Source organism: Marinobacter sp. (assembly GCF_033722735.1).
Taxonomy (GTDB): domain Bacteria; phylum Pseudomonadota; class Gammaproteobacteria; order Pseudomonadales; family Oleiphilaceae; genus Marinobacter.
Genome location: NZ_JAWVYN010000003.1, coordinates 1 through 115,343 on the forward strand (window position 1 = coordinate 1; position 115,343 = coordinate 115,343).

At 63.6% G+C, this 115,343-nt stretch carries 102 protein-coding genes and 1 tRNA gene; 56 read left to right on the forward strand and 47 right to left on the reverse strand.

From position 1 onward, the window contains the following. Window positions 1-64: 64 nt before the first annotated feature. The 7 genes from R3175_RS03515 (at window position 65) to R3175_RS03545 (ending at window position 11,296) form a co-directional block, all read left to right on the forward strand. Window positions 65-141 (forward strand) — tRNA-Ile (locus tag R3175_RS03515). A 600-nt stretch (window positions 142-741) separates the two neighbouring features. Then, window positions 742-1,338, forward strand: a complete 597-nt coding sequence (locus R3175_RS03520) for a PEP-CTERM sorting domain-containing protein (protein WP_318942484.1) — start codon at window positions 742-744, stop codon at window positions 1,336-1,338. A gap of 541 nt (window positions 1,339-1,879) precedes the next feature. Then, window positions 1,880-3,463 (forward strand): hypothetical protein, encoded by a 1,584-nt coding sequence (locus R3175_RS03525; protein ID WP_318942485.1) that lies wholly within the window; start codon window positions 1,880-1,882, stop codon window positions 3,461-3,463. A gap of 398 nt (window positions 3,464-3,861) precedes the next feature. Continuing rightward, window positions 3,862-5,199 carry an outer membrane protein transport protein gene (locus R3175_RS03530; protein ID WP_318942486.1) on the forward strand — a complete coding sequence of 446 codons (1,338 nt, stop codon included), beginning with the start codon at window positions 3,862-3,864 and terminating at the stop codon, window positions 5,197-5,199. Between the two features lie 16 nt (window positions 5,200-5,215). Beyond that, entirely contained in the window at window positions 5,216-8,368 is a 3,153-nt protein-coding gene (locus tag R3175_RS03535; RefSeq protein ID WP_318942487.1) for an Ig-like domain-containing protein, read from the forward strand. Between the two features lie 156 nt (window positions 8,369-8,524). Further along, entirely contained in the window at window positions 8,525-10,819 is a 2,295-nt protein-coding gene (locus tag R3175_RS03540; RefSeq protein WP_318942488.1) for a molybdopterin-dependent oxidoreductase, read from the forward strand. A 21-nt stretch (window positions 10,820-10,840) separates the two neighbouring features. Then, on the forward strand, window positions 10,841-11,296 hold the full coding sequence (locus R3175_RS03545; protein ID WP_318942489.1) for a DUF2489 domain-containing protein: 456 nt from the start codon (window positions 10,841-10,843) through the stop codon (window positions 11,294-11,296). Between the two features lie 312 nt (window positions 11,297-11,608). On the opposite strand, the gene R3175_RS03550 is transcribed toward R3175_RS03545, so the two are convergent. The 3 genes from R3175_RS03550 to R3175_RS03560 form a co-directional block, all read right to left on the reverse strand. Beyond that, window positions 11,609-12,976, reverse strand: coding sequence for an aminoacyl-tRNA deacylase and HDOD domain-containing protein (locus R3175_RS03550; RefSeq protein ID WP_318942490.1), 1,368 nt, complete (start codon window positions 12,974-12,976; stop codon window positions 11,609-11,611). Window positions 12,977-13,163: 187 nt separating this feature from the next. Further along, window positions 13,164-15,239, reverse strand: coding sequence for an ATP-dependent DNA helicase RecG (recG, locus tag R3175_RS03555; protein WP_318942491.1), 2,076 nt, complete (start codon window positions 15,237-15,239; stop codon window positions 13,164-13,166). A gap of 7 nt (window positions 15,240-15,246) precedes the next feature. Next, window positions 15,247-16,209, reverse strand: coding sequence for a hydrogen peroxide-inducible genes activator (locus R3175_RS03560; RefSeq protein WP_318942492.1), 963 nt, complete (start codon window positions 16,207-16,209; stop codon window positions 15,247-15,249). A gap of 117 nt (window positions 16,210-16,326) precedes the next feature. Between R3175_RS03560 and R3175_RS03565 the strand changes: the two genes are divergently transcribed. Next, window positions 16,327-17,205, forward strand: a complete 879-nt coding sequence (locus tag R3175_RS03565) for an NAD-dependent epimerase/dehydratase family protein (RefSeq protein ID WP_318942493.1) — start codon at window positions 16,327-16,329, stop codon at window positions 17,203-17,205. A gap of 48 nt (window positions 17,206-17,253) precedes the next feature. On the opposite strand, the gene R3175_RS03570 is transcribed toward R3175_RS03565, so the two are convergent. The 5 genes from R3175_RS03570 to R3175_RS03590 form a co-directional block, all read right to left on the reverse strand. After that, complete coding sequence (locus R3175_RS03570; protein WP_318942494.1) at window positions 17,254-17,640, reverse strand: RidA family protein; 387 nt, start codon at window positions 17,638-17,640, stop codon at window positions 17,254-17,256. Between the two features lie 109 nt (window positions 17,641-17,749). After that, complete coding sequence (locus R3175_RS03575; RefSeq protein WP_318942495.1) at window positions 17,750-19,900, reverse strand: RelA/SpoT family protein; 2,151 nt, start codon at window positions 19,898-19,900, stop codon at window positions 17,750-17,752. Window positions 19,901-20,060: 160 nt separating this feature from the next. Next, window positions 20,061-20,273, reverse strand: coding sequence for a DNA-directed RNA polymerase subunit omega (gene rpoZ, locus R3175_RS03580; RefSeq protein ID WP_318942496.1), 213 nt, complete (start codon window positions 20,271-20,273; stop codon window positions 20,061-20,063). Between the two features lie 122 nt (window positions 20,274-20,395). After that, window positions 20,396-21,025, reverse strand: coding sequence for a guanylate kinase (gene gmk / locus R3175_RS03585; RefSeq protein WP_318942497.1), 630 nt, complete (start codon window positions 21,023-21,025; stop codon window positions 20,396-20,398). 85 nt (window positions 21,026-21,110) lie between these two features. Continuing rightward, entirely contained in the window at window positions 21,111-21,977 is an 867-nt protein-coding gene (locus R3175_RS03590) for a YicC/YloC family endoribonuclease (RefSeq protein ID WP_318942498.1), read from the reverse strand. 197 nt (window positions 21,978-22,174) lie between these two features. Here R3175_RS03590 and rph point away from each other — a divergent pair, with 197 nt between their 5' ends. Then, complete coding sequence (gene rph, locus R3175_RS03595) at window positions 22,175-22,891, forward strand: ribonuclease PH (protein WP_318942499.1); 717 nt, start codon at window positions 22,175-22,177, stop codon at window positions 22,889-22,891. 159 nt (window positions 22,892-23,050) lie between these two features. On the opposite strand, the gene R3175_RS03600 is transcribed toward rph, so the two are convergent. After that, on the reverse strand, window positions 23,051-23,857 hold the full coding sequence (locus R3175_RS03600) for an exodeoxyribonuclease III (RefSeq protein ID WP_318942500.1): 807 nt from the start codon (window positions 23,855-23,857) through the stop codon (window positions 23,051-23,053). Window positions 23,858-23,938: 81 nt separating this feature from the next. Here R3175_RS03600 and pyrE point away from each other — a divergent pair, with 81 nt between their 5' ends. Together pyrE and R3175_RS03610 are read left to right on the forward strand one after the other, a co-directional pair. Then, window positions 23,939-24,577 (forward strand): orotate phosphoribosyltransferase, encoded by a 639-nt coding sequence (gene pyrE / locus R3175_RS03605; RefSeq protein WP_318942501.1) that lies wholly within the window; start codon window positions 23,939-23,941, stop codon window positions 24,575-24,577. Between the two features lie 110 nt (window positions 24,578-24,687). After that, window positions 24,688-25,347, forward strand: coding sequence for a DUF4124 domain-containing protein (locus R3175_RS03610; protein WP_318942502.1), 660 nt, complete (start codon window positions 24,688-24,690; stop codon window positions 25,345-25,347). Between the two features lie 67 nt (window positions 25,348-25,414). Here R3175_RS03610 and R3175_RS03615 read toward each other — a convergent pair whose 3' ends face one another. After that, on the reverse strand, window positions 25,415-25,843 hold the full coding sequence (locus R3175_RS03615) for a hypothetical protein (protein ID WP_318942503.1): 429 nt from the start codon (window positions 25,841-25,843) through the stop codon (window positions 25,415-25,417). 340 nt (window positions 25,844-26,183) lie between these two features. Here R3175_RS03615 and R3175_RS03620 point away from each other — a divergent pair, with 340 nt between their 5' ends. Then, complete coding sequence (locus R3175_RS03620; RefSeq protein WP_318942504.1) at window positions 26,184-26,678, forward strand: fibronectin type III domain-containing protein; 495 nt, start codon at window positions 26,184-26,186, stop codon at window positions 26,676-26,678. Window positions 26,679-26,719: 41 nt separating this feature from the next. On the opposite strand, the gene R3175_RS03625 is transcribed toward R3175_RS03620, so the two are convergent. Beyond that, window positions 26,720-27,058 (reverse strand): DUF2782 domain-containing protein, encoded by a 339-nt coding sequence (locus tag R3175_RS03625; protein WP_318942505.1) that lies wholly within the window; start codon window positions 27,056-27,058, stop codon window positions 26,720-26,722. 139 nt (window positions 27,059-27,197) lie between these two features. Here R3175_RS03625 and polA point away from each other — a divergent pair, with 139 nt between their 5' ends. After that, window positions 27,198-29,915 carry a DNA polymerase I gene (gene polA / locus R3175_RS03630; RefSeq protein ID WP_318942506.1) on the forward strand — a complete coding sequence of 906 codons (2,718 nt, stop codon included), beginning with the start codon at window positions 27,198-27,200 and terminating at the stop codon, window positions 29,913-29,915. 253 nt (window positions 29,916-30,168) lie between these two features. Next, a complete protein-coding gene (locus tag R3175_RS03635; RefSeq protein ID WP_318942507.1) occupies window positions 30,169-30,540 on the forward strand; it encodes a hypothetical protein in 372 nt (123 codons plus the stop codon). 24 nt (window positions 30,541-30,564) lie between these two features. Here the strand turns inward: R3175_RS03635 and R3175_RS03640 are convergent, their stop codons facing one another. The 3 genes from R3175_RS03640 to R3175_RS03650 all read right to left on the reverse strand — a co-directional run bounded on the left by R3175_RS03640 (window position 30,565) and on the right by R3175_RS03650 (window position 34,283). Then, complete coding sequence (locus R3175_RS03640) at window positions 30,565-31,962, reverse strand: OmpP1/FadL family transporter (RefSeq protein ID WP_318942508.1); 1,398 nt, start codon at window positions 31,960-31,962, stop codon at window positions 30,565-30,567. 113 nt (window positions 31,963-32,075) lie between these two features. Further along, window positions 32,076-33,197, reverse strand: a complete 1,122-nt coding sequence (locus R3175_RS03645) for a PilT/PilU family type 4a pilus ATPase (protein ID WP_318942509.1) — start codon at window positions 33,195-33,197, stop codon at window positions 32,076-32,078. A gap of 51 nt (window positions 33,198-33,248) precedes the next feature. Further along, window positions 33,249-34,283, reverse strand: a complete 1,035-nt coding sequence (locus R3175_RS03650; RefSeq protein ID WP_318942510.1) for a type IV pilus twitching motility protein PilT — start codon at window positions 34,281-34,283, stop codon at window positions 33,249-33,251. Between the two features lie 196 nt (window positions 34,284-34,479). Between R3175_RS03650 and R3175_RS03655 the strand changes: the two genes are divergently transcribed. The 10 genes from R3175_RS03655 to R3175_RS03700 all read left to right on the forward strand — a co-directional run bounded on the left by R3175_RS03655 (window position 34,480) and on the right by R3175_RS03700 (window position 43,573). Next, window positions 34,480-35,181 carry a YggS family pyridoxal phosphate-dependent enzyme gene (locus R3175_RS03655; protein WP_318942511.1) on the forward strand — a complete coding sequence of 234 codons (702 nt, stop codon included), beginning with the start codon at window positions 34,480-34,482 and terminating at the stop codon, window positions 35,179-35,181. Between the two features lie 68 nt (window positions 35,182-35,249). Next, window positions 35,250-36,083, forward strand: a complete 834-nt coding sequence (proC, locus tag R3175_RS03660; RefSeq protein WP_318942512.1) for a pyrroline-5-carboxylate reductase — start codon at window positions 35,250-35,252, stop codon at window positions 36,081-36,083. Between the two features lie 69 nt (window positions 36,084-36,152). After that, complete coding sequence (locus R3175_RS03665) at window positions 36,153-36,737, forward strand: YggT family protein (protein WP_318942698.1); 585 nt, start codon at window positions 36,153-36,155, stop codon at window positions 36,735-36,737. 227 nt (window positions 36,738-36,964) lie between these two features. Continuing rightward, window positions 36,965-38,929: a dynamin family protein gene (locus R3175_RS03670; RefSeq protein ID WP_318942513.1), complete on the forward strand. Its 1,965-nt coding sequence runs from the start codon at window positions 36,965-36,967 to the stop codon at window positions 38,927-38,929. Between the two features lie 138 nt (window positions 38,930-39,067). Next, a complete protein-coding gene (gene metX, locus R3175_RS03675; RefSeq protein ID WP_318942514.1) occupies window positions 39,068-40,216 on the forward strand; it encodes a homoserine O-succinyltransferase MetX in 1,149 nt (382 codons plus the stop codon). After that, a complete protein-coding gene (metW, locus tag R3175_RS03680) occupies window positions 40,213-40,815 on the forward strand; it encodes a methionine biosynthesis protein MetW (protein WP_318942515.1) in 603 nt (200 codons plus the stop codon). Before metX ends, metW begins: the two co-directional genes overlap by 4 nt. 2 nt (window positions 40,816-40,817) lie before the next feature. Then, window positions 40,818-41,273, forward strand: a complete 456-nt coding sequence (locus R3175_RS03685; RefSeq protein WP_318942516.1) for a DUF4426 domain-containing protein — start codon at window positions 40,818-40,820, stop codon at window positions 41,271-41,273. Next, complete coding sequence (gene rdgB / locus R3175_RS03690; protein WP_318942517.1) at window positions 41,270-41,875, forward strand: RdgB/HAM1 family non-canonical purine NTP pyrophosphatase; 606 nt, start codon at window positions 41,270-41,272, stop codon at window positions 41,873-41,875. The genes R3175_RS03685 and rdgB overlap by 4 nt, the downstream gene beginning before the upstream one ends. 7 nt (window positions 41,876-41,882) lie before the next feature. Beyond that, window positions 41,883-43,037, forward strand: coding sequence for a radical SAM family heme chaperone HemW (hemW, locus tag R3175_RS03695; protein WP_318942518.1), 1,155 nt, complete (start codon window positions 41,883-41,885; stop codon window positions 43,035-43,037). Continuing rightward, window positions 43,037-43,573, forward strand: coding sequence for a hypothetical protein (locus R3175_RS03700; protein WP_318942519.1), 537 nt, complete (start codon window positions 43,037-43,039; stop codon window positions 43,571-43,573). Before hemW ends, R3175_RS03700 begins: the two co-directional genes overlap by 1 nt. Before the next feature lie 29 nt (window positions 43,574-43,602). Here the strand turns inward: R3175_RS03700 and trmB are convergent, their stop codons facing one another. The 3 genes from trmB to R3175_RS03715 all read right to left on the reverse strand — a co-directional run bounded on the left by trmB (window position 43,603) and on the right by R3175_RS03715 (window position 46,306). After that, window positions 43,603-44,319, reverse strand: a complete 717-nt coding sequence (trmB, locus tag R3175_RS03705; RefSeq protein WP_318942520.1) for a tRNA (guanosine(46)-N7)-methyltransferase TrmB — start codon at window positions 44,317-44,319, stop codon at window positions 43,603-43,605. Between the two features lie 116 nt (window positions 44,320-44,435). Then, entirely contained in the window at window positions 44,436-45,959 is a 1,524-nt protein-coding gene (locus tag R3175_RS03710; RefSeq protein ID WP_318942521.1) for a YifB family Mg chelatase-like AAA ATPase, read from the reverse strand. A 92-nt stretch (window positions 45,960-46,051) separates the two neighbouring features. Then, window positions 46,052-46,306: an accessory factor UbiK family protein gene (locus tag R3175_RS03715; protein WP_318942522.1), complete on the reverse strand. Its 255-nt coding sequence runs from the start codon at window positions 46,304-46,306 to the stop codon at window positions 46,052-46,054. 379 nt (window positions 46,307-46,685) lie between these two features. On the opposite strand from R3175_RS03715, the gene glnK reads away from it, so the two are divergent. Continuing rightward, on the forward strand, window positions 46,686-47,024 hold the full coding sequence (gene glnK / locus R3175_RS03720) for a P-II family nitrogen regulator (protein WP_004578958.1): 339 nt from the start codon (window positions 46,686-46,688) through the stop codon (window positions 47,022-47,024). Window positions 47,025-47,098: 74 nt separating this feature from the next. Then, window positions 47,099-48,367, forward strand: a complete 1,269-nt coding sequence (locus R3175_RS03725) for an ammonium transporter (protein ID WP_318942523.1) — start codon at window positions 47,099-47,101, stop codon at window positions 48,365-48,367. Window positions 48,368-48,434: 67 nt separating this feature from the next. On the opposite strand, the gene R3175_RS03730 is transcribed toward R3175_RS03725, so the two are convergent. Beyond that, a complete protein-coding gene (locus R3175_RS03730) occupies window positions 48,435-48,629 on the reverse strand; it encodes a DUF6316 family protein (protein ID WP_318942524.1) in 195 nt (64 codons plus the stop codon). 196 nt (window positions 48,630-48,825) lie between these two features. Next, on the reverse strand, window positions 48,826-49,686 hold the full coding sequence (gene speE, locus R3175_RS03735; RefSeq protein WP_318942525.1) for a polyamine aminopropyltransferase: 861 nt from the start codon (window positions 49,684-49,686) through the stop codon (window positions 48,826-48,828). A 203-nt stretch (window positions 49,687-49,889) separates the two neighbouring features. On the opposite strand from speE, the gene speA reads away from it, so the two are divergent. After that, window positions 49,890-51,797, forward strand: coding sequence for a biosynthetic arginine decarboxylase (gene speA / locus R3175_RS03740; RefSeq protein ID WP_318942526.1), 1,908 nt, complete (start codon window positions 49,890-49,892; stop codon window positions 51,795-51,797). A 6-nt stretch (window positions 51,798-51,803) separates the two neighbouring features. Here speA and R3175_RS03745 read toward each other — a convergent pair whose 3' ends face one another. Further along, complete coding sequence (locus tag R3175_RS03745; protein ID WP_318942527.1) at window positions 51,804-52,841, reverse strand: AraC family transcriptional regulator; 1,038 nt, start codon at window positions 52,839-52,841, stop codon at window positions 51,804-51,806. 215 nt (window positions 52,842-53,056) lie between these two features. On the opposite strand from R3175_RS03745, the gene R3175_RS03750 reads away from it, so the two are divergent. The 4 genes from R3175_RS03750 to R3175_RS03765 all read left to right on the forward strand — a co-directional run bounded on the left by R3175_RS03750 (window position 53,057) and on the right by R3175_RS03765 (window position 57,367). Then, on the forward strand, window positions 53,057-53,704 hold the full coding sequence (locus tag R3175_RS03750; RefSeq protein ID WP_318942528.1) for a sigma-70 family RNA polymerase sigma factor: 648 nt from the start codon (window positions 53,057-53,059) through the stop codon (window positions 53,702-53,704). Further along, window positions 53,701-54,339, forward strand: a complete 639-nt coding sequence (locus R3175_RS03755) for a ChrR family anti-sigma-E factor (protein WP_318942529.1) — start codon at window positions 53,701-53,703, stop codon at window positions 54,337-54,339. Before R3175_RS03750 ends, R3175_RS03755 begins: the two co-directional genes overlap by 4 nt. Window positions 54,340-54,658: 319 nt before the next feature. Then, window positions 54,659-55,459: a tRNA cyclic N6-threonylcarbamoyladenosine(37) synthase TcdA gene (gene tcdA, locus R3175_RS03760; RefSeq protein WP_318942530.1), complete on the forward strand. Its 801-nt coding sequence runs from the start codon at window positions 54,659-54,661 to the stop codon at window positions 55,457-55,459. 63 nt (window positions 55,460-55,522) lie between these two features. Continuing rightward, complete coding sequence (locus R3175_RS03765; protein WP_318942531.1) at window positions 55,523-57,367, forward strand: sodium:proton antiporter; 1,845 nt, start codon at window positions 55,523-55,525, stop codon at window positions 57,365-57,367. Between the two features lie 18 nt (window positions 57,368-57,385). On the opposite strand, the gene R3175_RS03770 is transcribed toward R3175_RS03765, so the two are convergent. The 3 genes from R3175_RS03770 to R3175_RS03780 are packed head-to-tail and all read right to left on the reverse strand — an operon-like array spanning window position 57,386 to window position 60,005. Next, window positions 57,386-58,375, reverse strand: a complete 990-nt coding sequence (locus tag R3175_RS03770; protein WP_318942532.1) for an NADP-dependent oxidoreductase — start codon at window positions 58,373-58,375, stop codon at window positions 57,386-57,388. A gap of 47 nt (window positions 58,376-58,422) precedes the next feature. Next, window positions 58,423-58,920 carry an acyl-CoA thioesterase gene (locus tag R3175_RS03775; RefSeq protein ID WP_318942533.1) on the reverse strand — a complete coding sequence of 166 codons (498 nt, stop codon included), beginning with the start codon at window positions 58,918-58,920 and terminating at the stop codon, window positions 58,423-58,425. After that, window positions 58,917-60,005: an SMP-30/gluconolactonase/LRE family protein gene (locus R3175_RS03780; RefSeq protein ID WP_413231722.1), complete on the reverse strand. Its 1,089-nt coding sequence runs from the start codon at window positions 60,003-60,005 to the stop codon at window positions 58,917-58,919. Before R3175_RS03780 ends, R3175_RS03775 begins: the two co-directional genes overlap by 4 nt. Window positions 60,006-60,163: 158 nt before the next feature. Here R3175_RS03780 and R3175_RS03785 point away from each other — a divergent pair, with 158 nt between their 5' ends. Then, window positions 60,164-60,304: a hypothetical protein gene (locus R3175_RS03785; RefSeq protein WP_318942535.1), complete on the forward strand. Its 141-nt coding sequence runs from the start codon at window positions 60,164-60,166 to the stop codon at window positions 60,302-60,304. A 12-nt stretch (window positions 60,305-60,316) separates the two neighbouring features. Here the strand turns inward: R3175_RS03785 and R3175_RS03790 are convergent, their stop codons facing one another. Next, on the reverse strand, window positions 60,317-61,105 hold the full coding sequence (locus R3175_RS03790; protein ID WP_318942536.1) for an alpha/beta fold hydrolase: 789 nt from the start codon (window positions 61,103-61,105) through the stop codon (window positions 60,317-60,319). A 386-nt stretch (window positions 61,106-61,491) separates the two neighbouring features. Here R3175_RS03790 and R3175_RS03795 point away from each other — a divergent pair, with 386 nt between their 5' ends. From R3175_RS03795 to R3175_RS03815, 5 genes are all read left to right on the forward strand, one after another. After that, window positions 61,492-61,932, forward strand: coding sequence for a hypothetical protein (locus R3175_RS03795; RefSeq protein WP_318942537.1), 441 nt, complete (start codon window positions 61,492-61,494; stop codon window positions 61,930-61,932). Between the two features lie 312 nt (window positions 61,933-62,244). After that, window positions 62,245-63,297: an AraC family transcriptional regulator gene (locus R3175_RS03800; RefSeq protein WP_318942538.1), complete on the forward strand. Its 1,053-nt coding sequence runs from the start codon at window positions 62,245-62,247 to the stop codon at window positions 63,295-63,297. Further along, complete coding sequence (cls, locus tag R3175_RS03805) at window positions 63,294-64,727, forward strand: cardiolipin synthase (RefSeq protein ID WP_318942539.1); 1,434 nt, start codon at window positions 63,294-63,296, stop codon at window positions 64,725-64,727. The genes R3175_RS03800 and cls overlap by 4 nt, the downstream gene beginning before the upstream one ends. A 61-nt stretch (window positions 64,728-64,788) precedes the next feature. Continuing rightward, window positions 64,789-65,475, forward strand: coding sequence for a GntR family transcriptional regulator (locus tag R3175_RS03810; RefSeq protein ID WP_318942540.1), 687 nt, complete (start codon window positions 64,789-64,791; stop codon window positions 65,473-65,475). Next, complete coding sequence (locus tag R3175_RS03815; RefSeq protein ID WP_318942541.1) at window positions 65,462-65,836, forward strand: hypothetical protein; 375 nt, start codon at window positions 65,462-65,464, stop codon at window positions 65,834-65,836. The genes R3175_RS03810 and R3175_RS03815 overlap by 14 nt, the downstream gene beginning before the upstream one ends. 7 nt (window positions 65,837-65,843) lie before the next feature. Here the strand turns inward: R3175_RS03815 and R3175_RS03820 are convergent, their stop codons facing one another. Further along, entirely contained in the window at window positions 65,844-68,024 is a 2,181-nt protein-coding gene (locus R3175_RS03820; protein ID WP_318942542.1) for a patatin-like phospholipase family protein, read from the reverse strand. Window positions 68,025-68,076: 52 nt separating this feature from the next. Then, on the reverse strand, window positions 68,077-68,694 hold the full coding sequence (locus R3175_RS03825; protein ID WP_318942543.1) for a hypothetical protein: 618 nt from the start codon (window positions 68,692-68,694) through the stop codon (window positions 68,077-68,079). 203 nt (window positions 68,695-68,897) lie between these two features. Between R3175_RS03825 and R3175_RS03830 the strand changes: the two genes are divergently transcribed. Then, complete coding sequence (locus tag R3175_RS03830) at window positions 68,898-69,260, forward strand: hypothetical protein (protein WP_318942544.1); 363 nt, start codon at window positions 68,898-68,900, stop codon at window positions 69,258-69,260. An 8-nt stretch (window positions 69,261-69,268) separates the two neighbouring features. Here R3175_RS03830 and R3175_RS03835 read toward each other — a convergent pair whose 3' ends face one another. Continuing rightward, window positions 69,269-72,004 carry a transporter substrate-binding domain-containing protein gene (locus tag R3175_RS03835; protein WP_318942699.1) on the reverse strand — a complete coding sequence of 912 codons (2,736 nt, stop codon included), beginning with the start codon at window positions 72,002-72,004 and terminating at the stop codon, window positions 69,269-69,271. 206 nt (window positions 72,005-72,210) lie between these two features. Between R3175_RS03835 and R3175_RS03840 the strand changes: the two genes are divergently transcribed. After that, complete coding sequence (locus tag R3175_RS03840) at window positions 72,211-72,444, forward strand: DUF2789 domain-containing protein (protein WP_318942545.1); 234 nt, start codon at window positions 72,211-72,213, stop codon at window positions 72,442-72,444. Between the two features lie 21 nt (window positions 72,445-72,465). Here the strand turns inward: R3175_RS03840 and R3175_RS03845 are convergent, their stop codons facing one another. From R3175_RS03845 to R3175_RS03875, 7 genes are all read right to left on the reverse strand, one after another. Then, on the reverse strand, window positions 72,466-74,085 hold the full coding sequence (locus R3175_RS03845) for a diguanylate cyclase domain-containing protein (protein WP_318942546.1): 1,620 nt from the start codon (window positions 74,083-74,085) through the stop codon (window positions 72,466-72,468). 135 nt (window positions 74,086-74,220) lie between these two features. Beyond that, window positions 74,221-75,183, reverse strand: coding sequence for a tyrosine recombinase XerC (gene xerC / locus R3175_RS03850; protein WP_318942547.1), 963 nt, complete (start codon window positions 75,181-75,183; stop codon window positions 74,221-74,223). A gap of 2 nt (window positions 75,184-75,185) precedes the next feature. Then, on the reverse strand, window positions 75,186-75,932 hold the full coding sequence (locus R3175_RS03855; RefSeq protein WP_318942548.1) for a DUF484 family protein: 747 nt from the start codon (window positions 75,930-75,932) through the stop codon (window positions 75,186-75,188). A gap of 44 nt (window positions 75,933-75,976) precedes the next feature. After that, window positions 75,977-76,909, reverse strand: a complete 933-nt coding sequence (dapF, locus tag R3175_RS03860) for a diaminopimelate epimerase (protein ID WP_318942549.1) — start codon at window positions 76,907-76,909, stop codon at window positions 75,977-75,979. Between the two features lie 9 nt (window positions 76,910-76,918). Further along, window positions 76,919-78,169: a diaminopimelate decarboxylase gene (gene lysA / locus R3175_RS03865; RefSeq protein WP_318942550.1), complete on the reverse strand. Its 1,251-nt coding sequence runs from the start codon at window positions 78,167-78,169 to the stop codon at window positions 76,919-76,921. Between the two features lie 32 nt (window positions 78,170-78,201). Continuing rightward, window positions 78,202-78,363 carry an LPS translocon maturation chaperone LptM gene (lptM, locus tag R3175_RS03870; protein WP_318942551.1) on the reverse strand — a complete coding sequence of 54 codons (162 nt, stop codon included), beginning with the start codon at window positions 78,361-78,363 and terminating at the stop codon, window positions 78,202-78,204. Window positions 78,364-78,456: 93 nt separating this feature from the next. Then, the gene (locus R3175_RS03875) at window positions 78,457-81,315 is read right to left on the reverse strand and encodes a class I adenylate cyclase (protein ID WP_318942552.1); all 2,859 of its coding nucleotides are present in this window, start codon (window positions 81,313-81,315) and stop codon (window positions 78,457-78,459) included. A 130-nt stretch (window positions 81,316-81,445) separates the two neighbouring features. On the opposite strand from R3175_RS03875, the gene R3175_RS03880 reads away from it, so the two are divergent. Then, a complete protein-coding gene (locus tag R3175_RS03880; protein WP_318942553.1) occupies window positions 81,446-83,884 on the forward strand; it encodes an EAL domain-containing protein in 2,439 nt (812 codons plus the stop codon). On the opposite strand, the gene argH is transcribed toward R3175_RS03880, so the two are convergent. Next, a complete protein-coding gene (argH, locus tag R3175_RS03885; protein WP_318942554.1) occupies window positions 83,881-85,278 on the reverse strand; it encodes an argininosuccinate lyase in 1,398 nt (465 codons plus the stop codon). The genes R3175_RS03880 and argH overlap by 4 nt on opposite strands. A gap of 164 nt (window positions 85,279-85,442) precedes the next feature. On the opposite strand from argH, the gene R3175_RS03890 reads away from it, so the two are divergent. The 6 genes from R3175_RS03890 to R3175_RS03915 all read left to right on the forward strand — a co-directional run bounded on the left by R3175_RS03890 (window position 85,443) and on the right by R3175_RS03915 (window position 91,511). Next, a complete protein-coding gene (locus R3175_RS03890) occupies window positions 85,443-86,540 on the forward strand; it encodes a sensor histidine kinase (protein WP_318942555.1) in 1,098 nt (365 codons plus the stop codon). Further along, entirely contained in the window at window positions 86,537-87,298 is a 762-nt protein-coding gene (locus R3175_RS03895) for a LytTR family DNA-binding domain-containing protein (protein ID WP_318942556.1), read from the forward strand. The genes R3175_RS03890 and R3175_RS03895 overlap by 4 nt, the downstream gene beginning before the upstream one ends. Before the next feature lie 91 nt (window positions 87,299-87,389). After that, complete coding sequence (hemC, locus tag R3175_RS03900) at window positions 87,390-88,331, forward strand: hydroxymethylbilane synthase (RefSeq protein WP_318942557.1); 942 nt, start codon at window positions 87,390-87,392, stop codon at window positions 88,329-88,331. Continuing rightward, window positions 88,312-89,118 (forward strand): uroporphyrinogen-III synthase, encoded by an 807-nt coding sequence (locus tag R3175_RS03905; RefSeq protein ID WP_318942558.1) that lies wholly within the window; start codon window positions 88,312-88,314, stop codon window positions 89,116-89,118. Before hemC ends, R3175_RS03905 begins: the two co-directional genes overlap by 20 nt. A 45-nt stretch (window positions 89,119-89,163) precedes the next feature. Next, a complete protein-coding gene (locus R3175_RS03910; protein WP_318942559.1) occupies window positions 89,164-90,276 on the forward strand; it encodes a uroporphyrinogen-III C-methyltransferase in 1,113 nt (370 codons plus the stop codon). Then, the gene (locus R3175_RS03915) at window positions 90,273-91,511 is read left to right on the forward strand and encodes a heme biosynthesis protein HemY (protein WP_318942560.1); all 1,239 of its coding nucleotides are present in this window, start codon (window positions 90,273-90,275) and stop codon (window positions 91,509-91,511) included. Before R3175_RS03910 ends, R3175_RS03915 begins: the two co-directional genes overlap by 4 nt. A gap of 36 nt (window positions 91,512-91,547) precedes the next feature. Here R3175_RS03915 and R3175_RS03920 read toward each other — a convergent pair whose 3' ends face one another. The 3 genes from R3175_RS03920 to rho form a co-directional block, all read right to left on the reverse strand. Beyond that, window positions 91,548-92,552 (reverse strand): 2Fe-2S iron-sulfur cluster-binding protein, encoded by a 1,005-nt coding sequence (locus tag R3175_RS03920; protein ID WP_318942561.1) that lies wholly within the window; start codon window positions 92,550-92,552, stop codon window positions 91,548-91,550. A 1-nt stretch (window position 92,553) separates the two neighbouring features. Continuing rightward, entirely contained in the window at window positions 92,554-94,035 is a 1,482-nt protein-coding gene (gene ubiD / locus R3175_RS03925; RefSeq protein WP_318942562.1) for a 4-hydroxy-3-polyprenylbenzoate decarboxylase, read from the reverse strand. Between the two features lie 147 nt (window positions 94,036-94,182). Further along, entirely contained in the window at window positions 94,183-95,445 is a 1,263-nt protein-coding gene (gene rho / locus R3175_RS03930) for a transcription termination factor Rho (RefSeq protein WP_318942563.1), read from the reverse strand. A 440-nt stretch (window positions 95,446-95,885) separates the two neighbouring features. Here rho and moaB point away from each other — a divergent pair, with 440 nt between their 5' ends. Genes moaB through R3175_RS03950 form a run of 4 tightly spaced genes read left to right on the forward strand, consistent with a single transcriptional unit; the run spans window position 95,886 to window position 98,398 of the window. After that, window positions 95,886-96,458, forward strand: coding sequence for a molybdenum cofactor biosynthesis protein B (gene moaB, locus R3175_RS03935; protein ID WP_318942564.1), 573 nt, complete (start codon window positions 95,886-95,888; stop codon window positions 96,456-96,458). Beyond that, the gene (gene glp / locus R3175_RS03940; RefSeq protein ID WP_318942565.1) at window positions 96,458-97,672 is read left to right on the forward strand and encodes a gephyrin-like molybdotransferase Glp; all 1,215 of its coding nucleotides are present in this window, start codon (window positions 96,458-96,460) and stop codon (window positions 97,670-97,672) included. Before moaB ends, glp begins: the two co-directional genes overlap by 1 nt. A gap of 2 nt (window positions 97,673-97,674) precedes the next feature. Next, complete coding sequence (moaD, locus tag R3175_RS03945; RefSeq protein WP_318942566.1) at window positions 97,675-97,941, forward strand: molybdopterin converting factor subunit 1; 267 nt, start codon at window positions 97,675-97,677, stop codon at window positions 97,939-97,941. Between the two features lies 1 nt (window position 97,942). Then, window positions 97,943-98,398 carry a molybdenum cofactor biosynthesis protein MoaE gene (locus R3175_RS03950; protein WP_318942567.1) on the forward strand — a complete coding sequence of 152 codons (456 nt, stop codon included), beginning with the start codon at window positions 97,943-97,945 and terminating at the stop codon, window positions 98,396-98,398. A gap of 24 nt (window positions 98,399-98,422) precedes the next feature. On the opposite strand, the gene mobA is transcribed toward R3175_RS03950, so the two are convergent. Together mobA and trxA are read right to left on the reverse strand one after the other, a co-directional pair. Further along, on the reverse strand, window positions 98,423-98,998 hold the full coding sequence (gene mobA, locus R3175_RS03955; RefSeq protein WP_318942568.1) for a molybdenum cofactor guanylyltransferase MobA: 576 nt from the start codon (window positions 98,996-98,998) through the stop codon (window positions 98,423-98,425). A 77-nt stretch (window positions 98,999-99,075) separates the two neighbouring features. Next, window positions 99,076-99,402, reverse strand: a complete 327-nt coding sequence (gene trxA, locus R3175_RS03960; RefSeq protein ID WP_318942569.1) for a thioredoxin TrxA — start codon at window positions 99,400-99,402, stop codon at window positions 99,076-99,078. Window positions 99,403-99,761: 359 nt separating this feature from the next. Here trxA and ppx point away from each other — a divergent pair, with 359 nt between their 5' ends. Then, window positions 99,762-101,270 carry an exopolyphosphatase gene (gene ppx / locus R3175_RS03965; RefSeq protein WP_318942570.1) on the forward strand — a complete coding sequence of 503 codons (1,509 nt, stop codon included), beginning with the start codon at window positions 99,762-99,764 and terminating at the stop codon, window positions 101,268-101,270. 12 nt (window positions 101,271-101,282) lie between these two features. On the opposite strand, the gene R3175_RS03970 is transcribed toward ppx, so the two are convergent. Continuing rightward, window positions 101,283-103,241: an ATP-binding cassette domain-containing protein gene (locus tag R3175_RS03970; RefSeq protein ID WP_318942571.1), complete on the reverse strand. Its 1,959-nt coding sequence runs from the start codon at window positions 103,239-103,241 to the stop codon at window positions 101,283-101,285. 109 nt (window positions 103,242-103,350) lie between these two features. On the opposite strand from R3175_RS03970, the gene R3175_RS03975 reads away from it, so the two are divergent. From R3175_RS03975 to R3175_RS03985, 3 genes are all read left to right on the forward strand, one after another. Continuing rightward, window positions 103,351-103,878, forward strand: a complete 528-nt coding sequence (locus tag R3175_RS03975; protein WP_318942572.1) for a TIGR02444 family protein — start codon at window positions 103,351-103,353, stop codon at window positions 103,876-103,878. Continuing rightward, the gene (locus R3175_RS03980; RefSeq protein ID WP_318942573.1) at window positions 103,866-104,222 is read left to right on the forward strand and encodes a DUF4124 domain-containing protein; all 357 of its coding nucleotides are present in this window, start codon (window positions 103,866-103,868) and stop codon (window positions 104,220-104,222) included. The genes R3175_RS03975 and R3175_RS03980 overlap by 13 nt, the downstream gene beginning before the upstream one ends. Window positions 104,223-104,372: 150 nt before the next feature. Next, window positions 104,373-105,080 carry an FKBP-type peptidyl-prolyl cis-trans isomerase gene (locus R3175_RS03985; RefSeq protein ID WP_318942574.1) on the forward strand — a complete coding sequence of 236 codons (708 nt, stop codon included), beginning with the start codon at window positions 104,373-104,375 and terminating at the stop codon, window positions 105,078-105,080. A gap of 85 nt (window positions 105,081-105,165) precedes the next feature. On the opposite strand, the gene rsd is transcribed toward R3175_RS03985, so the two are convergent. Together rsd and R3175_RS03995 are read right to left on the reverse strand one after the other, a co-directional pair. Further along, the gene (rsd, locus tag R3175_RS03990) at window positions 105,166-105,651 is read right to left on the reverse strand and encodes a sigma D regulator (protein WP_318942575.1); all 486 of its coding nucleotides are present in this window, start codon (window positions 105,649-105,651) and stop codon (window positions 105,166-105,168) included. A gap of 107 nt (window positions 105,652-105,758) precedes the next feature. After that, window positions 105,759-106,250, reverse strand: coding sequence for a disulfide bond formation protein B (locus R3175_RS03995; RefSeq protein ID WP_318942576.1), 492 nt, complete (start codon window positions 106,248-106,250; stop codon window positions 105,759-105,761). 138 nt (window positions 106,251-106,388) lie between these two features. Between R3175_RS03995 and fliL the strand changes: the two genes are divergently transcribed. Beyond that, a complete protein-coding gene (gene fliL / locus R3175_RS04000) occupies window positions 106,389-106,844 on the forward strand; it encodes a flagellar basal body-associated protein FliL (protein ID WP_318942577.1) in 456 nt (151 codons plus the stop codon). 46 nt (window positions 106,845-106,890) lie between these two features. On the opposite strand, the gene rmf is transcribed toward fliL, so the two are convergent. The 4 genes from rmf to R3175_RS04020 form a co-directional block, all read right to left on the reverse strand. Further along, window positions 106,891-107,103 carry a ribosome modulation factor gene (rmf, locus tag R3175_RS04005; protein WP_318942578.1) on the reverse strand — a complete coding sequence of 71 codons (213 nt, stop codon included), beginning with the start codon at window positions 107,101-107,103 and terminating at the stop codon, window positions 106,891-106,893. Window positions 107,104-107,291: 188 nt separating this feature from the next. Further along, complete coding sequence (gshA, locus tag R3175_RS04010; RefSeq protein ID WP_318942579.1) at window positions 107,292-108,848, reverse strand: glutamate--cysteine ligase; 1,557 nt, start codon at window positions 108,846-108,848, stop codon at window positions 107,292-107,294. Window positions 108,849-108,920: 72 nt separating this feature from the next. Next, window positions 108,921-111,251, reverse strand: a complete 2,331-nt coding sequence (locus R3175_RS04015) for a Tex family protein (protein ID WP_318942580.1) — start codon at window positions 111,249-111,251, stop codon at window positions 108,921-108,923. Between the two features lie 49 nt (window positions 111,252-111,300). Next, window positions 111,301-113,034 carry an EAL domain-containing protein gene (locus tag R3175_RS04020; protein ID WP_318942581.1) on the reverse strand — a complete coding sequence of 578 codons (1,734 nt, stop codon included), beginning with the start codon at window positions 113,032-113,034 and terminating at the stop codon, window positions 111,301-111,303. A gap of 211 nt (window positions 113,035-113,245) precedes the next feature. On the opposite strand from R3175_RS04020, the gene rep reads away from it, so the two are divergent. Continuing rightward, complete coding sequence (gene rep, locus R3175_RS04025) at window positions 113,246-115,264, forward strand: DNA helicase Rep (RefSeq protein ID WP_318942582.1); 2,019 nt, start codon at window positions 113,246-113,248, stop codon at window positions 115,262-115,264. The last annotated feature ends 79 nt before the right edge of the window (window positions 115,265-115,343 follow it).

Below are 115,343 nucleotides of genomic sequence, written 5' to 3' on the forward strand. Positions count from 1 at the left end.
GCGGGCGCCTGACCGCACCGGTATAATGGCGCCCGCTTCCCGCTTTCCACAGTGCATCCGAAAAGGGCCTATAGCTCAGTTGGTTAGAGCAGGGGACTCATAATCCCTTGGTCGCTGGTTCGAGTCCAGCTGGGCCCACCACTCCTTCCAGTCGCGCCGAAACTTGTCGGGCTGTGTCACTCAACAGTCACGGACTTGGCGCTTCTCAGGGCGAAAGCCTTGCCCCCTAAGACCCGCTCCGCCACCACGCCACTCAATGGAGCCGAATCTCGAACTCTGTGCCAATCCTTGATTCTGGCACCTGTCGCGCGTTGACGCTTGTCCGAATGTCAATTCACCTTAAAAAACAGCAAGTTACCGAGAATGAAACACCCCACCCGTAGACGCCGTCAGCTTTTTTAGCAAATAGCTCGAGCGACTTTTAACAATGTTTTAAATTCTATTGCGAATGGGAGCCAATCTCACTTATGTGCAACCCGCTGATTTAAAACATTAACCAGCCCCATTATCGCAGCTAATTGAGCCATATTCCGTCTTCACTGAGTACGTGATTGACTTTGCATCCAAGGCCACGCCCCGCCCCCCCCTTTCCGGCGTCAAAGATATTTACACACCGCGAGATGGCGTTCGGCGACGCGTCAATTTAACACTGTTTTACAATGTTTTTTGGAGAGCTGGTTTGTTTTCTGCTGCCCCCTTCCTGCGCACTACAACCTAGTGTCTCGGAATGGGAGTACTGAGATGAGAACTACCAATAAAGTCATCACCTCTACGCTGGCGGGATTGCTGGCGGGAATAATCTACACAGGAAGCGCGTTTGCCGCACCTCTTCTCTGCAATGATGAGGGAGATGCCACAAGAAACCGCATGTCGATCGACGATAGCCAGGTATCAGCTTGCCTGGCATCAGGGACAGGTAACCTGACCGGCAACCCGATGAACGATCTGTTCCTCAACAGTGCCGCAGGCTCTGGCTACACCGCTGTCGGCAAATCCGACGACGCCACTCCGGCGTACAACCTGTCGTTTACGCAAACCAACGGCAGCGGCACCTGGAGCTTCGACAGCAGCTTCTGGGACGACTTTGATGCAGGCGCCATCGCCTTCAAGTTCGGCACCGGCAATAACCCCGATGAGTGGTTCGTCTACGAACTGCAGGACGGGGTGTCATCTGGCGACTGGTCGTTCCTCAACGTGTTCAGCAGGGGCGGGGGGTTATCGCATATCGGTCTTTATGCAACCACCAGAGTGACAGTCGGTGAACCCGGAACCCTTGCGCTGCTTGGTCTAGGTTTACTGGGCTTTGGCCTCACTCGACGCCGGGCCCAGCGAGCCTGACAACCGCGAGACTGGGTGGTATTCCAAATTCAGACAACGCAGTTTCCAGCATCAGGGCGAAGGGCTTGAGAGCCCTTCGCCCTTCTCAGTGCTTCAGCCGAATTTCTGATCTGCTTGTACTCTAGGCCACGAAGCGGCCATATTCGGGCTCGGTCAACATTTGAAGGAAGTGTTGAACCGCAAAGTAACTCTCCGAGCTGTAGAGCACCTCTCCTCCCGCCAATTCCACCTCGTAACGCACGGTGGCAACTCCCTCACAGCTTGACGGACCACCGTGGGCAATGATTCGCAGGCAGTCGCTGGCCCATACCACTTGGGCAACACAATTTTCCGGACGATTTATGGTATAGAACAATGCGAGCTACCCCCACTACAGACATTCTCGAGGAGGTGTAGTTAATCCGAGTTTTATTTCAGATTGATGAAACCACTCAATGCTCCCCTAAGACACCGAATTCACAACATTCCAGTGACCGCCGTCACAATACTTTCATCAACGACCGGTAAAAGGTAGCGGCACATGTTGTTGGGAGCAGTCATCATGTCAGGCCATTCCGCCCTCCTCGTTGAAAAACTGTGGCAACTCAAACGCCGCATCGACAAAGGCGCCTGTCCCGGCGTCGAATTCGTCCACCTGAACGCATTGTTGCGCGAACCCGGCTACCGCAGTGACGTCCTGCGCCGGGTCGCCAGCAAGGGCTCCCCGGAAATGCAGACCCTGGTGCGGGAGATTCAGGCTAACGATACCGGCGAGCCGCTGACCGCCAAGAGCCGGGACGCGGTTCTGGCCGCCACGCCCGAGTCCCGTCGTGCCGCCAAGCGGAGCTGGTTGGGACGAAACACCTTGCTGGCATTACCGGTGGTGAGCGTTGCCATTGCCGCCGTCGCCGGCTTTACGGCCTTTGAACACCGGGCCATTCGCATCCAGTCGGACATCGTTTCCGACACCGTCTGGAAAACCGGGAATCGCTACATCCTGGAGGAGACCGTCTTTGTCGACGGGGCCACCCTGACCATTGAGCCCGGCGTCACCATCGAGGGAGAGAATGGCTCTGCCCTGATCGTTACCCGCGACAGCCACCTGTTTGCACGCGGACAGGTGGATCGCCCCATCGTCTTTACCAGCAGCCAGCCGGAAGGCAAACGCCAGCGAGGCGACTGGGGGGGAGTGGTACTGCTGGGCAAGGCACCGGTCAACCAGCCGGACGCTGCCATTGAAGGCTTGCAGGAAGGCGATGCCCGTGGCCGCTTTGGTGGTACCGATGCTACCCACAGCTGCGGTGTGATCGAGTACACCCGGATCGAATTCGCCGGTTTCGAGGTATACCGGGACAACGAACTCAACGGCCTAACCCTGGGCGGATGCGGCAGCAACACCATAGTGCGCAATGTCCAGGTTCACCGGGCCCTGGACGATGGCATAGAGCTGTTTGGCGGCACCGTCGATCTCAAGAACATTGTGGTATCCGGTGCCGCCGATGACAGCATCGACTGGGATTGGGGCTGGACCGGTCGGGTCCAGTTCGCGGTGATCCAGCAACACCCCGATGTCGGTGATAACGCGTTCGAAGGCGATAACAATGGCGATGACCACAACGCCACGCCGCGCTCGGAACCCACGTTCTACAACGTGACCCTGGCCGGTGCGGGACTGGCGGCCAAGCAGCACCGGGGGATGGTCATCCGCGAAGGCTCCGGCGGGCACTTCCACAACCTGCTGATCGACAGTTACGCCATCGAGGCTGTGGACACCCGTGATCAGGTTGCACCGCTGGTCCACAGCAACACCCTGAGTTTCAGCAACAACCTGCTCGCCAATACCGGCAGCCTGGGCCGTGGCCCGGATGAAGCCGGCAGCAGCGACGACGACCATGGCTTCGATGAGAGCCAATGGCTCCGTTTGCCGGGGCACGACAACAACATTCGCCTGGAGAGCGCCCTGCACAGTGCGGCGCGGGACCTGTCATCCCCCAGTTTCGCACCGCGGGTCCAGCTTCGCCAGATGCACGCAACGCCGCCGCCACAAAGTGAATTCTTTGACGAGTCGGCCGTGTTCCAGGGGGCGATCAACCCGCTCGCCCGACGAAGCTGGCTCACCGGCTGGACCGCCTTCCCGGAGGCCTGACATGTTCCCCGGGATGGGCTGAGCCAACACGATCGACAAGATTTGTCACAAAATCACAACAATTTGTCCGTCAAATTGTCCCACCTTGACCCACGCCAGGAGCTATTCCGACTACCATGGTGGGGCTGGCACTCCGGTAGAATGTTAGATCAGTCCGATAGCCGTGGTGGCCGACCCAGCCTCAGCGCATATGTCACTTGGAAGCCCCAAAAAGAAAACAAGGTGTCAATAAGTGGTTCTCTCGACGCCCAAGGCTGTCACTAAAGCCAAAGTCCTAATATGACAAGATGGATAGACTCGTTTCTGAACAAAAGTGCCACTTTGAATAAGTACTAGTAATCGGACCTTGTCACGCGCAAGTGTCACACAAGATAAAAATCATAATTGGAGTGTGATCCATGGTAGTTTCCTCCCGCTGGTCCCTGCGGACTCTGTCGCTGGCCGTTGCTGTTGCATCCTCCGGCCTCTCCGTCAACGCCTCAGCAAACATGGGGCAAACACCAACCAATTACGGCCTGCTGCCTACCGACGTGGGTTCCGCTCAGGCCCTGTCCATGTTCAATACCCAGGTGTCCGCCACCTATTACAACCCCTCGTATCTGGCGAAAGACCCCCGCGGTGAACTGACCGGCGGCATACTGCACGCCGAACAGGAGTTGCGCGCCTCGGCGTCAGATCGCGACGGCGACGTTCTGTCCAACTCGCCCAGTCAACAGGTCTTGATTGGCATGAAAACCAACCTGAGCTCGTTGACCCGTCTGGACCATCCCCTGTACCTGGGCTTTGTCGCAGGCGTGGAAAAGTTCAGCAAGGAGATGATGGCGTTTGAATCCAGCACCGGCGTTGAGGGCCAATTCCTCAACTACGGCCGCCAGCCATTGTTCCTGAACATCGGGGGCGCAACCACCTTTTGGCGGGGTATCGACATCGGGGCATCCGCCCGCATCACCCTGAAGTCTACCGCCTCCATGTCGGTAACCACGGATCTGGCCGGTAACACCCAGTACGAGGCCCTGGAAGTCAGCGCCGAACCCTCCCTGCGCACCATCCTCAGTAGCACCGTGGATCTTGGCGATACCTTTTGTCCTGATTCGGACTGCTGGCTGGACGGATTCGAGACCGCCGTCGCCTACCGAACCAGCTCCTATGCCAAAACGACCGTGGCCGCAGAAACCATCATTCCCGGGCTCATTCCGGCCAGCGATCCGCTGATTCTGGCCGTAGCCACCTATGACTCCTTCGAGCCATCGGTCTATTCAATCGGTGCCCAGTACAGCACCGATCGCTGGCGGGTGGGCATCACCCTCGAGCAGCAAAACTGGTCGGACCTGGAGGAAAAGTTCGACCAGGACAACATCAAAGACCAGGCCATGGCCGAGTTCGATGACATCCTGATTCCACGCATTGGTGGCGAGATGAAGCTGGGCGAGCACTTTGGCGTCACGCTGGGACTGGCCTACAAGGAATCGCCGCTCAAGAGCGACACCACCCCGGACGTCAACTACTTCGACAATGACAAGTACATCATCGGTCTCGGCCTGAGCGCCGAGTACAACCGCACCCGTTACCTGACCTATCCGGTACGCCTGGACATCGGTTACCAGCACCAGATGCTGGAGGAGCGGGACTTCACCCTGAGCAATACACGAGCGGATGGTCAACAGAGCAACAACATTGTGGCCACCACAGATGGCGACGTGGACGTCATTACTGGCTCCATCACGCTGAAGTTCTGAACACGAGGTGTCTGCCATGAAATACAACAAGATTCTGGCACTGACCCCCGCGCTGCTGCTGGCAGCCTGTGGCGGGGGTGATAAACAGACCTTGAAAGAAGTCGTCGCCCCGGGATCGACAATCTATTCGTTTCCCGCCGACGGCCAGTCCGAGGTCAGCCCCAAGGCGGATATCGTGCTGCGGTTCTCCCATGCCATCACGGATGAGGAACTGACCGACAAGATTCGCATCAACGACGGCAGCAGTGACGTCCCCTTCTCCGTCACCCTGATTGACGGGGGCCGCAGCCTCAAGCTGTCACCCGCGGACAATCTGGATCTGGCCACCGACTACACCATCACCTTCGATGGCAACCTGCAGGCCGAAGGCGGCCGCATGGTGCCCACCCCCAACGCCTTTGGCGCCGAAGGCATCCAGTTCTCCACCCGGGCGGGCATGACCGGCATCGTCGGTCTGGACAGTCTCAGCGCCGGTTTCGCCGTCGACGAGATGATCCCGTCCGCCGATGGCTTCTTCCAGCCGATGGACTTCTCCACCTTCCGGCTCCGGCTGACCCAGCCGGTGCATCCGGAGTGGCAGGAGATGGGGGGCTCGATCAGCCTGCAGGACGCCAATGGCGAGACCGTACCCGCCTCCGTCCTGGTCAAGGGGCGGTTCGTTACCATCGATCCCTGTACCACTGAAGCGAAGAGCGAATGCGGCCTGGACGGTGACGCGCTGTCCCCGGACACCCGCTATTCCGTTGTCCTCGCCAACCTGCCCAGCCTGGCGGGCGAGACCCTGAACTACAGCGCCGAATTCACGCCCAAAGACACCAGCCCCACGATTGTCCTGTTTCAGGAAGCCATCGATTCGGGGCTGCTGGCTGGCCAGTCACAGGCCGATGCCGAGCGTTCGGTGCTCAACGGCGAGATCATCAACGGGGTGACCCTCAATTCCGTACTGATGGGTACCGCAGGCCCATCGCAGACCACCGGCGGTCTGTACGCCGAGCTGGCCTACGCGCCCAGCTTCCCGGGCGATGAACCGGTCCCCCTGCGCGTGCCCAAGGGCAGCCTGCTGTTGAGCAGCAGCCTGGAGCTGAACATCAACGGCTCCGTGCCGATCATTAACCCGGAAACCAACAGCATTCAGGAAACCGGCCAGGTCAAGGTCACCATGCTGTCCGACGCCACCGGCTACCTGTACCCGAACCCCTACAGCGACTCCGATGAGGCCCCGCGGCACGTCAAGCTGTTCATGGATGTGGCCATGAACGCCGAAGAGGCGCAACCCAACGCCTCGCTGTCCCAGGACCTGCTGGGCGTGGAATTGAGCGGCATTGCCATCGTCAAAGACGGTGTGTTGACCATTGACGCCCTTGGGATTGTCGAGCCCGACCTGCTGGGCCAGGAGCTCGCCGATTCCACCCTGGCCTTCCGCATCGAGGCCGACACCAACGCGGAGGTGCAACTCGACGCCCTGGACACCCGCACCGCCGATACCAGCGGCCCCCAGCTGTTGAGCTGGATGCCAGGTCCGGATGAGGCCATACCCGGCAACCGGGACCAGATGCACCGCCCCGGCGACCCCATCGTCCTGAACTTCGACGAGGCGCTGGATGGCGACAGCCTGGCCGCCGGCTTCACCCTGCTGGCCGACGGCACCGAAGTGCCTTCTGAAGACCTGCGTCGCAAACTGGACGGCACCGTGGTGGCGCTGAACCCGGTGGGCGGCCTGCAGCATGGCGTGGACTACGCCCTTCAGATCAACAGCGCTTTGACCGACCTGGCGGGCAACGGCGCAACGTCCCAGACCCTGTCCTTCGCCTTGCCGACCATCAAGGACGGTAGCGAAGCGCCCTTCGTGTCTCCCATCGCCCTCACCACCTATCCGGGGTATCCCTGTGTCAGCGAGAACCTGGACCTGGCCAATGGCAGTCACGGCACCTGTGTCGACGACGCGCCCGGAGGCACGGTCAGGGATCAACTCCCGGTGACCACCCTGCCGGAGGATCGCCCGATCATCGTTCAGTTCTCCCAGTCCATGGACCTGGACACCATCAACAGCGACAGCTTCGTGGTAGAGAAGATTGCCAATCCGGCGTCCCCGGGTGCCGTTGGTAATGAAGAGCGAGTCAGCGGCCGACTGGAGCTGACCAATCAGCGGGCCCGCTTCTATCCGGACAGCGCCTGGGAAACCGATACCCTTTACCGCTACACCCTGCGCTCCGCCGTGGATGGCGACTGCAGCGCCGGCACCCTGGTCTGTTCCGAGGACGGGATGCCGCTGCAGACGGACCTGCTGGTGGATCCTTCCGATGTGGGCGGTCCGGATCTGAGCATCTACTTCACCGGCACCGAACCGACCACCAGCGTGTTCACCCAGCTGCGCAATTTCCCGGTTCGGGACGCCAACTCCAACTACGTGATCGATTGCGGCACGCCTGGTGGAACCGACTGCCTTGAGCCCTTCACCCATGAAACCGACGGTGACGGCGGCTTCCTGCCAACGGCTAACGCCGGCAGGCTGATGGTGGTTGACTCAGATGGAGATGGCGTGGGTGACAGTTCCGCAGGCGATGCCCGGGTGGGCTGTTCGCCCGATGGCGCAGACTGCCCCACCAACAAGTTCATCTACCAGACCTATGGCCTGGACACCGAGGTGGTTGGCCCGGCCTTCGATGAGGATGGCAACACCATTGGCGTGAGGGTCTTGCTGTACCCCACGCAGCTGGCAACCACCTCTGCCACCGTTGTCGTCAGTGCCAGCCTGTTGCTGGGGTCCGACATCAATTCGGCCACCGGCACCCAGATCCTGCGGATGACCTACGGTGAGCCCACCGAAGACAACCCGCTGGGGCTGGTCGAAGGCATTATTTCAGAAGGTCCGGACGGCCGGCCCATTTTCTCCGCCACCGCCGACCTGACCCTCGACGCCCCCAACCTGAGCGGCGTGTCCAGTCACGACGTCTACAGCAAGCCGGTGCAGCTCAAGCTGTCTGGGCCGATCACCTTCTTTGACGATGGCCGCATGCAGATCGAGGAACGCAATGTCGAGGCGGAAGACATCACGGTCAACGCGGTGGCCTTTGGCGTTGACGTCGAGATCCCGCTGCGGATTCCGGCCGAAGGCGTCTACCTCAACTTCATCACCAACCCCATCAAGGAGATTCCGGAGCAGTATTGAGGATTCTCCGCCAAGTCGGGCCAGCCGTCGGGCTGGCCTTTTTTATGGCCGGGAATGCCACGGCGACACCTTTTTCCCTGGCCCGCCTTTCCTGCTAGTCTGGAAGTTTCCCCAATCACCATAACCAGAATAACCGTCCGCGTTACGGAGAGAGCCATGGACAACGGAACCCATTACCGCACCTGCCACCTGTGTGAAGCCATGTGCGGTGTTGCCATCGAGGTGCGCAACGGCCAGATCGAATCCATCAAGGGCGACGACGACGATCCGCTGAGCCGGGGCCACATCTGCCCCAAGGCGGTGGCGCTGAAGGACCTGCACGAGGACCCGGATCGCCTGCGCAAACCCATCCGGCGAACCCCCGATGGCTGGCAGGAGATGGAATGGGACGAGGCCCTGGATCTGGTGGCCAGCCGGCTGCACCGCATCCGCCAGGAACAGGGCCGCAACGCCACCGGCGTCTACCTGGGCAACCCGAATGTGCACAACCACGGCGCCCTGGTGGCCAACCTGCCGTTCCTGCGGGCCCTGGGCACCCAGAACCGGTTCTCCGCCACCTCCAACGACCAGCTGCCCCACATGCTCGCCAGCCTGGAGATGTTTGGCCATCAGCTGATGTTCCCGATTCCGGACATTGACCGCACCCAGTTGTTTATCTGCATCGGCGCCAACCCGATGGCCTCCAACGGCAGCCTGATGACGGTGCCGGACTTCCGCGGGCGGTTGAAGGCCCTGCAGCAGCGGGGCGGTAAGATGGTGGTCATCGATCCCCGCCGCACCGAAACCGCCGCGGTGGCCGACGACTTCCATTTCATCCGCCCCGGCACCGATGCCCTGCTGCTGATGGCGATGGTCAACACGCTGTTTGACGAAGGCCTGGTCAACCCGGGACACGCCGATGCCTGGCTCAAGGACATCGACCTGCTGCGCCTGGCGTCCCTGCCCTATCGCCCCGAAGCGGTCAGCGAGCACACCGGGCTCGACGCCGACACCATCCGTGAGCTGACCCGGGCCCTGGCCACCACCCGGAAGGCCGCCATCTACGGCCGCATTGGCACCAGCACCCAGGCCCACGGCGGTGTCGCCACCTGGCTGATCTATGTGCTCAACATCCTCACCGGGAAACTGGACGCCACCGGCGGCGTGATGTTCACCCAGCCCGCCATCGATCTGGTGGCCCTGGGGGCCATGTCGGGACAACAGGGGCATTTCGACCGGCGTCGCAGCCGGGTTCGGCAGCTTCCGGAATTCGGCGGCGAGTACCCCGCCAGCACCATGGCAGATGAGATGCTGAACCCCGGGGAGGGGCAGATCCGGGCCTTCGTCACCATCGCCGGCAACCCGGTGCTCTCCAGCCCCAATGGCGGGCGCCTGGAGGAGGCCTTCGCCGGTCTGGAGTTCATGGTCTCGGTGGATTACTACCTGAACGAAACCACCCGCCACGCGGACGTGATTCTGCCGCCGACCGCTGCGTTGGAACGCAGCCATTACGACCTCATTTTCAACCTGTTCTCCGTGCGCAATACCGCCAAATACAGCGAAGCCCTGTTTGAACCCGAGGCCGACAGCCGGCATGACTGGCAGATTCTGCTGGAACTGGCCCACCGGCTGGAGAAACTGCGCAAGGGCGGCCGCTTGCCCCTGCGCTCGGAGCTGGGCTGGCGGGCGCTCAAGGAACTGGGGCCCGACCCGATTCTGGACCTGCTGCTGCGCAGCGGCCCCTACGGGCAGGATATCGGCCCCGTGCGAACCCTGGCGGAGCCGGCCATTGACCTGATCATGGACATTCTGCCGTCACGACATCCCCTGCGGGGACTGGCCGCCCTCAGCCCGCTGAACCGGCGCTGGCAGGCCATCCCCAAGGGGCTGTCGCTCCACACCCTGAAAGCCAGTCCCAACGGGGTGGACCTGGGGCCGCTGCAACCCTGTCTGCCGCAGCGGCTGTACACCCGGGATGGACTGGTTAACCTGGCTCCCCGCCGTTACCTGCACGACCTGGACCGGCTCTACGAGCGGTTGATCCGTCCCAGGAGCAAGGATCTGCTGCTGATCGGCCGGCGCCATGTCCGCAGCAACAACTCCTGGATGCACAACAGCCGGCGCCTGGTGAAAGGCAAGGACCGCTGCACCCTGATGATCCACCCCAAGGACGCCTCCCGCTGCGGCCTCAAACCGGGGGATTCGGCCGAAATCTCCAGCCCGGCGGGCAGGGTTGTATTGCCGGTGGAAATCACCGAAGATCTCATGCCCGGCGTGGTGTCGATCCCCCACGGCTGGGGCCACAACCGGGAAGGCACCGGCCAGACGGTGGCCGCCGCCCACGCCGGAGCGAGCATCAATGATGTGGTGCGCGATGATCAGATTGACACCCTCAGTGGCACCTCCGCCCTCAACGGTCAGTCGGTCAAGGTCCGGCTCTGGCGGGCAGAGCGGATACGCAAGCGTGCCTGACGTGAACGGAGAAACCTGAGCATGCCCACCTGGTTACAGTGGTCGCTGATTGGAATCGGTCTGGTTGCCATCGTCCTGCTGTCGGCGTTCATCGTCCGACAGCTGCGGCTACTCCGCAAGGACACGGCCCTGCAACGCAAGCAGGCGGCGTTTCAGGCGGACCGGCGCGCCAAGATCGTGGAGAGCATTCAGGTGCTGGCCATGGCCATTGAAGAAGATCAGGTGGAGTATTCCGAGGCCTGCCTGCGGATCAAGGGCCTGCTGGAGCTGGTCGCCCCGGACCTGCTCGCTCAACCACCGTACCAGGTGTTCCAGCAGGTGCACGACCAGATCCAGCACATGCCCACCCACCGGGCGCGCAAGAACACCGACCGCAAGTTTATCCAGAAGCTGGACAAGGAACGCTTTGCCGTCGAGGATCGTCACGCCGACGCCATTCGCCGGGCGGCAACGGCCATCCGGCAACACCATTTCTGAGGCGACCTAAATTGTAACGTTTTGTAACTCCCCGGACGGGACCGGTGGAGCTTTTGACCGCCAAATCAATTCGTTCCGGAACTCGAGAAAAACAAAACCTGGCTCACACTTTTTGTCCCCGCCAACCACGCCTGTTTTTTCTCCGAACTTTGACTAGCTTTAAGACAGCACCCGGTGACTGGCGTGTGCCGGATCAGCGTTAGCTTTGTTTTCTCCGAAGTCGATTGCGCACATCTCTTGAGTTGAATGATCTGCAACAAGCGGGTGAGCTTGCCGGCCGGGTGGCCGGCTTTTTTGTGCCACAAACCTGGCTTAGCCCTGCATCATGCCGGCAATGGCCAACACGCTGTCCTTGTTACCAACCAGCTCGTCAAAATGCTGCGCCACCTTGTCCCTATCCAGCCCCAGGTCCTGATAGAAGGCGTCCGGTACCGGCTCGCCGGCTCCCAGGGCAATGCCCCTCTCGGTCAACAGTTGCCGCCCCAGCCAGAGCAGCTTGGGGTACACGTCGTACTCGCCGCCGTAGCCCGGGTTTTTCTGGTGGCGGATGGCCAGAGTCACCTCATCCGGCATGCCCCAGTTGCTCATCAGCTGGGTGGCGATCTGCTCCCGGGTAACACCCAGCAGGAAATGCTCGATCAGCGAGGAGTCCACCTGCGGATTCACCTCCAGTGACCGGCACACCAGCCGGAAATGGGGCGGAAAGACGTGGGCCAGTACCAGATAGCCAAAGTTGTGGAGCAACCCGGCCAGGTAGGCCAGGCCAAACACCGGACGCTGGTTGCGAGGCATCAGACTGGCCAGCACCCCGGCGGCCTGGGCCTGCCAGATGGCCTGCTGCCAGTAATCCACATAGCCTTCGGGACGATCCTTCGGCTGCGCCATGGCCCGCCCCAGGGACAGCCCCACGGCCAGGTTCATCACCAGGTCGAAGCCCAGCACCCGGGATACCGCATCGTGCACCGAGCGAACCTGGCCGGCGGCGGCATAGAAGGAAGACGACGCCCAACTGACCACCTGGGCCGCCAGGCTAGGATCGCTCTCCACAATGTCCACCAGGTCGCCCATCATGGCATTGGGGTTTACCCGCAGCTGGATGATGCGCTGCGCGGTTTCCGGCAGCGGGGGCAGCTCCAGGGTGTCATCGATACGCTGCTGGATGCGCAGGCCGGTAAACCGTTTGATGGCGGTGTTCAGCTGTTCCAGGTCCTGCTCCGGACGATCCAGGTTGACCCGGATGGATTCCGGATCCACCGCGAACGACAGATGCTGGGCCCCGCCACTCAGGCCCTGGAACTCGGCCCCCGCCACGATGAGGGTGGCGTCCTGTTCCTCCAGATGCAGCGCCACCACCGCCAACTCATCGACGGCGGTGTCCACCACCGTCGGCAGACCGGTCAGCGACGGCAGTGCCGGCAGCGCCCGCAAGCCGGTTTTTTCGCGGACCCGCAGTTGCTCCCGACTGGGCATCATGCGAAGGTCCCGGCCGAGTTGCTTGTTGAGGGAATCGAGATCGATTAGGTCCTGGTTACGACAGATCACCTGAACCCGTCCCTGATCGTCGTTGAGCAACATCATACGCAACGCCTGGCTGCCGATCTCGTCGGCGGCAACGTCTCGCAACTCGACACGGTCGGCAGAGTCCCCCAAGGCCTGGCGGACGGCGACGGGTAGTTCCATGGTTTTCCCCTGTTTGTAGGCCGGCCAGTGTTCCGCGAGCCACTGGCTTCTATTTGTCTGTCCCCAAACAGTGTGGCTGGCAAGCCGCGAAACCGCCGACACCCCACACCGCCTGGCTATTATGCACTATAGATGACCCGGGGAATCCCGACTCCCCTGGGCACCCTTTACGAATCAAAAAGGCTGTCTAGACATCCCCATAGCGGGTGCGTTCCCCCAGCCACCGGCGCACCAGCGCGTTCACCCGGTCCGGCTCCCCCATCAGCGCCGGTGCCATTTCCCGTATCGGCTCGATCCAGCCCTTGTCCCGCTCGAAGTCGGCCAGACGGAACTGCATCAGGCCGGTCTGACGGGTCCCCAACACCTCCCCCGGGCCACGGATGTCCAGATCCTTCTCTGCGATGACAAAGCCATCCTGGCTGTCCCGCAACACCTGCAGACGCGCCTTGCCGTTCTGGGACAGGGGGGGATGGTACATCAGCACGCAGTAGCTCGCTTCGCTGCCACGCCCCACCCGGCCCCGCAGCTGGTGCAGCTGGGCCAGCCCCAGCCGTTCCGGATTCTCGATGATGATCAGCGAGGCATTGGGCACATCCACCCCCACTTCAATCACCGTCGTGGCCACCAACAGGTCCAGCTCACCGGTCTTGAAGGCGTCCATCACCCCGGCCTTCTCGGCCGCCTTGAGACGTCCGTGGACCAGGCCGACGCGCAGCCCGGGCAACTGCTCCCCCAGCGCCTCCGCGGTCGCCTCCGCCGCCTGGCATTGCAACGCCTCGGACTCCTCAATCAGGGTACACACCCAGTAGGCCTGACGCCCGGCCTCGCAGGCCTGGCGAACCCGCTCGATCACCGTGTCCCGACGGTTGTCCGGCACCGCCACGGTCTCGATGGGTTTGCGTCCGGGGGGCAGTTCGTCGATCACCGAGGTGTCCAGGTCGGCGTAAGCGCTCATCGCCAGGGTTCGGGGAATGGGCGTGGCGGTCATGATCAGCTGATGCGGCGCCAGTTCGCCCGCTACCCCCTTTTCCCGCAGCGCCAGCCGTTGATGGACCCCAAAGCGGTGTTGCTCGTCGACGATCACCAGGGCCAGACGGTTGAAGGTCACCTCGTCCTGGAACAGGGCGTGGGTGCCGATGGCAACGCCGGCCTCGCCGCTGGCCACCCGCGCCAACGCCTCGGTGCGAGCCTTGCCCTTGACCTTGCCGGACAGCCAGGCCAGCCCGATACCCAGCGGCTCCAGCCACTGGCGGAAACTGTTGTAGTGCTGCTCGGCCAGGATCTCGGTGGGCGCCATCAGGGCCACCTGGGCGCCGGCGGCAACCGCCTGCAGGGCCGCCAGGGCCGCCACCACGGTCTTGCCAGAGCCCACATCCCCCTGCACCAGCCGCAGCATGGGCAGCGGCTGGCTCATGTCCTGGCGAACCTCTGCCACCACCTGTTGCTGGGCGCCGGTGAGCCGGAACGGCAGTTCCTCCAGAAAACGCCTCACCAGATCCCCCTGAGGCAGCAACGCCAGCGACTGGCGTTGCTGGATCTGGGCCCGCACCTGCAACAGGCTGAGCTGGTGGGCCAACAGCTCTTCCATCACCAACCGCTGTTGTGCCGGGTGCTTGCCGGCGACCAGTTGCGGCACATCGGCGCTTGCCGGCGGCGCGTGTACCAGCGCCACCGCCTCGGTAATGCCCGGCAACTGGTAATCCGCCAGCAGCGCCGCGGGCAACAGCTCGCGGATCGGGTACCGTTGCAGGTAGCTCAGGGCCTGACGACACAGGCTCCGCACCCGCGGCTGCTGGATGCCCTCGGTCAGCGGGTACACCGGCGTCAGGGTGGCGCTGCCCGGGGCCGCCAGCGGCGGCGGGTTGACCTCGTACTCCGGGTGGTACAGTTCGTAGCCGGCCCGCCCCGCCCTTACCTCGCCGAAGCAGCGAATCCGGGCGCCGGCGGCCAGCTGTGCCTTCTGGGAGGCGTTGAAGTGAAAAAAACGCAACACCAGGAATCCGGAATCGTCCCGCAGTGTGACCTGGAGACTGCGGCGACGCCCCATCACCAGGTCATTCTTGACCACCTCGCCTTCGACCACCCCGACATCGCCGATCCGCAGGCTGCCCATGGGCACGATGCGGGTGCGATCCTCATAGCGATAGGGTAAATGGAACAGCAAATCCTGCAGGGAATGAATCCCCAGCTTGGCCAGCTTGGCCGCCAGGGCCGAGCCGACTCCCTTCAGGGTGGTGACCGGAAGATCTGCCAGCGAGGTCATGGCAAGCTCAGGCGCTGAGGGAGGTAACGGGGGTTTCCTCGCGGGCCTTTTCCATCACCCGGCACTGTCCGGCCGCCAGCCGCAGCATGTCGATCGCCTTGGGACGGGGGAAGGTGACCCGCCAGGCCAGGGCCACGGTCCGGTAGGGCACCGGCTGGGCAAAGCGGCGGACCACCAGGATATCTTCCCGATACTGCATGGCGGTGGCGGCGGACAGCGGCAAGACGGTGATGCCCAGGCCGGACGCCACCATGTGGCGGATGGTCTCCAGCGAGCTGCCCTCGGTCACCAGGGCCGGCGCGCCGGTGGTCTCGGCCCGGCTGGTGACGGCCTCCACCAGCGGCGGACAGGACTCCAGCACCTGGTCCCGGAAGCAATGGCCCGGTCCCAGCAGCAGCAGCTGTTCCTGCGCCAGCTGTTCCGGCGTCAGTTCGGCCTCGTCGGCCAGGTGGTGGCCGGCAGGCAACAGCACCACAAACGGCTCGTCATACAGCGGCAGGGTTACCACCTCCGGCTCGTCGAAGGGCAACGCCACGATGATCGCATCGAGCTCGGAGTGGCGCAGCTTCTGACGCAGGTTGGCGGTGTAGTTTTCCTCGATATACAGCGGCATGTCCGGCGCCGCCCGCCGCAGTTCCGGCAACAAATGCGGGAACAGGTAGGGCCCGATGGTGTAGATGGCCCCCACCTTCAGCGGCGAGTTGAGCTGGTTCTTGCCATCCTGGGCCATATCCCGGATCACCCCCACCTGATCCAGCACCCGCTGCGCCTGCTCAATAATCCGCACGCCGGTCTCGGTCACCCGGATGCTGCTCTTACTGCGCTCAAACAGCGGCACCCCCAATTCCTCCTCCAGCTTCTTGACCGCCACACTCAATGTGGGCTGACTGACGTGACATCGCTCGGCGGCGCGGCCAAAATGCTTCTCTCGGGCCAGGGTAACGACGTAGCGCAATTCAGTGAGGGTCATGGAATGCTCCGGTCAGAACGTTGCGGTCTCTCGTTTTCAGGGACTTTTCATGGGCTTTGGGGATGTTGGGGGCCACCCATAGGTTCCTTAGATGAAGCATAAGGATAGATATTGATTATGGCAATCACCCATGCACCGGGCCAGCCCCGGATTCTCATCGCCGGGTGCGGCGCCCTGGGCGGCATGATCGCCCATCAGCTCAGCCACCAGGCCACGGTATTCGGCTTGCGCCGCAGCGCCGGCCAGGTTCCCGAGGGCGTGCACCCGATCGCGGCCGACCTGCTGCAGCCCGATCAACTGGCAGAGCGACTGCCCGGCGACCTCGACGCCCTCGTTTACTGCCTCACCCCCGGCCGCTATGACGACGAGGGCTACCGGCAGGCCTATGTGACCGGGCTGGGCAACCTGCTCAAGGCCGCCACCGGCCAGCCGGTGAAACGGGTGGTGTTCATCAGCAGCACCAGCGTCTACCACCAGGATGACGACAGCTGGGTGACCGAGGACAGTCCCACCGAACCCAAGCGCCACAGCGGCCAACGTATCCTGGAGGGCGAGCGGTTGGCGCTGGCCGGGCCCTTTCCGGCCACCGTGGTGCGTTTCAGCGGCATCTATGGGCCCAGCCGCCGACGGTTCCTGACCGCGGTCCAGAACGGCGAGATGAACCCGTCCCTGCCGGCCCCCTACAGCAATCGCATTCATGAGGCCGATGCCGCGGCGGCGGTGGTGCATCTGCTGAACCTTGCCCTGAACGGACAGCCGTTGGCCGACCGTTACATTGCCAGCGATTGCGATCCGGCACGGCTGGATGAAGTGGTGAACTGGGTGCGGGGGCAGGTGCCCTGTGCCGCGCCACAGCCGGACGCCCGCACGGGGGGGCGCGCCGGCAGCAAACGCTGCGACAACCGTCGCCTGCTGGCCACCGGCTTCCGCTTCCGCTATCCGGATTATCGCGCCGGGTATGGGGAGATGATCGAGCAGGAGCGCTCGCAGAACTGACAGCCGGCGGGGTTGTCCCGCCAGCCGATAGCCGTTGGCGGTGAGCCCTCAGCTCAGGACCATGACCGCGTCCATTTCCACCGGCACGCCCTTGGGCAGGGAGGCCACGCCGATGGCGGCCCGGGCGGGATAGGGTTCCTGGAAATAGGTCGCCATCACTTCGTTGACGGTGGCGAAGTTGCTCAGGTCCGTCATGTAGATGTTCAGCTTGACGATGTCCTTCAGGCCGCCTCCGGACGCTTCGCAGACCGCCTTGAGGTTATCGAACACCTGACGGGTCTTGGCGGCAAAGTCGCCGGCCACCACCTCCATGGTTTCCGGCACCAGGGGAATCTGTCCGGACAGGTAAACGGTATCGCCGGCCTTCACCGCCTGGGAATACGTGCCAATCGCCTGGGGAGCGTTATCAGTCTGAATCACGGATTTGTTGGTCATGACCTTGGGTCCTTCTAACTAAAACCGCCATCGTCGCCCCTGCATCGCAGGGCTGTCAACCGGCGGCATTCGCTCAATAGTCGTAGTCTTTGGCCACCCCGCCAGCGGGTCAGTGGCGGATGCGGCTGATGTGGGTCACCGCCCGGATATTGCGTACCCGACGCATCACCCGCGCCAGGTGACGGCGACCGTGGACGTGCACCACCAGACTGACAATGCCCAGGCGGGCGTTCTGCTCTTCCACGTTGATGCGCTCGATGTTGCCGTCCGCCAGGGCCACCGCGCTGGCCACTTCGGCAATCACCCCGCGCTGGCGTTCCAGCTCCACCCGCAGCTCCACGGAGAATTCGTCGGTGATGTCCTTGGCCCACTTGAGGTGGGTCAGCCGGGCCCGGGCTTCGTGGTCCTCCGGCAGCCGCGCGCAGGTATCGGAATGGATGACCATGCCGTTTCCGGAATCCATCACCCCGACCACCGGATCGCCGGGAATGGGTTTGCAGCATTGGGCAAACCGGACCAGCAACCCCTCGGTGCCGCGAATGGTGACCGGTGTCCGGCCAAAGCCACCACTGGGCGGTCTCAGGTCGGCCTCGGCATCGTCGGGGCCAAGCTCGCCGCTGATCAGCTGGCGGGCAATCAGGTAGGCCATCCGATTACCCAGGCCGATCTCGCTGAGCAGGTCGTCAAAGCTGCTCACCTGGTTGTGCCTTACCACCGCGTCCTTCTGGCCATCCGACAGGTCTGCCAGCTTCTTGCCGAAGCCATTGAGGGATTTCTTCAGCAGGGTCTTGCCCAATTCCACCGACTCGGCGCGCTTTTGATGCTTGAGGACGTGACGGATACTGCTGCGGGCCTTGCCGGTCACCACAAAACTGAGCCACGCCGGATTGGGCCGGGCGCCCGGTGCGGTGATGATCTCCACCGTCTGACCGCTCTGCAAGGGTTGGCTCAGCGATCCCAGATTGCGGTTGATACGGCAGGCCACGCAGGCGTTGCCGATGTCGGTATGGATGGCGTAGGCAAAGTCGATGGGAGTGGCCCCGCTGGGCAGTTCCATGATCTTGCCCTTGGGGGTGAACACGTAGATCTCGTCCGGGAACAGGTCCACCTTGACGTGCTCGATGAACTCCAGGGAATCGTCGGCCCGTTCCCGCAGCTCCATCAGCCCCTTCACCCAGCGGTCGACCCGCTTCTGGTTGACGCTGGCGATGCTGCTGGCCTGGTCGTTCTTGTACATCCAGTGGGCGGCAATGCCGTTGTTGGCAATGTGCTCCATTTCCTCGGTACGGATCTGGATCTCGATGTTCACGTGCATGCCGAACAGGGTGGTGTGCAGGGACTGGTAGCCATTGGCCTTGGGCATGGCGATGTAGTCCTTGAACCGTCCTGGCAGCGGCTTGTACAGACTGTGGACCGCTCCCAGGATACGGTAGCAGTCATCCTCGGTGTCGGTAATGATGCGGAAGGCGTAGACGTCCATGATCTCGTGGAACGACTTCTGCTTGAACTTCATCTTGTTGTAGATGCTGTTCAGGTGTTTTTCGCGTCCGATGATCCGCCCCGGCAAGCCACGTTCCGCCAGCTTCTCCTCCAGCTTGCCGCGAATTTCCTCGATGATCTCCTGGTGGCTGCCCCGCAGTTTGGTCACCGCCTTGGAAATGTAGCGGGAACGCATGGGGTACAGGGAGGAGAAGCCCAGGTCCTCCAACTCGGTGCAGATGGAATGCATTCCCAGCCGGTTGGCGATGGGGGCGTAGATATCCAGGGTTTCGGTGGCGATGCGCTGGCGCTTGGCGTAGGGCAGGGGCCCCAGGGTGCGCATGTTGTGGAGGCGGTCGGCGAGCTTGACCAGGATCACCCGGATATCCCGGGCCATGGCCAGGGTCATCTTCTGGAAGTTTTCCGCCTGGGCCTCGGCGCGGGAGCGGAACTCGATCTGGGTCAGTTTACTGACGCCATCCACCAGCTCGGCCACCGATTCGCCAAACTGGTCGGCCAGTGCGTCCTTGGGGATACCGGTGTCTTCGATGACATCGTGCAGCATCGCCGCCATCAGGCTTTGATGGTCCAGCTTCAACTCCGCCAGAATACAGGCCACCGCCAAGGGATGCGTGACGTAGGGCTCGCCGCTACGGCGTCGTTGCCCCTCATGGGCTTGTTCGGCGTAATAGTAGGCCCTTCGCACCTGATTGATGCGACCTGTATCCAAATAGCTGCTGAGCTCCCTGGCCAGACCTTCGACTGTTGGCTCTGCTGTCACCGCACCTCCAAATGACACCGGCTGGTATCGACAAAAAAACCCGGATGCGCACACCCGGGTTTTCCGATGCCCATCAACGGTCAGGGCACCTAGTGACCCTTTATTACACTATAAAACCGTCTGGACAGAATTCAATGCCCCGCCCCGGGGCAGCGAGGGTTTATTCGTCGTCCTCTTCCCTCAGCAGGGCGTTGGTCACCTTGCCCTCGGCGATCTCCCGCAAGGCCAGCACGGTGGGCTTGTCGTTCTCTTCCGGAACCATCGGCTCCTGGCCCTTGGTGGCAATCTGGCGGGCACGCTTGGTGGCCAACATAACCAGCTGGAAGCGGTTATCCACGTGTTCCAGGCAATCTTCAACGGTAACTCGAGCCATATCACTCCCCGACTTAAACTGAATAACTGGTGATTTGCGTCAGTGGGCCAATCCCTGCCCCCAACACACAATTCGGCAGACCGCGTAGTTTACTGGCGCCGGATCAATTTGTATACAGCGATTTAGCGACCGGCAACCAGGCTGGCCAGCAGATTCGCATGGCGCACTTCCTGGGGCTCCACCCGCAGCCGCCGAGCGCGCACGATCGCCAACAGGTCAGCCAGGGCGGTGTCAAAATCGTCGTTGACCACCAGGTAATCGAACTCCAGGGCATGGCTGCACTCTTCCGCCGCCTCACGCAGGCGCCGCTCGATGACTTCGGCCTCGTCCGCTCCCCGTCCGGTCAAGCGTTGACGCAACACTTCCGGAGACGGTGGCACAATAAAGATGCCGACGCACTCGGGCATCAACCGGCGCACCTGGGCCGCCCCCTGCCAGTCGATTTCCAGGATCACATCCTGGCCATGATCCAGACTCTGCTGCACCCAGCGCTGGGAGGTGCCGTAATAATTACCAAAGACCTCGGCGTGCTCCAGGAAGTCGTCCCGCTGGATCATCGCCTCGAACTCATCCCGGCTGACGAAGTGGTAGTTGACGCCGTCCTCCTCGCCCGAACGCATGGGCCGGGTGGTGTGGGAAACCGACACGCCCAGCGCGCCGTCCCGTTGCAGCATGGCCGCCACCAGGCTGGTCTTACCGGCGCCGGAGGGGGCGGAAATTACAAAGAGAGTGCCTTTCTCAACCTGGCTCATTAACCTGCTCGCTCCAGACGTGCAATGCTGAAAAACGCGCAATTATACGGGGATTGGCCGGACATCGCACCCGCAGGGCGAGCCATCACTCCAGGTTCTGCACCTGTTCCCGCATCTGCTCGATCAACACCTTGAGATCTACCGCGGCACGGGTCACCCGGGCGTCGATGGATTTGCTGCTCAGGGTGTTGGCCTCCCGATTGAGCTCCTGCATCAGGAAGTCCAGCCGGCGACCAATGGCGTCGCTGCTCTGCAGGGTTTCCAGCACCTCGCTGACGTGGGCATCCAGCCGGTCCAGCTCCTCGGCCACATCGGACTTCTGCGCCAGCATCACCATCTCCTGACTCAGGCGGTCCTCGTCCAGCTCCACCTGGGCCTTCTCAAAACGCTCGCGTAACTGGCGCTCCTGCTTGTCCAACAGCTCCGGCATGGCCGCACGCACTTCCGCCACCAATTGCTGCATATTGGCCAACCGCTCTTCAAACAGGGGCCGCAGGCGTTCGCCTTCCCGCTCCCGGGCTTCCATCAGCGCCGCGACGGTCCGCTCGAACAGGCTGATGGCCGCTGCCTTGACCGGCTCCAGATCCTGCTCCGGCGACGCCATGACACCGGGCCAACGCATGATATCGAGGGCATTGATGTGGGCCGGATTATCCAGGATCCGGTTGATCTGATTGGCGGCATCGTTCAGGGCATCGGCCAGTTCGTGATTGATCTCGAATGACCGCTCGGCCGAATCCGCCAACTGGATGCGCAAGCCCACATCCACCTTGCCCCGCCTCAGCTTCGTCCGCAGGTACTCACGAAAGCGGTTCTCCAGCTCCCGCATCGATTCGGGCAAGCGGAAAGAAGGCTCCAGGTACCGGTGATTGACGGTGCGGATCTCGCAAGTCAAAGCGCCCCACTCACCCTGGGCATCCTGACGGGAAAAAGCGGTCATACTTCTGATCATGGCGACTCCGACAACTGGATAAAGGCAGATTTTCTGTAGTTTAGCAGTCCCTTGCACCGAGCCGCGAACTTCCCCTCCCGGCACCGGCCTGCCCCCTTATCCAGCGCCGGCACTGGCGTGCTATACTGCCGGGCCTTTCCATTCACCGGACCGGACATGCGCCGGTCTGCGCCAAGCACAAGCAGGACAATCGATTTATGCGCCCTAGCGGAAGAACGCCGGAACAGCCCAGAGACATTCGCATCACCCGCCACTACACCCGTCATGCCGAAGGTTCAGTCCTGGTGGAGTTTGGCGACACCAAAGTGATCTGTACCGCGTCGGTCGAGAACAAGGTCCCGCCCTTCCTGAGGGGCGAAGGCAAGGGCTGGATCACCGCGGAGTACGGCATGCTGCCGCGCTCCACCGGTTCGCGCATGGGCCGCGAGGCGGCCCGGGGCAAGCAGGGCGGCCGCACCGTGGAGATCCAGCGCCTGATCGGTCGCTCGCTGCGGGCGGCGGTGGACCTGAGCGCCCTCGGCGAGCACACCATCACCGTCGACTGCGATGTCATCCAGGCCGACGGCGGCACGCGAACCGCGGCCATTACCGGCGGCTGCGTGGCACTGGTGGATGCCCTCAACTTCCTGGTCAAGGAAGGTCGACTCAAGGCCTCGCCACTGATCCAAATGGTCGCCGCGCTGTCGGTCGGCATCTACCAGGGTACCCCGGTCACCGACCTGGACTACCCGGAGGACTCCGAGGCGGAGACCGACATGAACGTGATCATGACCGACCAGGGTGGTTTCATCGAGATCCAGGGCACCGCCGAGGGCGCTCCGTTTGCCCAGGAAGAGCTGGACAGTATGCTGGCGATGGCCCGCCAGGGAATCGACAAGGTGTTCGCCATTCAGAAGGCGGCGCTGGAAGACTGAAACGGCTTGATGCCGGGCAAGGAGTTAGCGGGTTCGGTGAGGGAGGCCTTTCCGGACCGTCTCCGGCCAGGGAAGGCCGGAGCCGAGCGCACATGGACGTGCTCGCAGCGTGTCCGATAAGGCCCCCTTCACCGGACACGCGGGACTATTACCGCATTGTCAAAATCCGATTTCGATGTCGTAATCCATGATCACCGGGGCATGATCGGAGAAGCGGGTGTCGTAGTCGATCCAGCCATCGAGGATGGTCTTGCGGATGCCGGGGGTCAGCAGGTGATAGTCGATGCGGATACCGGCATTGCGACGCCAGCCTTCCGCCCACTCGGGCCAGCAGGTGTACTGGTTACTCTGCTTGTTGATTTCGCGGAAGGCATCGATACACCCCATCTCATCAAACAACCGGTCGAGCCAGGCCCGCTCGTGGGGCAGGAAACCCGATACGTCCAGCTTGTGGTAGCGGGAACTGGCGTCGGTGACATGATGGGCGGTCTGCAGGTTGGCGCAGAAGATGAACTGGCGGCGCTTACGCAGGGTTTTCTGCATGTGCAGGCCAAAGGCGTCCATGAACGCATCCTTGTGGTCCAGCGCGGTCAGGTCGTCCTCACCGAACGGCTCGTCCTCTTGACCCAGCGCCGACGGCGCCAGCACACTGGCCACACTGACCTTGTCGAAATCCGCCTGGATAAAACGGCCTTCCCGATCCGCCTGTTCGTTGGCAAAGCCGTACATGATCGCCTTGGGGAAATGGCGGGTATAGATACCAACGCCACCGTCCTCATTGCGCTCGCCGTCGATGAAGTAGGCCTCGTACCCTTCGGGAATCAGCTGGCGGTCCTCGATTTCGTAGGCGCGCATGCGATGATCCTGAACGCACACCACGTCAGCATCCTGCCTGGCCAGCCACTCGAAAAAGCCTCGCTCAACCGCCTGTTCCAGGCCATTGACGCTGATTGATACTACCCGCATACATGTTCCCTGATTCGGTTTGTGTGTATGATACCGGTTTTATCCGTTTTTAAAAGAACCAACCCCTCCAGAAGCCTTGTCATGCAAGACTACCAGCAAGAATTTATCGAATTTGCCATCCACCGGAACGTATTGCGTTTTGGCGAGTTCACGCTCAAATCCGGGCGTGTCAGTCCCTACTTCTTCAACGCCGGCCTGTTCAACACCGGCGATGACATGGTCCAGTTAAGTCGTGCCTACGCCGCGGCGCTGCAGCGTAGCGGCCTGAATTATGACATCATTTTCGGTCCTGCCTATAAGGGCATTCCGCTGGCGTGCACCACGGCGCTGGCCCTATCCCCGGCCGGCGACAATCGCCCGTTCGCCTTCAACCGAAAAGAGAAGAAGGACCACGGCGAGGGCGGCAACATCGTCGGCGCGCCCCTCAAGGGCAAGGTACTGATCATCGACGATGTGATCACCGCCGGCACCGCCATTCGTGAGTCCATTGACCTGATACACGCTGCCGGCGCCAAGCCAGCGGGCGTCCTGATTGCGCTGGATCGACAGGAGCGCGGCAAAGGCGAGCTGTCCGCCATTCAGGAGGTGGAGCAGGAGTATCAGATACCGGTGGTAAGCATCATTAAACTCGAACAGGTGCTAAGTTATCTGCAGGCCCAGCCCGGCTTCGACGAGCACGCCCAGCGCGTGGCAGCCTATCGGGATCGTTATGGCATCTAGCGCCGCTTTGCTAACCTGATAACAGACAACCGGGCGCCCCCATGCTGGATCGGCGTCGTCATTACCGCAGTCATTACCGGAGCGATTCACTCGATCTTATGAAGCGATCCATGCACATACTCAGCTCTGCCCTGGCGGTCTCGCTGCTGGTGGCAGCGCTTCCCGCCGACGCACGGATGTACCGCTACCAAGACGAGAATGGCCGGACCGTGATCAGCAGCACCGTCCCCCAGCAGGCGTCCCAACGCGGCTACGAGATCCTCGATAACAGCGGACGGGTGATCAAAACCATCGATCCGGCGCCCACCCCGGAGGAAATTGCCGCCCGCGAAGCCCAGGAAGCCCGCCAGCGCCAGCTCGAACGCCAGCAGGAACGGGACCGCACCCTGCTGAAGCGCTTCAGCCATCCCGATGAGGCGGTGCGCGCCATGGAACGCAAGCTCCAGGAGCTGGAGGGCCTGACCCAACTCAAGCGTGGCAACATCTCGGTGATCGCCAATCAACTCGACAGTGAACAGGCCCGCGCGGCCGACCTGGAACGCTCCGGTCGCGAGATTCCCGAGGCCACGCTCCAGAAAATCAATCGCCTGCAGAACCAGATTCTCGATATCGAAGAAGAGATAGAGGAACAGAAAGCCGAGATCGACAGGGTACGGGCCCGCTTTGTCGAGGACATTGAACGCCTGGAGATCATCACCGGCAAGCCGGCCAACCTGCCCTACACGGCCTCACCGCAGACCGGGCCCGCCGACTCCACCGACACGGACTGACATCCCCCCAACGAAAATGGGTCGCCCGCGGGCGACCCATTCTGCAGACCTTTAAACGCCGGGACTATCAGGCGGTGGTGGAGGCCTTCTTGGCAGCCGGCTTCTTGGCCGCAGTTTTCTTGGCAGCAGGCTTCGCCTCGGTCACGGATGCCTTGGCGGCTTCGGCAGTTTCCGCCACTTCCTCGGCAACCTCTTCCGCTGCTTCGGCGACGGCGTCGGCACTTTCGGCCGCTTCTTTCTCGATGCGAGCAACCAGCTCACCGGCAAAGCCACCGAAACGCTCATTCAGGCTACGCAGCTGCTCGAACAGGCTCTCGCTGTAACCGTCGTAACGCTCGCGCAGGGACTTGACGCTGTATTCGCGCACTTCACTTTCCAGCTTCTCAGCGTACTCGAACGGCTTGGAGGACAGTTTCTTCTGCTGCTCTTCCGCAGCGTTGATGCCCTTGGCTACGATATCCTGAAGCTGTTCCTGATAAGACTTGAGTTTACCCATCGTGACTCTCCTGATAATAAGTGTTCACTTAACACACGACATAAAGTCCGGCGATTCCCAGCCGGGGCTCCAATTCATTAGGGAGAGTAAGCGCAAAAATTAGAATGTTCATACTAACTGGCGCACCGGCAGCGTACCCGCAACAAAGGCCCACCCCACCCAGCGGACGGGGCCAGCCCGCACCGCCGTAGGGTATTTTTCTTACAACTTCGTCATTTGATGACCAACCCCAGTTGCGCATAATCGGGTCGGTGTATCCAGGGCCGGATTCCACGCATTATTCAGGCCTGTCGCTCACTCAACCACCTGCCCCTGAACGGGGTGAAAAAGAGGACAAGCCATGCACCTTCCCGTCACCGCCCGGCTTGAGGTCATTGGCAGCATGATGGCCGGCCTCCTGGGCCTGCTGTTACTGAGTGGCTGCCAGGAGGACACCGGCAGCTCCGCCGCCACGTCGCCCGCAGCCGCCCAGGTGGCCGCCCAGCGCGAGGGCAAGGCAGTGAACTCGCTCAAACGCCTTTTTGATCAACCCGACGCGCCCGCTCGGCACACTGCCAGCCGGGGGGACACCAAACGCCCCCTGCTCGAGTGGCACGCCCCGCTCACCCGGGAAAACGGAACCGCCCTGTACATCAGTGACATTCAGGGCTACCGGCTCTACTACCGGTTACGGCATGAACAGACCTTTCAGTGGGTTGAAGTCGAGGGCGCAGAGAACACCCGCTACCCGCTGGAGGAGTTTGAGGCCGGTGCCTACGAGTTCGCCATCACCGCGCTGGACAGCACCGGCCTGGAGAGCCAGAAGTCAGCGATCATCGAAGTCGACCTGATCTAGTGTCCCGTCTGGTTAACTCGTTAACCTGCCGGAGCACCGCCCTACCAGCGAAAGATCACCCAACTGGGCACCCGGATCCGGGACTGCGACGTGCGCGACCAGCCACCGCCATCGGCGGGGACCAGGTAGTAGGGAGGACCGACCTCCGGCACCACCTTGATCTCGACAATCTCGCCGTTGACCCGGTACTCGTAGATGACCTGCTCCTCTGCTCCCCGGATCACCACCTGGGGCTCCATCGGAGCGGGCAGATACTCCGGGGTCACCACCGGCTCCTCCGGTACTGTCACGTCCTCCGGCAGATTGGAAGACTGGCCGGCCGCCACCAACGGCAACGCGGCTAAGCACAGGCTGAAACAGGGGATTCGTAACGTTTTCATGGTAACCTCTGTCCGGAAAACCGCAGGGAGTCTTTGAACATCGCCTGCCTAGCCACAGGCGTTTCAGAGTCATTCACAGGCTTCTTAAGCGTTGCACATGGCCACCCACGCTTCAATCTGAATCCGGAATTGAATTGATATGAGTCAGCAGCAGACACCGCCGGTCGTTCTAATCGACGGCTCCTCCTACCTGTTCCGCGCCTTTCATGCCCTGCCGCCCCTGACCACCAGCAAGGGCCACCCCACAGGTGCCATCAAGGGGGTCATCAGCATGATCCGGCGGCTGGACCACGACTTTCCGGGCTCCCGGGTTGCAGTGGTGTTTGATGCCAAGGGCAAGACCTTCCGCCATGAGCTCTACGAAGACTACAAGGCCAACCGTCCTCCCATGCCGGAAGACCTGGCCTGCCAGATTGAGCCGATCCACCAGATTATCCGCGCCATGGGCCTGCCGCTGCTGATCGTCCCCGAGGTGGAGGCGGACGATGTCATCGGCACCCTGGCTCACGAGGCCACCAGCAAGGGCATCGATGTGGTGATCAGCACCGGAGACAAGGACATGGCGCAACTGGTGAGCGACCACGTCACCCTGATCAACACCATGACCGACACCCGCATGGACCGGGACGGCGTCCAGGAAAAGTTTGGCGTGGCCCCGGAACAGATCATCGACTACCTGACCCTGGTGGGCGATTCCGTGGACAACATTCCCGGCGTCAACAAGTGTGGCCCCAAGACGGCGGTGAAGTGGCTTCAGGCCTACGGAGACCTCGATCACCTCATCGACAGGGCGGACGAGATCAAGGGCAAGATCGGCGAGAATCTGCGCGAGGCCCTGCCCCAACTGCCCCTGAGCCGAGAACTGGCCACCATCAAGACGGACGTCGAGCTGGAGTTCGGGCTCGAGGAGCTGACCCACAAACCTCAGGATAAAGAGACCCTGCTCGAGCTGTTCAAGGAATTCGAGTTCAAGACCTGGGTGGCGGAACTCAGCGGCCAGGATTCCGGCAGCGATAACGCCAACGATGGCCCCACGGAAGACATCGAGCAGAACTACCAGACCATCACCACCGAAGCCGAGCTGGACCGCTGGCTCGAACGCCTGGAACAGGCGCCGTTGTTCGCCTTCGACACCGAGACCACCAGCCTGAGCTACACCCGGGCCGAAGTGGTTGGCGTGTCCTTCGCCATCGAACCGGGGGAAGCCGCCTACCTGCCCCTGGCCCACGACTACCTGGGGGCACCGGAACAACTCGATCGGGACCAGACCCTGGCCAAGCTCAAGCCCTTGCTGGAAGACCCCAAGCGGCCCAAGGTTGGTCAGAACCTCAAGTACGACAAGAACGTGCTGGCCAACCACGGCATCACCCTGGAGGGCATCGCCGAGGACACCATGCTGGAGTCCTACGTGCTCAACTCGGTGGGCTCCCGTCACGACATGGACAGCCTGGCCCTGAAGTATCTGGGCCTGGAAACCATCAAGTTCGAGACCATCGCCGGCAAGGGCGCCAAGCAGCTCACCTTCAATCAGATCGAGCTGGACAAGGCCGCGCCCTACGCCGCCGAGGACGCCGACATCACCCTGCGACTGCACCAGGTGCTGCGGCCCAAGCTGGCGGAAACCGGTCAGCTGCAGGCGGTCTATGAGCGCATCGACCTGCCGCTGGTGCCGGTACTGTCCCGCATGGAGCAGCGCGGCGCCCTGGTGGATGCCGACCTGCTGAAAACCCAAAGCCGGGAGCTGGCCAAGCGCATGGCCGAGCTCGAACAGGACGCCTACGAGGAAGCCGGCGAGCAGTTCAACCTGGGCTCGCCCAAGCAGTTGCAAGCCATCTTCTACGACAAACTGGGGCTGCCGGTGATCAAGAAAACCCCCAAGGGGGCGCCATCCACCGCAGAACCGGTGCTGCAGGAGCTGGCCCATGACCACGTCCTGCCCCGACTGATCCTCGAGCACCGCAGCCTGAGCAAGCTCAAGTCCACCTACACCGACAGCCTGCCGGGCATGATCAGTCCCCGCACCGGCCGCATCCACACCTCCTACCACCAGGCCGTGGCGGCCACCGGACGCCTGTCCTCCACCGAGCCCAACCTGCAGAACATCCCCATCCGCACTCCCCAGGGTCGGCGGATTCGCCAGGCGTTCATCGCCCCGGAAGGCTGCAAGCTGGTGGCGGCGGATTACTCCCAGATCGAGCTGCGCATCATGGCCCACCTGTCCGAAGACAAGGGGTTGCTGGACGCCTTCGCCCACGGCGAGGACATTCACCGCGCCACGGCCGCGGAGGTGTTCAATGTGGACCTGGCGGACGTGTCGGCGGACCAGCGCCGCAGCGCCAAGGCCATCAACTTCGGCCTGATCTACGGCATGTCGGCCTTCGGCCTGTCGCGACAGCTGGATGTGGAACGCAAGGTGGCCCAGCAGTACATCGACCGCTATTTCGAGCGCTACCCCGGAGTGCTGAAATACATGGATGACGTTCGCAAGCAGGCCCACGAGGACGGCTTTGTGGAAACCCTGTTTGGCCGTCGCCTGTACCTGCCGGAGATCAATGCCCGCAACAAACAGATGCAACAGGCGGCGGAGCGGACCGCCATCAATGCGCCCATGCAGGGCACCGCCGCGGACATCATCAAGCGAGCGATGGTCGAGGTGGAAAGCTGGCTGCTGCGGGACCATGCCAAGTCTGCCCGCATGATCATGCAGGTCCACGATGAGCTGATCCTGGAGGTCCGGGAATCGGACCTGGAGCCGATCCGTGCCGGCCTGGTGGAGCGCATGTCCAAGGCGGCGGAGCTCAAGGTGCCATTGCTGGTGGAGGCCGGGGTCGGCAACAACTGGGACGAGGCCCACTGACCGGCGCACCACCGCTGTGCATCTTCTCCCAGCAACGCCCCTTTTGGGGCGTTTTTTTGTCGCATTCTCAGGCGACTGGCGACAGAAATTTGCCGCCAAAACCCCGTAAGCCGGCGCTAACGGTGCTTACGGCACGAATTTCGCAGGAAATCAGTCAGTAACGACGCCTTCATACATCGGACCCACGTCACCCTGCCCAATTTTGGGCCCGGGCAATGCGGTGGGCCGAACCGATCCCAAAAGAGCGACCACTATGACCTCGATGCCTGCAGAACGCAGCTGGCTGCTGGACCCCAGCCGGCTCAAACTGGTCCATCAATGCCGACGCCTGATCCATACCGAATTCGGCGTCAAATTACACCTGACCGACGATGCGCTCACCGAGAAACTGGCCGACTTTGCAGGCAGAAGCCGATCCAGCCAGTTGCAACGGACCTGGAGCCAGCTCAAGGAGGCTATCCCCGGTTATCAGTCACCGCCGGCGACTGAAGAACCCACCAGACGCGTTTATCGTGGCCAGGTGGTGGCTGAGGAGAGCAATAAAGAGTCCGCTTCGTCCCGCAGTGGGGAGGAAGCGGCAGCACCGAAACGTCAGGTGATCTATCGCGGCCAGGTCGTAGGCTGATTCACCGCCCCGCCAGGGTGGACCTCAGAATGCCTTGCTTAACTGAACCGAAGCGCCCCACGCGTCCAGCTCATAGGTACCGGTAAAGTTGGCAGCATTGGCCACCGGCTCATCGTCGATGGTGTATTCTCGCTCATCCACATCAACATCATCGAACAGCAGCACGCCGGCTGCCAGATCAACCGTCCAACCGCTGCCCGGTTCCCGATACTGCGTGCCCAGGGTCAGCCACTGACGATCATCTGAAGGAATCCGCGCGGTGCGGAAGTTCTCATTGACCGGCGACTCGTCGTAGGCGTACCCGGCTTTCAGCGCCCATGCCGGGGTCGCCTGCCAGATAACACCCACATTGGCCTGCCAGGTGTCACGCCAGTTCTCGGAAACGTGACCAACGTATTCCGGGCTACCGTATTTGGGGCCACCCAGAGCGGAAATGGCACCATCGTCTTCCCGACTGATGACGTCCAGCGCGACGAACCGGCTCCACTTGGCCCAGGTGGCTCCAGCAAGCAGGGTGACATCGTCGGTCAGTCGATGGCGGGCACCGAAGGTGATGCTCTCCGGAATTTCCAGCGGTACAACCACCCTCTCACTGAGATCCGCGGTGGCGAATGCCAGGCCGGTGGCGGTCAGGCTCGCCTGAGGCACCCGGGTCAGGGTGGCCTCGCCCTCCAGCTCCAGCTCCGTGCCGGTCTGGGCCGACAGGCCGAACTGGGTACGGTCGCTCATCTCCCACAGCAGTCCCACGGTGAAGGTAACGGCGACGTCGTCCCCTTCGATGTCTACATAGCCTTCCTCGAAGGCCGGGCCGGCATAGCCCAGGGCCTGCGCCTGGACATAATTGGCGCTGTAGTCCTGGAACTTGGACAGCCGGCCCTCGGCATACATCAAGTTGACGCCAGCCCCCAATGAGAACCCGTTACCATCGTTCAGGGCAATGGAGGGGCTGAACGCAATGGCGGTGAGCTCGGTGCGATCGGCGAAGTAACGGCCCAGGAAATCGTTGTCGTAGTTGGCCTTCAGGCCATAAGGGGCATGAAGGCCGAAGCCAAGGTCCACCCGGTCATTGAGTTCGTGGGTGAGGTAGACATTGGGCAGTACGGCCAGAGGCGCGAAATCACCGCCGCTGCCGCCGGTCACCGGCGCGCCGGCGGCCGTGGTGGCGGCGGCGGAGTCCCGATCCAGTTCCGCGTCGATACTCAGCACGGCCGCCCCAAAGGACAGGTTGGTGCCAGCCAACTGGCTCATACCGGCCGGATTGAAAAACACCGTGGTGGCGTTCTCAGGGTTCGCCGCAGCACCGGCATTGGCCACGCCCATGGCGCTGGCGCTCTGTTCGTTGAGGGCAAAACCGCCCGCCAGCACCGACAGGGGTGCCGAGGCCAGGGCGGCGGAAAAGATGAGACGTGCGGACTTGTGCATAACTCCCCCCGAAAATTGCGAGCGGCGGAGTATACGCAGGTCGGGCCATTGGCCTCAAATGCCAAACCTATCGATTCGAAAACCTACCCACCTACAACCAAAGTCGTAGCCGGTCAGTCATCCTGGATGGTCAGGTTATCCACCGTGGACGAGAGTTCATCCGGGCTGTGGGCATCGGTACCCAGCTTGATCATCAGGCGCAGGTCGTTGGCGGAATCGGCGTAGGCCAGGGCATCCTCGTAGGTGATCAGGCCGTCGGAATAGAGCCGGTAGAGCGCCTGGTCGAAGGTCTGCATGCCGGCTTCGGTGGACTTGGCCATCAGCTCCTTGAGCTTGTGCACCTCGCCCTTGCGAATCAGGTCCGACACCAACGGGGTATTGATCAGCACCTCGATGGCGGCCCGGCGGCCCTTGCCATCCGGCGTGGGGATCAGCTGCTGCGCGACGATGGCCTTGAGGTTGAGCGACAGGTCCATCCACACCTGGCGATGTTGGTCCGGGTTGAAGAACTGGATAATCCGGTCCAGCGCCTGGTTGGCGTTGTTGGCGTGCAGCGTGGCCAGACACAGGTGCCCGGTTTCGGCGAACTGGACGGCATACTCCATGGTCTGCTTGGTCCGCACCTCACCGATCAGGATGACATCCGGCGCCTGACGCAGGGTGTTTTTCAGGGCCACCTCGAAACTCTCGGTGTCGATGCCCACCTCCCGCTGGGTGACGATACACCCCTGGTGCTGGTGGACGAATTCGATCGGATCCTCGATGGAAATGATGTGGCCGCGGCTGTTGCGGTTACGATGCCCCAACATCGCCGCCAGCGAGGTGGATTTCCCCGTCCCCGTGGCCCCCACGAAGATGATCAGGCCCCGCTTGGTCATGGCCAGGTCCTTGATCACCTCCGGCAGGTTCAGCTCGTCGATCTGCGGGATCTTCACCTCAATCCGCCGCAGCACCATGCCGCAGAGGTTGCGCTGGAAGAAGGCGCTGACCCGGAACCGCCCGATCCCGCGGGCGCTGATGGCGAAGTTGCACTCATGGGAGGCCTCGAACTCGGCCTGCTGCTTGTCGTTCATCGAGCCGTAGACCAGTTCGCGGGTCTGTTCCGGGGTCAGCGCGCTCTTGGTGACCGGCAGTACCTTACCGTTGACCTTCATGCTGGGAGGAACGCCGGCGGTGATAAAGAGGTCCGAACCGCCCTTCTCCACCATCAGTCGCAGCAGTTTTTCAAAATCCATGACGTTTACCTGTACTCAAATGACGTGACCGGCCGTGGCGGACGACCGATGCTAGAAGTTATCCGGCATCTTGGCCTTGGCCCGTGCCGCTTCACGGGAGATCAGCCCTTTCTGCAGCAGGCGCTCCAGGCACTGGTCCAGGGTCTGCATGCCCAGCGAGCCACCGGTCTGGATGGCGGAGTACATCTGTGCGACCTTGTCTTCCCGGATCAGGTTCCGGATGGCGGGGGTACCGATCATGATTTCATGGGCGGCGATTCGCCCGCCCCCCATCTTCTTCATCAGGGTCTGGGAGACAACCGCCTGCAACGACTCCGACAGCATCGAGCGCACCATCGATTTTTCCTCCGCCGGGAACACGTCCACCACCCGGTCGATGGTTTTGGCCGCCGAGGTGGTGTGCAGGGTGCCGAACACCAGGTGACCGGTTTCCGCCGCGGTCAGCGCCAGGCGAATGGTCTCCAGGTCCCGCAGCTCACCCACCAGGATGATGTCGGGGTCTTCCCGCAGCGCCGAGCGCAGCGCCTCGTTGAAGCCCAGGGTGTCCCGGTGGACTTCGCGCTGGTTGACCAGACACTTCTTGGAGTCGTGCACGAATTCGATGGGGTCCTCGATGGTGAGGATGTGCTCGTAACGGCTTTCGTTGATGTAATCGAGCATGGCGGCCAAGGTGGTGGACTTACCGGACCCGGTGGGCCCGGTCACCAGTACCAGGCCGCGGGGTACCGAGGCCACGTCCTTGAATACCTGGCCCATGCCCAGGTCCTCCATGTTCAGCACCTTGGAGGGGATGGTCCGGAATACCGCCCCGGCACCGCGGTTCTGGTTAAAGGCGTTGACCCGGAAACGGGCCACCCCCGGCACCTCGAACGAGAAGTCGGTTTCCAGGAACTCCTCGAAATCCTTGCGCTGCTTGTCGTTCATGATGTCATAAATGAGGCCGTGGACCTCTTTATGCTCCATCGGCGGCAGGTTGATGCGTCGCACATCGCCGTCAACACGAATCATGGGGGGAAGTCCGGCGGACAGGTGCAAGTCAGACGCGCCCTGTTTCGCCGAGAAGGCAAGCAGTTCAGTTATGTCCATAGGGGTCCTCGGAAGGGTTGTTCTTCTATCCTGACGTCGGGGCAACCTGGGCTGCGGCGAACGGGCCCGCCGCCCCCGGCATCCGGCACACCGCTCCCGCCTCGGCCATCCACATAGGGAAAGCTGCTTGGCAATTGTAAAAGCGGCGGGTAACGTGTCGAGTTATCTGCAATTTCGACGATGCCAGACAGACACTATGAGCAGCATAGCAGACAACATCGAGAGCGTAACCCGGCGCATACAAAAAGCAACAATGGCCGCCAACCGGCCGGAAAATTCCGTGACCCTGTTGGCAGTCAGCAAGACCCGACCGGCGGAAGACGTCCGCCTGGCCGCGGCGGCGGGTCAACGGGCCTTTGGCGAAAACTACCTGAGCGAGGCACTGACCAAGATCGAAGCCCTGTCCGACCTGCCCCAACTGGCGTGGCACTTCATCGGACCGGTGCAATCCAACAAGACGCGGCCGATTGCCGAGCACTTCGACTGGGTGCACAGCGTGGACCGGGACAAAATCGCCCGGCGCCTGAGCGAACAGCGCCGCCCCGACCAGCAGCCGCTGAATGTCTGCCTCCAGGTCAACATCGACAACGAGACCAGCAAGGCCGGCTGCACGCCGGAGGACGCCGTCGCGCTGGCCGAGCGGGTGGCCGGACTGCCCAACCTGCGCCTGCGCGGGCTGATGGCCATTCCCGACCCGGCCCGGGGCGAGGAGGCGCTGCGGCTCAGTTTCCGCCGCCTGGCGCAGCTGCTGGAGGACGTGCGCCGGGCGCTGCCCGAGCGCGAAGGCCTCGACACCCTCTCCATGGGCATGTCCGCAGATCTGGAGCTGGCGATTGAGGAAGGCGCGACCTGCGTGCGGGTGGGTACCGCCCTGTTTGGCCCGCGGCCACCCAAGTGATGAGATAACGCCTCGATATCCTGCTATTATCGAGCACAAATTACCCTGCGAGTTATGTGGAGCAAACCTTGAGCACTTCAGCAACCATCTCGTTCATCGGAGCTGGCAACATGGCCAGCGCCATCATCGGCGGCATGCTCGCCAACGGCTTCGAGGCCGGCAACATCTGGGTGAGCGCACCGGATGACCAGCACCTGCAATCCGTTCGCAAGCAGTTCGGGGTCAGCGTCACCACGGACAACCGCTACTGCGCCCAACAAGGTGACCTGGTGGTGCTGGCGGTCAAGCCCCAGGTGATGGCGTCGGTGTGCCGGGACATTGCGCCGGTGGCCCAGAACACTCGCCCGCTGATGGTCTCGATCGCCGCCGGCCTGACGGCCGAAACCCTCGACCAGTGGCTGGGCGGCGGCCTACCGTTGGTCCGGGTCATGCCCAACACCCCCTCGCTGGTGGGCCAGGGCGCGGCCGGCCTCTACGCCAACAGCCAGGTAAGCGAGCCACAGAAAGACCTGGTAGCCAGTATTTTCAACAGCATCGGCTCTGCGCTCTGGGTGGAGGAGGAATCCCTGCTGCACGCGGTCACCGCCCTGTCCGGCAGCGGTCCGGCCTATTTCTTCCTGATGCTGGAGGCGCTGGAAAGCGCCGCGACTGACGCCGGCATCGCACCGGAGACGGCGCGCCAGCTGGCCATCCAGACCATGGCCGGCGCGGCCGAAATGGCGGCGAAGAGTGAGCACGATCCGGCCCAACTCAAACGCAACGTCATGTCCCCCGGCGGTACCACCGAGCAGGCCATCACCACCTTTGAGACCGGCGGCCTGCGTGACCTGGTCAAACAGGCTTACCAGGCGGCGTACCGCCGGTCCGAGGAAATGGCCGAAGAGCTGGGAAAGAACCAGTAGTTAGGCAGTGGGGGGCTGGTCACCGGCCCCTCGGAATGAGTCCACATTCGCAAACGGAGACACGGCTTGATGCTGTCGCAAATCCTCATAACCGTCCTGCAGATCGCCTCCACCTTTTACCTGACCATCGTGCTGCTGCGCTTCCTGCTGCAACTGGCCCGGGCCGACTTCTACAACCCGATTTCCCAGTTCGTGGTCAAGGCCACCAACCCACCGCTCCGTCCGCTGCGGCGCTTTATTCCCGGGTGGGGTGGTATCGATGGTGCCTCGCTGGTACTGGCGGTGCTGATCCAGTGCCTGACCTACCTGCTGATTCTGTTCACCCTCAACGGCGGCCTGCCCAGCATCAATCCGGTCACCCTGGTGACCTGGTCGGCCCTGACGGTGGTCGGCCTGATCGTCAAGATCTACTTCTGGTCGGTCATTGCCGTGGTGGTGGTGAGCTGGATCGCCCCGCAGAGCCACCACCCGGCCATTCAGCTGGTCGCCCAGATCACCGAACCGGTGATGCGCCCGGTCCGCAACCTGATGCCACCGGTGGGCGGCCTGGACCTGTCGCCGATCGTGGTGTTCCTGATCCTGAGCGTGGTGGGCCAGGTCATCCAGAGCCTGGCCCGGGCCGCCGGCCTGAGCGCCATTGGTGTGGGCCTGTAACGCCGATCACACTATTGCAATTGTTAACAAACAGATACAGGACGACACGCTTCCGGACCGACACCCCATCCATTTGATTTTCTGGTTATTTTGGCGCAATCTCAGGGCGCCACAGCGACAGGGACGCGTTCCCGGCCGGTCCTCCCACGCCTGCCGGCAAGATATCGCACTATTTTTAGACGTATTATTCCGAATACTGCGCCGTACTATTGGAAGGTCTGACAACAATGAACGCATACGGGAGCCTCACCCAGCAGGTGGAAGCCTACCACGCCTGGAAAAAGGAGCTGATTCGCCAGATCAGCCGTTACCGCCTCTGGCTCCAGGACAATGACCTGTTCTCCGACGATATCAGCAACCGGATCCGCAACGGCCTGGAGCTGCTGATCGAGGACGAGCTGACCATCGCCTTTGTGGGCGAATACTCCCGTGGCAAGACCGAGCTGATCAACGCCCTGTTCTTCTCGAACTACGGCCAGCGCATGCTCCCTTCCCAGGCGGGCCGGACCACCATGTGCCCGACGGAGCTGTTTTTCGACCGTTCCGAGAACCGCAACTACCTGCGCCTGCTGCCGGTGGAAACCCGCAGCGGCGACCTGTCCCTGCACCAGCTCCGCAAGCAGACCGAGCACTGGGTACATCACGAGCTGGACGAGCAGGATCCGGAGGTGATGCGGGAGGTGCTTGCCGAAGTGGCCCGAGTCAAGAGTGTGACCCCAGCCGAGGCGCGCCGGCTCGGCTTCGAGGAAGGCATGCTGGAGTCCGATCGGAGCGCTCCGGGCAAGGTGCTGATCCCGGCCTGGCGCAATGCCCAGATCAGCATCCGTCATCCCCTGTTCGAGCGGGGCCTTCGGATACTCGACACCCCGGGCCTTAACGCCCTGGGCTCGGAGCCCGAGCTGACCATCAGCATGTTGCCCAATGCCCATGCGGTCATCTTCCTGCTCAGCGCCGATACCGGCGTCACCGCCAGCGACATGACCATCTGGAAGGAGCACATCAACACCGAGGAGGCCGACCACCGCGCCGGCCGCTTCGCCGTGCTCAACAAGATCGACGTGCTCTGGGACGATCTGCAGGGCGAGCCCCACACCCAGGAAGCCATCGAGCGGGTGCAGCAGTACACCGCCGACCACCTCGGCATGCACCAGGCCGATGTGATTCCGGTATCGGCCAAGCAGGGCCTGCTCGCCAAGGTCCGCGACCACGAAGACCTACTGCAGCGCAGCAACCTGCCCAACCTGGAAAACCTGATCATCGATCGCATCCTGGTGCACAAGGAGCAGCTGATCACCCAAAGCCTGATCAACGACCTGCTGGGCATGCTGCAGAACAGCCAGGCGGCGATCGAGAGCCGTCTCGACGTGTTCGAGGAGGAGCTGACCGCCTGTTCGGACACCCACATCGACCGCGACGCCCTGCGCCGGCTGGCCGACCGGGCCCAGACCGATTACGACTTCTACTACAAGAAGCTGATCACCCTGCGTTCCAGCCGCCGCCTGATGCAGTCCCAGGGCAGCACCCTCAGCCAGCTGGTCAGCGAAGAGCGTTTCGAGGCCCACGCCAGCAAGGTCCGCAAGCTGCTCACCAAGAGTTGGACCACCGCGGGCATGAGCCGGGGCATGGATCATTTCTTCGAGTTGCTGGAGAGCGACCTGAGCAACCTGATGACCGAAGGCCAGCTGGCGGAAAAAATGGTGGCCGCCATCTACCGCCGCTACAACGAGGACACCCGCGCTCGCCACCTGGAACCGATTCCATTGCGGGCCGGCCGTCACGTCATTGCCATCCGCGAATTACGGAAGAAAGCCAATCGTTTTCGCCTCAACCCGAAAAACCTGCTGACCGAGCAGAGCCTGCTGGTGCGTCGCTTCTTCAACGTGCTGGTGAGCGAGGCACGCACCCTCCACCAACGGGTGCGCAAGGACGTCGACCGCTGGCCGAGCGAGGCCCTGCTGCCGATCATGCAGTACTCCATGGAACAGAAACAGCTGCTGGAGCACCAGATCCGCCGGCTGCGGGACATGGTCCGCCACGACCGTGACAGCAAGGCCGAGCGGGAACGGCTGATGACCGCCATCGCCGAGCTGCGCAAGCAGCTGGAGCTGGCGGAAACCATGCACCGCCAGATCCGCAAGCCGGCACCCACCCTGATCCAACAGAAGGTGGTGAACATCTCCGGCATCGCCTGAGACGCGCCGGTTCCTGAGCTTGCAGCCATGCAGGGCGGCCTTTAAACTGCATGGCTGGCCAACGTGCAGCCCGTGCCGGGCACGCCGTCCTGGCCAACCACACTCAGTCAGACCGAACCAGGAACCCTACGCGCGCCGATGCCCGATTCCCTGCCACTGGAGTCTGTCGGGATAGTCACCCCGCAGACCCTGCATTTCGACACCCCCATTACCCTGGCCTGCGGCCAGACACTGGACAACTATGACCTGGTGGTGGAAACCTACGGTACCCTCAACGCCGATGCCAGCAACGCGATCCTGATCTGCCACGCCCTGAGCGGCCATCATCACGCCGCTGGCTACCACAGCATGGACGACCGGAAGCCCGGCTGGTGGGACAGCTGCATCGGTCCCGGCAAGCCCATCGACACCAACCGTTTCTTCGTGGTCAGCCTCAACAACCTGGGCGGTTGCCACGGCAGTACCGGGCCCAACTCCGTCAACCCGGCCACCGGCAAGCCGTACGGCCCGGACTTCCCGGTGATCACCGTCAAGGACTGGGTGGACAGCCAGGCCGCGCTGGCCGACCGCCTCGGCATCCAATCTTGGGCGGCGGTGGTGGGCGGCTCGCTGGGTGGCATGCAGGCGCTGCAATGGAGCCTGTCCTACCCCGACCGGTTGCGCCATGCCCTGATCATCGCCTCGACCCCGCGACTGACGGCCCAGAACATCGCCTTCAACGAGGTGGCCCGCAACGCCATCACCAGCGACCCGGAGTTTCACGACGGCCGCTACTACGACCACGACACAGTGCCCCGCCGGGGACTGATGCTGGCGCGCATGATTGGCCACATCACCTACCTGTCGGACGCCTCCATGGGCGAGAAATTCGGTCGCGAGCTGCGGGACCAGGCCTACAAGTTTGGCTATGACGCCGAGTTCCAGGTGGAGAGTTACCTGCGTTACCAGGGGGAACGCTTCTCCGAGTCGTTCGATGCCAACACCTACCTGTTGATGACCCGGGCCCTGGATTACTTCGATCCGGCCTACGAATTCGATAACAGCCTGGCCGAGGCCATGACCCATGCCCGCTGCGAGTTTCTGGTGCTGTCCTTCAGCACCGACTGGCGCTTCACCCCGGCCCGCTCCGAGGAACTGGTCAATGCCATGGTGGCGGCCCGCCGCAAGGTCAGCTACGCCGAGATCGACGCGCCCTGGGGGCACGACGCCTTCCTGATCCCCACCCCCAGGTACACCGATGTCTTCAGCGCCTACATGGACCGGGTTGCCCGGGAGGTCAACGTATGAGAACCGACCTGCAAATCATCGAACAGTGGATCAAGCCCGGCAGCCACGTCCTGGATCTGGGCTGCGGCGACGGCACCCTGCTGGATTACCTGCAGCGGGAGAAACGGGCCAGCGGATTCGGCCTGGAGATCAATCCCGACCACATCACCACCTGCATGGGCCGGGGCGTGGCGGTGATCGAACAGAACCTCGACACCCAGGGGCTGCAGAACTTCGACGACCAGAGCTTCGACGTGGTGCTGATGACCCAGGCGTTGCAGGCGGTCCGCCGTCCCGACAAAGTGCTGGATGAGATGCTCCGGCTGGGCCGGGAAGGCATCGTCACATTTCCCAATTTTGCCTACTGGCGACTACGCTGGTATTTGATGCGTCGCGGCAGAATGCCGGAATCGGAAACCCTGCCGTACCGCTGGTACAACACCCCGAACATCCACCTGTGCACGTTCAAGGACTTCGAGGCGCTGTGCCATCGCAAGAATTTCCGCATCAAGAACCGTACGGTGGTGGATGGCCAACACCAGGACCGCTGGTTCAGCCGCTTGTGGCCGAACATGCTGGGCCAGATTGCCATCTACCGGATTACCCGGCAGGAGGATTGACCATGACCGTGTTCGCCCGTTGCTTTCGCAGCCTTGCCCTGGTGGCAGGACTGGCCCTTGGCTCAACAGCTGTGCAGGCCGAATCCGTGGACTTTGGGGATTACCAGGTTCACTACAGTGTCTTTCCCAGCACCTTCCTGACGCCGGAAGTCGCCGCGCAGAACCAGCTAACCCGCAGCCGGGCCGTCGGCATCCTCAACATCAGCATCTTGCGGGAGAACGACCTGGGCGGACTGGCGCCCGTCAGCGGCCAGGTGGAAGGCCGGGTGCTGAACGACATCCAGCAACCCCGGTTCCTGGCGTTCCGCCGCATTCAGGAAGGCGAGGCCGTGTACTTCATCTCGGAGTTCCAGTACCGTTCCGGCGAGCTGCTGACCTTCCACGTCACAGCCCGCCCCACCGGCGTCTCGGAAGACCTGCCCATTCGCTTTGCCCACACACTGTATAACGAAGAATGACTGAACAAGACAACCGGCTGGTGATTGCCAGCAACAACGCCGGCAAGCTGGCCGAACTGACCGACCTCCTGGCCCCAATTGGGCTGACACCGGTACCGCAACGGGAACTCGGCGTTGACGAGGCGGCGGAGCCCGCCGTCACCTTTGTCGAGAACGCCCTGCTGAAGGCCCGCCACGCCGCCCGCATCACCGGCCTGCCGGCCCTGGCGGACGACTCCGGCCTGGCGGTGGACGCCCTCGGCGGACAGCCTGGCGTGCGTTCCGCCCGCTATGCCGGCGCGGACGCCGACGACAGCGACAACATCGATGCCCTGCTGACGGCCCTGGCAGCCACCCCAGCCGCGCAGCGCACGGCCCAGTTCCACTGCGTACTGGTGTATCTGCGCCACGCCGACGACCCCACCCCGATCATCTGCCACGGCCGCTGGCCGGGCCTCATCCTGCCGGAGCGTCGGGGCGAGGGTGGCTTCGGGTACGATCCGGTATTCTGGGTGCCAGAGCGGCAATGCTCGGCCGCCGAGCTCAGCCGCGCCGACAAGAGCCGCATCAGCCATCGCGGCCAGGCCCTGAAGCTGCTGGTCAAGCAGCTGGCCGGGGGCTGACGTCGCCGTGGCCGACTCCCCGGTGGCACCCCATCCGGACCAGGTACCGCTGAGCCTGTATGTGCACGTGCCCTGGTGCGTCCGCAAGTGTCCCTACTGCGACTTCAACTCCCACGCCCTGGAGGCGGAGCCACCGGAGGCCGACTACCTGGCCGCCATTATCGACGACCTGCACCATGACGCCGGTCTGGTCCAGGGCCGGCCGATCCAGACCGTGTTCATCGGCGGGGGCACCCCGTCACTGATGTCGCCGGACTTCTATCACCGGCTGTTCGACGCCCTGGGGCAGGTACTGCAGTGGGCCCCGGACGCGGAAATTACCCTGGAAGCCAACCCCGGCACCGTGGACCAGGCCCGTTTCCGGGGCTTTTTCCAGGCTGGCATCAACCGGCTGTCCCTCGGCATCCAGAGTTTCAACCGGCACCACCTTCAGGTGCTGGGCCGCATTCACGACGACCGGGCCGCCCACCAGGCCATCGAAGCCGCCCTCAACGCGGGCTTCGGCAACTTCAACCTCGATCTCATGCACGGTCTGCCCGACCAGGACCCGGAGGGTGCCCTCGCCGACCTGGACGCGGCGCTGAGCTGGCAACCGCCTCACCTGTCCTGGTACCAGCTCACCCTGGAGCCCAACACCGAGTTCTACAGCCGGCCACCCGAGCTGCCGAACGACGACCGGCTCTGGGCCATCTACCAGGCCGGGGCCGACCGCCTGCGGGTGGCCGGCTTCACCGATTACGAAGTATCGGCCTGGAGCCAGCCGGCCCAGGCGTCCCGCCACAACCTCAATTACTGGAGCTTTGGCGACTACCTGGCGCTGGGGGCGGGAGGCCATGGCAAGATCACCCTGGCGAACGGCCACATCCAGCGGTACTGGAAAACCCGACAGCCAGGCGCCTACCTCAACCGTATCGGCAGCCGCACCGCGGGTACCCAGGTTATCCAGCAGGACGAGCTCGCCCTGGAGTTCCTGATGAACGCCTTGCGCCTTCGTGACGGTGTGCCGGAGCCGCTGTTTGCCGGGCGCACCGGTTTACCGATCGAATCGATTGCTGTAATACTGGAAGAATTGCGAACGGAAGGATTGCTGGAACGCGGCCGTATACAAGCCACCGAACGCGGGCAGCGATACCTGAACAGTGTGCTGGAGCGATTCCTCTAATGCATGAACCTACCCTACCCGCGGTACCCCGCAGCCTGAAGGTGACCGCGCTGACCAGTCTGGCCTTGTTGTTTGGGCTGCTCGTCATCAACCAGCTGCTGCTGTCGCCAGAGGCTCCCAAGGGGATGTTCAGCCTCCAGCTTGCCGCGACCGCCGCCCGGGGCCATGCCATCATTGCCGGCTGGGGCCCGGAAGGCACGTTTTGGGCGCAGGTCTCACTGTGGCTGGATTACGTCCTCGTCGGCGTGTACACCCTCTGCCTGGTGCAACTGACCAACTATCTGCTGCAGGATCGCCCGGGAATCCGGGAACGCAAGATTGGCCACTGGGTTCGCGCCCTGTTCATCGGCGCCGGACTGAGCGACGTGGCCGAGAATACGCTGCTGCTGAACAACCTGCCCTCACCCACCGACGGGCTGAGCCTGGCCGCCACCGTCTGCGCCCTGGTCAAATTCACCGGGCTGCTGCTGGGCGCCGCCGGGCTGATCATCCTGCGGGCCGCCCGCCGCCATCCCCCACATCACGAACAGCACTGAGCCCAGCTGGGCCGAGCCCCGTCGGCTGATCAGTTGGTGCGACGGAACAGCAGGTCCCAGACGCCGTGGCCGAGCCGCTCACCGCGCTGTTCGAACTTGGTGATGGGGCGATGGTCCGGACGAGGCGCAAACCCGCTGCCCTCCTCGGTGTTGGCAAAGCCCTCCGCCGACATCATCACCTCCATCATGTGTTCGGCGTAATTCTCCCAGTCGGTGGCCAGGTGCAGGATACCGCCCACCCGCAGTTTGTGACGCAGCCGCTGCACAAATTCCGGCTGAATCAGCCGGCGCTTGTGGTGGCGCTTCTTGTGCCAGGGGTCCGGAAAGAACACCATCGCCCGATCGAGACAGGCATCCGGCAGGCACAGATCGATCACGTCATTGGCGTCCACGTTGTAGGCCCGCACATTCTCCAGACCCCGCTCTTCCACCTCCTTGAGCAGCGCCCCCACGCCCGGCAGATGCACCTCCACGCCGATGAAGTCCTGTTCCGGCGCGTTCGCGGCCATCTCGGCCAGGGATTTGCCCATGCCGAACCCGATTTCCAGGTTCAGGGGGGCACTGCGCCCGAACACCTCCCGGGGATCGATCACGCCACCGTCGCGGGTCAGGCCATATTTCGGCCAGCACCGGTCGTAAGCGTTCTTCTGGCCCACGGTCATCCGGCCCTGGCGCAGCACGAAACTGCGAATGCCCCGGCGGGTGGTGATCGGGTTGTCGTCGGTCTGGTCTGGCCGATCTGTCATCTTGTGTCCTCAAGCCACTGATCGTTGAACGGGAAGTGTCGGGGCACTGCAGTGATGCCCTGGCAGACCGCACAGTTTACCAGAGTTGGCGGCCGCTGGATTACCCTCCTCGCCGCTCAGGCCGAGACGGCGCCCCGGCCGGAGGGCTGCCGGTCCAGTTTGCGGTAACCCAGCGCCTCCACCAGATGCCCCTGGCCCACCGTATCGGCCCCCTCCAGGTCGGCCACGGTGCGGGCCACCCGCAACACCCGGTGCAGGGCCCGGGCCGACAGCCCGAGTCGCTCGATGGCCTGGGTAACCAGACGTTCACCCGCGTCATCCAGACCACAGGCCGCCTGCAGCCTCGAGCCGGCCAGCCGGGCGTTGACCGCCCCCCGGAGGCACTGCCGCTCCCGGGCCTGCTCCACCCGTCGACGCACGGTGGCACTGCTCTCGCCCCGTCCGCTCTGCTTGAACAGCAGTTCCCCAGGCTGCACCGGCACCTCCACGTGGAGGTCGAATCGATCCAGCAGGGGCCCGGACAGTTTGGCCTGGTAGCGCATCACCTGTTGAGGCGTGCACTGGCAGTCGATGGTCGGATGGCCGCGATAGCCACAGGGGCAGGGGTTCATCGCGGCGATCAGCTGGAAGCGGGCCGGGAACACCACCTGACGGGCAGCGCGGGAGATCACGATCTCACCGGACTCCATCGGCTCGCGCAGTACCTCCAAGACCTTGCGATCAAACTCCGGCAGCTCGTCGAGGAACAGGACCCCCTGATGCGCCAGGGAAATTTCGCCGGGACGGGGACTGCTGCCACCACCGACCAGGGCCGCAGCGGAGGCGGTGTGGTGCGGCGCGCGATAGGGGGGCTGGCGCCAGCGGCCGGACCGGATCGGCAGCCCGGCAATGGAGTGGACACTGGCCACCTCCAACGCATCGACGTCCGTCAAGGCGGGCAGAATACCGGGCAAACGACTGGCCAGCATGCTCTTACCGGTGCCTGGCGGCCCGAAGAACAGCAGGTTGTGGCCGCCGGCGGCGGTAATTTCCAGCGCCCGCCGGGGCACCTGCTGCCCCCGCACCTCGGCGAGGTCGCTGGCCTGCGCCGGCTCGGCCCGATCCGTCAGCGGGGCAATGGGCGTCAGGCGCCGGCGATCGGCCAGGTGCTCACACACCGACAGCAGGTGGGAGGCGGCAAAGACATCGTCGGCCGCGGCCAGGGAAGCCTCCTCCGCATTGCCGGTGGGGATCAGCAATTGGTGACCGTCATCGCGGGCGGCAATGACCGCCGGCAGGATGCCCTTGACCGGTCGCAGGGCCCCATCCAGCGACAACTCGCCGAGGCACTCGACCCGGGCCAGGGCCTCCGCAGGCAACTGCCCCGAGGCCGCCAGGATGCCCAGGGCGATGGGCAGGTCGAAACGGCCACCCTCCTTGGGCAGATCGGCGGGTGCCAGGTTAATGGTGATCCGTTTGGCCGGAAACTCGAAACCGGCGTTGAGCAATGCGCTGCGTACCCGATCCTTGCTCTCTTTGACCCCGGTCTCCGGGAGACCGACGATGGACAGGGCCGGCAGGCCATTGGAAAGGTGCACCTCGACGGTGACCCGGGGCGCGGAGACACCCAGGCACGCCCGGGTATGAACGGTGGCAAGCATAATGACCTTCCATGGTTTTGTCAGGGAGCCTCGGTGGCAATCCACCGGGGCCGGATTGGCCTGGCCCGATCCGTGGGCCCGGCGCGGTGCCCTCAGTCCTTGCTGAGGGCCTTCTCCAGCTCGGCAACCCGCCGTTCCAGTGCCTCGACCTTTTCACGGGTTCGCATCAGCACCGCCTGCTGGGCATCAAATTCTTCACGGGTGACCAGTTCCAGGCGGGACAGCACGGACATCACCGTGGCGCGGGCGTGGCTTTCGAAATCATCCCGGGCGGCACGCGCCATGTCGGGAACAAACTGGCCGAACTGGCCCTGCAGCTGGGCCAGGAAATCCTGGGGACCTTTCACGATTCACCTCGAAGTTGCGTCGGACATGAAGTTTGGCTGTCGGCATGAAGCGCAGGGAGTGTAACACATCGCGGGTCCTGCCATACTGTGGGGTGGTTCGCTGACCGGGAAAATCGTGGGCCCAAACTGGGCACTTTCTGTGCACCAAGATAGTTCACGAGCTCCCGCGGTGCGCTATAATGGAGCGCCCTGGCGTCCCATTTTGGACCAAGGTCTTTTTATCCATTTGTTTTTATTGATATTTTTTGCGTTGGCACACACGATGCTAATGATCTCGTACGCAATCCGCACAAATCGTGTGCGAGGTGGCAGCATCCCGAGTTCAACTCTGGCCAATCTGGCCTACAGTAGTTGAGACGGCATTACCAAGGAGAAACCAATGAAACTTGTGACAGCTATCATCAAGCCTTTCAAGCTGGATGATGTCCGTGAGGCACTATCCGAGATTGGCGTTCAAGGCGTTACCGTCACTGAGGTAAAGGGCTTCGGTCGCCAGAAAGGCCACACCGAGCTCTACCGCGGCGCTGAGTATGTCGTTGATTTCCTGCCTAAAGTAAAGGTTGAGGTGGCCATTGGCGACAACCTGCTGGACCAGGTGATCGAGTCCATCACCAAGGCGGCCAACACCGGCAAGATCGGCGATGGCAAGATCTTCGTGACCGAACTGGAACAGGCTATCCGGATCCGGACCGGTGAAACTGGAGAAGAGGCGGTCTAACACGCCCCCCAGACACTGGAACAGCCAGCGCAAAAAACCAACTACCTGAAAAAGCCTCGTGCGGAGGGCTTCCTATGGAAAGCAATATTTTTCACCTGCAGTACGCAATAGATACCTTTTATTTTCTTGTATGCGGCGCATTAGTCATGTGGATGGCTGCCGGGTTCGCCATGCTCGAAGCCGGTCTGGTGCGTGCCAAGAACACCACCGAGATTCTGACCAAGAACGTCGCACTGTTTGCCGTGGCCTGTACCATGTACCTGGTTTGCGGCTACGCGATCATGTATGGCGGTAACCTCTTCCTGTCCGGCATGGGCGAGGTTGACGTTGCCGGCGTCCTCGGCGACTTCGCCGGCCGTGAAGACGGCTTCGAAGGCGGCTCCGTCTACTCCGGTGCCTCCGACTTCTTCTTCCAGGTTGTGTTCGTAGCCACTGCCATGTCCATCGTGTCCGGTGCCGTGGCCGAGCGGATGAAGCTGTGGGCCTTCCTGCTGTTCGCCGTGGTCATGACCGGCTTTATCTACCCGATGGAAGGTGCCTGGACCTGGGGCGGTGCCTCCGTGTTCGGCCTGTACACCCTGGGTGACCTGGGCTTCAGTGACTTCGCCGGTTCCGGCATCGTACACATGGCCGGTGCGGCTGCCGCCCTGGCGGGTGTCCTGCTGCTGGGTGCCCGTAAAGGCAAGTACGGCGCCAACGGTGAGATCCGCGCCATCCCGGGCGCCAACCTGCCGCTGGCAACACTCGGTACCTTCATCCTGTGGATGGGCTGGTTCGGCTTCAACGGCGGTTCCGTGCTGAAACTGGGCGACATCGCCAGTGCTCACTCCGTCGCCATGGTATTCTTGAACACCAACGCTGCGGCAGCCGGTGGCGCCATCGCGGCCCTGATCATGGCTCGCCTGATGTTCGGCAAGGCCGATATCACCATGCTGCTGAACGGTGCCCTGGCCGGTCTGGTGGTGATCACTGCTGAGCCGTCCACGCCGAGCGCGCTGACCGCGACCCTGTTTGGTGCCCTGGGCGGTGTGCTGGTGGTACTGAGCATTGTCACCATGGACAAGCTGCGGATCGACGATCCGGTCGGTGCGATCTCCGTCCACGGTGTGTGTGGTCTGCTGGGCCTGCTGCTGGTTCCGGTCACCAACGACGGTTCCAGCTTCTCCGGCCAGATCATCGGCGCCATCACCATCTTCGTCTGGGTCTTCGTGGCCAGCCTGATTGTCTGGGGCATCATCAAAGCGGTGATCGGCCTGCGGGTCAGCGAGGAAGACGAGTACGAGGGCGTGGATCTGTCCGAGTGCGGTATGGAAGCCTATCCGGAGTTCGTCAGCACCAAGTAAGACTGACCCTGGATACAGCAAGGGCGCCCCACCGGGCGCCCTTTTTTTGTCGGTCTGGCTCGTGCGGTCAGACCGACTGATTGTAAAGCATATCTTCGGCGTGGCGGAGATACAGCTTCAGGTCATTCCCCGCCTCCTCCATCGAATCAAAGGGCCCTTCCACCGTGCCCTCGCGTGTCTGGTAATACCACTGGCCGTTGACCGAGGTAAACCGGTCACAGCGGAACCAATGTTTCTGTTCTTCTCCAACCCGCACATCCATAGAGCATACCTCGCGCTCAAATCTCGAACTGACCGCTCAAAAAACGACCACCCCAATGCCGAGTCTAGGCAAGAACCAGCCCGGCTCGCAGTGACAACCCCCAATATTTCACAATGTTTGACACAGCGGTGTAGCACTCGGTGCGGGAATCAGCCCCCGCGGCCGGATCACCGCGGGCAGGCTGGCGGAAGGGCGCTCAGTCCTCCAGAAGATCCCGCATGAATTGCGGCTGGGCCAGGGCGGCGTGATGGGTGGCTTCGTTGTAATAGCGGGTCACGAAAGGACGCTCCGCCGCATCCGCCTCCCGGAAATATAGCAAGGGGTTATCCTTGCTGCCCATGGTGCAGCTCCACCAGCCAGTGGGGTAGACCGGTTGCGGGAACGGCAGTGTCAGTACGTGTCCCAGCCCGGCCTTCTTCATGTCGGAGTGAATGCCGCGGATGATGGTGTCGGTATGCAGCAGCGGCGATTCACTCTGTTGCACCACGATGCCGCCATCCCTCAGGGCCAGCATGCAGTCGCGGTAGAAATCGAGCGCGAAAAGCCCCTCCGCCGGCCCCACCGGATCGGTGCTGTCGATGATGATCACATCGACGCTGTTGGGTTCGATGTCCCGCATCCACTGCACGCCGTCACCAAAGAAGAAGTTGGCCCGCGGATCGCCATTGGACTCGCACAGTTCCGGGAAATACTTCTCGGAAAGCTTGGTGACCCGCTCATCGATCTCCACCTGCCAGGCCTCTTCCACACCCGGGTGCTTGAGCACTTCTTTCAGGGTGCCGCAGTCACCGCCGCCGACAATCACCACCTTCTTCGGGTGTTTGTGGGTAAACAGGGCCGGATGGGTCATCATCTCGTGGTACAGGAAATTGTCGCGACTGGTGAGCATGACACAGCCGTCCAGCACCATCAGGTTGCCGAAGGTGTCGGTTTCGTAGATTTCCAGCTTCTGGAACTCGCTCTGTTCCTCGTGCAGTTTGCCGCGCACCTTGAGCGAAAACGCGGTGCCTTCATTCTGGAACACCTCCGTAAACCAACCTTCATTCAGTGTGGTCATGCCTGATCTCCAATTGTCAGTGGCCGGCCCGCGTTTCGGACCGTTATATTGCGGTATTGTAGGTGCCCTCGCGCCGGAGCTAAAGCACGGTTTGACGGTATAATTTAGCGGCCACCATCTTTCAGGGGCGGGCCGGAACCCCTACAATGGCGCCATCGCGCCGGCACCCGGTCGGCGTCGTCCAGACAGCAGGTAGCCACGCCATGACAGACGTTCCCTCCAATCATGCCAAAGCGGTCTATAACATCGCTCACTGGAGCGATGGCTACATCGATGTCGACGCCCGCGGGGATGTGCTGATCCGCCCCGACCGGGGTGTCAGCGAGGGTGCCATCAACCTGCCGGAACTGGCCCGTAAGCTGGTGGATCAGGGCACCCAGTTGCCGGTGCTGGTACGCTTTGCCGACATTCTCCACGACCGGGTCAACCAGCTTTGCCAGGCGTTCAACCGCGTCGCCGACGAACAGGGCTACCAGGGGCGTTACACCGCGGTTTACCCCATCAAGGTCAATCAGCAGCGCCGGGTGGTCGAGGAACTGATCCGGGCGGAACCGGCCGCCTCGCAGCAGCAGATCGGTCTCGAGGCGGGCAGCAAGCCGGAGCTGATGGCGGTGCTCGCCCTGTGCCGTCCCGGATCGGTGATCGTGTGCAACGGCTACAAGGATCGCGAGTACATCCGGCTGGCGCTGATCGGTCAGGCTCTGGGCCACCGGGTCTTCATTGTGGTGGAGAAGCCGTCGGAGCTGCCGCTGATCCTGGCGGAGTCCCGCCGCCTGGCGGTCCAGCCGCTGATCGGGGTACGGGCACGGCTGGCCACCATCGGCAAGGGCAACTGGCAGAATACCGGTGGCGAGAAATCGAAGTTCGGTCTGTCCGCCAGTCAGGTGCTGGAGGTGCGCGACACCCTGGCCCGGGCCGGCGCGCTGGCGTCGTTGCAGTTGCTGCACTTCCACCTGGGCTCCCAGATCGCCAACATCCGCGACATCCAGACCGGGCTGCGGGAATGCGCCCGCTTCTACAGCGAACTGCGCCAGCTGGGCGCGCCCATCGACACGGTGGACATCGGCGGCGGCCTCGGGGTCGATTACGAAGGCACCCGGACCCGCAGCAGTTGCTCGATGAACTACAGCATCGAGGAATACGCCTACAACGTCATCCATACCCTGCAGGCCGAGTGCGACCGGCTGGGCATTCCCCATCCGGACCTGATCAGCGAATCCGGTCGCGCCCTCACCGCGCACCATGCGGTGCTGATCACCAACGTGATCGACTGCGAGCAGGCGGAACGCGGCACCCCCTCGCCGCCAGCCGATAACGCGCCAGCCCCGCTGCACGACCTGTGGCGGGACCTGACCAGTTTGGAGGATGAGCGATCCGACCGCTCGCGGGTGGAGATCTTCCACGACGTGCTGCACGCGATGAGTGATGTCCATGCCCAGTTCGCCCATGGTCTGCTGTCGCTGAGCCACCGTGCCGAAGCCGAACGCACCTACGCCGCCTGCTGCCGCCTGCTGCAGCAGCAGCTCAACGGCGCCAACCGGGCCCACCGGGAAATCATCGATGAGCTCAACGAGAAGCTGGCGGACAAGCTGTTCGTGAATTTCTCCCTGTTCCAGTCCCTGCCCGATGTCTGGGGAATCGACCAGATCTTCCCGGTGCTGCCCATCAGCGGCCTGGACCGCCCGCTGGACCGGCGTGCCGTCATCCAGGACATCACCTGCGATTCCGATGGCCGCATCGACCGGTACGTGGACGGTCAGGGCATCGAGTCCACCCTGCCGCTGCCGGCGGCGGATCCGGACCAGCCGATGCTGATCGGCTTCTTCATGACCGGCGCCTACCAGGAGATCCTGGGGGATATGCACAACCTGTTTGGCGATACTCACTCGGTGGATGTCCGCCGGGGCAACAACCACGACTATCAGATCAGTGAAACCATTGCCGGCGATACGGTGGAGAAGATCCTGCGTTATGTGAACTTCGAACCGGCGAGCCTGCTGCAGGCCTACCGCAAGAAGTTCGCCCACAGCGCCTTGCCCGCCGCGACCCAGGAATCGTTGCTGGCGGAACTGGAAAGTGGCCTGTACGGCTACACCTATCTGGAGGAATAGGGCGGCTTACCGACGGGCAGCCCGGTAGGCGGACGGTGACACCCCTTCCCACTTGCGGAAGGCCCGCCCGAAATTCGAGGGGTCGCTGTAACCCAGGCGATAGGCAATGTCGTCAATGCCCAGGCCACTGGCAACCAACAGCTCCCGCGCCCGCTCGTGCCGAACCCGGTCCTGCAAGGCCTGGAACTTCATGCCCTCGGCGCTGAGCTGGCGCCGCAGGGTCCGCGCCGACACACCGAGGCGTTCCGACACCTCCTCCAGCCCCGGCAACCGGCCCGCTTGCACCGACCGCAGTAGCTGCTCGACCCGCCCGACCGCCGAGAAGCGGGACTCCAGGTGCCGCCGCTCCACCTCGCATTGCTCCTCGGCCACCCGACGGGCCACCGGATTCGACAGCGCCAGCGGCAGCGTCAGGAACTCCTTGCGGAACCGGAGTTGATTGGCGCCCTGGGAAAACCGCACGGCTTCGCCAAACAGGGCCTGGTAGGCCTCGTGGTGATCCGGTCGGGGGTAGCTGAGCCGACATTCCCCGCCGTCCAGCAACCGGGTACCGAACAGCAGCAGGTTGACGTCCATGATCGAGGCCATCACCACCTCGACATTGAACACGTGCAGGTCCTGAAGATCGTGCTGAACCTGCAGCTCGAGCACCGCATCACGGCCCTCGGTATAGAAGGTCAGATCCATGTAGCCGAAGCGGATGCGGAAATACTTGATCAGGACCTTCAGCCCTTCTTCGATGGTGTCGCTGCTGATGGCGGCCTGGGACAGCGCACCGTGGGTGGTGAACTTGAGCCGGCGACCGTACTCGAGCCCCAGGGCGGGCTCGGCGCTGAGCTTCAGGGCAGCCCGGTTCAGCGCCACAAACTGCTTCACGGTGATCATGTTGTCCGGGTGGCCCAGAACCGACGGCCGGATCTCGGCCTCGGCAAGCAGGGCGAGTGGGCTCACACCTTTTTCCTCCACCAGCTGGCAGAGAATATCGGCGTAGTGCGCCTTGATCAGTGGCAGATCAGCTTTCAGTTCGGATGGGTACGTCGACATCCTGCAGTCCGGGAGACAAACCAGCTTTCAGAGTAGTTGCCACGGCGGCAACGGGCAATCACCCCACTGCCTCGACATCCCCGCCGCCAGAGCCAGTCTTCAGGTGTCGCCGCCTGAAATCCGGCACTGGTGTGAATCCGGAACCGCATCCGGTTCGTATAGCCATGGAGTGATTCAGAATCCCCTTGACTGACACACCCAGGACGGATGCTAGAATGATGTCTCCAACTGTTACCCCAAACGCCAGTCGCAAGGAGCGTCCAGTGCCGACACTGGATCGGCCGTCACATTCGGCGGAACGAGGAAAAGACCCCTGGAGCCAGCTTCTGGATAAAGTTGGCAAGCATCAGGATCGCCAGGCGTTTCAGGCCCTGTTTGAGCATTTTGGGCCCCAAATCAAATACTACGCCATCGCCAATGGCCTGGCTCATCAGGCGGAGGAGTTGGTGCAGGAGGTGTTCGTGTCCATCTGGCGGCGTTCCTCCCTGTACGACTGGCGCAAGGCGGCCGCCTCCACCTGGATTTTCACCATCGCGCGGAACCAGCGAGTCGACCTGCTGCGCAAGCAACGCCGCACCAGCCGGGAAATGGCGATGGAAACCGAGGATCTCTGGCAGATTCCCGGCGAACAGGAGAACGAGCCGGTCAGCTCGCTGCACCGGCTGTTGTCCGAACGGCGAATTCGCGATTCGCTCAAGGACCTGCCGGAAGAGCAGGTGACGGTCATTGCCAAGGTGTACATGGAGCACAAATCTCACCAGATGGTGGCCGATGAGCTGAACATCCCGCTGGGCACCGTCAAGAGCCGGGTTCGCCTGGCCCTGAAGAAACTGAAAGTACTGCTGCAGGATCAGACTCCATGAACTCGCACCACCCTGACACCCTGTTGTTGATGGAGTACAGCGCCGGCAACCTGAGCGAGCCCCACGCTCTGTGTCTCCGCCTCCACCTGGACCACTGTGCCTATTGTCGCAGCCGGGTCGACACGCTGGACAGCCTGGGCGCGGTGATGCTGGAACAGCAGGCAGCCGTTCCGGTCAATGAGGGCACGTTTGACTCGATCCTGGCGCGTATCGACGAGAACCCGGCACCGGCCGGTCGACCGCCACAGCCGGTCCGCAGCCCGCTGCATAAGTTGCTGGGGGCGGACGACTTGCGCACCCTGCCCTGGAAAAAGCAGCTGCCGGGTGTCAGCGTGTTCGACATCACCGAGCTGTTTCCGGGCCAGCCGGACCGGGTCATCCTGCAAAAGCTGGCGGCCGGCGGCAAGGCGCCAACCCACACCCACCGGGGCACCGAAACCACCCTGGTCCTGCAGGGCGCGTTCGCCGATTACCAGGGTGTCTTCAATCAGTGGGATTTCGTGGTGCTGGATGACTCCCACGTCCACAAGCCGGTGGCCGTGGGCAACGAGGACTGCATCTCCCTGTCGGTGCTCACCGCGCCGCTGCGGCTCACCGGCACCTTCGCCCGGCTGCTCAATCCGTTCATCCGCTGAAACGCCCCCACTGGCCCGTGGCCGGAAATGACCGCAACTTGTCAGTTTCTGACCTTCAACCCACAGCGGGAATCGGAGATACTTCTTTCCGTTGATTAGTGTCTCTGAACTAGTCCAGCTCAACTCCCCGTCGGGTTGAGCAATCTTGCTTTTAGCCACGCTTTTGCGTGGCTTTTTTCGTTCTGCCCCTCGATCGCACGCGCCCGCCCCCGATAGAGTACTCTCCGGCTCTGCGGTACAATCCCGCCGTCGGTATCCTGTTGGCGCGATTCGCCGCCAGAGAGACACCTGTCACATCCCCGCAAGCGTGAGGCATGGCATGACCGCGGATGATTACAGCTATCGGTTTGGCGGCATTGAGCGGCTGTATGGGCGACGGGCCCTGAGCGCCTTCCGGCAGGCCCACATCGTGGTTGTCGGCCTCGGTGGCGTGGGCTCCTGGGCGGCGGAGGCCCTGGCCCGCTCTGGCATCGGCACCCTGACCCTGGTGGATATGGACGACATCTGCGTGTCCAACACCAACCGGCAGTCCCATGCCCTGACCGGCCAGTACGGCCGCACCAAGACCGATGCCCTGGCCGAGCGCCTGCAGGCCATCAACCCCCATGCCCACATCGAGCCCCACTTCGGCTTCCTGACCCCGAACAATGTCGACGCGCTGATCGGTCACGACCTGACCGGCGTGATCGATGCCATCGACAGTGTGAAAGCCAAGGCCGCCCTGATCTCCCACTGCCGGCGCCGCAAGCTTCCCCTGGTGTGCGCCGGCGGCGCGGGCGGCCAGATGGACCCCACCCAGATCCAGGTGGCCGATCTCAGTCGAACCACCCAGGATCCCTTGCTGGCCAAGGTTCGCAACCTGTTACGCCGCGAGTATGGGTTCTCCCGCAACCCCAAGCGCCGCTTCGGCATTGAGGCGGTGTATTCACTGGAGCAGCTCACCTACCCGGCGGCGGACGGCGAGGTGTGCCTGCAGAAGCCAGACACCAGCGGACCGGTACGGCTGGACTGCGCCACCGGCTTCGGCGCCGCCAGCCCGGTCACCGCCAGCTTCGGGTTCGTCGCCGCGTCCCGCCTGCTGAACCGCATTGCAAGGCGGGCCCAGCTTAGCGATAGTTAGGGAGCCCCGGACAACGCCTCAGGAAGGCTCGCGCTCATACAACCACAAGGGAACCGGTCCTCTATGACCCCCAGCACTGTTATGCTTCTCGCCAGCATCGGCGTGCTCTCACTGTTTTGCCAATGGCTGGCCTGGCGGGTGCGCATGCCGGCCATTCTGTTCCTGCTGGCCGGCGGGATCGCCGCCGGGCCGCTGCTGGGCTGGCTGGACCCGCAACCACTGTTCGGCGACCTGCTGTTCCCGCTGATTTCGCTGGCGGTGGCGGTGATCCTGTTCGAAGGCAGCCTGACCCTCCGCTACCAGGAGATCAAGGGGCACGGCAAGATGGTGCGCAACCTGGTCCCCGTCGGGTCCATTGTCACCTGCCTCATCGGCACCCTGGCTGCCCACTGGGCCCTGGATCTGCCCTGGCAGGTGGCCCTGCTGTTCGGGGCCATTTCCATCGTCACCGGCCCGACCGTGATCGTGCCCCTGCTGCGTTCGGTGCGGCCCACCGCCAAGCTGGCCAACATCCTGCGCTGGGAAGGCATCGTCATCGATCCGGTGGGTGCCCTGCTGGCGGTACTGGTGTTCGAAGGCATCGTGTCCTGGGGCCAGGGCAACGTCTTCGGTCACTCCCTGTTCATCTTCGGCAAGACCCTGGCGGTGGGCTTTCTGATCGGCGCCGTGGCAGGCTGGATGAACGGTGTCGCCCTGCGCAAGCACCTGCTGCCGCAGTACCTGCACAACGCCGGTACCCTGACCTTCATGCTGGGGGTTTACGCCCTGTCCAACGAACTGGCCCACGAATCGGGTCTGCTGACGGTGACCGTCATGGGCATCTGGATGGCCAACATGCGCCAGGTGCCCATCGACAGCATCCTGGAGTTCAAGGAATCCCTCAGCGTGCTGCTGATTTCCGCGCTGTTCATCATCCTCGCCGCCCGCATCGAGTTTGCCTCCATTGCCAGCCTTGGCTGGGGACTGGTGATCGTGCTGGCGGCGCTGATTCTGCTGGCCCGGCCCTTGAGCATCTTCCTGTCGGCGGTTGGCACCAACCTGAACTGGCGGGAGAAGCTGTTCCTGAGCTGGATTGCCCCCCGGGGCATAGTGGCAGCAGCGGTGTCGGCGCTGTTTGCCTTTCAGCTCCAGAAGCTGAACTATGCCAGTGCCGAAACCCTGGTACCGCTGGTGTTCATGGTGATCATTGCCACCGTGACCCTGCAGAGCCTCACCGCGCGGCCGGTGGCGCAACTGCTCCGGGTCGCGGAACCGGCCAGCTTCGGCTTCCTGATCCTGGGCGCCAATCAGGTGGCCCGCCAGATTGGCCGGGCGCTGCAAAAACACGACGTGCCGGTGATGCTCACCGACACCAACTGGGAAAACGTGCGCCAGGCCCGCATGGACAACCTGCAGGTGTATTTCGGCAACCCGGTGTCCGAGCATGCCAGCACCCATCTGGACTTTACCGGCCTGGGCAACCTGCTGGTGATCTCCCCCTACAAGCACATGAACTCGCTGGCCACCTATCACTTCCTGGATTGGTTCGGTAAGGACAGTGTCTATACCCTGTCCGAGGGCGATCAGGACCAGCAGGCCCGTCACCAGACCGCCGAGAAAATCCAGCGCACCCGTGGACTGTTTGGCGACATCAGCTACGCCAAGCTGGCCAGCCTGGTGAGCCGGGGGTATTCGGTGAAGACCACCCAGCTCAGCGAAGCCTTTTCCTATCAGGCTTTTCAGGAGCAGTACGAGTTTCAGGCCATTGTGCTGTTTGTGATCGACGGACGGGAACGGATACGACCGGTCACCACCGGCATGGAACTGAAACCCGAGAAAGGCTCGGTCCTGATCAGCCTGGTGCCGCCACAGCCGCCGAAAGAACGCAAAGAGAAGGAGACCGGCAGCGAATCGGCCGCCGCCGGCTAGTGTGGAGGGAGCGCCGGGTCAGCCGGCGCGGCAATCCAGCACCAGCTTGCCGCGAACGTGGCCGGCCTCCAGGGTCCGCTGGGCGTCGGCGGCCGCAGCGAGTGGAAATGCCTGGTCGATGTGGACCTTGACGTCGCCGTCCTCGATCAGCTCGGCAATTTCTTCCAGGTGGAACACTTCCGGCCGCACCGTCATGCCGTGGGCCCGCAGTCCCATGCCCTCGGCGGCGGAAATGATGTCGTCGGCGGTCACCGTGGGAATGGTCACCAGCACCCCGTGTTCACTGAGGGTGTGCAGGGAGCGGCGGCCGGTCTCCCCCCCCACCAGATCGAGCACCACATCCAGGCCATAGCACTCGTCGACAACGTCGGTCTGGGTGTAGTCGATCACTTCGTGCACCCCCAGACCGTCCAGGAAATCCTTGTGGCGGGCCGAGGCCGTGGTGATCACATGCGCGCCCCGTACCAGCGCAAACTGAATCGCAAAATGACCGACGCCGCCGGCACCGGCGTGGATCAGAATCTTCTGCCCGGGTTCGAGTTCGGCCACCTCAAACAGGGCCTGCCAGGCGGTTAACGCCGCCAGCGGCACGGCGCCCGCCGCCAGCAAGTCGAGCTCCTCCGGCACGATGGCCACGTCGTCGGCCTGGATCAGGACGTACTGGGCATAACCTCCGCCGTCGGAGGGAAAGCCCACCATCCCCATCACCCGGTCTCCCTGCGCCAAGGTGCGCACGCCTTCCCCCAACGCCACCACTTCACCGGCCATGTCGTAGCCCGGCGTCCAGGGCAGGCGGTGCTCAATCTGGCGGGCGGCAAAGCCCAGGCCCTTGCGGGTTTTCCAGTCGATGGGGTTGACGCCGGCGCCGGCGACGCGGACACACACCTGCCCAGGTCCCGGCCGGGGCACCGAGGCCTGTACCAACTGAAGCTGGTCGGCCTCGCCGAACCGTTCGTAGACGATGCGCTGCATCGTGCCGGTTTCGCTATGCACGGCCTGGTTCTCCATGACGGTCTCCCGGTAGATGGCGTTCAGAAGGGGCTCCAATTTCCAGCCTAGCAGATAATTCGGCCGCCGCTGGCCAACCCGGCCAAGCCCTTGCCTCCGGCCACCAGGGCATTTGCCAGGATCTCGCCGTATTCCTTGGGGACCCGGGAGGGCCGCTGGGTCTTGAGATCGACACAGGCGTGGGTGGACAGCGCCCGCACCAGGGTCTTGCCGTCACTGGCCCGCACCAGCTGAAACTGGCGCGCGGAGCGGAAACGGCCATCGAAAGCGGTCAGCCAGGTGCCAAGCACCAGCCGGTCACCGGCGTTGGCCGAGGCCAGGTAATCGATCTCCGTCCGGGTGATGGCCATGGCCTTGCCGGTGGCCTCGTGGCGCTCCCAGGTCATGCCCAGACGCTCAATATGGGCCCAACTGATCTCTTCCAGCCAGCGCACATACACCACATTGTTGGCGTGGCCGAGCCGGTCGGTATCTTCCGGAGTCACCTCGATGGTGAGGGTGAACGGATCCGGCAGATCCCAGTCTATCTCCGCTACCTGCGTCATTCGCCGAATTCTCCAAGCCCAGGAATGGACCGCAACGCTAGCCGACCGATACGGTCATTGTGAAGTGAACCAAAGTATAGGTAACCGTCAACGGGATTGACCGAGGTAATCTCCTTGAGGTGGCTCCCCTTGGGGTCGTGCAGGCTGGTGATGAACTGCCCCTGGTCATCCAGGGCCACCACCAGGCCATAGGGCTCCGGCTTTGGCTGGAGCCCCTCCGGCAGCTTCGCCACCAGGTCCTTCAACCAGGGGTGGTGGTGCAGGCTATCGATACGATCGTTGCGCAGCGATGGCAGGGCCACCCAGTAACGACCCTCGCCATCCACCGCCAGGTTGTCCGGGAAGCCGGGCAGGTTGTCGGCAAACACCTCGGCGCGCCCGGCCTCACGACCGGTGATCCAGAAGCGCAGGATTCGGTATTTCCAGGTTTCGTTGACCAGGACATAACGGCCATCCGGTGATACCGCCACCCCGTTGGCAAAGTGCAGGTTGCCCAACAGCACCTCGGTCTTGCCGGTGGCGGGATCGTAACGCAGCAGACGGCCATGGGGCCGCATTTCCAGCAGATCCAGCTTGTAATCCGGCTGCTCGAAGCGGGAACTGGCATCGGTGAAATAGATGCGGCCATCCGGCGCAATGTCGACGTCGTCGGTGAAACGGAACGGCAGGCCTTCGGCTTCCCGGGTCAGGACCTCGATCGTGCCATCGGGGGCAATGGCCAACAGGCCCTTCCAGGCATCGGCCACAATCAGCCGCCCGGCCTTGTCGAACACCATCCCGAGGGGGCGACCGCCGGTTTCCAGCCACTCCTCCACCCGACCATCGGGCCAGACACGGACAATCTTGCCATCCTGGGTGCCGGCATAGACACGCCCCTGGGCGTCTACGGTGGTATCTTCCGGACCGTACACCTGGCCCCTGGCGAGCAGGTCGGCCAGGCGCAGGTGCTGGTTGGGGGACAACGGACCGGTCAGTGCCGGCGGGGGCGGCGGGGTCCAGGCCTGGCTGTCCACTGGTGACGGCGACAGCAGGAAGCCCCCCAGTACCAGAAACACCGCCAGTAGCCCAATCATTAGCCATTTCATAAGTCGTTTCATTCCCTTAGCCGGTTTCGCGTTCACAGCCGTGCAACCCTAGCGCGGGGCAATCAGCGCCTCGGTTGCAGGGAGGCCGGGGCTCGAGTATAGTCGCTGATCACTTTTTGACCGGCCCGTGCCAACCAGCCACTCTGACGGAGCAGCCCATGCTGTACGAACTCACCTCTCCCCTGTTTACCCTGGCCGCCTTGATGGTCATGGGTGGCGTAGTCTACAGCGCCAAGACATTTTTCGATCGCAAGCTGGCGGAGCTCGAGTGCCCCGGCGATGTCGAGGCGGAAATCTGAAGTCAGCCTGTTTCAGCCTGCCAGGAATTGGCGACTCAGCGCCGCAAAGGTGTCAGGCTTCTGGGCGTGCAGCCAATGATCGGTGCCGGTGATCACCTTCAGGCTGGCGTTGGGGAAGAGTCGTGCCACCTCGTTACGGTGTTTTTCCTGGATGTAGGCTGAATCCTCACCCTTGAGGAACAGTACCGGCCCGCCAAAGGCGTCGGTTGCTTCCGGCGCCTGGGCCAGCTTGTCGTAGCACTGCTGGATCACCGGCAGGTTCAGCCGCCAGCGGAACACGCCGGCGCCAGTGCGCTCCTGCTCCGGAATCCGCTGCAGATTGGTCAGCAGGAAACTGCGGATGGCGGCGGTATCCACATACGCCGCCAGCGCCTCATCGGCCTGCTGGCGGGAGGTAATCCGGTCCAGGTCGAGACTGCTCAGCCCTTCCAGGATAGCATCGTGGCGGGGCTTATAGGTCACCGGCGCGATGTCCGCCACCACCACCCGATCGATGCGCTCCGGCGCCAGCAACGCCAGCTGCATGGCCACCTTGCCACCCATCGAATGACCCAGCAGCGAGGCCCGCTCCAGCCCCTGATCATCCATATAGCCGAGCACATCCCGAGCCATGGAAGGGTAGTCCATGGTATCGGTATGGGGCGAACGGCCATGGTTGCGCTGGTCCAGGGCATGAATCTGGAAATGGTCCTGCAGGCGCTGGGCCACCCCGCCGAGATTCTCCATCGAACCGAACAGCCCATGGAGCAGTACCAGCGGTTGCCCCGTCCCACTGATTCGATGGCGCAATCGGACCTTCATGCTTTATCCTCTTCGTTGTATAAGTCAAAAACTGCCGTGTAAACGGCCAGTTAGGTAATACTAAACTCTGCTCAGCCGAATTTGGGCCGACTGTCTCCGAACCGGCGAACAGCGTCGCATTTTGTGGAGTTCATCGCGCACGAACGGTTTGATGAACGATACATTAGCATTAGAGATCGATGCCACCCACAGTCGGTGTTATTTCAGCGCTGTGTACTCCGGGAGCCTCTGAATCACTCCGGAACACCCCTGGCTTTCAGCGCCATTTCCAGTCCAGGCGCGACTTTTCAGGAATACCGGGACCGTTCAAAAAGTCGCAACACAGAGGCGAGACGGAGTGAGCCAGAGGCTCCCTAATTCATCAACAATAACAGGACACTAACCTCATGCCCCAAGCGAAACACAACGAACGTCGGACACTGCGCAGAATGCCTGCGGCCAACCTCGCTCTGGAGTGGCGGCCCCGGAAAGGCCTGTTTGGACGCTTTCGGCAAGCCTCCGCATTCGATTTCACCCGCCAGGGCGTATCGATGGTGGTGGATGACCAGACCCGCCTGAAGGAAGGCGACAGCCTGGAACTGCGGGCCCAGCTCTCGATGGAGGCGGGTGAACTCAACGTGGATAAGGTGATCGCCGAGGTCCGCAACCTGCGGCGCGGCGAACAGGACCAAAGGATTGCCGGCCTGCGGTTCGACTTCAGCGCCAGTCGCACCATGAAATCCGAACAGTTACTGGCTCAACTGGGCCGGATCGAGGGCATTCTTGAGCGGAGTGAGAAACTGCGGTTGCGGATGCAACCGTTGGAGGCCTTCACCGACGGCCACTGACCCGAACAAACAAAAGGCCGGTTACCCGGCCTTTTCCGATCTGTTACTGCCATCGCCCCGTCAACAAAAGAACATGCTGTTCAGGTACTCGGCCAGCGCTCGGCAGTTCTCATATTCCTGCTCGTTGTGGGGAACAAAGATTGTGTTTTCCATACAGACCACCTCCTTCTGTTGATTGTGTACTGCTGTGTCTCTAACTGTTGGTCTAATGCTATCGTTAAAGCGGTGACAAACCCTTGACAGGTTGTCTCAGACACTTGACATTTCGTAACAGGATTACGGAACCCACCCGCTTTGGCAGGACCCGTGACGGTGGCAACACAGCAAGAGGTAACCCCGACTGCAGCGCCCATGGTGGCCGCGTCCAGTGCGTTGGCGCTGGTGCACTACCTGCAACGGCATACGGAAGGCGACAAGACCCGGCTGGAGCAGCTGCTGGGCCTGTCCCTGGCGCAACTGGACGGCCCGGACCAGCGGGTGCCCGCAGAGTCCTACTACCGGTTGTGGTCTTACGCCGAACAACTCACCGGCGATCCCGCGGTGGGCCTTCACGCCGGTGAAACCGTGGATCCCGAGAGCATGGGGCTGGTTGGTCACGTCTTTTTCAACTGCGACACCCTGGGTGACGCCATCAGCCAATACGTCCGCCTGCACCGGCTGATCAACGAGACCATCGCCCTCAGCTTCGAACAGACCGAGGACCAGGCCATCCTGACTTGGCAGCCGGACAGCCCGGACCATTATTGTCGGCAGGACATGGACCGTACCCTGGCTTCCGCCATCACCCGCACCCGGCACTTCATCTTTCCCGACTTTGCCGTGGAGTGGGTTGAGCTGGCCCATCCACGACCCGAGTACGCCGACGAGTACCGGCGCCTGTTCGGCGGCGAGGTCCTGTTCGGTGCCACCACCACCCGGGTCGGTTTCAGCAGCCGCCACCTCAGTCGGCCGATTCCCCGGCGCAACCCTTACGTCTATTCCGCGGTGCTCAAGCAGGTCAACACCATCCTCGCCCGCTGGCAACCGCAACGCAGTTTCAGCCGCAAGGTTCGCCGCCTGGTGGCACACCAGATGGCCACCGACCGGGTCAATGCCGACAGCCTCGCCCAGCAGTGCCACATGAGCCGCCAGACCCTGTACCGGCGACTCAAACGCGAAGGCGTCAGCTTCCACGAATTGGTGGAGCAGGTGCGCAAGAACAAGGCCCTGCGCTACGTCGCCGGTGAGCAGTATTCCCTGGGCGAGATCGCGTTCCTGCTCGGGTTCTCCGAGCTCAGTGCCTTCAGCCGCGCCTTCAAACGCTGGACCGGCATGGCCCCGGCCCAGTTTCGTGCCCAGCATCACCACCGGGATACCCGCCCGTGACCGAAGAGCTGTCGTTCATTGCGTTGGCCGTTGCCAGCCTCTATGCCGCCGCCCTGCTGTGCGTCTACCGCATCCTGCTGACCTACCGCACCGCCCAGGGCGCCATCGCCTGGATCATTGCCCTGCTGGGGCTGCATTACCTGGCGGTGCCGCTGTTCCTGTTCTTTGGCCGCAACCGGTTCTCCGGCTACGTGCGGGCGCGCCGGCTGGAGGACAAATCGCTGCAACCGCTGCTCAATCGCTTCGAGCAGCAGACCGCCACCCTGGTCGCACCGGAACAGGCACACGCCGACCGGGACCTGCAGGTTCTGTGTCGACTGGCGCGGCAACCCTTTACTGGCGGTAACCGCTGCTCTGTGCTGAGGGATGGCGAGGCCACCTTCCAGGCCCTGTTCGACGCGATGGAGAACGCCCGGCACTATATCCTGCTGGAGTTTTACATCGTGCGCTCCGACCGCATCGGCCAGCGCATCAAGACCATTCTCCTGCGCAAACTGGCCCAGGGGGTCAGGGTCTGGTTCCTCTACGACGACATCGGCAGCGTGTGGCTGCCACGCAACTACCTCAAAGAGTTGAGTGCCGCAGGTGCCCAGGTTGCCTCCTTCGGCGATGGCAATATCCGTCGCCGCCGTTTCCAGATCAATTTCCGCAACCACCGCAAGCTGTTGGTGTGCGATGGCAGCGTGGGCTTCGTCGGCGGCATCAACCTGGGCGATGAATACCTGGGACGGGCGATGGACCAGGAACCCTGGCGGGACACCCACTGCCGTATCGAAGGACCCGCGGTTCTGGGTCTGCAGCTGGCCTGGCTGGAAGACTGGAACTGGGCCAGCAACCGGACCCCGATCCTGGACTGGTCGCCCGGCTCATCCGTCGAAGGCAACCAGGAAGCACTGATCTTGCCCACCGGTCCGGCGGACCCCCACGAAACCTGCACCCTGTTCTTCCTGAACTGCATCAACAATGCCCGCCAGCGGATCTGGATTGCGTCGCCCTACTTCGTGCCGGATTTCCAGATAATCAATGCATTGCAGCTGGCAGCGCTGAGAGGGGTGGATGTGCGCATCCTGATTCCGGAGAAGTCCGACAGCTGGCTGGTTCGGCTGGCCACCTTTTCCTACCTGGTGCAGGCCAACCGGGCCGGCATTGGCATTTACCAGTACCAGCCGGGCTTCATGCACCAGAAGGTGGTACTGGTGGATGACCGCTATGCCGCCATCGGTACCGCCAACCTGGACAATCGCTCGATGCGACTGAATTTCGAGATTACCGCCCTGTCCACCGCCCCCGCCTTTGTCGGCGCCGTGTCGGATATGCTGGCCGAGGACCTCAACAGCTGCCGGCTGATGAGCGCGCGGGATTACCGCGACCGTTCACTGCTGTTTCGCCTGTGCTGTCGGGCGGCCCGCCTGCTGGCACCCATCCTGTAACCGTTTTCCCCGTTGGCCAGATGTGAGACCATGAGCGACATTTGAACGCACACCCAACCCGATGACCGATTTCAAGCCTCGAGAACCCCTGACCGAACAGGTAGCCCGCCATCTGGAGAACCAGATTGCCTTCGGCCAGCTCAAATCTGGCGAGCGGATTTACGAAAGCACCATGGCGCGACAGCTGGACGTCAGCCACGGTTCCATCCGGGAGGGGTTGCTACTGCTTGAAAAACGGCACCTGGTGCAGAACATTCCCCGCAAAGGCGCGTTTGTGACCCGGCTGGACGCCTTCTTTGTCCGTAGCCTGTACGAGGTCATGGTACTTTACCTCGGCCACACCGGGCGCAAGCTGGTCCGGGCCTGGCAACCGGCCGACATGGATCGCCTGGAATCCCTGTACACTCAGATGCGAGACGCCCATCGGCGAAACGACCTGACGCAGTTCCTCGATCTGGGCATCGAATACACCCAGGCGTCCCTGGCCTATGCCGATAACCACTTCATCGTCTCAGCCATTGAAAACCTCTGGCCCTCTGCCAAGCGCTGCGCCTTTGTGGCGTTCCAACAGGGCGGCCATGACACCCTGAGCGACAATCTGGCGTACATGCGGGCTTCCATCGACGCCATCCGCCAGCGGGATGAGACCCAGTTGTGCCGCATTCTTGAAGGCTACGCCCAGCAACAGTGCGTCAAAGTGATCGCCTGTATCGAGGCAACGGAAACGGACTACCATGCTTCACCCTGATCGATGCCGAATGCTCGCCACCCTCGGCCTGATGGCGCTGCTGAGCGCCTGCGCCAGCACGCCCTGGAGTTCAGCGCCACCGCAGAACGAAGAGCTCTCGCAACCCAGCGCCTCCGAGCTGGGACAGCGACCACAGCCGCCCTGCGCCTGGAGTCAGGTGCGAGGGGTCGCCAAGCTTGTGTCACTGGGACAGGCCCCGGACCGAAGCCGGGCCACCTGGCAGTTCTTTCCCGGCGACGACATCCTGTTTCACCCCGCCCCGCCGGGCAGTCAGGTGGGTGACGAGTTCAAGGCACTGCTGCGACGGCCGTTGAACGGGGTCTGTCGCGAGCCGGAGCTGTACCTGGTCGCGCCCCTGTGACGGCGGCTCAATCGAACAGCCGGCCCAGGTAATAACCGATGGTGAGATAGACCGACCAGCGGTGGTCGTCGTTGTAGGCACCGGTCAACTGCACCGGCCCCAGAAAGGTATCGACGCCGGCAAACACACTGTACGCGTGAAGCAGCTCTCGCCAGCGGGCATCACCGATGCTCTGCCAGGCGTTGCCGATCTCCGCCCCGCCACCGGCATAGAAGGGGACCAACGGCCCGCCGAATTCACGATAACCGAACAGCGAGGCAACGGCAGCATCCGGCCCGACAACTTCGCCACGGCCATAGGCAGTGAGCCGCCGGAATCCGCCGAGGATGACAAAATCGTCGACGTCCGCCTCGCCCCGGGTCACCACATCGGCATAGAGGCTGGCCAGGAATCGGTACTGCTCCCAGGGTGCCGCCCCGGACACCATCAACGTCGCCCGGTCATAGTGACGCTCCGCCCCCAGGCCCGGGCGTTCGAACTGCCCCTTCAGGCCGACGAAGGCACCGTCCCCCGGCAACAGCGGATCGTCCAGGGAGTCATGCACTAACTGCAGTTCCCAGCCCCCACGGTGCCGACGGCGACTGGTCCCCAGCGCCTGACTGACCAGCCCATCCAGGGTGCTGAAGCCCCGGTACAGACCACCCCGGAGCTCAGTATTCGGCGACAGGTTGCCGCCCAGCGCCAGATCGAGCTGACGGCGTTTGACCTCCGCCTCCACCAGGCGGGCGCCGTTGTCGAAGACATCGAATTCCTCCTTCTCGAACTCGGCACCGATCACCGCGAACTCGTCGAAATCGAAGCCCAGGGGCTGGAACCACTCGGTACGCACATAAGGTTCGGTACCGATCTGGACCCCGGTCAACCATTCACCGCCCAGGCGGTTCAATTCGGTCATCCGGATGGCAGCGGATACGTTGAAGGAGGCATCGTTATTGAAGTTTTCTTCATAGCCCAGACCGAAACTCAGGTAGTTTGGCCCCCAGCTTTTTTCCCTCGCTCGAACCTGCAGCACGGTGCCCTGCTCTGCTGGCAGCAAGTCGTAGGTCACAGTTTCATGGTATCCCAGGCCGTAGAGACGCTTGAGGTCCTCTTCCAGCAGCGGCACGTCCAGCGGTTGATCCAGCGGTTGCCGGATACGCGACAGGATGAAATCTTCGGACATGCGGGTCGATGGGTGCACCTGGACCTCGGTAATGGGGCCAGCCCGAAATGGCCGCCGGGCACGGCGTGCCTGATAGGCGCCCCAGAGTCCGTCGTTCACCGCCAGTGGATACAGCTCGACGGCGTGGTTGCGGGCCGCGGTGGCCCCTATCTCGATCAGCACCGGGGCCTCGTAGAAATCCGCCGCGCTCAGCCCCTCGAGATCCGGACTGATCAGGACGTCGTGTTCCGACAGCCGGGCCAACTGATCCAGCACATTGTCCCGGGTCAACAGAGTGGTGAGCTGCCCCACCACAGAAAAGGCTTCGCGCAGGCTGTCTCCGCTGGCCAGGGGGTCGGAGATATCCACGGCGATGACCACTTCGGCCCCCATGGCCTGGACCACGCTGATCGGAATGTTGTTGGCGATGCCACCATCCACCAGCAGCCGTCCGTCCCGCTCCACCGGCGCATAGACGGCGGGAATGCTCATGCTGGCACGAATGGCCTCGGCCAGGCTGCCCTCGCCAATCACCACCGCCTCGCCGGTTTCCAGATCGGTGGCCACGGCGCGGTAGGGGATCGAGAGCCGGTCAAAGTCCCGCACCAGGGCCGCCTCCCGGGTGAGTTCGTTGAGGGTAAAACCGAGGTTCTGGCCGGAAATCAGGCCACGGCCGACGTGGACACCCTCCAAGCCCACGCCGATACCCGGGGTCACCGGAAACCGCCAGTCCTGCTGTTTGCGGCGCACCGGCAGATAGGTGCGCCCCGGGGTGTCCTGAAAACTGCGCAACCAGTCCATCTCGATGAACCGCTGCTCGATCTCGTCCACCGGCATCCCCAGCGCATACATGGCCGCCACCGCCGACCCGGCGCTGGTACCCGCGATGAAGTCGACGGGCACCTGGATTTCCTCCAGCACCCGCAACACACCCACGTGGGCCAGCCCCTTGGCACCACCGCCACTGAGCACCACCCCCACCTTGGGGCGGGAGGCAGGCTCGCCGGGGGCCGCCAGCGCCTGGGCGACCAAGGCCCAGCCGGCCAACAGGCAGCACCAGAGTCGGCAGTGTCGGAAAAAAGAGCGCACCGAGGCCGGCCTACCGGTCGCGAGACTCGTCGTCGTTCTTGTCAGTCTCAGCCAGGGACAGGTGCGAGGTATCGGGCACCACCGGCGGCGGCAGATCCCGTTCTACGCCAATATCGCTGCCGGCCGGAGCCACACTCCACTCATCGAGATGTTCGAACATGGGCGGTTCCACCTCTTGGGTCTCCGCCAGGGCCACGCCCACCGGATCCAGCGACAGGTGGCTGCCGGTCAGGATGTCGTCCACCTTGTCACCCGCCACCGGCAGACGCTCACCCGGTTCCACGGTCACCCCCGCGCCAGCCTTTGGCTGGCGGCCGCCGGTGTCGGCGGGTGCAGGCGTATCCGGCCGGCTACTGGGCGGCGGAACCGGTCGGGCGGGCCGTGGCGACGGCGCCTCCGGCTGACCGGCCATGGGCTCCACGTACGCCACCAGACCGTGCTTGTGCAGGACCGCCCGGTATTTCTCGGCCTGGGTTTCGTCCAACCGGTTTCGGATCACCACCCGCTGACCACTGAACATCTTGTCGATCTGGTCCAGGGACGCCTTGAACAGGGCGCGGGCATTGTCGCGCGCCGTCGCCAGATCCGTGCCGGGCGCACACTCACCTTTGAATATCAGCTGGAACATGTAACGGGCTCTCCTGACAACGTTTTTTTCATGATAGTTGATCGTCGCCGGGCCCAAAAGCCCAACCCATCCCGATCATCTTTTAACCAGACTGCAAACAATTGAAAAATGGCATCGTATGGAAAATGCGGTGGCCGCCAGTATTTGCGACAATGCCTGTAACGTAACGTTACAACCAGTTACAAGACGTACAGGTGGATACCATGCGATTGCCCAACCGGCTCCCAGCCCTGATGGCCGCCGCGCTCTCCCTGAGTGCACCGGCGGCCGCTGAGAACATCGACCTTTTGATGACCGGCCTGTTTCCCTCGGCGGATGCGACCTACATCGGGTACGACAGCGTGGAGCGTCTGGACATTCCCGAGTCCGCCCCCATCGACCGCAAGTACCTGATCGTGGATTTCCGTTTTCATTCCCCGATGGCCACAGACCAGCTGCAGGCCAGCGTCCACAAGGTCTGCATGACGCTGCTCAAAGACCACGAGCTGATCCAATCGCTGTCCAACGATGGCTACGATATGGTGTCGGTCGCATTCGATCGCCAGTCCCAGTACGACTGCCTGTAACCCGCTGCTCAGTCTTCCCCGAGCAGACGCGGGAAGGCTTCCAGGGCGGCATTGATCGCATCCAGGTTGAAGGCCTCAATGTCCGCCAGCAAACGCTCGCCGTACAGGGTGACCCGGCGTGAGCGGAATCGCTGCCCCCAGGCGAGCACCCGGTGCGCGAAGTAGCGCATCTGCTCCGGGTCGCCGCTCTCCCGAATCGACTGCCACTCGTCACCGAAATCTTCCGCCAACTGATTCCGGAGCCAGCCACGCTCCTGCATGTTGAGGGTTTCCACCAGCGGCTGGACCGCCTCCTCGCGAGGTTCGTCGACCCCATTCTGCTGCTCCGTAATCACCACCCCGGGCAGAGTCACGGTGAAGGTCGAGCCCTCACCCGCCTGACTGCTGACCGACAGCTCGCCCCCCATCATGCGTACCAGCTTGCGGCTGATGGCCAGGCCCAGGCCAGTGCCGCCGTATTTGCGGCTGCTCTGCCCTTCCTGCTGCTCGAAGGCATCGAAAATCCGCTCCTGCTGATCCGGGGCAATGCCGATGCCGGTGTCGGTCACCACGATCTGCAGACAGCAGCAGGCCGGTTCTTCGTCATCCGACGCTTCCGGACTGGCCACGGCGTGCACCGTCACACCGCCCTGGTGGGTGAATTTGATGGCGTTTCCCACCAGGTTGAACAGCACCTGTCGCAACCGGGTCTCGTCCAGCAGCATCACCGCCGGTGTCGCCGGATCGACGGTGACCTCCAGCCCAATGCCCTGCTCCTGCGCCCGTAAATCGAAGATGTGGCGGACATCGTCCAGCAGGCGACGCAGGGTCAGGGGCGCGATTTCCAGGCGCATTTTGCCCGCCTCGATGCGGGACAGGTCGAGTATGTCGTTGATCAGCATCAACAGGCTGCGGCTACCGGCGCGGATGGCGTCCAGATAGCTCCGCTGCTGGGGATCCGTCACACTCTCATCCAGCAGGTCGCTGTAACCGATGACCGCGTTCATCGGCGTGCGGATCTCATGGGACATGTTGGCCAGGAACTCACTCTTGGCCCGGTTGGCACTGTCGGCCTCCCGGGCCAGTCGTTCGGCCTCCAGCTTGGCAGCCCGCAGTTCGTCCTCGCTGCGTCGCAGGGCCTGTTCCGAGCGAATCCGTTCATCCACCTCCCGCGACAGCTTGCGGTTCCAGTACAGGAAAATCAGCACCACCGCGAGGGCAATCAGGATCACCCGCCGCACCACCGTGTAGTCGGTTTCCTGCTCAATGTCCAAATGGATCCAGCGGTTGTAGATCGCCTCACGGTCCTCCGGACTCAGGCTGCCCAGCGCCTTGTTGAGGATCCGCAGCAGCTCGGGACGGTCCCGGTTCACCGCAAACCGCAGCTCGTACTGGTACGGGGTGATACTGGTGATCCGCAGGTTGGACAACCCCAGTCGGGCCACCGTGTAGCTCACCGCCGGGATCTGCGTCACCATCACGTCCAGGTCGCCGTTGGACAGCGCCAGCAGCCCGTCTTCCACAGTGGCCATCGGGTACAGGTTCAGGTCCGGATGGTTGATCAGCAGATAGTCGTGGCCGGCCTGCTCCCGCACCACGCCGACCCGCTCCTGGCGCAGCTCCCGCAGATCCCCGATAAAGCGGCCGTCGTCCCGGATCACCACGGCGATGGGCAGGGTCAGATAGGGCCGGCTGAACAGGAACTCGCCTTCGCGCTGGGGGGTTAGAGACAGCGCCGGCAGGATGTCGATTTCACCGTTACGCAACTGGTCTTCGGCCGCGGACAGGTCGTCCAGCTCGCTGCGGGCAAACTTGACCGCCAACTGGTCTTCCAGCCGGCTGACCAGGTCCGGCACCAGACCGCGAACCCGGCCGTCCTCGACAAACTCGAACGGTGGCCACAGTGACCGGAAGGCCACCCGCAGATTGGGGTTCCGCTTGAGCCAGCGACGCTCGGCCTCGGTCAGCCGCACATCCAGGTGATCCCCGGCATGGGGCACGGCAAACGGCAGCCAGGCCTGGCGGATGTTGCGGTGTTCGATATGGCTGATGGATTCCACCGCACGGTTGAGGACCCGGTGGGTCCGGGGGCGGTCGGCCTTCACCGCCAGCACCACGTCAATGGGCAGCTGATCCAGCAGAACCGCCAACCCGATGCCATTGATCATCGCCGACTGCAGGTAGTCCGACACCACCGGCACCGGTCCGACAAAGGCGTCGGCCTGGCCGGACAGCACCATGCTGACGGCCTCCCGGACATTGGCGACGTTGACCGGGTGGAAGTTCTCAACCTCATCCAGCAACAGGAACTGATTGGCATCGTCTTCAATCAGCGCGATGCGACGACGCTCCAGATCCGCCAACTGGCGGATGCTGGCATCCCCCGAATCGACGAACAGACCGTAGGTCAGGCTCATCAGGGGTACGGTGTGCAATTGGTTGGCCGCCCCTGACACTCCCGGGGCCCGGGTGGTAATGATGGCGTCGAGCGCCCCCTGAGCCAGGGCCTTGTCCAGTTCCGCGGTGGAACCCGCGGTGTACTCCACCGGCGTCTCCAGCTTGCTCTCAATACGGTTCAGGTAATCGATGTAGGTGCCCGCCAGATCACCCTCGGAGGTGCGGAAGGCCAACGGCACCTGGTCGCCGTGCACGCCCACCCGAAACCGTTCCACCCGCTCCAGCCAGCGCAGGTCGTCCACCCCCAGCACGGGGGCCGGTGAATCCTGCGGCGGCTCCGCCCCCACCCGGCCCACCAGAACCAGCATCAGCCACACCACCAGGACTGCGGGCGATCGTCTACTCACTGGATATCCTCACTGCTTCCGCTACATTGAAAAATAACAGCCCCCGGAAGCCGCTTACGTTGCCGGCCAACCTCCTGCCGGGGCGGTTCCGGAATCGCGACACCATCCGTTCCTGCGTCATCGCAATTGGATCAAGAAGGTTTTTTAATCTGTGTAAGGGGCATACCATGGACACCAGCAAACACACCTTGGGCACTCTGTTTGACCAACTTGGCCTGCCATCCGATGAGGACAGTATCACCCAGTTCGTTACCAGGCACTCCCCCCTGCCCCGGGAAACCGCGCTGCACGATGCGGACTTCTGGAGCGAAAGCCAGGCCCATTTCCTGACGGAAGGCATAGAGGAAGATTCGGATTGGGCGGAGGTGATCGATGAGCTCGATGCCATGCTGCGACACTAACCGCCTTGGACAGCGGGCGGACTACTCGACCACCGTCCAGGTGGCAATCTCCACCCGGTTCCGTCCCGCGGCCTTGGCCTGATACAGCGCCCTGTCGGCGCGGTCGAACACCGAGTCGGCATCATCGCCATCGCTTAGCTGGGCCAGACCGCCGGAAAAGGTGATGCTGACCGGATCGCCGCGGAAATGAAACGGCAACTGGGCAATATGGGCCCGCAACATGTCGAGTACAGTGCGGGCGTTTTCCGGGGCGGTTTCCGGCATCACCACAACAAACTCCTCGCCCCCATAGCGGGCCACAAAATCGGTATTGCGCAACCGCTCTGCCAGCGTCTTCGCCAACAGCTGAATGACCCGATCGCCGGCCTTGTGGCCATAGGAATCGTTGATCCGCTTGAAGCGGTCAATATCGAGCACCGCGACGGACACCGGGTTGCGATAGCGTTGCCAGCGCCGGATTTCGAATTCCAGCCGCTCCTGCCAAGCTTCCCGATTGGGCAATTGGGTCAGCACATCGGTGAGGGCCCGGGAGCGCTCTTCCCGCAGCTGTTCCTTGATCTGTTCGGAATGGACCTCCACTGCCGCCAGTTTCTGTTTCATGGCGTCGATCTGAGCCTCCAGTTGCTGCTCCCGTTTCAGCTCGGCGCTGCGGTGCTGCTCCATGGCAGCGGCGATGGCATCGATGTGATCGGTCACCGAGCGCTTGAGTTCCCGCACATCCTCGGAGGTGTCCACCAACTCCCCCAATTCCAGCAGCTCAGTCCTCAGGGTCTGGTCAAACGCCGCCGCTGCGGTGCGCACAGTCGCCAGGGTGTCCGACTGGTCACTGAAATGCTCCTGCAGCGCCAGCAGGCGATCATCCAGGCGTTTGAGGAAGGCCTCAAACTCCTGCTGTCCCCGCTGCACCACCGCGATCATCAGCTCCGCAACGTCGCTCAGCGATGCCCGCAGGTCATCCCAGCTATTGCTCAGCGACAGGTGGTCCCGAAGCGCCAGTGCCCGGGCATGAGAGCGGGGATCCAGGGCCAGCTGCGACAGCATGTGGCCCAGCAGCTCGGACACGCGACGGGCAAAGCGCAGCCGCTGATCGTGGTCCGACTCCTCACAAGCGGGCGGTTCAACACCGGCCGCAGTGGCGGGCTCGGTGGAGGATTCGGCCTCGGGGGGCACCAGGGAGTCCATAGCCAGGGCCTGTTGCAGCAACGACACCAGCTCGCAGAACAGGTCAGGCAGCTCTTCACTCAGCGAACGCGAGCGCCGCAATGCCTTCGCCAGCCGTTCCAGGCGACCACGCTCGGCAACAATCGCCGGGTGGCGCCGACTGTCGGCCAGCAGGCTCTCCATCGAGGTGCGTAACTTACCCAGGCGGGTCTGTTTGTGGTCGTCCAGCAAGGCCAGCTGGCGATCGATCCGGGCCTGCAACTGGCGCAGTCCTTCCAGGTTGAAGGCGCCCTTCTGCATCAGTTCCCGCAGCCGGGTCAGCAGGGCATCCAGGTGTGCGTTATGCCCCTCCGAGGCCATACTGGTCTGTACCAGCAGCCCCGCCAGGGTGTGCCGCTCGCGATGCCAGTTTTTTTCCCGAGCCTGGGCTGACGCCACCTCCCTGAGATAGCGCGCCTTCCAGGATTCATCCGATGACATGTCGCTCTCCTGTTGCTGACTGCAGCTCAGCGCCGGCTGGACGCTGCGCTTTGGAACCCCCTCTATTCATCCTGCAGGCCCGACAAAAAGTAGGTTTTTCCTGTCACTATAGACCTGACAGCCACAATCATCGACTCAGCCCTCCGGGTCGGTGCGGGGTCGACGCTGTGCCCGCGGGTGGCTTTGATCATAAACCTTGGCCAGATGTTGAAAATCCAGATGGGTGTAGACCTGGGTGGTGGATATGTCGGCGTGTCCCAGCAGTTCCTGCACGGCCCGCAAGTCGCCACTGGACTCCAGCAGGTGGCTGGCGAAGGAGTGGCGCAGCAGGTGGGGGTACAAGCGTTGGGCGGCCCCCTGGTGTTTTCCCCACCGTTCCAGCCGTAACTGAATGCTGCGCACGCTCAACCGGCCGCCCCGCTGGCTGACGAACATGGCCGGCTCGCCCTCCCGCGCCAAGCCGGTGCGCAGATTCAACCAGGTGGCCAGGGCTTCCCGGGCCTTGCGGCCGACCGGCAGCAGACGCTGTTTGTCGCCCTTGCCCACCACGCGGATCTCCCCTTGCTTCAGGTCGATGTCGCCCAGGTTGACACCCGCCAACTCGGAGACCCGCAAACCTGATGAGTACAGGAGTTCGAACATGGCCCGGTCGCGTACCGTTAACGGGTCATCGTCCGGTGGCGGCTCCAGCAGGTCGTTGAGCTGGTCCACATCCACCACACCGGGCAACCGGCGGGCCGCCTTGGGGGCCCGCACCCCCAGCGCCGGATTATCGGTCACCAGGGCTTCCCGGACCAGGTAGTCGTAGAAACGGCGAATGGACGACAGGTGACGGGCGATGGAGCGCCCGCCCAGTCCCTGACGGCTCAGCTCGGCCACGTAGCCCCGCAGACCATGACTGTCGAGGCCGGCCCAGCTCCATTGCCGGTCAGTCAGGTGACTGGCCAGTCGCAGCAGATCCCGTTGGTAATTCCGGCAGGTGGTTGGCGATTGGCGCCGCTCGGACGCCAGGTGCTCAATAAACCGGGCCACCGGCTCGGCCAGTTCGGGTGGCGGCGGTGTTGCGTCCGGCCGCGCGCTCCCCGCTCGCCGCCCCACGGTCAGTTCGACTCCGCGACCACATCCACCACCACCGGCGGCTCACAGTAACGCTGCATCATCGACGGCAACAGCCGACTGAGGGTATCGCTGATATAGGTGAGGAACAGCGAGCCCATGTTCTGGTCGAAGTACCCCGACTCGCAGCTGCCAATGGCGAAGACGCCACGGAGTTCCTGGTCCCGCAGGGGCACCAGGGCCACCGATGCGATCGGCTCCTCGCGGTCCGGGAACAGGAAGGTGCGTTCGCTTTCCCGGAACTGACCGCAGACCGCCCGGTCGCCCTCCAGCAGATCCCCCAGGCGCTCCTTGGCCTGCGCCGGTGCCACCACCTGCAACGCCCCCTGGGGGTTCAGGGTCAGGGCCTGGTCGGTGAACAGGATCACCGACGCGGCATCCAGGCCGAAATCGCCGCGAATGCTGTCGTCGATGGCGGCCGCCATCTCGTTGAGGTTGACCGCCTCGATCACCTGCAGCAACAGGCGTTTGCTCTTCTCGAACAGGCGGTCGTTGTGACGGGCAATGGACACCAGTTCCACCAGCTCCCGACGGAGGGTGTCCCGCTGCTCACGGAACAGGTGAACCTGGCGTTCCACCAGAGAGATCGCCCGACCACTGTCGTGAGGCAGGGTCAGCGAGCGCAGCAGCTCATCCTGACCAAGGAAGAAATCCGGATGTTCCCGCAGGTATTCGGCAACATCCTCACGGCTCAGTTCGCCGGGCTTCTCACGGGCCGTTTGCTCTGTCATGGCCTTCTCCTTATGGGTCCGCGCGTTGACCTGAGGTCGGAGCGCTATCGATGACGGGACTTGGTTCTGCTGTCGCCCGAACGCTTGGATCGACGGCTGCTGCGTTTGGCGGGCGCGGAAGGCAGTCGGATCTGGCCTTCGTACACGCTGGCTGCAGGGCCCTCCATGATAACAGGGGTCCCCTCACCCTGCCATTGGATCACCAGGTGGCCGCCCGGCAGCTCCACATCCACCTTCTGGTCGAGCAGGCCCCGGAGCTGGCCGGCCACCACCGCCGCACAGGCGCCGCTGCCGCAGGCCAGGGTTTCCCCGGAGCCCCGCTCGAACACCCGCAAGCGGGCGTGGCCACGATCCAGAACCTGCAGGAAACCGATGTTGGCCCGGGCGGGGAAGCGGGGATGGCGCTCCAGTTTGGGCCCCAGGGTTTCCACCGGTGCGCTATCGACGTCGTCCACCACCAGCACACCGTGGGGGTTGCCCATGGACACCGCGCTCAGCTCCACCAGTTGGCCATCAACGTCCAGGGTGTAGATGGCGGCCGGCCGGTCCGCCTCGAACGGAATCGCCGCGGGTGCCAGCTCCGGCACCCCCATATCCACCGCCACCAGGCCGTCCTGCCCCAGGCGCAGCTCGATCACGCCCTTGGCGGTCTGGACCCGGATCACCCTCTTGTTGGTCAGGCGCCGCTCCCGTACGAACCGGGCGAAACAGCGGGCACCGTTCCCGCACTGCTCCACCTCGGAACCGTCGGCGTTGAAGATCCGGTAGCGAAAGTCCACGTCGGGCATGCCCGGTGGCTCCACCACCAGTAGCTGATCGAAGCCCACACCGAAATTGCGGTCCGCCAGGCTGCGGATCATCTCCGGCTGCAACCGGAACGGCTGGCTGATGGCATCGATCACCATGAAGTCGTTGCCCAGGCCGTGCATCTTGGTAAACGTCAATTGTGGCCGATTGCCACGCCGCTGTTGAGTCATGCCCCGTCCCTATTCCGGCAGACAGCTTTCAGGGCCCAACTGGTCATCCAGCGTCTCCCGCCGGCGCACCACGTGCACCTGCTCGCCGTCCACCATCAACTCCGGCGGCCGGTTACGGGTGTTGTAGTTGGAACTCATCACAAAGCCGTAGGCCCCGGCGGACCGCACCGCCAGCAAATCCCCCGGCGCCAGCCGCAGTTCCCGGTCCTTGCCGAGGAAGTCGCCGGTCTCGCAGATCGGTCCTACCAGGTCCCAGCGCCTGGCTGTCACATCCTCCCGCTGCACCACCGGGATGATCGCCTGCCAGGCGCTGTACAGGGCCGGGCGGATCAGGTCGTTCATGGCGGCGTCGATGATGGCGAAGTTGCGGTGCCCGGTGCACTTGAGGAACTCCACCCGGGTCAACAGGATACCGGCGTTGGCGGCAATGGAACGGCCCGGCTCCAGGATCAGCTTGAGCTGCCGCCCCCCCAGCCGCTGCGCCAGACGGGCGACGTACTCCGACGGTTCCGGCGGCTGCTCCTGATCGTAGCGCACGCCCAGCCCGCCTCCCATGTCGAGGTGCTCGATGACGATCCCCCGCTCGGCAAGCTGGTCGATCAGCAACAGCACCCGATCGAGGGCATCCAGAAACGGCTCCACCGAGGTCAGCTGGGAGCCGATGTGGCAATCCACACCGATGATCGCCAGGTTCGGCAATGCCGCGGCACGGGCGTAGACGTCCAGCGCCTCGGCGATGTCGATACCAAACTTGTTCTCTTTCAGCCCGGTGGAGATATAGGGATGGGTGCCGGCGTCGACATCCGGATTGACCCGCAGTGACACCGGCGCCTTGACACCCAGTTCACCGGCCACCTGGTTGAGGCGGTCCAGCTCGGTGTCCGATTCGACGTTGAAGCAGTGCACGCCGGCCTCCAGGGCCTTGCGCATCTCCCAGGGCTGCTTGCCCACACCGGAAAACACCACCTTGGACGGGTCACCGCCGGCACGCAGCACCCGCTCTAGCTCACCGGCGGAGACAATGTCGAAGCCGGCGCCAAGACGGGCCAGCACATTGAGCACGGCCAGGTTGCTGTTGGCCTTGACTGCGTAGCAGATCAGCCGGTCGTGACCACTGAGCGCCTCGTCATAGGCGCGGAAGTGCCGTTCCAGCGTGGCCCGGGAATAGACATAGGCCGGCGTGCCAAAACGCTCGGCAATATCGGCAACGGCGACCTCCTCGGCATAGAGCTCACCGCTGCGGTAGTTAAAGTAATCCATTGAGTGTCCTGATAAAAACTGGGCAGGCAGCGTTACGGCGTCCGGCTCGGGCCCGACGGTTCACGGTCGTCCGTCACCGCCTCGGCCGCCGCCGGCGTCGACGCGGCCTCGCGGTACAGTGGCCCCTTCTGGCCACACCCTGACAGGATCATGCCAGACACCAGCACGAGCACCCACGGTAACCGACGTTGCATTGCTTGCCACCCCTTCGTTGCAATTGACCCGCAGTATACCTGACACCGGTACGGCGGGGCGAGACGGGGATTTGAGGAGTTTCTCAGTTGTTTCTAACCGGCCAGCGCGCGGCTGAGTGCAGCTTCCAGTTGCTGACGGTGGTACAGATACTGGCAGGTCTGCAGCTCCTGCTGGTAGCCCTGGGGCTCCAGATCGTGGGGCAGGTGCAGGTCGCTCAGATACACCGGATAGGTCTCGCCGGAGCGGCGCAGGGAGCGGATGTAATGGGCCACCGCGGGAATCAGCTGGTCGCCGTATTCCTGTACGGTGAAATCCTGACCGTTACAGAAGATGTCGAAGAGCAGCTCGCCGTCGCCCTCCCGGGTGCCCACGGCCTGCACTTCCAGCGCGTTGATCGGCGAGTCGTCAACACTCACGGTGCGGCGCTCGGCCACCCACTGCCGTTCCCGGACCACCAGCTCGAAACAGTGAATGTCCAGCAGCCCGCCGGGCGCCGTGAACACATCCTGCAATTGGCGTCGTTCCAACAGATTCTCCAGAAACCGCAGCAATGGCCCTAACAGGTGGCGTCGGCCACTGAACGGCCGCTGCCAGTGGAACACCGACCCCACTTCGTCCACCGCCCACAACAGGGCCTGCTTGCCGGTGACCTGGTAAAAGACCTGGATGTTACCCGGCTCGCTGCCCTGACAGACGGTTCGCAACGCCCCCTGGTCCAGCAGCGCCTGGCGGTCGAAAACCACCGGAACATACTCGCTCTGGGGCCGGCACAGCTGCGCGACCAGGCTGTCGAGGTCGTCCACCGCCGTGAACCCCGGATCCTGACCGGCAAACTGCAGCACAAAGTAGCGTCGGTCCACTTCCAGCACGTAGCGCAAGGGATGGGGCCCCCGGCCACCGGCGAAGAACTGGCGCAGGACATCGTCAAACACCTCCTGCACCCGGCGGGCGATGGCCAGACCGTGACCACCGCTCTGACTGTGCACCGACAACGTCGGCAGCCGGTCCGGCGTTGCCGCCGCCGCGGCCAGGACATTCTTCAGGCACTGGATCAGGGTATCGCCGGCGGCATAGTGCTGCAGGCTGATTTCGTGCCAGGAATTGAGGGTGATCTGATCAATGCTGTGCACCAGGTTCTCACGGCCGCCGCTGAACCCCAGCGAATCACTGCGGGCACTGAGCCGATGGAGGCCACGTTCGGTCAGGTGCGCCTGGGGATCAACGGCGACATTGACCAGCAACAGGTTGCGCAGCGGCCGTACCGGCTGCTGCAAGGCGCCGCGACCGGGTGGCCCGACCGGCATTGGCAGGGCATCGTACAGGGCCTCCAGCAGCTCCCGGGCTTCGCCAACACTGGCGGCACTGTCACCGGCACGCAGGTTTAAACGGGTGGCCCGGGTCAGCAGACCGTTGCAGTAACACCACAGCATCAGCTCGGCGAGATTGCTGGAGCGGCGGATGACTGGCTGCCAGAAGGCCTCGGACGGGTTCTCCAGGTCCCGGAACAGCAGCCACCCCTCGGCGCCCTCGCCCTCCTGGGCCGACTGGTGGAAGAAGGACAGATTCTCCTCCGCCAGGGAGGGCGCCAGATTGGGGTTGATCAGCTCAATCTTGCCGGCCTTGCGCTGGAACACCGCATACAGCTTGCGGCCCAGCAGGTTCAGGTCGCGCTGACTGATGGCGGCGTTGCCGCCGTGCTCCCGGGCTAACCGGGACAACAGGCGGTAGCTGTGGGTGAATTCGTTGACCACCGTGCGGCGCAGGGCAATGACATCCTCCACCCGCCACCGCTGCCGGTTATCGAGAAAGCGGAACTTGCCCTCATCCCACCCCCATGACGTCACCAGGGCCCGCAGCAAGCGGCCCCGCCAATGCTCTCCGGAGGCCTCCGCCCGGGTCAGGGGGTAGCCAGCCTTGAGGTAGAGGCTGCGCTGCACCAGTTCGAGACGGCCGCCAGCGTGGGCCTCACTGAGCCAGTCGGCCAGTCGCTGATAGAGCATGACATAAGGGTCGAGCCGGTCCGGATCGGTATCGCCCCGATAGACCGCGGCCTTGAACGCCAACGCCAGCGGCCCCTGGTCCTCGTCACGGGCATAGCACTCAATCAGCAACAGCTTGAGGATGGATTTCCAGGGCGAGTCGATGCCCTTGTAGAGCTGCCACACCCCGGCGCCGAGAAACTCCTCCCGGGGTACCCGGGGCACCGCGCCAAAGTCGATGTACTCGTCGGCACGAATGAACCGGCACTCGATCAGTTGCCGGGTTCGGGCGCTGTACTGCGCTTCGTCCGCCACCGGCACCAGCCACCACAGCGGATAACGGCCACCCAGGTGAATGCTGGTGCGATAGAATTCGTCCAGCAACAGGTAGTGCTGGGCACTGCCGCAGTTCTCGCCGGCCACCTCGGCCCGCTGCTGTCGCATACGCCAGTCCGAGGCGGAAAACACGAACACGTGCAGTTCCACCCCGAGGGATTCGGCCCAGACCGACACCTGTTCCGCCTTCTGCTCCAGTTGCTGAACCGCTGCCGGGGACAGACCGGCGTCGTGACACAACCAGACATCCAGATCGCTGGCGACGGAATGCCCCAAGGACCCGGGACTGCCCATCAGGAACAGGGCCTCTAGATCAGGTCGACGCTTGCCCGCCTCGCGATAGGCGAACGTCCGGGACAACCGCTGGGCGGCTCCGAGCACGTCGTCATCGGGCTGGTAGTGGCTCAGCCCATGGGGGCAGTCGCGGTGCAGGTAACCCGGCAGTGAAGGATGGTTGAGGTGGAAGACCAGCGGCAGGATGTCCAGCACCACCTGCTGACGGTAGGCCAGGGCCGAGCGGGCCCGCTGCCGACGCACCCGGTTGACGGCCACAAACCGGTCCCGCAAACGACGCAGGATCTTGCGGTCGATGCCCTCATCAAAATCCAGGGCAATGGGAAATGTGTGGGTGGTCACGGTGTCTCCGCAAGGAGGTTATATCTGGCTGGATTATCAGTATGATGTGGACATCGTGGCAAAATGACAACAAGAAAGAAACCTCCCGGCCCGCCCGCACGGCCGGCGACGGCGCACTGAGGGTCCTGACGTGAAAGAGTTCTACATTCGACGCTACCGTTCCGAGCCCGGCCGGGACGAGCCCCGTCATACCCTGATCCGTGTCGATGACGGCGGTCTCATTACCTTCGCCGATGCCCAGGCCGAAGCGGTGCTGGGGTATGACATCAGCGACCTCGAGGGCCACCCGATCAGCCGCCTGGTGGCCGCCCGCCAGGACGACCCCTTTGCCAGCGGGCACCGTCATCGTTTCGAGGGCGGTCAGCCGATCCTGATCACCATTCGCCACAAGGATGGCTACTTTTTCACCGCGGAGGTGGCGCTTCGCACCCACATGAAAGACTCGGACAAACCCGCTGGCGCCCGGATTGGCCTGCGGACCGGCAGGCATATCGACACTCGCCTGCTGCAACTGGTGGAGTCCACCGGTAGCCTTGGAATCTGGGAGCTGGATTTACGCGACAACCGGGTCTGGTGGAGCGAGGGCATCTACCAGCTGATGGATCTGCGAGCCGGCGCCGACATCAGCCCCGAACAGGCGCTGTTCTACTGCCAGAACAAACAGTCCCGGATTCGCGCCCTGTTCCGCCGTTGTATCCGCTGCGGCGAGCCGTTCGCCATCACCCTCGACCTGCTCACCGGTCGCCAGAGCTGCCGCCGGGTTCACCTGAGCGGGCGCGCCTTCCGCGAGGGCAATCAGATCATCCGTCTGGGGGGCACCGTGGTTGACCTGTCCGACCAGGCCCGCCATCAGCAAGCCGCGGCCCAGGCCAGCCAGTTGCTGCAATCGGTCATTGGCGCTACCCACGACCTGGTGGTGGCGGTGGACCGGGACCTCAACCTGATGTGCTTCAACGACGCCTATCGCCGACACTTTCAACAGGCCTTTGGCCAGGCCCCGTCGGAAGGCGACAACCTGTCCCTGCTGTTGCGCGATCATCCCAACGAGCGGCGCCTGCTGGAACGACTCTGGCACCGGGCGTTCGAACGGGCCGGCTTCGCCGTGGAAATGCCCCTGGCCAGCCAGCAAAGTGGCGCGCCGGTGTACGAGGTCCATTACCAGCGACTTACCAACGCCGACGGCGAGGCCATCGGCGCGGTGCACGTGGCCCGCGATATTACCGAACGCATCCGGGCCACCGGCAAACGCAACTACCTCAGCACCCACGACCCCATTACCGGGCTGCTCAACCGGCGGGAATTCCTCGCCCGCCTGGGCCGCCAACTGAAACAGTCCGGCCAGCCGGATTATGCCCTGCTGTACCTGGATCTGGACAATTTCGCCAAGTTCAATGATCGGGTTGGCAGCGGCACTTGCGACCGTTATCTTCGGGAACTGGCCGGCGCCATCGGGTTCAAGGTGCGCCAACGGGATGCCCTGGCCCGGCTGGCCGGTGACACCTTCGCCCTGCTGCTGGAGAACTGTGGCGAGCCGGAGGCCCGCAAGGTGGCGGAGAACCTGCTCAAACTGATTGAAGACTTCGTTTTCGACTGGCAGGACGACCGCTTGCAGACCACCGCCAGCGCCGGCTTGCTGATGCTCTCGGATCAGCTGCCGGAAGACCCGGAGGAGCTGCTGTCACAGGCAGCAGACCTGTGTCACACCGCCAAGATTGCCGGGCGCAACCGCTTCCACACCGCCAGCGCCAATTCCGAAGCGCTTCGGGAAAACGAGGCCCGCCTGTTGCTCAGCCACATTCGCCACTGCCTCGACCACGATCTGCTGGTGCTGGAATACCAGGCCATGCGCCCGGTCAGCAGCGCCACCTGGGGCGATCACATCGAGGTGCTGGCCCGGTTCCCGGGCGTCGAGGGCGACGACGGGCTGATCCAGCCCCGGGACTTCCTGCCAGTGGCGGAACGATTCGACCTTGCCAAGCGCATCGATCGCCAGGTGATTCGCGCCACCGTGAACTGGCTCGAGCAGCATCCACTGCTGGAACCACGACTGAAGTACTGCGGCTTCAATCTGTCACTGGCCTCGGTGCTGGATGACCGCTTTGCCGACTTTGTCCAGGAGTCGCTGACCCGGTCCCGCTTTGCCAGTGAGTGCTTCTGTTTCGAAATCAGCGAGGCCCATGCCACCCAGTATCCCGATGAGGTGGCGGTGCTGTGCGATGCCCTTCACGAGGCGGGCTGTCAGGTCGCCCTGGACGGTGCCGGCGCCTCGGTGGAAAGCTACGACCTGGCGGCCAAACTGCCCCTCGACATCATCAAGCTGGACCAGAACATGATCCAGCGCCTGCCCCAGGATCCGGTGAAACAGGTGATGGTGGAGGCCCTGCACAAAATCGCCACCGAGGCCGGCAAGACCACGGTGGCGACGTTTATCGAGGATGACGAGACCCTGCGCCGGGTCCGTACCCTGGGCATCCATTTCGGTCAGGGCTTCCGATTGCACCGGCCCAGGCCACTGGCGGAGCTGACCCCCGCCGCGGTGCAGCTGCAGACCGGTCGGATTGGCGGCTAGCCCGCCAGCGTCTGACGGGCCCGGGCCACCGCGGCCCGCACCTGGTCGGGGGCGGTGCCGCCGAGGTGGTTACGGGCGTTGACGGAGCCTTCCAGGGTCAAGACCTCGAATACGTCCTCGCCGATCACATCGGAGAACTGCTGCAGTTCCGCCAGCGTCATCTCCGACAGGTCCCGGGATTCGGCCACCCCGAACGCCACGGCCTTGCCGACAATTTCGTGGGCATCCCGGAACGGCACCCCCTTCTTGACCAGGTAATCGGCCAGATCGGTGGCGGTGGAGAAGCCTCGCCGGGCCGCCTCACGCATGTTGTCGGCCTTGGCGGTGATGGCCGGGATCATGTCGGCGTAGGCCTTCAGCGACCCCTTGACGGTGTCGATGGTATCGAACAACGGCTCCTTGTCCTCCTGGTTGTCCTTGTTGTAGGCCAGCGGCTGGCTCTTCATCAAGGTCAGCAGGCTGATCAGGTGGCCGTTGACGCGGCCGGTCTTGCCTCGCACCAGTTCCGGCACGTCCGGGTTCTTCTTCTGCGGCATGATGGACGAACCGGTGCAGAATCGGTCCGGCAGGTCGATGAAGTCGAACTGGGCCGAGGTCCACAGCACCAGTTCCTCACTGAACCGGGACAGGTGGGTCATTAGCAGGGCGGCGAAGCTGCAGAATTCGATGGCAAAGTCCCGGTCGGACACGGAATCCAGCGAATTCTCCGTGGGCCGGTCGAAGCCCAGCAGGCGGGCGGTGATGGAGCGATCGATGGGGTAGGTGGTGCCGGCCAGCGCCGCCGCGCCCAGCGGCATCACATTGACCCGCTTGCGACAATCCTGCAGCCGCTCGGCATCCCGCACCAGCATCTCGTACCAGGCCAACAGGTGGTGACCGAAGGTGACCGGCTGGGCGGTCTGCAGGTGGGTGAAGCCGGGCATGATGGTGTCCGCCTCCCGCTCCGCCAGGTCCAGCAGCCCCTGGCACAGACGCTGCAGCTCCTCGGCTATGACGTCGATCTCATCCCGCAGGTAGAGCCGGATGTCGGTGGCCACCTGATCGTTGCGGCTGCGTCCGGTATGGAGTTTCTTGCCGGTGATGCCGATGCGGTCGGTCAGCCGGGCCTCCACGTTCATGTGCACGTCTTCCAGGCTCACTGACCACTGGAACGCCCCGGCTTCGATGTCGGCCTTGACCGCGTTCAATCCTTCGATAATCTGGTCCTTTTCCTCCGCGGTCAGCACCCCCACTTCCGCCAACATGGTGGCGTGGGCGATGGAGCCGGTAATATCGTGGTGGTACAGGCGCTGGTCGAAGCCCACCGACGCGGTGAATCGCTCGACGAAGGCATCCGTGGGTTCGCTGAAACGACCGCCCCAGGGTTTCTCGGAAGTCTTGTTTGAATCCGTCATTGGTCACTCTTTCCTGCTGACAGCCCGGCAGTCAGGGTTGTGCCAGAACGACGCCGGGACGAACTGACGGCGCCATTCACTGGTTACCCATTTGCGGACGTGGATGAAATCGGGGGATTATAGCATTCTATGGAGCCCACCCGGCAGCCCAGGCGAATTTGCCCATGACCAGCAAACGCAAGCATCCCAGTAGCCAACGCCACGACCGGCCGGTCACCGACGACTTCTTCGTGCCGGACCTGTGCCGGGTGCGCGCGGTGTTCCTGCTGTTGATCACCAGCGAACTGATGGTGATGCTGCTGGCGGTGATGCACAGCAGCACCCGCTGGATCGACTGGAACTACTTTGGCCTGCTGTCGCTGTTTGTGCAGTGGACGGTGCTGACCAGCGCTGCCTGCATCTGCCTGCTGCGGGGCTGGCTCAGCCGGTTTTCCGACGCCGGCGCCACCGCCCTGATCACCCTAATCGTGCTGGCGGATGTGTTCGCCTTCAGCCTGTTTGCCGACAACATGCTCAACCCCCAACCCGGCGTCACCGGCTGGCTGGCCATCGGCAAGAAGCTGCTGGCCGCCGCCATCCTCACGCTGATGGTGCTGCGCTACTTTTACCTGCAACACCAGTGGCAGCAGCAGCGTCAGGCCGAGATGCAGGCTCGCCTGGCCGCCCTGCAGGCCCGCATCCACCCCCACTTCCTGTTCAACAGCATGAACACCATCGCCAGCCTGATCAGCAGCCGGCCGGAACAGGCGGAGGATGCGGTACTGGACCTGTCGGAGCTGTTCCGGGCCAGTCTGCGCGCCCAGGACCGGCTGATCAGCCTGGAGGAGGAACTCAGCCTGTGCCGACGCTACCTGATGATCGAAGGACTGAGGCTGGGCGACCGGCTGCAGGTGGAATGGCGGATCGCCCCCGAACTGCATAGCCAGGCCATCCCGCCCCTCACCCTCCAGCCGCTGGTGGAAAATGCCATCTACCACGGCATTCAACCCTGCCCGCAAGGTGGTACCCTCCGCGTCGAGGGTTACCGTCACGGTGGGTCAGTCTACATCCTGGTGCAGAACCCCAGGCCCGACACCGACCAGAGCCGGCATGACGGCAACCGGATGGCACTGGACAATATCCAGGCGCGCCTGCGCGCGCTGTTCGGGGAAACCGCCGTGCTCAAGCAGAGCCATCAGCAGCACACCTACACGGTGACCCTGCGCCTTCCCCACCAGGACGTACCCACACTGCCGCGACAACGGACCCGACTGAGCGCATGATCAACACCACACCCCGCAACGTACTGATTGCCGACGACGAACCCCTGGCCCGGGAACGCATCCGGCGCCTGGTGGAGGCCCTGCCGGATTACCGGGTGTGCGGCGAAGCCGGCGACGGTCACGAGGCACTCGACCAGGTGGCCCGTTGCAATCCGGACGTGGTGCTGCTGGATATCCGCATGCCGGGCATGGACGGCATGGAGGCCGCGGAGCGCCTGGCCGCCCTGGACAGTCCGCCGGCGGTGATTTTCTGCACCGCGTACGATCACTACGCCATCAGCGCGTTCGAGGTTCAGGCCGTGGCCTACCTGCTCAAGCCGGTGCGGCGGGAGGACCTGGCCGACGCTCTGGCCCGGGCAAGCCGGATCAACCGGCTGCAGCTGCAGGCCCTCCAGGCCCGCGACCGCAATGGGGGCGAGCAGCTGGCCGTGAAGAGCCACCGCGGCACCGAGTTGATCGAGATGGGTCAGGTCTATTACTGCGAGGCGGATCAGAAATACGTGACCGTCCACCACAGTCAGGGCGAGACCCTGACCGACCACACCCTGAAGGAACTGGAGGCCCGTTTCCCCGACCACCTGTTGCGCATTCACCGGCATACCCTGGTGGGGGTGCGCTACATCCGCAGCCTCACCCGCGATGGCGATGGCCACTGGTTTCTGGAACTGACCGATCGGCACGCCCGCTTGCCGGTGAGCCGACGCCACGCCAGCACGGTGCGGGAATGGCTTAACGAGCACCTCGCCGGCCAGGGCTAAGCCCGGCCCCGGGCCTCGCCGCGCGGGACTTTTTGCCGTCAACACGTTACCCTTGTGGAACACTTTTCAGCGAGCCGACACAGCAGCCATCATGTCACAACGAACCATCCGCATTGCCACCCGCAACAGCGCCCTGGCCCTCTGGCAGGCCGAGTTCATCAAGGCCGAACTCGAACGCCTTCATGATCACATCACCGTTGAGCTACTGGGCATCAAGACCCAGGGCGACAAGATCCTTGATGTTCCGCTGGCGAAGATCGGCGGCAAAGGGCTGTTCGTCAAGGAACTGGAAGAAGCCATGCTGGATGGCCGGGCCGATCTGGCCGTACACTCCATGAAAGACGTGCCCATGGAATTCCCGGAAGGCCTCGGCCTGGTCGCCATCTGCAAACGGGAAGACCCAACCGACGCGTTTGTCAGCAACCGCTACCACAACGTCGACGAGTTGCCCCGGGGCGCCGTGGTGGGCACCGCCAGCATGCGCCGGGAAGCCCAGCTGCGCGCTCACCGCCCGGACCTCCAGGTACGGACCCTGCGCGGCAACGTCAACACCCGGCTCGCCAAGCTCGACGCCGGCGAGTTCGATGCCATTGTCCTGGCCAGTTCCGGGCTAAAGCGCCTGGAGTTCCACGACCGCATTCGCTCAACCCTGCCCGACACCCTGTCGCTGCCGGCGGTGGGACAAGGTGCCCTGGGCATCGAGTGCCGGCTGGATGACCGCGAACTGGTGGAACTGCTGGCCCCGCTCAACCACCCCGACTCCGCCGACCGGGTGCGGGCCGAACGCGCCCTCAATCGACGGCTGGAGGGCGGCTGCCAGGTGCCCATCGCCGCCTACGCCCTGCTGGAAGACGACGACACCCTGTGGCTGCGGGGCCTGGTGGGCTCGGTGGACGGCAAGGAGATCCTTCGGGTGGAAGGCCGCGCGCCCCGGGCCGAGGGCGAGCGCCTGGGCCGGGAACTGGCCGAAGACCTGCTGGCCATGGGCGCCGACCGGGTACTGGCGGACATCTATGGCCACACCCCCAAGTAAGCCCCCCCTGGCCGGACACCGGGTGCTGATCTGCCGGCCGGAACCGGAGGCCAGCCGCCTGGCCGCGCGCTTCCAGGCCGCCGGCGCCGATACCCGGATCGTGCCTCTGCTGGAGCGTCAGTCGCTGCCCGACTCCCCGCAGCGGCGCAGCCTCATTCAGAACATCGACCAGTTTCAGCATGTGATCGCCGTGAGCCCCTACGCCGCCCGGCTGTTGCTGGAATCGCTGGACACCTGGTGGCCACAACTGCCAGTGGGCATCCACTGGTATGGGGTTGGCGGCGGGACCGCCCGGGTGCTGGAGCAGGCCGGCCTCGCGCCTCACTGGCCCCGCCAGGGCCATGACAGCGAAGCGCTGCTGGCCTTGCCGGAGCTGCATGCGGTATCCGGTGAAAAGGTCCTGCTGGTGCGCGGGGAGCAGGGACGGGAAGTGCTTGCCGACAGCCTGCGCCAGCGGGGCGCCGAGGTCACTCCGCTCGCGCTGTACAGCCGGCATTGCCCGGCTCAGGCCCGCGCCACCCTGCCCCAGGCCCTGAACACCTTCAACCCGGATGCCGTCATTGCCCTGTCCGGAGAAACATTGAACAATTTCATCGCGCTGGGGGAGAATACCGACCATACTTTGGGTCAGCGACTGCTGGTGTTACCGGTTCCGCGAGTGGCCGATCGGGCCTCCGCTGCAGGGTTCCACAACCTCTGCATTCCGGCCAGCCTGCAGGACGATGACATTGTGGCCGCGGTCACCCAGTCCCTGTCCCGCGCCAACGACAGTGACCAGCGAGCCTGACAACGCCACCGCAACCGGGGTCTACGACAAGCCAAGCAAGTAAGGATGCCTGTGACCGATTCGAACAGCCAACTGCCCGCACCGATCGACTCCCATTCCCCGCAACGCCCCCGGCTCTGGCCGATGTGGCTGGCCGTCCTCATTGTCCTGGCGCTGTGCATCGCACTGGGACTGTGGAACTGGCAGCAATCGCAGCGCCAACAGATGCTGCAGCAGACCCTGGCCCACGTTGAGGACAACAACCAGCGCCTGCAACAACAGCTCGGCACCCGCAGCGGCGAACAGACGGACCGCCTGCAGGCGCTTGCGCAGGGCCAGACCGCCCTGCAGGAACGGCTGGCCACCCAGCAGCGCCAGATCGATCACAATGCCCGCGAACTCCTTGCCGCCGGTAATCGCACCCGCACCGACTGGCTGCTGGCCGAGTCCGAATACCTGCTGCGCATTGCCAACCAGCGGCTACTGATCGAGAAAGACATTCGCGGCGCCCTGGCGGCCCTGGAGGAAGCCGACAAGGTGCTCCGGGCATCGGATGATATCGGGGTCTACCCGGTCCGCCAGCAGATCGCCAAGGAAGTGCTGGCCCTCAAGGCCATCGCCGACGTGGATCGCACCGGCCTCTACCTGACCCTGGAGGCCGCCATCGACAGCATCCATCAGCTGACCGATGAGAGCCTGATCAAGGACCGCGCCCCGGGGTTCATCGCGCCGCCGCCGGAGCAGATCGAAGAGGCCCAGCCCGGCGTGTTCGCCCGGGCATGGCGACAGGTCAAGGCCACCCTCAGCAACGTGGTGGTGGTGCGGCGGATGGATGAGCCGGTGCAGCCACTGATGTCACCGGACCAGAGCGCCTATGCCCGGCTCAACATGCAACTGATGCTGGAGGAGGCGGAAATGGCGGTTCTGCGGGGCAACCAGACGCTCTTCCAACGCGCCCTGACCAAGGCTCGCCAGGCCCTGGAGCAATGGTATGACGGCACCGACCCCAGGGTCAGCGCCCTGCTGACGACCCTTATTGAGCTGGAGGGGAAAACCATCGACCCGGAGCTGCCGGACATCAGCCAGTCCCTGCAGCTGCTCAAGGCCCGGCTGGCCGGACGACTGAACACTGGCGGCGACTCAGCGGCTGATGGGGACAACGGAGGGGACGCATCATGATCCGCTGGTTGCTGGTTGCGCTGACGGCCCTGCTGTTGGGCACGGCCCTGGCCATGGGTCTGCAGTACGACCTGGGTTACATCCGCATCAGCCTGGGCCACTACCTGGTGGAAACCAATTTCTGGGTGGGCGCCGCCCTGCTGGCCCTGTTGGTGGCGGGCATTGTCCTGGCCCTCGGCCTCGCCCGGCGTCTCAGGCGCCGCACCGGCCTGATGACCGGCTGGCTGGCCCAGGGCCACACCCGCCGGGCCCGCCGCCGCACCACCCAGGGCCTGCTGGCGCTGGCCGAGGGCAACTGGCCGCGGGCCCGCAAGCTGCTGGAGGCCTCCGCCAGCCACGCCGATACACCGCTGATCAACTATCTGGCGGCCGCCCAGGCGGCGTTCGAATCCGGCGAGCACGACGACGTCGACGAACTGCTGCGCAAAGCCTTTGAGAGCACCCCCGGCTCGGACATGGCGGTGGGCATCACCCAGGCCCAACTCCAGCTTGCCGGCAACCGGCTGGAGCAGGCCCTGGCCACCCTGGTGCGACTGCGCAAGCAGGCGCCCCACCACCCCTTCGTGCTCAAGCTGCTGAAGAACGCCTATGTCCGGCTGGAGGACTGGCGCGAGCTGTCCCGGCTGTTGCCGGAACTGCGCAAGCGGGGGCTGGTATCCGACGATGAACGGGAGGAGCTGGAGCGCACCATCTGGCACAACCTGATGCAGAAAGCGGCGGCGGAGTGCCGGCGCCAGTCCGACAGCGGTGCGGCCTCGCTGGCGCCGCTGACCCGGCTGTGGGACGAGCTGCCCGGCATTGTCCGCCGGGACGAGCACACCATTCGCGAGTACACCAGCCTGCTGGCCGAGCTGGGCGACGAGGCCCAGGCGGAGACGCTGCTGCGCAAGGTGCTGCGAAACCACTGGAGTGACGAGCTGGTTAACCTGTACGGGCGCATCCAGGGCGCCAAACCGGATGAGCAGTTGCTGGCCGCCGAACGCTGGCTGCAGGACCGCCCCAACAACGCCGAACTGCTGCTCGCGCTGGGACGGCTAAGCCTGCGCAACGAGCTGTGGGGCAAGGCCCGGGAGTACTTCGAGACCAGTCTGCGGCTGCGCCGCAGCCGCGAGACCATGGCGGAACTGAGCCGCCTCAATGCCCACATGGGTGAGGAACAGACCAGCGTCAAGCTGTTGATGCAGGGGCTGGTCAAGGACAGCGGACTGCCCGACCTGCCCATGCCCAAGGCCTAAGGAGCCTCTGATTAACTCCGAGGGCATAGGCGCCGGTTACTGGCGCGGGGCGTATTCCAACACGTCGGAGAAGAAGGCAGACTCCGGTAGCCCTACCGCCAGCAGTGCGTCCATCAAGGCATACACCATGGTGGGGGAGCCGCTGGCGTGCACTTCCACGTTACGCCAGTCCGCACCGGAGGCCAGCACGGCCCGTACCAGCTGGTCGTGGTGACCGCTCCAGTCGTTGTCCTCGCTGTCCCCCACCACCGGCACGAAGGTGAATGGCGGCCAGTCCTCCTGCCACTGCTGGGCCAGCGCCTGCAGGTACATGTCATCCTGGCGACGAACGCCCCAGTACAGACGGATGGGATGGTCGTACCCGGTTTCGCGCAGGTAGTCGATCAGGCTCTTCATCTGGGCAAAACCGGTGCCCGCCGCAATCAACAGCAACGGCTTGTCCGGCGCCGCGGCCAGACAGGCCTTGCCGTGTGGCATTTCGATGGTCACCGAGTCCGCCGACTTCAGGGCGTCGATGATGCGCTGGGCCGACTGCCATTCGGCGGCGGCCTGGATGTGCAGCTCGATGTGCTGGGCGGATGGGCTGCTGGCAATGGAAAAGTAGCTCGGCTCACAGTCCGGCAACAGCACCGACAGGTATTGTCCGGCATGGAAGTTCAGCTCCCGGCGCCGCGGCAGCTTCAGCTCCACCCGGTAGACGTCATGGCTGATGGGGCGGACCTCCACCACGGTGGCCTGCATCTGTTGCGGGGAATTCTGTCCTGCTGCCATAACGGCGTCGTTCTCCAGTTCGAGCGGCCCCAGGGCCTGGCTGCGACACAGCATCAGGCATGCGGCCGGGGAAATTGTCTGTTGGGTGCGGGTATTCAGCGCTCGGCCTGCCACCAGGCGGGCTTCGCACAGCTCGCACACGCCATTGCGGCAGGCCGAGGGCACCGCAATCCCCGCCTCTGCGGCGGCGCTGAGCAAATCCTGGGTCGGCGACGCCGTGAAGGCCAGTGCCGATGGCCGCAGCAGGATCCGGTAACGACCGTCCGTCACCTCAGCCACCCGGTTCCGCGTCGATGCCCAGCTGCCCCCACAGCTCGTCCACCCGCGAACGCACCGCATCGGTCATGGTGATGGGGGTCCCCCATTCCCGGTCGGTCTCGCCAGGCCACTTGTTGGTGGCATCCAACCCCATTTTGGACCCCAACCCGGCCACGGGCGAGGCAAAATCCAGGTAGTCTATGGGTGTATTCTCCACCAGGGTGGCATCCCGCGCCGGGTCCATGCGGGTGGTAATGGCCCAGATCACGTCGTTCCAGTCCCGGGCGTTGACATCATCGTCGGTGACAATAACAAATTTGGTGTACATGAATTGGCGCAGGAACGACCATACCCCCATCATCACCCGCTTGGCATGGCCGGCGTACTGCTTCTTCATGGTCACCACCGCAAGCCGGTAAGAGCAGCCCTCCGGCGGCAGGTAGAAATCCACCACTTCCGGAAACTGCTTCTGCAGGATCGGCACAAACACCTCGTTGAGCGCCACCCCGAGAATGGCCGGCTCATCCGGCGGCCGGCCGGTGTAGGTGCTGTGATAAATAGGCTCCTTGCGGTGGGTGATGCGCTCCACGGTGAACACCGGGAACTGCTCGACCTCGTTGTAGTAGCCGGTGTGGTCCCCGAACGGGCCTTCCGGCGCCATGTCCTCCGGATAGATAAAGCCTTCCAGCACAAGCTCGGCGCTGGCCGGCACCTGCAGGTCGCTCAGCCCCGCCTTGACCAGTTCGGTCCGGCCACCGCGCAACAGTCCGGCGAAGGCGTACTCGGACAGGGAGTCCGGTACCGGCGTGACGGCGCCCAGGATGGTGGCGGGGTCGGCCCCCAGGGCCACCGCCACCGGGAAGGGCTCGCCCGGGTGGACCTTCTGCCATTCCTGGAAATCCAGTGCCCCGCCCCGATGGCTCAGCCACCGCATGATCAGTCGATTGCGACCGATCAGTTGCTGACGGTAGATACCCAGGTTCTGACGTTCCTTGTGGGGACCGCGGGTAATCACCAGCGGCCAAGTCACCAACGGCGCGGCATCGCCGGGCCAGCAGTGCTGGATGGGAATCTGGTACAGGTCGACCTGATCCTTCTCCACCACCACCTCCTGACAGGGGGCCGAGCGCAGCACCTTCGGGCTCATCTTCATCACCTGGCGAAACACCGGCAATTTCTCGATGGCGTCCTTGAAGCCCTTGGGCGGATCCGGCTCCTTGAGAAAGGCCAACAGCTTGCCGATCTCCCGCAGCGCCTCCACGCTGTCCTGTCCCATGCCCATGGCGACCCGCTTCGGCGTGCCGAACAGGTTGGCCAGCACTGGCATGCGGTGGCCCTTGGGATTCTCGAACAGCAACGCGGGGCCACCGGCTCGCAGGGTGCGATCGCAGATCTCCGTCATCTCGAGGTAGGGATCCACTTCCACGCTGATGCGCTTTAGTTCGCCCTGTTGTTCGAGCTGGTCGATAAAATCACGCAGATCGCGGTATTTCATGGTTGGCTCCGGGTTGCGTTCCTGCCTGGGGAGTCAGTGGTTGTGGGTTCGGGTACAAAACCAGATGGGGGAGCTCCAAGTCGACAAAGAGCTCCCCCATCCGGTTGCTTAAGCAGTTGAAGTGGCCACCAAGGGCAAAACTCTGGCTTAACGACGCTTCATCGACTGGAAGAATTCGTCGTTGGTCTTGGTCTCCCGCAGCTTGTCGAGCAGGAACTCCAGGGACGCGGTGTCATCCTCCATGGAGTGCAGCAGCTTGCGCAGGATCCATACCCGCTGGATGTCGGCCTCGCTCATCAGCAGGTCTTCACGACGGGTGCCGGAGCTGCGGATGTTGATGGCCGGGTAGGTCCGCTTCTCGGCGATGCGGCGGTCCAGGTGGATCTCCATGTTACCGGTGCCCTTGAACTCCTCATAGATGACCTCGTCCATCTTGGAGCCGGTGTTGACCAGCGCGGTCGCCAGGATGGTCAGGCTGCCGCCCTCCTCGACGTTACGCGCCGCACCGAAGAATCGCTTGGGCTTCTCCAGGGCGTGGGCGTCGACACCACCGGTCAGCACCTTGCCGGAGGACGGGATCACGGTGTTGTAGGCACGGGCCAGACGGGTGATGGAGTCCAGCAGGATCACCACGTCCTTCTTGTGTTCCACCAGGCGCTTGGCCTTCTCGATCACCATCTCGGCCACCTGTACGTGGCGCGCGGGCGGCTCATCGAAGGTGGACGCGATGACTTCGCCACGCACCGTGCGCTGCATCTCGGTCACTTCCTCAGGACGCTCGTCGATCAGCAGCACCATCACGTGACACTCCGGGTTGTTCCGGGTGATCGACTGGGCGATGTTCTGCATCATCAGGGTCTTACCGGCCTTGGGCGGAGAGACGATCAGGCCACGCTGGCCCTTGCCGATCGGGGCCACCAGATCCAGCACCCGGGAGGACAGGTCCTCGGTACTGCCGTTGCCCGCTTCCAGCTGCAGCCGCTCTTCCGGGAACAGCGGCGTCAGGTTCTCAAACAGAATCTTGTTGCGAGCGTTGTCCGGCTTGTCAAAATTGATTTCGTTGACCTTCAGCAGGGCAAAATAGCGCTCACCGTCTTTCGGCGGGCGAATCTTGCCGGCAATGGTGTCGCCGGTACGCAGGTTGAAGCGGCGGATCTGGCTGGGCGACACGTAGATGTCGTCGGGGCCGGCCAGGTAGGAGGCATCCGCCGAGCGCAGAAAGCCGAAACCGTCCTGCAGGATCTCCAGGACGCCGTCGCCGTAAATATCCTCACCGCTTTTGGCGTGTTTTTTCAGGATCGAGAAGATAACGTCCTGCTTGCGGGAACGGGCCAGGTTATCGAGCCCCATTTCCTGCGCGATGTCGAGCAGTTCGGGCACGGACTTCTGCTTGAGTTCAGTAAGATTCATAAGTTGTTAGACATTCAAGAATGGAAGTAAACAGGGTTAATTAGATGGGACAGGGGAAACCACACTGGCCTTCCGGGCCATGTCAGGGGCCATCAAATAAAGAAAATGGAGCAAAGGCCAGAGGCTGAGAGAGTCATCCCCCCCTGATGGAAAGTCATCAACGCCCATTAAAATGGTCGCCAAGGTCTCTCACAAAGGGTCGCTCACTCCTGGTACAAGAGCTGTCAGCCCGTCAGACGGACTGATCTTTCACCAGTTCATTGTGCAATGTCAAGTACCGGCGGCCTCAAATCGCTGATCATTATAGCAACAACCCGGGGCATTACCAGCCCTTCCAATCCCGACCAGCGATCAGGATACTGAGAGCTTAAGCGAACAACGCCGCCACAACAAGGGCGAACCAGCATCGCAGCCATTAAACCATGGGAGCACCGCAACGGATGACCAGCCACAGCCAGTCCGACACCAAACCCCTGAACCTTGCCATTCTCACCGTTTCCGACAGTCGCGGTGAAGCCGAGGACACCTCCGGCCAGTACCTGGAGGATCAGGTACTGGAAGCCGGCCACCGGCTGATGGTCCGCCGCATCCTGCCCGACGACATCTACCTGGTGCGGGCGCTGATCTCCGAATGGATTGCCGCCCCGGACATCCACGCCGTCATCATCACCGGCGGCACCGGTTTCCATGAACGGGACAGCACGCCCGAGGCGGTCCAGCCCCTGCTCGACAAGACCATTGACGGCTTCGGCGAGGAATTCCGCCGCCTGTCCCAGGAGGACATCGGCAGCTCCACGGTCCAGTCCCGGGCCTTCGGCGGCCTGGCCAACCACACGGTGATTTTCTGCCTGCCCGGCTCCACCGGCGCCTGCCGCACCGGTTGGGAAGGCATCCTGCGGGAACAGCTGACCAGCACCCACAAACCCTGCAACTTCACCGGCCTGATCCTGCGCAAACCCGACCGGCCGGTGCACCGGCTCAAGGAGACCATTGGCAACAGGGCGGAACGCTGATGGCCGGACAGCACCTGACCCCCGTTGACGAGGCCATCGATCTGTTGCTGACCCACGCCCGACCGGTCAGCGACCGTGAAACCATTCCACTGTCGGCCGCCCTCAACCGGATTCTGGCCGAGGACATCGTCGTTCCCGCCGACGTGCCGCCGGCGGACAACAGCGCGGTGGACGGCTACGCGGTGCGATCGGCGGACCTGGAAGCCGGCCAGCCGCTGCCGGTGCGTGGCCGGATTGCCGCCGGCCAGGCTCCGGAGCCCCTGGCGGCGGGGTCCGCGGCACGCATCTTCACCGGCTCGGAAGTCCCCGAAGGCGCGGATGCGGTGATCATGCAGGAACAGGTCACCCTGCAGGCCGGCAACCTGGTCACCGCCACCGCTCCCAGCCCGGGACAGAACATTCGCCGACGCGGCCAGGACCTGCGCCAGGGCGAGGTGGCCCTGCCCCGGGGCCACCGGATTCGACCCCAGGAACTGGGCCTGCTGGGCTCGATGGGCGTGGCCGAAGTGCCGGTCTTCCGTCGCCTGCGGGTGGCGGTGCTGACCACCGGCAACGAGCTGGTGGACCCGGGGGAGCCCCTGGCCGCCGGACAGATCTACAACTCCAACCGCTACACCCTGCTGGGTCTGCTGGCGGAGGCAGGCTGCGAGGCCGTGCTGTGCCATTCGGTCGCCGACAGCCGGCGGGAAACCGAACAGGCCCTGGAGCATGCGGCCCGGGAGGCCGACCTGATCATCACCAGCGGCGGCGTGTCGGTGGGCGAGGAGGACCATGTCCGCGCTGTCCTCGAGCAGCAGGGCGGCCTCAACCTGTGGCGCCTGGCCATCAAGCCCGGCAAGCCTTTGGCCTTCGGGCACCTCCATCAGACCCCGGTGCTCGGATTGCCCGGCAATCCCGCCGCCGTATTGGTAACCGGCCTAGTGGTGGCCCTGCCCTACATCCACCGTTGCCAGGGCCGCGAACCTAGCCCGGTCATCGGCCAGCCATGGCCCGCAGGCTTCGAGGTGCCCCGCCCCTCCGTCCGGCGGGAGTATGTGCGCGCGCGGCTGGAGCAGATCGACGGCGTGACGCGGGTGACCGCCTACCCCAACCAGAGTTCCGGCATGCTCAGCTCCGCCTGCTGGGCCGACGGCCTGGCGCTGGTGCCCGAGCACACAACGGTATCGACAGGTGATACCATTACCTATTATGCCTTCAGCGACTTACTGGGGTAATCATGACCAGCGACTCCCCCACCATCACGGTGAGATATTTTGCCCGCCTGCGGGAGCACCTGAACACCGACTCGGAATGCCTGGCAATCGGTGACCGGACCACGGTCCGCGATGTCCTCGCCACCCTGGTGGAACGAGGCGGCCGCTGGCAGGAGCTCGACAGCGACCGCCCCGTGCTGGTGGCGGTCAACCAGGCGATGGCCAAGACCAGCACCGCGCTGACTGACGGTGACGAAGTGGCTTTCTTCCCCCCGGTCACCGGAGGCTGAGATGGTCATTATCCAGACCGCCGACTTTGACCACGCCGAGCAGTATCAGGCCCTGCGGGCCACCGGCCCGGCCACCGGAGCCATCGCCACCTTCACCGGGCTGGTGCGGGACTTTGGCGACTGCAGCCAGGTCAGGGGACTGTTCCTGGAGCACTACCCTGGGATGACCGAACGGGTGATTGAAGACCTGATCCAGCAGGCCGCCCAGCGCTGGGACGTGCAGGCGGCGCGGGTGATTCACCGGGTTGGCGAGCTGGCACTGGGCGATCAGATCGTGTTTGTCGGCATCTGCAGCGCCCACCGGGGCGATGCCTTCGCCGCCTGCCAATTCGTCATGGACGCCCTCAAGACCAGCGCGCCGTTCTGGAAGAAGGAACTGGCCGCCGACGGGGACCACTGGGTGGAGCAGAAGGATTCGGATCTTGCCCAGGCCCGGCAGTGGCGGGACGACTCCTGACAAGCTGACCGGCGCATGCCTCGCCTACTCGGCAAGATCCTCCGGGCGGTTGCGGTTAACCAGCGCCTCGGCGAAGGCGTCGCAGTTCACTGCCCGGGCCGCTGCCGCCCGGGCAAAGCCATAAACCCGCCTATCCCCCGCCCGCAACCGCTGTTCCAGCACCCCCTGCAGAGCCACCGGATAGACTCCATGCAGGGGATGGCTGCGCCCGTCGCACTCGGCGATCACCGGATGATGGGGGGCCTCGCGGTAGGCCGCCAACAGGGTTTCAAACAGCCCGACGGTGACCCCCGGGGTGTCGCAGGGACACACCACCACGGCCTGACAGCCCTCGGCCGCGGCCGCCCGCAGTCCGGCCAACAGGCCGGCCAGCGGCCCCTGGCCGGCAAATTCCGGGGGATCGGCCACCAGCTGGAACGCCAGGGTGCGGTAAAACGGCTCGGAGCGGCCAGTGCTGATCAACACCCGTTCCACCACCGGCGTTAGCGCATCCACCACCCAGGCCGCCATCGGCCGGCCCCGCCAGGGCTGACGCCCCTTGTCGACGCCGCCCATGCGCCGGGCCTCGCCGCCCGCCAGCAACAGTCCCGCTATCGCCATCAAATCACCGTCTCCGGAGCACAAAAAAACCGCCCATGACCTGCATCAGGGGCGGTTTTGACACTGGCCGGTCCCGATCAGAGGTTGCTGTCGAGGAACGCCGCCAGCTGGGACTTGGACAGGGCACCCACCTTGGTGGCGTCCACGTTGCCGTTCTTGAACAGCATCAGGGTCGGAATACCACGGATGTTGAACTTGGGCGGAGTCTGCTCGTTTTCATCAATGTTGAGCTTGCAGACCTTCAGCTTGCCCTCGTACTCTTCGGCAATTTCCTCCAGAACCGGCGCTATCATCTTGCACGGGCCACACCACTCGGCCCAGTAGTCCACCAGCACCGGCGTGTCTGCCTGCAGCACGTCCTGCTCGAATGACGCATCGGTTACGTTTACGATAGTTCCGCTCATTGCCTTTTCCTGATTCCGGCACACTCGCGACAACCCGGTGACGGCATTGCCTGTCGTGTGCATTGACTGGGTTGACGGCACACCGGCCCGGGCCGGCTGCCGCTCATTCACATTACGCGATACTTTACGCGATTGATCAGCCGAATGTGAAGCGCTTCCGTGTTGCGACCGGCCGGAGACACCCCACCGCTGCGGCCATTCACCCGTATCGGGCCCGCCTTGCTGACAGTCCACCGGGGTTTCGCTTATAGTTAACCCAACGGGCCACTTCCATGCCCACGGCCTGGCGGATCGCCGATCATCAGCCGGGGCGCCATTCCCAAGTCAATATAAGGCCTGGCAAGAGGATTTCAAGACACGTGACGGAACCAGACACCGCCACCCCGCCCGAGCTGCTTGCAGCCATCGACATGGGCTCCAACAGCTTTCACATGGTGGTCGCCCGCCTGGTCCATGGCGAGATCCGTACCCTGGAAAAAATGGGGGAGAAGGTGCAACTCGGCGCCGGGCTCGACGACCGGAACCGACTGACCGAAGAGGCCCAGCAACGCGCCCTGGCCTGCCTGAGCCGGTTCGCCCAGCGGCTGAGCGGCATGCCGGCGTCGGCGGTGCAGATCGTCGGCACCAATGCCCTGCGGGTCGCCCGCAATGCCAACGAATTTATCCATCGGGCGGAAGAGGTGCTGGGGTTTCCGGTGGAGATCATTGCCGGTCGCGAGGAGGCCCGCCTGATCTACCTGGGGGTCTCCCACACCCTGTCGGACGACGCCGGCCGCCGGCTGGTCATCGACATCGGCGGCGGCAGCACCGAGTTCATCATTGGCGAACGGTTCGAAGCCCGGGAGCTGGAAAGCCTGCACATGGGCTGCGTGTCGTTCCGCAACCGCTATTTCCAGGACGGCAGGATCACCCGACGACAGCTGGACCGGGCCATTACCCACGCCGCCCAGGAACTGCTGCACATTCGTCATCAGTACCGCAAACTGGGCTGGAGCAGCGCCGTCGGCTCGTCCGGCTCCATCAAGGCCATCGCCAACGCCCTCGCCGCGCTCAAGATCACCAATGGCACCCTGACCTACAAGGCCATGAAAGAGCTGCGCAAGCGGTTGGTGGACATGGGCCACGTCGACCGGCTGTCGGAAATGGGCGTGCGCACGGAACGTCACAGCATCTTTCCCGCCGGCTTTGCCATCCTGATGGCGGCGTTCGAGTCGCTGGGCATCGAAGAAATGAGTTACGCCGATGGCGCCCTGCGGGAAGGCCTGCTGTACGACATCGTCGGCCGTATCCAGCATGAGGACGTACGGGAGCGGACCATCCAGGCCCTGCAGGAACGCTACCACGTCGACCAGGACCACGGCCGCGCGGTTGAGGAAACCGCCATTGCCGCCTGGCAGCAGGTGGCCAGGAATTGGGGCATCGACTCGCCCAATGACGAGGACGTCCTGCGCTGGGCCTGCCGGCTGCATGAGATCGGCCTGACCATTTCCCACAGCCAGTACCACAAGCACGGCGCCTACCTGCTGCGCTACTCCGACCTGCCCGGCTTCTCGCAGCAGTTCCAGAAGGACCTGGCCACCCTGGTACGGGGTCACCGACGCAAGTTTGCCAACGCGGTATTCGACGATGCCGATCCCGAGGACTATGGTCGCCTGCGCTACCTCTGCGTCCTGATCCGCCTGGCGGTGCTGATCCAGCATTCCCGCAACCAGGAGCCGCCCCCGGAGCTGCGGCTCGAGGCGGAGGCGGACCGGCTGACCCTGAGGTTCCCGAAGGGGTGGCTGGACGAACGGCCACTGACCCTGGCGGACCTGGAGAACGAGCGGGACTACCTGACCAAGCAAAACCTGGAGCTGGTGATCCGGTAACCCCGGGGCTGATTACGCCAGCTCGGCCTCCATCGACTCCACGGTCTCGCTGACCTCCAGCCACTCCAGCTCGACGGCTTCCAACCGGCTCTTGTGGTCCGCTTGGCTCGCCAGCAGGGACTTTAGCCGGTCCTTGCTGGCGGCGTCGTACAGATCCGGCTCGGCCAGGGCCCGCTCCAACTCCGCCAGGGCCTGCTGGAGTGTCTCCATGTCTTTCTCCAACGCCGTCTGGCGCTTGCGATAGGGGCTCAGCTTCTGGCGCAACTCCGCCTCGGCCCGTTTGCGGGCCTTGCGCTCGTCGGCACTCAAACCGTTGGCGCTGCCGCCCGCCTCTGCCGGCTGCCGCCGATCGCGTTCGGCATCGGCCGACGCGGGGGCACGCGCGCCCTCGTCGGCCGCCTTGCGACGCTCGGCCAGCCAGCGTTCGTAGTCGTCCAGGTCACCGTCATAAGGCACCACCCGGCCGTCACTGACCAGCCAGAAGTCGTCCACCGTGTTGCGCAGCAGGTGACGGTCGTGGGAGACCACCACAATCGCCCCCTCAAAATTCTGCAGGGCCATGGTCAGGGCCTGGCGCATCTCCAGGTCCAGGTGGTTGGTGGGCTCATCGAGCAGCAACAGGTTGGGCCGTTGCCAGGCGATGGTCGCCAGGGCCACCCGGGCCTTCTCGCCGCCGGAAAAGGTGCGGATCGGCGAGAGCGCCTCATCGCCATGAAAATCGAAGCCTCCCAGAAAGTTGCGAATGCTCTGCTCCGAGGCTCGCGGCGCCAGACGCTGCAGGTGCAGGAACGGACTGGCGTCCAGGTCCAGTGCCTCCAGCTGGTGCTGGGCAAAGTACCCCACCGCCAGGTTCTCGCCGGCGGTGCGCTCACCACCGAGCAGGGTCGACTCGCCGCGCAGGGCGTCGATCAGCGTGGACTTGCCAGCGCCGTTGGGCCCCAGCAGGCCGATGCGACTGCCCGGGAGCAGGCTCAGGTTGAGCGCCCGCAGCACCACGCGATCCCCGTGCCCGGCCTGACCCTGCCGTATGGCCAGCAGCGGGCTGGACACCTTCTCGGCCACCGGAAACGCGAACTCGAACGGCGAATCAACGTGGGCCGGCGCTATCTGCTCCATCCGCCCCAGGGCCTTGACCCGGCTCTGGGCCTGCCGGGCCTTGGTGGCCTTGGCCTTGAAACGGTCAATGAAGCGCTGGATCTCGGCAATGCGGGCCTGCTGACGCTCATAGCCGGCCTGCTGCTGGGCCAGGCGTTCGCTGCGCTGGTGTTCGAACGCCGAATAGTTGCCGGTGTACAGCACCAGCTTGTGGCGGTCAAAATGCACCACATGGCTGGCCACCCGGTCCATGAAGTCCCGGTCGTGGGAAATAAACAGCAGGGTGCCGGGGTACTTGCGCAGCCACCCCTCCAGCCACAGGCAGGCATCCAGGTCCAGGTGGTTGGTGGGCTCGTCGAGCAGCAACAGATCGGACGGACACATCAGTGCCTGGGCCAGGTTGAGCCGAATCCGCCAGCCACCACTGAACGCCGAAACCGGCCGGTCGACATCGCTGTCGGCAAACCCCAGTCCGCGGATCAGGGCTTCCGCCCGTCGCGGGGCGGACCAGGCCTCGTGCAGGTCAAGCTCGCCATGCAGCCGGGCCTGGGCATGATCGTCGCCGGCGGCCTCGGCCTGGGCCAGCTCGGCCTCCAGCCGGCGCAACTGGCGATCCCCGTCGAGGACAAAATCCCGGGCCGTGCGCTCCGACGCCTCCAGCTCCTGGGCCATGTGGGCAATACGGCAGCCCCCGGGCAGACTCACCTCGCCCTGCTCCTGGGCAAGCTGCCCCAGCAACAGCTGGAACAGACTGGACTTGCCGGCGCCATTGGCCCCCACGAGGGCCACCCGCTCGCCACTCTGGACGGTGACGTTGACGCGATCTAGCAACCAAATACCACCGCGTTGTAAACTGAGATCTGTTATCGTAAGCATGCGGGCATTCTATCAGGGAACCATCGACAACGGTTATTGCCGGCCATCCGTGGCACCCCAAATACGGGAAGCCCGGCACAAGACGCTATAATGACCGCGTGAGGTAGCCATGGATCAAGATTCGGCCAATGCATCGACACCGCCCGAGCTGAACAATCCCCTATGGCAGTACGCGCTGGCGCTGTGGTCCCAACCGGCCATCGAGGAATTGTGCCTGGCGCTGCAGGGACAAGGCTGGAGCGTGACCCGGGTTCTGTGCGCCTGCTGGCTCGCCAGCCGGGGCCAGGCGTATGGGCCGGAGCCGGAACCCGTGACCCAGTGGCGCGAACAGCTAACGAAGCCGCTGCGGGCCTTGCGGCAACGGCTGCCCCGAGAGGACGCCACCGTCACCGCACTCCGCAGCCGCGTGGCCTGCGCCGAACTGGAGGCCGAGCGGGTCGAATTGGCCCTGGCCTATCGCGAATTGCAGTCTGCCGACCAAGCGACGACAGCGGCGCCGGACACCCTGATCTGGTCCAACCTGCTGGCAGCGGCTCCCACTCACCCCATCGATGCGGATACCAGACAGCTGATGACTGCCTTGATCCAACAATTGCCGCCCCAGAGCGCCGGAGGAACAACACCATGCGCTGGCTGATTCGCTTGGCGTTCCCGGCCCTCGGCCTGCTGTTGCTGCTGATTTTCTTCGGCATCTCGGATCCGGAGACCGTGTCCCAGGCCGAGGCCCCAGCCCATGACATGCCGGCATTCGAAGGCCTGGTGCCCTCCCCGATTCCCCAGGAGGGCCCGGAAATCGTCTTCAAGTGGCAGGACAGCGACGGCGGCTGGCACTATGCCGACCGGCCACCGGAGCAGGGTCAATGGAACGCGCTGGCCATCGAACCCACCTACCGCCCCCGAGAGCGGGAGGACAATGCCGACAGCAATTGGCAGGAGCCTTACCACGCCCCCTTCTCCCTGGCGCCGCGTAACGACAGCTAACACCACCCAGGGGCCCGACCGCCTGATTCAGCAAGCGCTCCCACACTGAATTGGCGACGCCTTAACAACTGTTCAGTGGCATCTGAGCCACGAACCGGTTACCTTTGCCAGTCACGAACTCATCGATTCAAGACAACAAAGGATGATTCCATGAAGAAGACATTAATCGCTCTGGCCGCGGCCGGTATTCTTGGCGGCTGCAGCGCCACCACCCAGACGGCTCCGGAGCCAGCGCTGGACTCCACCAGCGAAAAGGTGAGCTACGGCATGGGCCTGGTGCTGGGTGAGCGCATGCGAAATGATCTTCCGGACCTCCAGATGGAGCAGTTCCTGCAGGGCATCGAGCACGGTCATGGCGGCGACGAAACCGCCAACCGCATGAGCCGCGAGGAAATCCAGCAAGCGCTGATGGCCTACCAGAAGCAAATGCAGGAGGAGCAGGTGGCGCAGATGGAAAAACTGGCGGAGGAAAACAAGGCTGCCGGCGCAACCTTCCTGGCGGAGAATGGCCAGCGTGACGGCGTCATGACCACCGAATCCGGCCTGCAGTACGAGGTGCTGGAAGAGGGGACCGGCGAGAAACCCACCGCCGAGGACCAGGTACAAGTACACTACACCGGCGAACTGATTTCCGGTGACGTGTTCGACAGCTCCCGCGAGCGCGGCGAGCCGGTTACCTTCGGCCTCAACCAGGTGATTCCGGGGTGGACCGAAGGGCTGCAGCTGATGCCCGAGGGCAGCCGCTACAAACTCTACATTCCGTCCGACCTGGCCTATGGCCCGGGCGGCAATCGCGGGATCGGCCCCAACGAAACCCTGATCTTCGATGTCGAACTGCTGGACATCAATCCGGAATAGGTCACCGCAGTTACGGTTCCCCGGCGCTTGTGACCAGGCGCCGGATGGGGCGATGCTCCGGAGTCGATCCGGAGCCGTCCGCGTCTCAGGCGGAGGAGGACATCACCTTGTCGGCGTGAACGTTGTGCAGGTGCTCGATCAGGAAGTCCTCCATCTCAAAGCGGCTCTCCAGGGTCTCCCCAAGCTTTGACAGCTCCCGGAACAGCTCCCGCACGTCCTCGCTGGAGAGTTTCTGGCCATCGAGCCGGTCGTTGAAATTCAGGGCAACCTCAGTGGTCTGCTCCAGTCGCGGATACACCTTGGCCGCCAGCTCCAGGCCGCCATCATTGAACTCCTTGGCCTCGCGAATCAACTGCTCGTAGACCTCAAAGTGGCCGGCGGACACATAGTCCACCAGGATCTCGCACAGGCGAACAAACTTCTGTACCAGCCCGTCTTCGGTGGTTTGGCTGTCCGTGCCAGAGAGTTCGCAGAAGTGAACGATCAACTCCTGTCGTTCCTTGAGCCAGCGATCGATCAGATCACTGACGCCACCCCAACGCTCCTTGGCACTGCGGCAATTTTCTAACATGACGCCTCCCGATTGCGGCCTTTTCGGTTATTGTTCTCGCTGTCTTTCAAAATTACCCCAAGCCAACCGCCACCCGCAACAGCTCCTGGGGGTTATTTTCCGGTGCGTCAGTGTCGGCCGGGCCTGCGCCCCAGCAAGACCAGACCAACCACCACCAGGATGGCAAAAAACACTGCTGTCCAGCCGGGGATGCTCAGCCCCAGAAACCGCCAGACCACCTCGGCGCAGTCCCCGGTGCCCCGCAGTGCGGTCTTCAAGACGTCCATCCACGGCAGCACTTCCAGCATGTAATCCACCGAGGGACCGCAGGCGGGCACCTGATCCTCCGGCAGGCTCTGCAACCACAGCTGCCGCCCCGCCAGCCCCAGGCCCGTGCCGGCAAAGACAGCCAGCAACAGGCCGTAAATCCGCTGCCCGACAGCCACCGGGTTATGCAGCAGCGCCAACAGACTGACCAGGGCCACCGCCATAAAGGCATAACGCTGCAGCCAGCACAGCGGACAGGGCTCCAGCCCCATGCCATATTCCATATAGAAAGCCGTGCCCAGCAGCGCGGCACAAACCACAAATATCAGGGCAAACACCAAGCGGAAACTCAAACCTGCATCCTCACATCGTTCTCAGTCCTACCCTTGGCCGTTTGCTGTGCTGCAAGCCAGGCGGCAGCCTGTTATTCTGACGGCACCGGCCGGGTCCGACTGGTCACTAAACCTGAAACCCACTGGAACATCAAGCCTATGAACGCAATGTCATTCTTACGCCTGCTCACACTGCTTTGCCTGCTTCCACTGGCGGCCGCACCGGCCCTGGCGGAGGACAACGGGAACGGCGACGGGGAGGACTCGGAAGCGGCCAGCGAACCCGCGGTGACCGACTACATCGAACTGGAACCGGCGTTCGTGACCCACGTGGGCCAGCCGGATCAGAAGGTGGAGTACCTGAAGGCGGCGGTGACGTTACGGGCAACCCGGGAGACCACCCGGACGGCGGTGGAGACGCACATGCCGCGACTGCGGCATGAGCTGGTGTTGCTGTTCGGCGAGCAGACCGACCTCGACCGGCTGACCTCGCCGGAAGGCAAACAGGCCTTGCGGGACGAGGCTCTGAGACGGATCAATGCGGTGCTGGAGGAGCAGCAGACCGGAGAAGCCATAGCCGACGTGGTGTTCACCACCTTTGTGGTGCAGCGCTAGCGTCCCGACCGGAAGGCCCGGCAACCCGATTGAACGCCCGCCCGAGTCAGGCGATGCGCGACAGCAGGTCGTCGTCAGCGGCCGCTTCCTGCCTCGCCACCATGGCGTCTTCCCAGCCCGCTTCCCAGGCGGCGATCACCACGTCACCGCGGTAGGGGCAACGGGCCTGATCCATGCCCATGGTGGCGGCCAGGTATCCCTGCCGGTAGGCCTTGTTGAGGGTGTCCACTTCCCAACCCAGATTGCTGTCCCTGGTCATGGCAACCTCCCTATCATGCCCATCATGACCGCTGTCGCTTGGCGAGCCCGGATCCGGTCGAGATCAACGCTGCCGGGCTGTTACAAAAGCTAACAATGGCTTACCGGCATGACAAGGCGCTGTTCATTTTTTGTGCGACAGGTCCGCTTCCGGCGTGATCTGACCCCATCCGGCACGAACGGAAGCCGTCACCGGTCGGCCAGGTACTGCTCCAGGAAGCGGTCGAACGGCAGGGTATCGGCCTGCTCCAGGTCCACCTGTTCCGCCAGCGACTGCCGGCTCATTTCGTCAAAATCGGCCTGGGTGTCGGGCGAGAGGGCGCGCGCGCGGAACTCCGCCTGCTGCCGCTGCGCCTGGGCCAGCGTCCAGTCCCGGTGGCCCAGGCCGCTGCTCCGCATCGCCTCGACCACCCGCGCCGACGGCAGGCGTTCGGGGTTGGCCAGCTTGTCCCGTTGCGCGGCGAGCGCCTTGCGGTAGGTGTCGCCGCCACCGAGTCCGTCCAGTTGCTCGGCCAGCGGCTCCAGCCGGTCAATCAGCGACCGCGCCGCCGCCAGCACCGGCCGTGAGCCGTCAGGCGAAGTGAGCATCAGCTCCGGGGCCCGGCCGTGGCTGACCACGTCCTTGTACCAGTCGTCCAGATGCTCGCATTCGTCCTCGCTGATGCGGGGGCTGTCGGACAACAGGCAGTCGAGCAGGAACAGGTCGAGAAAGTCCAGTTGTTCGGCCGAGACGCCCACCGGCGAGAACGGATCCAGGTCCAGGCAACGCACCTCCACGTACTCCACCCCGCGGGCATTGAGCGCCTGGATGGGCTTCTCCTCCCGCTCGGTGGTGCGTTTTGGACGGATGGCGCTGTAGTACTCGTTTTCGATCTGCAGGATGCTGGTGCTGATCTGGATGAATTGGCCATCCCGGCAGACGCCGAGTTCCTCGTAGTCGGGCCAGGGCGTCCGCAGCGCCCCGGCCAAAGTGGCGGTGTAGGTACTGAGCTCGTTGAAACAGATGTTCAGCGAGGCCTGGGCGTTGTTGTGGTAACCCAGGTCCCCCATGCGCAGCGAGGTGGCCTCGGGGCCGTACCAGGTGGTGTCGTCCAGGCGCTGCAGGTCATGCTTGACCCCGGCCACGAAACTGGCGTCCAGGGCCGGCGAGGTGCCGAACAGCAGCATCAGCAGCCAGCTACGACGACGGAAGTTGCGCACCAGCCAGAAATACTGCTCGGAGCGAAAGTCCTTGAGAGCCTGCTCATCGCCCAGGGCTTGCTGCCACTGGTCCCAGAAGCTGTCCGGGAACGACAGGTTGTAATGGGCACCCGCAATGCTCTGCATGATACGGCCATAGCGCACCGCCAGGCCCTGGCGGTACACATGCTTGAGACGGCCAATGTTGGAGGTGCCGTATTCGGCAATGGGAATGCTGGCATCGCCGTCCAGTTCGCAGGGCATGCTCGCCGGCCACAGTACCTCATCCCCCAGGTGCTGATGGACGTAATGGTGGATATCGTGCAGGGAGTCCAGCAACGCCTGGGTGCTGTTGCACACCGGGGTAATCAGCTCCAGCAGCGCCTCGGAATAATCGGTAGTGATGCGGGGGTGGGTCAGGGTCGAGCCCAGGGCCCGAGGGTGCGGGGTCTGGGCAATGAAGCCGTTGCGGTCGACCCGCAACCCTTCTTTCTCAACCCCCTTGCGAAAACCGTCCCAGTGCTTGGCGGACAGTTGGCGGAAAAGCTGGTGGCGGGACTCCCCCATGCCAGACTCCTGCTGCGCCGCGACCGGCCCTGCTCAGGGCCGGCGCGTTGAATGGATTGCTGAAGCCGGCGACTAGCGGCTTCCCTTGCGGGCGGAGGCCAGGGCCTGGGCCAGCGCTCCCGCCATGGCGCCCTGGGGCTCGGGCTGACGCCCCTGCTTGCCCGGACGTTGACCGGCGCGGGCGCCTCCGCGGTCGCTGGTACGCTTGTCCGCCGGCGACTTCGCACCCGGCTGGTCGTCCATCCGCATGGACAGGGCGATCCGCTTGCGCGGGATATCCACGTCCATCACCTTGACCTTGACGATGTCCCCCGCCTTCACCACGTCCCGCGGGTCCTTGACGAACTCGTGGGACAGCGCCGAGATGTGCACCAGGCCGTCCTGGTGCACACCGATGTCCACGAAGGCGCCGAAGTTGGTGACGTTGGTGACCGTGCCTTCCAGTACCATGCCGTCTTTCAGGTCGGCGAGGGTTTCCACCCCTTCCTCGAAGCTGGCGAAGCGGAACTCCGGCCGCGGGTCCCGGCCCGGCTTCTCCAGCTCGGCAATAATGTCTTTGACCGTCGGCAGGCCAAACTGCTCGGTGACATAATCCTCGGCCTTCAGGCTGCGCAGGAAGGCCGCATCACCGATGATGTCGGCCAGTTCACGGCCATTCTTGGCGGCAATCGCCTCGGCCACGCCGTAGGCTTCCGGGTGCACCGAGGACCGGTCCAGCGGATTGTCGCCACCGGCGATGCGCAGGAAACCGGCGGCCTGCTCGAAGGTGCGCCCCCCCAACCGGGTGACCTCCAACAGCTGCTTGCGGTTGCGGAACACGCCATTGCGGCTGCGGTAGTCAACGATGTTCTGGGCAATGGACTGGTTGAGGCCGGACACCCGCGCCAGCAACGGCACCGAGGCGGTGTTCAGATCCACCCCGACGCCGTTGACACAGTCTTCCACCACCGCGTCCAGGCTGCGGGCCAGCTGCACCTGGGACACGTCGTGCTGGTACTGACCGACACCGATGGACTTGGGTTCAATCTTCACCAGTTCCGCCAGCGGGTCCTGCAGGCGCCGGCCGATGGACACCGCGCCGCGGATGGTGACGTCCAGGTCGGGCAGTTCCTTGGCGGCAAACTCCGACGCCGAGTAGATGGAGGCACCGGATTCGTTGACCACGATGCGGGCCAGGTTCAGCTCCGGGTAGCGCTTGATCAGGTCCGCCACCAGCTTCTCGGTTTCCCGCGAGGCGGTGCCATTACCGATGGCCACCAGCTCAATCTTGAACTGACGGCACCAGCTGGCCAGTTGCTCGATGGAGCGGTCCCACTGGTTCTTCGGGGCATGGGGGAAGATCGCGCCATGGCCAGCGACCTCGCCGGTGCCGTCGATCACCGCCACCTTGACGCCGGTGCGCAGGCCCGGGTCCAGCCCCAGGGTGGGACGGGGGCCCGCCGGCGCCAGCAGCAACAGGTCCTTGAGGTTGGCGGCGAACACATTGATGGCTTCCGATTCCGCCGCTTCCCGCACCTGGGCCATCAGGTCGGTCTCAATCTGGGTGGACAGCTTGACCCGCCAGGTCCAGCGCACCACCTCCGACAGCCACTTGTCGGCGGCGCGGCCGTTGTCGCGGATGTTCCAGTGGGCGGCAATACGCTGTTCCGCCGGGTGCGGCTGGCGACGGTCGTCCTCGCCGTCACCGACCACCAGACTGTAGGTGAGGATACCTTCGTTGCGCCCGCGCAAAATGGCCAGGGCCCGGTGGGAGGGCACCTTCTTCAGCGGTTCGCTGTGGTCGAAGTAATCGCGGAACTTGGCGCCCTCGCTCTCCTTGCCTTCCACCACGGTGACCTTGAGCTGACCTTCCTGCCAGATAAAGTCCCGCAGCGTGCCCAGCAGCTCGGCATCCTCGGCGAAACGCTCCATCAGGATGTAGCGGGCGCCGTCCAGCGCGGCCTTGGTATCCGCCACCCCGGCCTCGGCATTGACATAGCCTTCCGCCAGCGTCTGGGGGTCCTGGCTCGGGTCGTCGTAGAGGGCGTCCGCCAGCGGCTCCAGCCCGGCTTCACGGGCGATCTGGGCCTTGGTGCGGCGCTTGGGCTTGTAGGGCAGGTAGAGGTCTTCCAGGCGGTTCTTGGTGTCGGCGCCTTCGATCGAGGCCTTGAGCTCGTCGGTCAGCTTGCCCTGCTCGTCGATGCTCTTGAGGATGGTGCCGCGACGCTCCTCCAGCTCGCGCAGGTAGCGCAGCCGGTCTTCCAGGGTCCGCAATTGGGTGTCGTCCAACGAGCCGGTCACTTCCTTCCGGTAACGGGCGATAAAGGGAACGGTCGCGCCTTCATCCAGCAGGGCCACGGTTGCGTTGACCTGCTCCTCACGGACCCCGAGTTCGTCGGCAATGCGCCGGGAGATACTGTTCATGCCACCTCTACACTGATGCGTTCAACCAAAGCGCAAAAGGTACAGTGCGTTATTGCTGCAAGCAAGCGGCTTGGCTTTGCTTGTGGAGGAAATCCACCAGTTGGTCCCAGGGCATGGGACGGGCAAAGTAGTAGCCCTGGATCTCGTCGCAGTGCTCCTGGCGCAGAAACTCCAACTGGCCGCCGGTCTCGACCCCTTCAGCCACCACGCTGATCTGCAGGCTGTGGGCCAGGCTGATGATGGCGCGGATGATGTGTTCGGCGTCCGCCGACCGCCCCAACCCCTGGACGAAGGACTTGTCGATCTTGAGCAGGGAAATGGGCAGGTTCTGCAGGTTACTCAACGACGAGAAGCCGGTGCCGAAATCGTCCAGGGCGAAACTGACCCCCAGTTGATTGAGCTCCCGCAGGCAGCGCTGGGCGTAGTCCGGGTCGTGCATCATGGCACTCTCGGTCAACTCCAGCTCCAGCAGACTGGTATCCACATTGGCGTTGTAGATGATGCGGAAGATGGTTTCGGTCATCTTGCGGTCGTGGAACTGGCGGAACGACAGGTTGACGGCAAACACCAGCCCCGGGTAGCCCAGTTCTGTCGCCTGCTGCAGTCGGGCACAGGCCTGCTCGATCACCCAGTATCCGATGGGCACGATCAGGCCACTGCGCTCGGCGGCGGGTATGAACTCGTCCGGGTTCACCAGCCCTCGCTCCGGGTGGTGCCAGCGGATCAGACACTCCACCCCCCGCACCGCCTCGGTGGCCAGATCGATGCGTGGCTGGTAGTAAAGCTCCAGCTCGTGCCCCCGCAGAGCGTTGCGCAGATCCGCCTCCAGCCGCAGCTGGTAACCGGCGCTGATGTGCAGTTGCTGGTCGTAGAAACGGTAGCTGGTGCCGGCATCCCGCTTGGCCTCAAACATGGCCCGGTTGGCCCGGCGTAGCAGGGTCTCGGGGGACTCGCCCGCCTCCGGGTAGGTCGCCACCCCGACACTGGCGCTGACCATCACGTTCTGACCGGCCACGACAAACGGCTCTTCCATGGCGGCCACGATCTTGCGGATGACCTGGGTGACCGCAAGGGAGTCCTCCACCCGCTCCACAATCACCGCAAACTCGTCGCCGCCAATCCGCATCAGTGAATCCACCCGCCGCAGGCTGCTGCGCAGGCGGTCTGCCAGCTTGAGGATCAACTGATCGCTCTTCTGGTAGCCGATGGATTCGTTCAGGGCCCGGAAATTGTCGAGGTTGATGTGCAACAGGGCCAATCGGTGGCGACCCCGTTCGGCCCGCAACAGCGCCTGCTGCAGGCGATCGAAGAACAGGTCACGGTTGATGAAACCGCTGGCCACTTCCCGCCGCAACTGGCCCTGCTCCGATTCGCCCAGCTGGCCGCGGTACCACAGGCAGCGGACCGCGCGGCACAACGCCCATTGATCCAGTTCCGCCTTGCTCAGGTAATCCGCCGCCCCCATGGCCAACAGCAGGCCAGCTCGCTGGACCGCCGGCTCGGCACTGAGTGCCAGCACCGGCCGGTCGTTGCCGGAAACCGCCAGATATTGCAGGAACGCCCGCTCGGAACCGCCATGGAACACGCAATCCCAGAGAATGACGTCGAACTGGGCATTGCGCAGCAGGTCCTCACAGTCCACCACGTCCGGGCACCAGGTCAGATCCGCGGCCAGCTCGCCGTCCACCGCCAGCAGGGCGCGATACCAACAGAAGTCGGGATAGCTGGGGCTGAGGACGAGAATTCGAACGTTATTGCTACTCACCGGTTCATTGACCAACATCAAGGACGATCCCTTCCACGGGGCGAATTCCAATGGGTGATCCGTGTGGTTAAGCCGCTAACCTGTTGAGCTCCGGGGAGGAACCTGCCGCTGACGAATTAACCGGACGAAACACGATTACTCTGCTCAAGAATAGCCGATTGGCAAACAAGGTACAGCAACACCCGTTGGTGTAGAATACCCGCCCCGAATTTCCCTTGGCAGGTAGATCGTGTCCCAGCTCAATCCCCGTCAGCGCGAAGCCGTCCATTACGTCGACGGTCCCCTGCTGGTCCTGGCCGGTGCCGGCAGTGGCAAGACCAGTGTGATCACTCGCAAGATGGCCTACCTGATCGAGCAGGTGGGCATCCCCGGGCGGCATATTGCGGCAGTCACCTTCACCAACAAGGCCGCCCGGGAGATGAAGGAACGGGTTGGCCGGCTGGTGGACCGCAAGCTGACCCGGGGGCTGACGGTATCGACCTTCCACAACCTGGGCCTCAACATGATCCGCGAGGAACACCCTCACCTGGGTTATCACCCCGGTTTCTCGCTGTTTGACGCGGAGGACGCCAAGGCACTGCTGCAGGACCTGATGTTTACCGAGGGCAGCGCCGAGATGGGCGACGAGGTCTCCGACGTGCAGATGACCATCTCCAACTGGAAGAACGCCCTGCGCAGCCCCGGGGAGGCCCTGAGCAAGGCCGCGGATGAACGGGAGCAGCGCATCGCCCTCATCTACGGCAAGTACAACGAGTACCTCAAGGCCTACAACGCCGTGGATTTTGACGACCTGATCCTGCTGCCGGTGCAGCTGTTCCGCAGTTGCCCCGATATCCTCGACAAGTGGCGCCGCAAGATCCGCTACATGCTGGTGGACGAGTACCAGGACACCAACGTGTGCCAGTACGAGCTGGTCAAGCTTCTGGTGGCGGAACGGGCCGCCTTTACCGTGGTGGGGGACGACGACCAGTCGATCTACGCCTGGCGTGGAGCCCGCCCGGAGAACCTGGCCCAGCTGAAAGACGACTTTCCCAGCCTGAAGATCACCAAGCTGGAACAGAACTACCGCTCCACCAGCCGTATCCTGCGCTGCGCCAACACCGTGATCGCCAACAACCCCCACGTGTTCGAGAAGGCGCTGTGGAGCGACCACACCATCGGCGAGGAGATCCGCATCCTGCGATGTCGCAACGAAGACGCCGAAGTGGAACGGGTAGCCACCGAGATCATCGACCAGAAACTCAAGCAGGGCCTGGAATGGCGGGACTTCGCCGTGCTCTACCGCGGTAACCACCAGGCCCGGCTGCTGGAGATGAAGCTGCAGGCCTACCAGATCCCTTACCGCATCTCCGGCGGCCAGTCGTTCTTCGCCAAGAACGAGATCAAGGACGCCATGTCCTACCTGAGGCTGCTGATCAACCCGGACGACGACGCCGCCTTCCTGCGGGTGGTCAATGTGCCGCGACGGGAGATCGGCCCGCGCACCCTGGAGCAGCTCAGTCACTACGCCCGCAGCCGCAATGTCAGCCTGTTCCGGGCGCTGGGGGACCTGGGGGCGGAGTCCCACGTCACCGAGAAGGGCCTGGACCGGCTGCGCCGCTTCGCCCACTGGGTGGACAACACCTGCCAGCGACTGCACCGGGAGGACCCCATCCCGGTGATCAAGCAGCTGTTCACCGACATCGAGTACGAGGAATGGCTGCACCAGCACGCCGGCACGCCCAAGCAGGCCGAGCGACGCATGGACAACATCTGGTACCTGGTGGACTCGGTGCAGCGGATGCTGGACGACGGCAAGGGCACCGCCGACGAAATCGGCATCGAGGACGCCATCAGCAAGCTGATCCTGCGGGACATGATGGAACAGCGGGAGGAAGAGGACGACAGCGACAAGGTGCAACTGCTGACCCTGCACGCCTCCAAGGGGCTGGAATTCCCCCACGTGTTCATCATGGGCCTGGAGGAGGAAATCCTGCCCCACCGCAGCAGCATCGAGGAAGGCAACATCGAGGAGGAGCGCCGGTTGATGTACGTGGGCATCACTCGCGCCCGGGAAACCCTGACCCTCACCTACGCCGGTCAGCGCAAGCAGTACGGCGAGAAAATCGAAACCATTCCCAGCCGTTTCCTCGACGAGTTACCGGAGGAGGACGTGATCTGGGAAGGCCTGGGCGACCTGGACAAGGAAGCCAACCAGAAGAAGGGCAAGGCGACGCTGAGTGCGCTGCTCGGGGACCTTGGGGCCTGAGAAATAATATAGAAAAAAGGGGTCTAGAAAAAAGGGGTCAGAACTTAAGTTCTGACCCCTTTTTTTACTTCCTTTTTTT

Coding starts and splice junctions, on each gene's coding strand:
- trxA (WP_318942569.1), bottom strand. CDS start 99,402: ATGAGCGGAACTATCGTAAACGTAACCGATGCGTCATTCGAGCAGGAC.
- R3175_RS03980 (WP_318942573.1), top strand. CDS start 103,866: ATGCGCTGGCTGATTCGCTTGGCGTTCCCGGCCCTCGGCCTGCTGTTG.
- moaB (WP_318942564.1), top strand. CDS start 95,886: ATGACCAGCCACAGCCAGTCCGACACCAAACCCCTGAACCTTGCCATT.
- R3175_RS03685 (WP_318942516.1), top strand. CDS start 40,818: ATGACCGTGTTCGCCCGTTGCTTTCGCAGCCTTGCCCTGGTGGCAGGA.
- R3175_RS03650 (WP_318942510.1), bottom strand. CDS start 34,283: ATGGACATAACTGAACTGCTTGCCTTCTCGGCGAAACAGGGCGCGTCT.
- R3175_RS03750 (WP_318942528.1), top strand. CDS start 53,057: ATGATGTCTCCAACTGTTACCCCAAACGCCAGTCGCAAGGAGCGTCCA.
- R3175_RS03840 (WP_318942545.1), top strand. CDS start 72,211: ATGGACACCAGCAAACACACCTTGGGCACTCTGTTTGACCAACTTGGC.
- metX (WP_318942514.1), top strand. CDS start 39,068: ATGCCCGATTCCCTGCCACTGGAGTCTGTCGGGATAGTCACCCCGCAG.
- trmB (WP_318942520.1), bottom strand. CDS start 44,319: ATGACAGATCGGCCAGACCAGACCGACGACAACCCGATCACCACCCGC.
- R3175_RS03825 (WP_318942543.1), bottom strand. CDS start 68,694: ATGTTCCAGCTGATATTCAAAGGTGAGTGTGCGCCCGGCACGGATCTG.
- gshA (WP_318942579.1), bottom strand. CDS start 108,848: ATGGGGGAGTCCCGCCACCAGCTTTTCCGCCAACTGTCCGCCAAGCAC.
- R3175_RS03550 (WP_318942490.1), bottom strand. CDS start 12,976: ATGGAACTACCCGTCGCCGTCCGCCAGGCCTTGGGGGACTCTGCCGAC.
- R3175_RS03975 (WP_318942572.1), top strand. CDS start 103,351: ATGGATCAAGATTCGGCCAATGCATCGACACCGCCCGAGCTGAACAAT.
- speE (WP_318942525.1), bottom strand. CDS start 49,686: ATGACCACACTGAATGAAGGTTGGTTTACGGAGGTGTTCCAGAATGAA.
- R3175_RS03535 (WP_318942487.1), top strand. CDS start 5,216: ATGAAATACAACAAGATTCTGGCACTGACCCCCGCGCTGCTGCTGGCA.
- rph (WP_318942499.1), top strand. CDS start 22,175: ATGCGCCCTAGCGGAAGAACGCCGGAACAGCCCAGAGACATTCGCATC.
- dapF (WP_318942549.1), bottom strand. CDS start 76,909: ATGACTCAACAGCGGCGTGGCAATCGGCCACAATTGACGTTTACCAAG.
- R3175_RS03810 (WP_318942540.1), top strand. CDS start 64,789: ATGACCGATTTCAAGCCTCGAGAACCCCTGACCGAACAGGTAGCCCGC.
- R3175_RS03890 (WP_318942555.1), top strand. CDS start 85,443: ATGACCAGCAAACGCAAGCATCCCAGTAGCCAACGCCACGACCGGCCG.
- R3175_RS03670 (WP_318942513.1), top strand. CDS start 36,965: ATGAACGCATACGGGAGCCTCACCCAGCAGGTGGAAGCCTACCACGCC.
- R3175_RS03725 (WP_318942523.1), top strand. CDS start 47,099: ATGGAAAGCAATATTTTTCACCTGCAGTACGCAATAGATACCTTTTAT.
- ubiD (WP_318942562.1), bottom strand. CDS start 94,035: ATGAAATACCGCGATCTGCGTGATTTTATCGACCAGCTCGAACAACAG.
- R3175_RS03790 (WP_318942536.1), bottom strand. CDS start 61,105: ATGAAGGTCCGATTGCGCCATCGAATCAGTGGGACGGGGCAACCGCTG.
- R3175_RS03985 (WP_318942574.1), top strand. CDS start 104,373: ATGAAGAAGACATTAATCGCTCTGGCCGCGGCCGGTATTCTTGGCGGC.
- R3175_RS03645 (WP_318942509.1), bottom strand. CDS start 33,197: ATGGATTTTGAAAAACTGCTGCGACTGATGGTGGAGAAGGGCGGTTCG.
- R3175_RS03565 (WP_318942493.1), top strand. CDS start 16,327: ATGGCAATCACCCATGCACCGGGCCAGCCCCGGATTCTCATCGCCGGG.
- gmk (WP_318942497.1), bottom strand. CDS start 21,025: ATGAGCCAGGTTGAGAAAGGCACTCTCTTTGTAATTTCCGCCCCCTCC.
- R3175_RS03560 (WP_318942492.1), bottom strand. CDS start 16,209: ATGACCCTCACTGAATTGCGCTACGTCGTTACCCTGGCCCGAGAGAAG.
- R3175_RS03950 (WP_318942567.1), top strand. CDS start 97,943: ATGGTCATTATCCAGACCGCCGACTTTGACCACGCCGAGCAGTATCAG.
- speA (WP_318942526.1), top strand. CDS start 49,890: ATGACAGACGTTCCCTCCAATCATGCCAAAGCGGTCTATAACATCGCT.
- rsd (WP_318942575.1), bottom strand. CDS start 105,651: ATGTTAGAAAATTGCCGCAGTGCCAAGGAGCGTTGGGGTGGCGTCAGT.
- R3175_RS03520 (WP_318942484.1), top strand. CDS start 742: ATGAGAACTACCAATAAAGTCATCACCTCTACGCTGGCGGGATTGCTG.
- moaD (WP_318942566.1), top strand. CDS start 97,675: ATGACCAGCGACTCCCCCACCATCACGGTGAGATATTTTGCCCGCCTG.
- R3175_RS03530 (WP_318942486.1), top strand. CDS start 3,862: ATGGTAGTTTCCTCCCGCTGGTCCCTGCGGACTCTGTCGCTGGCCGTT.
- R3175_RS03895 (WP_318942556.1), top strand. CDS start 86,537: ATGATCAACACCACACCCCGCAACGTACTGATTGCCGACGACGAACCC.
- R3175_RS03845 (WP_318942546.1), bottom strand. CDS start 74,085: ATGTCATCGGATGAATCCTGGAAGGCGCGCTATCTCAGGGAGGTGGCG.
- R3175_RS03775 (WP_318942533.1), bottom strand. CDS start 58,920: ATGACGCAGGTAGCGGAGATAGACTGGGATCTGCCGGATCCGTTCACC.
- R3175_RS03830 (WP_318942544.1), top strand. CDS start 68,898: ATGCGATTGCCCAACCGGCTCCCAGCCCTGATGGCCGCCGCGCTCTCC.
- R3175_RS03755 (WP_318942529.1), top strand. CDS start 53,701: ATGAACTCGCACCACCCTGACACCCTGTTGTTGATGGAGTACAGCGCC.
- mobA (WP_318942568.1), bottom strand. CDS start 98,998: ATGGCGATAGCGGGACTGTTGCTGGCGGGCGGCGAGGCCCGGCGCATG.
- R3175_RS03545 (WP_318942489.1), top strand. CDS start 10,841: ATGCCCACCTGGTTACAGTGGTCGCTGATTGGAATCGGTCTGGTTGCC.
- R3175_RS03910 (WP_318942559.1), top strand. CDS start 89,164: ATGCCTGTGACCGATTCGAACAGCCAACTGCCCGCACCGATCGACTCC.
- R3175_RS03610 (WP_318942502.1), top strand. CDS start 24,688: ATGCACATACTCAGCTCTGCCCTGGCGGTCTCGCTGCTGGTGGCAGCG.
- R3175_RS03655 (WP_318942511.1), top strand. CDS start 34,480: ATGAGCAGCATAGCAGACAACATCGAGAGCGTAACCCGGCGCATACAA.
- glp (WP_318942565.1), top strand. CDS start 96,458: ATGGCCGGACAGCACCTGACCCCCGTTGACGAGGCCATCGATCTGTTG.
- R3175_RS03665 (WP_318942698.1), top strand. CDS start 36,153: ATGCTGTCGCAAATCCTCATAACCGTCCTGCAGATCGCCTCCACCTTT.
- R3175_RS03635 (WP_318942507.1), top strand. CDS start 30,169: ATGACCTCGATGCCTGCAGAACGCAGCTGGCTGCTGGACCCCAGCCGG.
- R3175_RS03785 (WP_318942535.1), top strand. CDS start 60,164: ATGCTGTACGAACTCACCTCTCCCCTGTTTACCCTGGCCGCCTTGATG.
- fliL (WP_318942577.1), top strand. CDS start 106,389: ATGAACGCAATGTCATTCTTACGCCTGCTCACACTGCTTTGCCTGCTT.
- R3175_RS03855 (WP_318942548.1), bottom strand. CDS start 75,932: ATGACAGAGCAAACGGCCCGTGAGAAGCCCGGCGAACTGAGCCGTGAG.
- glnK (WP_004578958.1), top strand. CDS start 46,686: ATGAAACTTGTGACAGCTATCATCAAGCCTTTCAAGCTGGATGATGTC.
- R3175_RS04020 (WP_318942581.1), bottom strand. CDS start 113,034: ATGTTGGTCAATGAACCGGTGAGTAGCAATAACGTTCGAATTCTCGTC.
- R3175_RS03540 (WP_318942488.1), top strand. CDS start 8,525: ATGGACAACGGAACCCATTACCGCACCTGCCACCTGTGTGAAGCCATG.
- R3175_RS03615 (WP_318942503.1), bottom strand. CDS start 25,843: ATGGGTAAACTCAAGTCTTATCAGGAACAGCTTCAGGATATCGTAGCC.
- recG (WP_318942491.1), bottom strand. CDS start 15,239: ATGACCTCGCTGGCAGATCTTCCGGTCACCACCCTGAAGGGAGTCGGC.
- R3175_RS03795 (WP_318942537.1), top strand. CDS start 61,492: ATGCCCCAAGCGAAACACAACGAACGTCGGACACTGCGCAGAATGCCT.
- R3175_RS03625 (WP_318942505.1), bottom strand. CDS start 27,058: ATGAAAACGTTACGAATCCCCTGTTTCAGCCTGTGCTTAGCCGCGTTG.
- R3175_RS03525 (WP_318942485.1), top strand. CDS start 1,880: ATGTCAGGCCATTCCGCCCTCCTCGTTGAAAAACTGTGGCAACTCAAA.
- R3175_RS03915 (WP_318942560.1), top strand. CDS start 90,273: ATGATCCGCTGGTTGCTGGTTGCGCTGACGGCCCTGCTGTTGGGCACG.
- R3175_RS03905 (WP_318942558.1), top strand. CDS start 88,312: ATGGCCACACCCCCAAGTAAGCCCCCCCTGGCCGGACACCGGGTGCTG.
- R3175_RS03640 (WP_318942508.1), bottom strand. CDS start 31,962: ATGCACAAGTCCGCACGTCTCATCTTTTCCGCCGCCCTGGCCTCGGCA.
- R3175_RS03765 (WP_318942531.1), top strand. CDS start 55,523: ATGACCCCCAGCACTGTTATGCTTCTCGCCAGCATCGGCGTGCTCTCA.
- R3175_RS03570 (WP_318942494.1), bottom strand. CDS start 17,640: ATGACCAACAAATCCGTGATTCAGACTGATAACGCTCCCCAGGCGATT.
- R3175_RS03620 (WP_318942504.1), top strand. CDS start 26,184: ATGCACCTTCCCGTCACCGCCCGGCTTGAGGTCATTGGCAGCATGATG.
- R3175_RS03970 (WP_318942571.1), bottom strand. CDS start 103,241: ATGCTTACGATAACAGATCTCAGTTTACAACGCGGTGGTATTTGGTTG.
- R3175_RS03745 (WP_318942527.1), bottom strand. CDS start 52,841: ATGTCGACGTACCCATCCGAACTGAAAGCTGATCTGCCACTGATCAAG.
- R3175_RS03730 (WP_318942524.1), bottom strand. CDS start 48,629: ATGGATGTGCGGGTTGGAGAAGAACAGAAACATTGGTTCCGCTGTGAC.
- rmf (WP_318942578.1), bottom strand. CDS start 107,103: ATGACCAGGGACAGCAATCTGGGTTGGGAAGTGGACACCCTCAACAAG.
- lysA (WP_318942550.1), bottom strand. CDS start 78,169: ATGGATTACTTTAACTACCGCAGCGGTGAGCTCTATGCCGAGGAGGTC.
- R3175_RS03835 (WP_318942699.1), bottom strand. CDS start 72,004: ATGCTGGTTCTGGTGGGCCGGGTGGGGGCGGAGCCGCCGCAGGATTCA.
- rdgB (WP_318942517.1), top strand. CDS start 41,270: ATGACTGAACAAGACAACCGGCTGGTGATTGCCAGCAACAACGCCGGC.
- metW (WP_318942515.1), top strand. CDS start 40,213: ATGAGAACCGACCTGCAAATCATCGAACAGTGGATCAAGCCCGGCAGC.
- R3175_RS03700 (WP_318942519.1), top strand. CDS start 43,037: ATGCATGAACCTACCCTACCCGCGGTACCCCGCAGCCTGAAGGTGACC.
- R3175_RS03780 (WP_413231722.1), bottom strand. CDS start 60,005: ATGAAATGGCTAATGATTGGGCTACTGGCGGTGTTTCTGGTACTGGGG.
- R3175_RS03710 (WP_318942521.1), bottom strand. CDS start 45,959: ATGCTTGCCACCGTTCATACCCGGGCGTGCCTGGGTGTCTCCGCGCCC.
- R3175_RS03600 (WP_318942500.1), bottom strand. CDS start 23,857: ATGCGGGTAGTATCAATCAGCGTCAATGGCCTGGAACAGGCGGTTGAG.
- argH (WP_318942554.1), bottom strand. CDS start 85,278: ATGACGGATTCAAACAAGACTTCCGAGAAACCCTGGGGCGGTCGTTTC.
- lptM (WP_318942551.1), bottom strand. CDS start 78,363: ATGCAACGTCGGTTACCGTGGGTGCTCGTGCTGGTGTCTGGCATGATC.
- R3175_RS03590 (WP_318942498.1), bottom strand. CDS start 21,977: ATGATCAGAAGTATGACCGCTTTTTCCCGTCAGGATGCCCAGGGTGAG.
- polA (WP_318942506.1), top strand. CDS start 27,198: ATGAGTCAGCAGCAGACACCGCCGGTCGTTCTAATCGACGGCTCCTCC.
- rpoZ (WP_318942496.1), bottom strand. CDS start 20,273: ATGGCTCGAGTTACCGTTGAAGATTGCCTGGAACACGTGGATAACCGC.
- R3175_RS04015 (WP_318942580.1), bottom strand. CDS start 111,251: ATGAACAGTATCTCCCGGCGCATTGCCGACGAACTCGGGGTCCGTGAG.
- pyrE (WP_318942501.1), top strand. CDS start 23,939: ATGCAAGACTACCAGCAAGAATTTATCGAATTTGCCATCCACCGGAAC.
- R3175_RS03815 (WP_318942541.1), top strand. CDS start 65,462: ATGCTTCACCCTGATCGATGCCGAATGCTCGCCACCCTCGGCCTGATG.
- R3175_RS03770 (WP_318942532.1), bottom strand. CDS start 58,375: ATGGAGAACCAGGCCGTGCATAGCGAAACCGGCACGATGCAGCGCATC.
- tcdA (WP_318942530.1), top strand. CDS start 54,659: ATGACCGCGGATGATTACAGCTATCGGTTTGGCGGCATTGAGCGGCTG.
- rho (WP_318942563.1), bottom strand. CDS start 95,445: ATGAATCTTACTGAACTCAAGCAGAAGTCCGTGCCCGAACTGCTCGAC.
- hemC (WP_318942557.1), top strand. CDS start 87,390: ATGTCACAACGAACCATCCGCATTGCCACCCGCAACAGCGCCCTGGCC.